General features: G+C 70.9%; 91 protein-coding genes, 2 pseudogenes and 1 riboswitch. Of the genes and pseudogenes, 44 read left to right on the top strand and 49 right to left on the bottom strand.

Translation table 11 applies throughout. The annotated features are described in order from the left end of the window. Together ACFHYO_RS11965 and ACFHYO_RS11970 are read left to right on the top strand one after the other, a co-directional pair. Nucleotides 1-938, top strand: a 938-nt coding sequence (locus ACFHYO_RS11965; RefSeq protein WP_394320664.1) for a tyrosine-type recombinase/integrase, incomplete at its 5' end; no start/stop codon positions are given. Continuing rightward, nucleotides 935-1,939 carry a tyrosine-type recombinase/integrase gene (locus ACFHYO_RS11970; RefSeq protein ID WP_394320767.1) on the top strand — a complete coding sequence of 335 codons (1,005 nt, stop codon included), beginning with the start codon at nucleotides 935-937 and terminating at the stop codon, nucleotides 1,937-1,939. The genes ACFHYO_RS11965 and ACFHYO_RS11970, both read left to right, overlap by 4 nt. On the opposite strand, the pseudogene ACFHYO_RS11975 reads toward ACFHYO_RS11970, so the two are convergent. The 4 genes and pseudogenes from ACFHYO_RS11975 to ACFHYO_RS11990 form a co-directional block, all read right to left on the bottom strand. Continuing rightward, a pseudogene (locus ACFHYO_RS11975) lies at nucleotides 1,886-4,309 on the bottom strand (strawberry notch-like NTP hydrolase domain-containing protein); the annotation flags it as partial. The gene ACFHYO_RS11970 and the pseudogene ACFHYO_RS11975 overlap by 54 nt on opposite strands. Nucleotides 4,310-4,465: 156 nt before the next feature. Continuing rightward, nucleotides 4,466-4,966 (bottom strand): DUF8835 domain-containing pootine, encoded by a 501-nt coding sequence (locus ACFHYO_RS11980; RefSeq protein WP_394320666.1) that lies wholly within the window; start codon nucleotides 4,964-4,966, stop codon nucleotides 4,466-4,468. Between the two features lie 219 nt (nucleotides 4,967-5,185). Beyond that, the gene (locus tag ACFHYO_RS11985) at nucleotides 5,186-6,139 is read right to left on the bottom strand and encodes an ArdC family protein (RefSeq protein ID WP_394320668.1); all 954 of its coding nucleotides are present in this window, start codon (nucleotides 6,137-6,139) and stop codon (nucleotides 5,186-5,188) included. A 101-nt stretch (nucleotides 6,140-6,240) separates the two neighbouring features. Continuing rightward, nucleotides 6,241-6,708, bottom strand: coding sequence for a P-loop nucleotide/nucleoside kinase family protein (locus tag ACFHYO_RS11990; RefSeq protein ID WP_394320769.1), 468 nt, complete (start codon nucleotides 6,706-6,708; stop codon nucleotides 6,241-6,243). 279 nt (nucleotides 6,709-6,987) lie between these two features. Here ACFHYO_RS11990 and ACFHYO_RS11995 point away from each other — a divergent pair, with 279 nt between their 5' ends. Beyond that, a complete protein-coding gene (locus ACFHYO_RS11995; RefSeq protein ID WP_080622743.1) occupies nucleotides 6,988-7,269 on the top strand; it encodes a metal-sensing transcriptional repressor in 282 nt (93 codons plus the stop codon). Next, entirely contained in the window at nucleotides 7,269-8,582 is a 1,314-nt protein-coding gene (locus ACFHYO_RS12000) for an MFS transporter (RefSeq protein ID WP_080620471.1), read from the top strand. The genes ACFHYO_RS11995 and ACFHYO_RS12000 overlap by 1 nt, the downstream gene beginning before the upstream one ends. 11 nt (nucleotides 8,583-8,593) lie before the next feature. Here the strand turns inward: ACFHYO_RS12000 and ACFHYO_RS12005 are convergent, their stop codons facing one another. The 11 genes from ACFHYO_RS12005 to ACFHYO_RS12055 all read right to left on the bottom strand — a co-directional run bounded on the left by ACFHYO_RS12005 (nucleotide 8,594) and on the right by ACFHYO_RS12055 (nucleotide 16,530). Continuing rightward, the gene (locus ACFHYO_RS12005) at nucleotides 8,594-9,025 is read right to left on the bottom strand and encodes a DUF5615 family PIN-like protein (protein WP_147097739.1); all 432 of its coding nucleotides are present in this window, start codon (nucleotides 9,023-9,025) and stop codon (nucleotides 8,594-8,596) included. Continuing rightward, nucleotides 9,022-9,672, bottom strand: coding sequence for a DUF433 domain-containing protein (locus ACFHYO_RS12010; RefSeq protein WP_394320671.1), 651 nt, complete (start codon nucleotides 9,670-9,672; stop codon nucleotides 9,022-9,024). Before ACFHYO_RS12010 ends, ACFHYO_RS12005 begins: the two co-directional genes overlap by 4 nt. A 101-nt stretch (nucleotides 9,673-9,773) precedes the next feature. Continuing rightward, nucleotides 9,774-11,129, bottom strand: coding sequence for a tyrosine-type recombinase/integrase (locus ACFHYO_RS12015; RefSeq protein ID WP_394320673.1), 1,356 nt, complete (start codon nucleotides 11,127-11,129; stop codon nucleotides 9,774-9,776). After that, entirely contained in the window at nucleotides 11,122-11,268 is a 147-nt protein-coding gene (locus ACFHYO_RS12020; RefSeq protein WP_394320674.1) for a hypothetical protein, read from the bottom strand. The genes ACFHYO_RS12015 and ACFHYO_RS12020 overlap by 8 nt, the downstream gene beginning before the upstream one ends. Nucleotides 11,269-11,592: 324 nt before the next feature. Further along, on the bottom strand, nucleotides 11,593-11,892 hold the full coding sequence (locus tag ACFHYO_RS12025; RefSeq protein WP_394320676.1) for a hypothetical protein: 300 nt from the start codon (nucleotides 11,890-11,892) through the stop codon (nucleotides 11,593-11,595). After that, nucleotides 11,892-12,278, bottom strand: coding sequence for a response regulator (locus tag ACFHYO_RS12030; RefSeq protein ID WP_394320678.1), 387 nt, complete (start codon nucleotides 12,276-12,278; stop codon nucleotides 11,892-11,894). The genes ACFHYO_RS12025 and ACFHYO_RS12030 overlap by 1 nt, the downstream gene beginning before the upstream one ends. Beyond that, nucleotides 12,275-13,108: a CheR family methyltransferase gene (locus tag ACFHYO_RS12035; protein ID WP_394320680.1), complete on the bottom strand. Its 834-nt coding sequence runs from the start codon at nucleotides 13,106-13,108 to the stop codon at nucleotides 12,275-12,277. Before ACFHYO_RS12035 ends, ACFHYO_RS12030 begins: the two co-directional genes overlap by 4 nt. Nucleotides 13,109-13,110: 2 nt before the next feature. Then, a complete protein-coding gene (locus tag ACFHYO_RS12040; protein ID WP_394320682.1) occupies nucleotides 13,111-13,605 on the bottom strand; it encodes a chemotaxis protein CheW in 495 nt (164 codons plus the stop codon). A gap of 4 nt (nucleotides 13,606-13,609) precedes the next feature. After that, nucleotides 13,610-15,880: a chemotaxis protein CheA gene (locus ACFHYO_RS12045; RefSeq protein ID WP_394320684.1), complete on the bottom strand. Its 2,271-nt coding sequence runs from the start codon at nucleotides 15,878-15,880 to the stop codon at nucleotides 13,610-13,612. A 12-nt stretch (nucleotides 15,881-15,892) separates the two neighbouring features. Continuing rightward, nucleotides 15,893-16,258: a response regulator gene (locus tag ACFHYO_RS12050; RefSeq protein WP_036703542.1), complete on the bottom strand. Its 366-nt coding sequence runs from the start codon at nucleotides 16,256-16,258 to the stop codon at nucleotides 15,893-15,895. Continuing rightward, nucleotides 16,255-16,530, bottom strand: coding sequence for an STAS domain-containing protein (locus tag ACFHYO_RS12055; RefSeq protein WP_036712724.1), 276 nt, complete (start codon nucleotides 16,528-16,530; stop codon nucleotides 16,255-16,257). The genes ACFHYO_RS12050 and ACFHYO_RS12055 overlap by 4 nt, the downstream gene beginning before the upstream one ends. A gap of 332 nt (nucleotides 16,531-16,862) precedes the next feature. Between ACFHYO_RS12055 and rpsB the strand changes: the two genes are divergently transcribed. Next, nucleotides 16,863-17,660, top strand: coding sequence for a 30S ribosomal protein S2 (gene rpsB, locus ACFHYO_RS12060; RefSeq protein WP_139305886.1), 798 nt, complete (start codon nucleotides 16,863-16,865; stop codon nucleotides 17,658-17,660). A 73-nt stretch (nucleotides 17,661-17,733) separates the two neighbouring features. After that, a complete protein-coding gene (gene tsf / locus ACFHYO_RS12065) occupies nucleotides 17,734-18,621 on the top strand; it encodes a translation elongation factor Ts (RefSeq protein WP_036712727.1) in 888 nt (295 codons plus the stop codon). A 582-nt stretch (nucleotides 18,622-19,203) separates the two neighbouring features. Here the strand turns inward: tsf and ACFHYO_RS12070 are convergent. From ACFHYO_RS12070 to ACFHYO_RS12115, 10 genes are all read right to left on the bottom strand, one after another. Beyond that, nucleotides 19,204-20,178, bottom strand: coding sequence for a proteasome-type protease (locus ACFHYO_RS12070; RefSeq protein ID WP_394320686.1), 975 nt, complete (start codon nucleotides 20,176-20,178; stop codon nucleotides 19,204-19,206). A gap of 55 nt (nucleotides 20,179-20,233) precedes the next feature. Further along, entirely contained in the window at nucleotides 20,234-21,073 is an 840-nt protein-coding gene (locus ACFHYO_RS12075) for a transglutaminase family protein (protein ID WP_036702395.1), read from the bottom strand. Between the two features lie 4 nt (nucleotides 21,074-21,077). Further along, complete coding sequence (locus ACFHYO_RS12080) at nucleotides 21,078-22,052, bottom strand: alpha-E domain-containing protein (protein ID WP_394320688.1); 975 nt, start codon at nucleotides 22,050-22,052, stop codon at nucleotides 21,078-21,080. Further along, a complete protein-coding gene (locus tag ACFHYO_RS12085) occupies nucleotides 22,049-23,656 on the bottom strand; it encodes a circularly permuted type 2 ATP-grasp protein (RefSeq protein WP_394320689.1) in 1,608 nt (535 codons plus the stop codon). The genes ACFHYO_RS12080 and ACFHYO_RS12085 overlap by 4 nt, the downstream gene beginning before the upstream one ends. Nucleotides 23,657-23,784: 128 nt before the next feature. Then, entirely contained in the window at nucleotides 23,785-24,474 is a 690-nt protein-coding gene (gene phoB, locus ACFHYO_RS12090; protein ID WP_036710320.1) for a phosphate regulon transcriptional regulator PhoB, read from the bottom strand. Between the two features lie 75 nt (nucleotides 24,475-24,549). Next, a complete protein-coding gene (gene phoU, locus ACFHYO_RS12095) occupies nucleotides 24,550-25,335 on the bottom strand; it encodes a phosphate signaling complex protein PhoU (protein ID WP_394320691.1) in 786 nt (261 codons plus the stop codon). A 30-nt stretch (nucleotides 25,336-25,365) separates the two neighbouring features. Next, nucleotides 25,366-26,169: a phosphate ABC transporter ATP-binding protein PstB gene (gene pstB, locus ACFHYO_RS12100; RefSeq protein WP_036702391.1), complete on the bottom strand. Its 804-nt coding sequence runs from the start codon at nucleotides 26,167-26,169 to the stop codon at nucleotides 25,366-25,368. A 21-nt stretch (nucleotides 26,170-26,190) separates the two neighbouring features. Then, nucleotides 26,191-27,561: a phosphate ABC transporter permease PstA gene (gene pstA, locus ACFHYO_RS12105; protein WP_036702389.1), complete on the bottom strand. Its 1,371-nt coding sequence runs from the start codon at nucleotides 27,559-27,561 to the stop codon at nucleotides 26,191-26,193. Then, a complete protein-coding gene (pstC, locus tag ACFHYO_RS12110; RefSeq protein WP_394320771.1) occupies nucleotides 27,558-29,012 on the bottom strand; it encodes a phosphate ABC transporter permease subunit PstC in 1,455 nt (484 codons plus the stop codon). Before pstC ends, pstA begins: the two co-directional genes overlap by 4 nt. 264 nt (nucleotides 29,013-29,276) lie before the next feature. Continuing rightward, on the bottom strand, nucleotides 29,277-30,314 hold the full coding sequence (locus ACFHYO_RS12115) for a PstS family phosphate ABC transporter substrate-binding protein (protein ID WP_043133344.1): 1,038 nt from the start codon (nucleotides 30,312-30,314) through the stop codon (nucleotides 29,277-29,279). Nucleotides 30,315-30,503: 189 nt separating this feature from the next. Between ACFHYO_RS12115 and ACFHYO_RS12120 the strand changes: the two genes are divergently transcribed. The 4 genes from ACFHYO_RS12120 (at nucleotide 30,504) to parE (ending at nucleotide 33,983) form a co-directional block, all read left to right on the top strand. Next, on the top strand, nucleotides 30,504-31,166 hold the full coding sequence (locus ACFHYO_RS12120) for a glutathione S-transferase family protein (RefSeq protein ID WP_394320693.1): 663 nt from the start codon (nucleotides 30,504-30,506) through the stop codon (nucleotides 31,164-31,166). Nucleotides 31,167-31,247: 81 nt separating this feature from the next. Further along, nucleotides 31,248-31,493 carry a hypothetical protein gene (locus ACFHYO_RS12125; RefSeq protein WP_043133349.1) on the top strand — a complete coding sequence of 82 codons (246 nt, stop codon included), beginning with the start codon at nucleotides 31,248-31,250 and terminating at the stop codon, nucleotides 31,491-31,493. Then, a complete protein-coding gene (locus ACFHYO_RS12130) occupies nucleotides 31,490-31,876 on the top strand; it encodes a type II toxin-antitoxin system death-on-curing family toxin (protein WP_052513046.1) in 387 nt (128 codons plus the stop codon). Before ACFHYO_RS12125 ends, ACFHYO_RS12130 begins: the two co-directional genes overlap by 4 nt. 142 nt (nucleotides 31,877-32,018) lie before the next feature. Beyond that, nucleotides 32,019-33,983 (top strand): DNA topoisomerase IV subunit B, encoded by a 1,965-nt coding sequence (parE, locus tag ACFHYO_RS12135; protein ID WP_394320695.1) that lies wholly within the window; start codon nucleotides 32,019-32,021, stop codon nucleotides 33,981-33,983. A gap of 155 nt (nucleotides 33,984-34,138) precedes the next feature. Here parE and ACFHYO_RS12140 read toward each other — a convergent pair whose 3' ends face one another. From ACFHYO_RS12140 to ACFHYO_RS12165, 6 genes are all read right to left on the bottom strand, one after another. Continuing rightward, nucleotides 34,139-34,855: an AbiU2 domain-containing protein gene (locus tag ACFHYO_RS12140; protein WP_394320696.1), complete on the bottom strand. Its 717-nt coding sequence runs from the start codon at nucleotides 34,853-34,855 to the stop codon at nucleotides 34,139-34,141. Nucleotides 34,856-34,876: 21 nt separating this feature from the next. Beyond that, the gene (locus ACFHYO_RS12145; RefSeq protein WP_394320698.1) at nucleotides 34,877-35,317 is read right to left on the bottom strand and encodes a c-type cytochrome; all 441 of its coding nucleotides are present in this window, start codon (nucleotides 35,315-35,317) and stop codon (nucleotides 34,877-34,879) included. Between the two features lie 70 nt (nucleotides 35,318-35,387). Continuing rightward, nucleotides 35,388-36,059, bottom strand: a complete 672-nt coding sequence (locus ACFHYO_RS12150; RefSeq protein ID WP_081969135.1) for an ABC transporter ATP-binding protein — start codon at nucleotides 36,057-36,059, stop codon at nucleotides 35,388-35,390. Continuing rightward, complete coding sequence (locus ACFHYO_RS12155; RefSeq protein WP_394320700.1) at nucleotides 36,052-37,350, bottom strand: lipoprotein-releasing ABC transporter permease subunit; 1,299 nt, start codon at nucleotides 37,348-37,350, stop codon at nucleotides 36,052-36,054. The genes ACFHYO_RS12150 and ACFHYO_RS12155 overlap by 8 nt, the downstream gene beginning before the upstream one ends. Nucleotides 37,351-37,598: 248 nt before the next feature. Beyond that, a complete protein-coding gene (locus ACFHYO_RS12160; RefSeq protein ID WP_394320702.1) occupies nucleotides 37,599-39,524 on the bottom strand; it encodes a calcium-binding protein in 1,926 nt (641 codons plus the stop codon). A gap of 225 nt (nucleotides 39,525-39,749) precedes the next feature. Beyond that, nucleotides 39,750-40,826: a helix-turn-helix transcriptional regulator gene (locus ACFHYO_RS12165; protein ID WP_036733726.1), complete on the bottom strand. Its 1,077-nt coding sequence runs from the start codon at nucleotides 40,824-40,826 to the stop codon at nucleotides 39,750-39,752. Between the two features lie 168 nt (nucleotides 40,827-40,994). Here ACFHYO_RS12165 and radA point away from each other — a divergent pair, with 168 nt between their 5' ends. From radA to purF, 3 genes and pseudogenes are all read left to right on the top strand, one after another. Then, nucleotides 40,995-42,359: a DNA repair protein RadA gene (gene radA, locus ACFHYO_RS12170; protein ID WP_036702365.1), complete on the top strand. Its 1,365-nt coding sequence runs from the start codon at nucleotides 40,995-40,997 to the stop codon at nucleotides 42,357-42,359. A 59-nt stretch (nucleotides 42,360-42,418) separates the two neighbouring features. Further along, nucleotides 42,419-43,072 carry a CvpA family protein gene (locus tag ACFHYO_RS12175; protein ID WP_394320704.1) on the top strand — a complete coding sequence of 218 codons (654 nt, stop codon included), beginning with the start codon at nucleotides 42,419-42,421 and terminating at the stop codon, nucleotides 43,070-43,072. A gap of 346 nt (nucleotides 43,073-43,418) precedes the next feature. Continuing rightward, nucleotides 43,419-44,873, top strand: a pseudogene (gene purF / locus ACFHYO_RS12180) (amidophosphoribosyltransferase); the annotation flags it as partial. 111 nt (nucleotides 44,874-44,984) lie between these two features. Here purF and ACFHYO_RS12185 read toward each other — a convergent pair. After that, nucleotides 44,985-46,313 (bottom strand): sensor histidine kinase, encoded by a 1,329-nt coding sequence (locus ACFHYO_RS12185; protein ID WP_394320706.1) that lies wholly within the window; start codon nucleotides 46,311-46,313, stop codon nucleotides 44,985-44,987. A 47-nt stretch (nucleotides 46,314-46,360) separates the two neighbouring features. Next, nucleotides 46,361-47,014, bottom strand: a complete 654-nt coding sequence (locus ACFHYO_RS12190) for a response regulator transcription factor (RefSeq protein WP_036705463.1) — start codon at nucleotides 47,012-47,014, stop codon at nucleotides 46,361-46,363. A gap of 146 nt (nucleotides 47,015-47,160) precedes the next feature. Between ACFHYO_RS12190 and ACFHYO_RS12195 the strand changes: the two genes are divergently transcribed. From ACFHYO_RS12195 to ACFHYO_RS12210, 4 genes are read left to right on the top strand one after another with little or no spacing between them, the layout of a single operon-like run. Further along, a complete protein-coding gene (locus ACFHYO_RS12195) occupies nucleotides 47,161-47,427 on the top strand; it encodes a PepSY domain-containing protein (RefSeq protein WP_052172129.1) in 267 nt (88 codons plus the stop codon). A gap of 1 nt (nucleotide 47,428) precedes the next feature. After that, on the top strand, nucleotides 47,429-47,956 hold the full coding sequence (locus ACFHYO_RS12200; protein ID WP_394320707.1) for a cytochrome b/b6 domain-containing protein: 528 nt from the start codon (nucleotides 47,429-47,431) through the stop codon (nucleotides 47,954-47,956). Next, nucleotides 47,953-48,669: a VIT1/CCC1 transporter family protein gene (locus tag ACFHYO_RS12205; protein WP_036705459.1), complete on the top strand. Its 717-nt coding sequence runs from the start codon at nucleotides 47,953-47,955 to the stop codon at nucleotides 48,667-48,669. The genes ACFHYO_RS12200 and ACFHYO_RS12205 overlap by 4 nt, the downstream gene beginning before the upstream one ends. Nucleotides 48,670-48,691: 22 nt before the next feature. Further along, entirely contained in the window at nucleotides 48,692-49,363 is a 672-nt protein-coding gene (locus ACFHYO_RS12210) for a tyrosine-protein phosphatase (protein ID WP_394320709.1), read from the top strand. Here ACFHYO_RS12210 and ACFHYO_RS12215 read toward each other — a convergent pair. Further along, entirely contained in the window at nucleotides 49,360-50,307 is a 948-nt protein-coding gene (locus ACFHYO_RS12215; protein ID WP_394320711.1) for a glycosyltransferase family 2 protein, read from the bottom strand. The two genes, ACFHYO_RS12210 and ACFHYO_RS12215, sit on opposite strands and share 4 nt — an antisense overlap. 499 nt (nucleotides 50,308-50,806) lie before the next feature. After that, on the bottom strand, nucleotides 50,807-51,298 hold the full coding sequence (locus tag ACFHYO_RS12220; RefSeq protein WP_394320713.1) for an ureidoglycolate lyase: 492 nt from the start codon (nucleotides 51,296-51,298) through the stop codon (nucleotides 50,807-50,809). 116 nt (nucleotides 51,299-51,414) lie between these two features. Here ACFHYO_RS12220 and uraH point away from each other — a divergent pair, with 116 nt between their 5' ends. Further along, on the top strand, nucleotides 51,415-51,765 hold the full coding sequence (gene uraH, locus ACFHYO_RS12225) for a hydroxyisourate hydrolase (RefSeq protein WP_394320715.1): 351 nt from the start codon (nucleotides 51,415-51,417) through the stop codon (nucleotides 51,763-51,765). A gap of 3 nt (nucleotides 51,766-51,768) precedes the next feature. Further along, a complete protein-coding gene (locus ACFHYO_RS12230; RefSeq protein WP_036705684.1) occupies nucleotides 51,769-52,989 on the top strand; it encodes a urate hydroxylase PuuD in 1,221 nt (406 codons plus the stop codon). A 90-nt stretch (nucleotides 52,990-53,079) separates the two neighbouring features. Here ACFHYO_RS12230 and ACFHYO_RS12235 read toward each other — a convergent pair whose 3' ends face one another. After that, on the bottom strand, nucleotides 53,080-54,279 hold the full coding sequence (locus ACFHYO_RS12235) for a calcium-binding protein (protein ID WP_394320717.1): 1,200 nt from the start codon (nucleotides 54,277-54,279) through the stop codon (nucleotides 53,080-53,082). 127 nt (nucleotides 54,280-54,406) lie between these two features. Beyond that, nucleotides 54,407-55,303 (bottom strand): LysR family transcriptional regulator, encoded by an 897-nt coding sequence (locus tag ACFHYO_RS12240; protein WP_394320719.1) that lies wholly within the window; start codon nucleotides 55,301-55,303, stop codon nucleotides 54,407-54,409. Nucleotides 55,304-55,406: 103 nt separating this feature from the next. Between ACFHYO_RS12240 and xdhA the strand changes: the two genes are divergently transcribed. From xdhA to ACFHYO_RS12320, 16 genes are all read left to right on the top strand, one after another. After that, entirely contained in the window at nucleotides 55,407-56,861 is a 1,455-nt protein-coding gene (gene xdhA, locus ACFHYO_RS12245; protein WP_394320721.1) for a xanthine dehydrogenase small subunit, read from the top strand. After that, nucleotides 56,861-59,188, top strand: a complete 2,328-nt coding sequence (gene xdhB, locus ACFHYO_RS12250) for a xanthine dehydrogenase molybdopterin binding subunit (RefSeq protein ID WP_394320723.1) — start codon at nucleotides 56,861-56,863, stop codon at nucleotides 59,186-59,188. The genes xdhA and xdhB overlap by 1 nt, the downstream gene beginning before the upstream one ends. Further along, the gene (gene xdhC / locus ACFHYO_RS12255; RefSeq protein ID WP_394320725.1) at nucleotides 59,185-59,967 is read left to right on the top strand and encodes a xanthine dehydrogenase accessory protein XdhC; all 783 of its coding nucleotides are present in this window, start codon (nucleotides 59,185-59,187) and stop codon (nucleotides 59,965-59,967) included. Before xdhB ends, xdhC begins: the two co-directional genes overlap by 4 nt. Further along, the gene (guaD, locus tag ACFHYO_RS12260; RefSeq protein ID WP_394320727.1) at nucleotides 59,964-61,259 is read left to right on the top strand and encodes a guanine deaminase; all 1,296 of its coding nucleotides are present in this window, start codon (nucleotides 59,964-59,966) and stop codon (nucleotides 61,257-61,259) included. The genes xdhC and guaD overlap by 4 nt, the downstream gene beginning before the upstream one ends. 167 nt (nucleotides 61,260-61,426) lie before the next feature. Next, entirely contained in the window at nucleotides 61,427-62,869 is a 1,443-nt protein-coding gene (locus ACFHYO_RS12265) for a Glu/Leu/Phe/Val family dehydrogenase (protein WP_036702294.1), read from the top strand. A gap of 7 nt (nucleotides 62,870-62,876) precedes the next feature. Then, complete coding sequence (locus ACFHYO_RS12270; protein ID WP_394320728.1) at nucleotides 62,877-63,431, top strand: GNAT family N-acetyltransferase; 555 nt, start codon at nucleotides 62,877-62,879, stop codon at nucleotides 63,429-63,431. A gap of 47 nt (nucleotides 63,432-63,478) precedes the next feature. After that, nucleotides 63,479-63,583: riboswitch (TPP riboswitch) on the top strand. A 53-nt stretch (nucleotides 63,584-63,636) separates the two neighbouring features. Then, nucleotides 63,637-64,431: a bifunctional hydroxymethylpyrimidine kinase/phosphomethylpyrimidine kinase gene (gene thiD / locus ACFHYO_RS12275; protein WP_394320730.1), complete on the top strand. Its 795-nt coding sequence runs from the start codon at nucleotides 63,637-63,639 to the stop codon at nucleotides 64,429-64,431. Continuing rightward, nucleotides 64,428-65,429 carry a glycine oxidase ThiO gene (thiO, locus tag ACFHYO_RS12280; protein WP_394320732.1) on the top strand — a complete coding sequence of 334 codons (1,002 nt, stop codon included), beginning with the start codon at nucleotides 64,428-64,430 and terminating at the stop codon, nucleotides 65,427-65,429. The genes thiD and thiO overlap by 4 nt, the downstream gene beginning before the upstream one ends. After that, nucleotides 65,407-65,604: a sulfur carrier protein ThiS gene (gene thiS, locus ACFHYO_RS12285; protein WP_394320733.1), complete on the top strand. Its 198-nt coding sequence runs from the start codon at nucleotides 65,407-65,409 to the stop codon at nucleotides 65,602-65,604. The genes thiO and thiS overlap by 23 nt, the downstream gene beginning before the upstream one ends. Nucleotide 65,605: 1 nt before the next feature. Next, a complete protein-coding gene (locus ACFHYO_RS12290) occupies nucleotides 65,606-66,370 on the top strand; it encodes a thiazole synthase (RefSeq protein WP_036702303.1) in 765 nt (254 codons plus the stop codon). A 106-nt stretch (nucleotides 66,371-66,476) separates the two neighbouring features. Beyond that, nucleotides 66,477-67,136, top strand: a complete 660-nt coding sequence (locus ACFHYO_RS12295; protein WP_394320734.1) for a thiamine phosphate synthase — start codon at nucleotides 66,477-66,479, stop codon at nucleotides 67,134-67,136. Continuing rightward, nucleotides 67,133-68,101 (top strand): HesA/MoeB/ThiF family protein, encoded by a 969-nt coding sequence (locus ACFHYO_RS12300; protein ID WP_394320736.1) that lies wholly within the window; start codon nucleotides 67,133-67,135, stop codon nucleotides 68,099-68,101. The genes ACFHYO_RS12295 and ACFHYO_RS12300 overlap by 4 nt, the downstream gene beginning before the upstream one ends. Further along, nucleotides 68,098-69,045, top strand: a complete 948-nt coding sequence (locus ACFHYO_RS12305; protein WP_394320738.1) for an ABC transporter substrate-binding protein — start codon at nucleotides 68,098-68,100, stop codon at nucleotides 69,043-69,045. The genes ACFHYO_RS12300 and ACFHYO_RS12305 overlap by 4 nt, the downstream gene beginning before the upstream one ends. After that, nucleotides 69,042-69,734 carry a thiaminase II gene (tenA, locus tag ACFHYO_RS12310; RefSeq protein WP_394320740.1) on the top strand — a complete coding sequence of 231 codons (693 nt, stop codon included), beginning with the start codon at nucleotides 69,042-69,044 and terminating at the stop codon, nucleotides 69,732-69,734. The genes ACFHYO_RS12305 and tenA overlap by 4 nt, the downstream gene beginning before the upstream one ends. Beyond that, complete coding sequence (locus tag ACFHYO_RS12315) at nucleotides 69,731-70,456, top strand: ABC transporter ATP-binding protein (protein ID WP_394320742.1); 726 nt, start codon at nucleotides 69,731-69,733, stop codon at nucleotides 70,454-70,456. Before tenA ends, ACFHYO_RS12315 begins: the two co-directional genes overlap by 4 nt. Next, entirely contained in the window at nucleotides 70,453-71,181 is a 729-nt protein-coding gene (locus ACFHYO_RS12320) for an ABC transporter permease (RefSeq protein WP_394320743.1), read from the top strand. Before ACFHYO_RS12315 ends, ACFHYO_RS12320 begins: the two co-directional genes overlap by 4 nt. Here the strand turns inward: ACFHYO_RS12320 and ACFHYO_RS12325 are convergent. Together ACFHYO_RS12325 and ACFHYO_RS12330 are read right to left on the bottom strand one after the other, a co-directional pair. Then, complete coding sequence (locus tag ACFHYO_RS12325) at nucleotides 71,178-71,894, bottom strand: CbiX/SirB N-terminal domain-containing protein (RefSeq protein WP_394320745.1); 717 nt, start codon at nucleotides 71,892-71,894, stop codon at nucleotides 71,178-71,180. The two genes, ACFHYO_RS12320 and ACFHYO_RS12325, sit on opposite strands and share 4 nt — an antisense overlap. Next, on the bottom strand, nucleotides 71,891-72,472 hold the full coding sequence (locus ACFHYO_RS12330; RefSeq protein WP_394320747.1) for a DUF4202 domain-containing protein: 582 nt from the start codon (nucleotides 72,470-72,472) through the stop codon (nucleotides 71,891-71,893). The genes ACFHYO_RS12325 and ACFHYO_RS12330 overlap by 4 nt, the downstream gene beginning before the upstream one ends. Before the next feature lie 118 nt (nucleotides 72,473-72,590). On the opposite strand from ACFHYO_RS12330, the gene ACFHYO_RS12335 reads away from it, so the two are divergent. Next, entirely contained in the window at nucleotides 72,591-73,211 is a 621-nt protein-coding gene (locus ACFHYO_RS12335; protein WP_394320748.1) for a gamma-glutamyl kinase, read from the top strand. On the opposite strand, the gene ACFHYO_RS12340 is transcribed toward ACFHYO_RS12335, so the two are convergent. Then, the gene (locus tag ACFHYO_RS12340) at nucleotides 73,157-73,651 is read right to left on the bottom strand and encodes a type II toxin-antitoxin system RatA family toxin (protein ID WP_052174935.1); all 495 of its coding nucleotides are present in this window, start codon (nucleotides 73,649-73,651) and stop codon (nucleotides 73,157-73,159) included. The two genes, ACFHYO_RS12335 and ACFHYO_RS12340, sit on opposite strands and share 55 nt — an antisense overlap. 71 nt (nucleotides 73,652-73,722) lie before the next feature. Here ACFHYO_RS12340 and ACFHYO_RS12345 point away from each other — a divergent pair, with 71 nt between their 5' ends. Next, nucleotides 73,723-73,899: a hypothetical protein gene (locus ACFHYO_RS12345; RefSeq protein WP_036735425.1), complete on the top strand. Its 177-nt coding sequence runs from the start codon at nucleotides 73,723-73,725 to the stop codon at nucleotides 73,897-73,899. A gap of 6 nt (nucleotides 73,900-73,905) precedes the next feature. Here the strand turns inward: ACFHYO_RS12345 and ACFHYO_RS12350 are convergent, their stop codons facing one another. From ACFHYO_RS12350 to ACFHYO_RS12375, 6 genes are all read right to left on the bottom strand, one after another. After that, entirely contained in the window at nucleotides 73,906-74,583 is a 678-nt protein-coding gene (locus ACFHYO_RS12350; protein ID WP_394320749.1) for a DUF1045 domain-containing protein, read from the bottom strand. A gap of 109 nt (nucleotides 74,584-74,692) precedes the next feature. After that, the gene (locus tag ACFHYO_RS12355) at nucleotides 74,693-74,893 is read right to left on the bottom strand and encodes a CsbD family protein (protein WP_036702322.1); all 201 of its coding nucleotides are present in this window, start codon (nucleotides 74,891-74,893) and stop codon (nucleotides 74,693-74,695) included. A gap of 63 nt (nucleotides 74,894-74,956) precedes the next feature. After that, nucleotides 74,957-75,907, bottom strand: a complete 951-nt coding sequence (locus tag ACFHYO_RS12360; protein WP_394320751.1) for a 2-hydroxyacid dehydrogenase — start codon at nucleotides 75,905-75,907, stop codon at nucleotides 74,957-74,959. Further along, nucleotides 75,907-76,272 carry a tRNA-binding protein gene (locus ACFHYO_RS12365; RefSeq protein ID WP_168783445.1) on the bottom strand — a complete coding sequence of 122 codons (366 nt, stop codon included), beginning with the start codon at nucleotides 76,270-76,272 and terminating at the stop codon, nucleotides 75,907-75,909. The genes ACFHYO_RS12360 and ACFHYO_RS12365 overlap by 1 nt, the downstream gene beginning before the upstream one ends. Then, nucleotides 76,269-77,078 (bottom strand): pyrroline-5-carboxylate reductase, encoded by an 810-nt coding sequence (gene proC / locus ACFHYO_RS12370; RefSeq protein ID WP_394320753.1) that lies wholly within the window; start codon nucleotides 77,076-77,078, stop codon nucleotides 76,269-76,271. The genes ACFHYO_RS12365 and proC overlap by 4 nt, the downstream gene beginning before the upstream one ends. Nucleotides 77,079-77,216: 138 nt before the next feature. After that, nucleotides 77,217-77,720 carry a type III secretion system chaperone family protein gene (locus ACFHYO_RS12375; RefSeq protein WP_036735434.1) on the bottom strand — a complete coding sequence of 168 codons (504 nt, stop codon included), beginning with the start codon at nucleotides 77,718-77,720 and terminating at the stop codon, nucleotides 77,217-77,219. Between the two features lie 233 nt (nucleotides 77,721-77,953). Between ACFHYO_RS12375 and ACFHYO_RS12380 the strand changes: the two genes are divergently transcribed. The 4 genes from ACFHYO_RS12380 to ACFHYO_RS12395 all read left to right on the top strand — a co-directional run bounded on the left by ACFHYO_RS12380 (nucleotide 77,954) and on the right by ACFHYO_RS12395 (nucleotide 82,374). After that, nucleotides 77,954-79,171, top strand: a complete 1,218-nt coding sequence (locus ACFHYO_RS12380; RefSeq protein WP_394320756.1) for a glutathionylspermidine synthase family protein — start codon at nucleotides 77,954-77,956, stop codon at nucleotides 79,169-79,171. A 5-nt stretch (nucleotides 79,172-79,176) separates the two neighbouring features. After that, nucleotides 79,177-79,881, top strand: coding sequence for a DUF1190 domain-containing protein (locus tag ACFHYO_RS12385; RefSeq protein ID WP_394320758.1), 705 nt, complete (start codon nucleotides 79,177-79,179; stop codon nucleotides 79,879-79,881). Between the two features lie 628 nt (nucleotides 79,882-80,509). Continuing rightward, nucleotides 80,510-81,151, top strand: coding sequence for a bifunctional 4-hydroxy-2-oxoglutarate aldolase/2-dehydro-3-deoxy-phosphogluconate aldolase (gene eda / locus ACFHYO_RS12390; protein ID WP_036711953.1), 642 nt, complete (start codon nucleotides 80,510-80,512; stop codon nucleotides 81,149-81,151). Continuing rightward, entirely contained in the window at nucleotides 81,148-82,374 is a 1,227-nt protein-coding gene (locus tag ACFHYO_RS12395; protein ID WP_394320760.1) for an MFS transporter, read from the top strand. Before eda ends, ACFHYO_RS12395 begins: the two co-directional genes overlap by 4 nt. Nucleotides 82,375-82,434: 60 nt before the next feature. Here ACFHYO_RS12395 and ACFHYO_RS12400 read toward each other — a convergent pair whose 3' ends face one another. Next, nucleotides 82,435-85,263 carry a bifunctional [glutamine synthetase] adenylyltransferase/[glutamine synthetase]-adenylyl-L-tyrosine phosphorylase gene (locus tag ACFHYO_RS12400; RefSeq protein ID WP_394320762.1) on the bottom strand — a complete coding sequence of 943 codons (2,829 nt, stop codon included), beginning with the start codon at nucleotides 85,261-85,263 and terminating at the stop codon, nucleotides 82,435-82,437. A 296-nt stretch (nucleotides 85,264-85,559) separates the two neighbouring features. Here ACFHYO_RS12400 and ACFHYO_RS12405 point away from each other — a divergent pair, with 296 nt between their 5' ends. The 3 genes from ACFHYO_RS12405 to ilvN all read left to right on the top strand — a co-directional run bounded on the left by ACFHYO_RS12405 (nucleotide 85,560) and on the right by ilvN (nucleotide 88,973). Next, nucleotides 85,560-86,387, top strand: coding sequence for an arginyltransferase (locus ACFHYO_RS12405; protein WP_036704543.1), 828 nt, complete (start codon nucleotides 85,560-85,562; stop codon nucleotides 86,385-86,387). A 251-nt stretch (nucleotides 86,388-86,638) separates the two neighbouring features. Next, nucleotides 86,639-88,402 carry an acetolactate synthase 3 large subunit gene (locus ACFHYO_RS12410; RefSeq protein WP_036704544.1) on the top strand — a complete coding sequence of 588 codons (1,764 nt, stop codon included), beginning with the start codon at nucleotides 86,639-86,641 and terminating at the stop codon, nucleotides 88,400-88,402. A gap of 10 nt (nucleotides 88,403-88,412) precedes the next feature. After that, complete coding sequence (ilvN, locus tag ACFHYO_RS12415; RefSeq protein ID WP_036704545.1) at nucleotides 88,413-88,973, top strand: acetolactate synthase small subunit; 561 nt, start codon at nucleotides 88,413-88,415, stop codon at nucleotides 88,971-88,973. Between the two features lie 51 nt (nucleotides 88,974-89,024). Here the strand turns inward: ilvN and ACFHYO_RS12420 are convergent, their stop codons facing one another. Then, entirely contained in the window at nucleotides 89,025-89,306 is a 282-nt protein-coding gene (locus tag ACFHYO_RS12420) for a hypothetical protein (protein ID WP_036704546.1), read from the bottom strand. A gap of 325 nt (nucleotides 89,307-89,631) precedes the next feature. Beyond that, nucleotides 89,632-90,324, bottom strand: a complete 693-nt coding sequence (locus ACFHYO_RS12425; protein WP_394320765.1) for a M48 family metalloprotease — start codon at nucleotides 90,322-90,324, stop codon at nucleotides 89,632-89,634. Between the last annotated feature and the right edge of the window lies 1 nt (nucleotide 90,325).

Genomic DNA, 90,325 nt, shown 5'->3' on the forward strand with positions numbered 1-90,325 from the left:
CCATCGTTACATGCCCGGAGCTCGCTGCTCGGCAATTTCCACCACATACGCGACACGACCGGTTTGACCGGTTCCTGCAGGCTCATCCGGAACTGGCGGACGAGCCGCTCGAGACGATGCTGTCCCATTGGGCAGCGGCCAAGTCCACCCGCAATCACGCGGCGGAATGCCAGAAGCTGGGGCGCATCCTGACCAAGGCGCGGCACCGGCTCGATCCAAACATTCCGCCGAAACGCTTCAACCCGCGACCGGAACGAGAGGTGGCTCGGGAGCACCGGCAACCGCATATCTTCAGCCCGGCTGACATCCGGCACATGCTCGAAGTCGCCCGTTCCTATCCGTCGCCGCATGCCCCGCTGCGGCCGTGGACCCTCTACACCATGATCCTGCTTGCCTATTGCGCCGGGCTTCGACGTAGTGAGATTGCGCGGCTCGATCTGGGCGACGTCGACCTTCAATCCGGCACGATCACGGTCCGGGAAACGAAGTTCTACAAGACCAGGATCCTGCCTCAGTCGGACAGCGTCATGACCGAACTACGTGCCTATCTCGATGCGAGGCGGCGCGCAGGTGCTCCACAAGACAAGCAATCGGGGTTGTTTTGGCAGGGCCACTTCAAGGGCCACCATACTCCGGAGACGGTCACCACGATGATCACCAACGTCATGCGCCGCGCCGGATTCAAGCCACCCTCCGGACGGACGGGGCCACGTGTGCATGACCTGCGGCATTCGATGGTCGTGAACCGGATCCTTCAATGGTACCGGATCGGCATCAACCCGCAGGACCGCCTGCACTTCCTCTCGACCTATCTGGGTCACCGGGACATCAACTCGACGCTGGTCTACATCACCGTCACGCAGGATCTTCTGCAGGAAGCCAGCGAGCGGTTCCGCGCCGTCGGCGCCCCCTGTCTCAACGGGGAGGCGCTGTCATGAAAGCCACAAATCCCTTCCCCGAACTGTTGCGGGCCTTCTTCCAGGAATGGCTGGCGGAACAGCGTAGCGCCTCGATCCATACCATCAAGTCCTATCGGGACACCTGGCGGATGTTGCTCCGGTTCGTCGCGGAGCGAAACGGCGGCGGTGTCGCACGGATCACGCTGGCCGACGTCTCCGCCAGCGAGGTGCGCGCGTTCCTTACCCATGCCGAGCATGGTCGCAAGGGCACGATCGGCACGCGCAATTGTCGGCTTGCCGCGATCCGCAGCTTCTTCAGCTTCGTGGCGGACAAGGACCCTGAATATATCGCCCAATGCGCCGAGGTCCTCACGATCCCGCTCAAGCGAAAACCTACCGCCGTGCCCTGCTACCTTGAGCCAGGGGAGGTCGAGGCCATTCTCGCGCAGCCCGACCGGTCGACCATTGAAGGGATGCGAGACCATGTGCTGCTGTCGCTGCTCTATAATAGCGGTGCGCGCATCCAGGAGGCGCTCGATCTGTGTCCCGGCGCGATCCGTTTTGAAGCACCGTATTATGTGCGTCTTTACGGCAAGGGGCGAAAGGAACGCATCTGCCCGCTCTGGCCGGAAACCGTGGCTTTGATGAAGAAGCTGCTGGAGCGGCAGCCACGCGCGCCGGATGAGCGCATCTTCGTCAATCGCTACGGCGAGCCACTGGGAGCTTCGGGCGTGCGGTTCAAGCTGGCGGCCTACGTCGCGGCCGCGGCGAAAACGACGCCCTCGCTGCGTTTGAAACATGTGACGCCGCACAGCTTCCGGCACGCGACGGCCGTCCACCTCGTCGCGGCGGGCGTCGACATCACCGTCATCCGCAGCTGGCTGGGGCATGTCAGCCTCGACACGACCAACCACTACGCTCAGGCCAATCTCGAAACCAAGCGAAAGGCGCTCGAACAGGTCGGCGTTCCGGCAGAAGGAAATCGACCCGCGCGATGGAAACGTGACGCGGACCTGCTCGCCTGGCTCGATACCCTCTGACCCCAACCGAAGGAGAAATAATGTGAAGGACGCAGCCCCGATATCCCCGAAAAATAGCGATGGTGCCGCGTTCCTTCGCATTATCGCGTCCTCGCGATTAGCCATCTTATGCGCAGCTGCGCATAACGTCCGGAAGGCATCGGCGTAGCTGTCGTAGATGCGGATCTGCTCCGGGGTCAGCTCATGGTCGAGCAGCTCGTATTCCACGCCTTTGAATGACAGCGAACGGGCGGTGTAGAGGCCGAGGGCGCGCAGGTCGCGGGCCAGCACCTCCATTGCCGCGACGCCGCCGGCCTCGATCGCCTCGACGAATTCCGCCCTGGTCGAGAACGGGAAATCCTCGCCGCCCCAGAGGCCCAGGCGCTGCGCATAGGCGAGGTTGTGGACGGTGGTGGCGCCGGTGGCCGAGACATAGACGACGCGGGCCTGCGGCAGGGCATGCTGGAGGCGCAGCCCGGCGCGACCCTGCTGGCTGGCGGCGACATCACCGCGTTCTCCCTTGCCGCCGGCGGCGTTGGCCATGGCATGCGCCTCGTCGAAGATGATGACCCCATCGAAGTCGGAGCCCAACCATTCGACGATCTGTTTGACGCGCGAAACCCTTTCGCCGCGGTCGTCGGAGCGCAGCGTGGCATAGGTCAAAAATAGGACGCCTTCGCCCAGAGTGATCGGCTTGCCTTGTAGGAAGCGCGACAGCGGCGTGACCAGCAGCCGCTCCATGCCGAGGGCGCTCCAGTCCCTTTGGGCGTCCTCCAGCAGCTTGTCCGACTTCGATATCCAGACCGCCTTACGCCGCCCTTGCATCCAGTTGTCGAGGATGATGGCAGCGGATTCCCGGCCCTTGCCGACACCAGTGCCGTCGCCGACCATGAAGCCCTGACGGAAGCGGATGGCACCCTCGGCCTCCTCCGGCGCGGCGGACAGGCTGTCGAGCGTGTCATCGACCGTCCAGGCCCCGGCGAGGAAGCCCGTATGGGCCTCGCCGGCATAGATCACGGTTTCCAGTTGCGCCTCGGACAGCCTACCGAGGATGTCGCCGGGCAGCATCGGCCGGTAGCTCGGCTTCGGCGGCGCGATGCTCGCCATCGACGCCGATTGCACGAGCTGGGTCGGATGCGCCTGCGCGCCGGCGATGCGGATGGTCTGGAGACCGTATTCCTCATAGATCGCATCGGAGAGGCGGCCGTCTTCGGCCGGTGCCCAATCGACGGTCTCATAGGCGAGCGGCACCCCCTCCGGCTCGGCCAGCGGCGCGGCGGGCGCAGCCCTCGCCGTTCGGTTGACATAGCCGCGCACGGTGCGGGGGACGGCAGGCCGCGCGATCGGCACGGCAACGCCGGGATCGACCGGCAGCCGCGCGGGCAACTGATCCGCCAGCCAGCCCATCAGCGTCGCCACGTCCGGCGCGACTCCGATTGCTGTCGGAAACACCGCAGGGTCGTCGGCGGGCAGCTTGTCGATGACGGTCAGCCGGGTTGGGATCGTGGTGCCATGCTTGGCATAGACCGACCCATCGACTGCGGCGGAAAAGGTGACGCGGCCGCGCTCCTGCAGCCGGGTCCAGGAGGCGGTCCATGCCGGATTGTCGGCGGCGAAGCTCGCCCCGGTGATGGTCACAAGCCGCCCGCCGGGCGCAAGGCGCGCCAGCGCCGAGGCGACATGGCGGAAGGCGGCATCGGCCATGCGGCCCTCGACATTCACCATGACCGAGAACGGCGGGTTCATCAGCACGACGGTCGGAACGAGGCCGGGATCGAGGTGATCGTCGATCTGGGCGGCGTCGAAGCGGGTCACGGAGAGGGCCGGAAAGAGAGAGGAAAGCAGGCCGGCGCGCATCTCGGCGAGTTCGTTGAGGAGCAGCGTGCCGCCGGCGATCTCGGCCAGAATGGCGAGGAGCCCGGTGCCGGCCGAGGGCTCCAGCACCCGGTCGGCAGGCGTGATCGCCGCCGCCGTGAGCGCGGCGAAGCCGAGCGGGATCGGGGTGGAGAACTGCTGGAAGGTCTGGGCTTCCTCCGACCGGCGTGTATGCGTCGGCAGGAGCCCGGCGATCTTGCCGAGCTGCGGCAGGATAGCCGCCGATGACCCGGCTCTGCGGAAAAGCGCAGCGCCGTATTTGCGCAGGAAGAGGACGGTCGCCGCCTCGCAGGCATCATAGGCGGTCTTCCAGTTCCAGGCGCCGGTGGCATCGGAAGCGCCGAAGGCCGCTTCCATGGCGCCGCGCAGGGTTGCGGCATCGACACGCTGACCGCGTTCGAGATGCGGCAGCAGGAAACCGGCAGCGGTGAAGGTGGAAGCAGCCGTCTCGGCGTCATGGTCGAGTGGAAGCGGCGCGGCGGCGGAGGCCGCCGCGGAAGCAGAGATCATGTTCATCGGAGATTCCTTGGGAGAGCGGAATAGGACCGAGCCGCACGGCGCTCTCTCGACCGCACCGGCTCAAATCCCTTCCGGCCGCTCTCTCCCTCTCAAGCCGTGGCGTAAACAGGCATGAAACAAGCGCCCGGCCGAGAGGCGGAGCGCTTGTCGGGGTCAGCCAAAACGGCGTCCGGCTTTGGTGAAGGTATATTCGTTGGCGGTGATGGTCTCATCCACCGCCTCATCCGAGGAGAGGTAGTCGTATTCGCGCTCAAGCTGGCGGTAGAGCCAACGGGCCAGATCGCGCAGCGCCTCAATCACGATCTCCTCGGCATCGGCGGTCATGTCCTGATATGTCTGGCTGTCGCGTTCGACGGAAATCGCCATGCAATACTCATGGTAGTAGCGACCACGATGGCTGGCCTCGGCGCGAAGCTGGTAGAAATTGCGTCGCTGGATTGCCTGAAGGGCATCGGCGATACCGTGCAGGGCCGTATCCTGCGGTGCATGGGATCGAATCTCGGCCGAGGCGTTCTTCCGATAGGAGTAGAACCCTTCCCAGCAAGCGCCATCGCCTTGTGACCAGAAGCCTGAGAAGAAGATGCGCGGCTCCTGCCGCGAGCCGCCGCCATATATCCCCGGCCGAGACGATATGGATGGGGAATGGCAGGACATTCGGCGATCCCAGCCAGGCAAGATGCTCATAGACCGCGTTCGGCTCCCAGCCGGTGTCCGCGAAGATCGCGCAATCCGGCATCGGGCCGATCTCGCCATGGGCAGCCATGAGGGCGAGCGTGGTCGACTGGACGCCGGCGCCGAGGCTGAGGACACGCAGGCGGATCTCGGCCGCCTGCGCAGGATCGGGGATCGAGCCGGGAAAGGCGAGCGCGTTCATCATGCTGCCTCCCGCTCATCGTCGGCCGCACCGAGCCCGTCCGCATCTGGCAGGAAGGACAAAATCCAGTCGGCCGCTTTGCTCGCCTGCGAGGCAGCGCGGACGACGGCCCGGTTGTCCTCGCGCAGCACTTCGAGCCAGGAGGCGATGTAATCGGCATGGCGGACGGTCGGCACAATGCCGAGGGAGGCACAGCAGAAGGCGGCCGAGATTTCCGCCACCAGCTCCTCGAAAGCGTATTTCCTGGTGCCGAAGGAACCGGAAAAATCGCGGTTCAGCCGGGACGCATGGCCTGTCGCATGACCCAGTTCATGCAGGGCCGTCCGGTGCCAGTTGATCGGCTCGAAATAGGCTTGCGGCGGCGGAACGACCACATGGTCGAGGGCCGGGACGTAGTAGGCGCGGTCGCCGCCGATGCGGAAGTCGATGCCGGTCGCCTTGATGAGCGCCTCGACCCTCGGCTCGACCAGTCCGGATGGCGGAGGCGGCATGGCCACGGCAATGTCCTCGGGCAGGCCCTCGCACTGCGCGGTGTTGAACACCGTGAACCGCTTCAGGAACGGGATCTTCCCCGGTTCCTCGCCGGTCTCGCGCGCCCGCCGCTTCTCGTCCTCGGGCGTGAAGCGATCGGCATAGACGACGGTTGTGCCGCGCTCGCCCTTGCGGACATTGCCGCCGAGCGAAAGCGCCTGGCGGAAGGTGAGCCAGCCCTGTCCGGGGAAGCCGTGCTGGACGACGGCGCCCCACAGGATGAGGATATTGATGCCGCTATAGGCGCGGCCGGTGCTGGCGTTCTGCGGCAGGCCGAGCGGAGCCTGGGCCGTGGCCTTGCCCCAGGGCTGGACCCAAGGAAAGCGCCCGGCCTCAAGCTCGGCGATGATCTTGTCGGTGATCTCGTCGTAAAGGTTCGCCCGATCCGCGCCGGAACGGGGGGTATGGTCGTATCTGGACATCGCGGTTCTCCGCGACGGGCGCCGGAGACCTCTTCTCCAGCCCTCAACCCGTCACGGCAAACCCCGTCTGCACTCTCACTCTAAAGCGGCGCTGCCGCCGATCACGGCGGCGCGGTGCCGTGCCCAACCGCAAGTTCGTCCGTGGTCGGCGGTTCGAACATCTTCGACCAAGCGAGAAGATCGTTCGGATCGACAGCCGCATCGGCAGGCGCATCGCGGTTGCGGGCGATGATCCGACGCTGCAACTCCTCGACGGGGACGTCGAGATAGTGAAGCCGGGTCTCGCAGCCGAGCGACTGCGCAACCGCCCGGTAGGAATCGCGCTCCTCTCTTGACCAGAAGCCGTTCTCCAGAATGACGTCGTTTCCGGCGGCCAGAAGGCGTTGGGCCAGACGCCATTGCAACCGTTCGACACGCGCGCGGCCCTCCTCGTCGTAGAGCTGGAATCCGAGCGCGGACATCCATTCGTCGGGAGAGAGGCGAAGCCCCTTTCCCTGATTCTCAAGCTGCCGTGCCAATGTGGTCTTGCCCGAGCCGGGAAGCCCACAGATGAGATGAAGTATAGGCATTGGGACAGTGTATCGCGAGGCGAGCGCGTCCACCACATCACTGAGTCCGGCTGAGACCTACCCAGGGGGCGTTGCGGGGTCTCCCCGCAGAAGGGGGTGTGCCGGCAACGCAGTGCCGGCCAGGGGGAAGGCTTTCCCCCGCAAGAACCGACAACCGCAAAAGCGTAGAAGTGCAAGTAAGCAATACCGGACTTCACCTGCCGCTATAGCCAAACGAGCGACCTGCTTTCGACGTTCGACCATCTTGGCATATCCCCTACAGGGGGATAGGATATGACGATGACCAAGCCATCCCAAACTCACCAATCCCACCCGGAGATCGTCAAGCGGCTGAAGCGCGCCGATGGTCATCTTCGCGGCGTCATCGAGATGATCGAGGGCGGGCGGCCGTGCCTCGACATCGCCCAGCAGCTCCATGCCGTCGAGAAGGCTATCGCCCAGGCCAAGAAGACACTGATTCAGGATCACCTCGACCATTGCCTCGAAGAAGTGGTCGGGCCGCTCGGGCGTGATCGGCGGCAGTCGATCGACGAGTTCAAGGAAATAGCGAAGTATCTGTGATGTTGGCGATCCTCGAAAACCGGACCTATCGCCACCTCTTTCTGGCACAGGTCATCGCACTGGTGGGAACCGGCCTTGCGACGGTGGCGCTGGGCCTGCTGGCTTTCGAACTGGCGGGGGCAGAGGCCGGTGCGGTGCTGGGGACCGCGCTCGCCATCAAGATGATCGCCTATGTCGGTGTCGCGCCGGTCGCATCGGCATTCGCCGAGCGTGTGCCGCGGCGCGCCATGCTGGTGGCGCTCGATCTCGTCCGCGCCGCCGTTGCCGTTTTCCTGCCTTTCGTCACCGAGATCTGGCAGGTTTATGTTCTGATCTTCGTGCTGCAATCGGCCTCGGCCGCCTTCACGCCGACCTTCCAGGCGACGATCCCCGACATCCTGCCGGACGAGAAGGAATACACGCGCGCGCTGTCGCTCTCCCGGCTGGCCTACGATCTGGAAAGCGTCGTCAGTCCGATGCTGGCGGCGGCACTTCTCGCCTTCATCTCGTTCCATAGCCTATTCGCCGGCACGGTGATCGGCTTCCTCGTCTCGGCGGCTCTGGTGATCTCGGTCGTCCTGCCGAGTCCGAAACCGTCGAAACCACGTGGTATCTACGACCGCACGACGCGCGGCATCCGCATCTATCTGGCGACGCCGCGCCTGCGCGGGCTGCTGGCGATCAACCTCGCAGTCGCCTCGGCGGGCGCGCTGGTGATCGTGAATACGGTCGTTTACGTGCAGGCTGTCTATGGCCTCGACAACCAGGCGATGGCCCTGGCCCTCGCGGCGTTCGGTGGCGGCTCGATGGTCGCGGCGCTTGCGCTGCCGAAGCTGCTGGACTCGATTCCAGATCGAACGGCGATGCTCGGTGGCGCATCGCTGCTGGCGGTGGGAACACTGGCGGCGGCGGCGCTGCCGGGCTACGGCTGGCTGTTGCCGCTGTGGTTCCTGCTCGGTGTCGGCTATTCCACGGCACAGACGCCATCCGGCCGGCTGCTCCGGCGCTCGGCCAATCCCGAAGACCGGCCGGCGCTGTTCGCCGCGCAGTTCGCGCTTTCCCATGCCTGCTGGCTGATCGCCTATCCGCTTGCCGGGTGGGCCGGCGCGACGCTCGGCCTGCCGATGACGGCGATCATTCTGGCCGCGCTGGCCGCTGTCGCGATCGGCATCGGCTTCGCCGTCTGGCCTGCCGACGATCCAGAGGTGCTTGAACACGGTCATGCCGATCTGTCGGCCGACCATCCGCATCTCGCAGAAGCTGGGCATGGTCGACGCCATGCCCATGCCTATGTGATCGACGACATGCACGCGGCTTGGCCGCGTGAGCGCTGATCGCGCTCCCGTCAGGTTCTCTGGTCCGGCTCCGAAGGGAGCGCATATCGGATAACACGCAGATGGTCATCGTCCTCCAGCGTGACTTCAAGCACCTGGTTCACAAGGTCTGGATCGGCGTCAAGTTCGAGCAGGGCTTGCTCGAACAACTCCAATTGGAGGGCTCGCGTCATACCCTCGGGGCCATTGAGGCAGACCAGTCCGGCATGCAGATCGACACGGGCATATTGCCCTTTCTCGCCGGGGCGCGAGGCTGCGCCCCGGAAATCGACGGAATTGCGGGTCACGAAGGTCCAGTCGTCCTCGATGATGAGGGGGATGAGATCCCAGTCCTTCGCGCCCGAGCGGCCCAGCCAGACGACATGGGACGATTCCCCATGCCCCCTCTGGTGAGCCAGCTCGGTCAGCTTCGGGCTGAGGCATTCGTCGATCAGGAACTTCATCCGGCTCGCCTGCGCGGCACGCGATGATCCGAGAGGATGCGCGCACCTTCGGGCAGTCTGGCGATGAGCGGCTTCGGCCGTCCGCGAAGGGGGTTGGCCTCCGCATAGAGCGTGGCCAATTCCAGCCTGTCCTCGGTCAGAGACGGATAATCCTCAAGGATCTCCTTGGCGGGGACGCCCGCCGCCAATGCGGCCGCGACGTCGTGAACCGGAACGCGCGTGCCGCTGATGACCGGGGTGCCGCCCATGATGTCATCGGAGATGGTGACCACCTCGCGCGCGGCGTCCAGCCGTTCCAGCCGTGCGACGGAACGCTCGAAGAAGGGCAGAAGGTCGATGGTCAGGAAGTCGTGGCGAACGGTCCAGTCGGCTTTCAGCATGGCCTCGGTGGCTGCGCGGTTCCAGCGCCGCAACCGTGGCTCGGCGGAGCGGATGGCGAACAGGCGTTCCTCCGAGGTCAGCCGCTTGGCGCTCTCGAAATAGAAGGCGATCAGGGTGCAGGCGGCCCCCAGCACGAAACGCCCGTTCTCGACCGAGACCAGCGTTTCGGGCAGGATGCGCTCGTCGATGACGCGATTGACATCGCGCAGGCTGACGCGGGCGACAACGGCCGCCTCCGTGGCCTTCAGCATTTCAGTCGCGGGCATGGACGCCTCCAACAAATAAATCTTCCGATGTGCCGGAATATATATTGGAGGCGCCCCGGTTTCAAGGTTGAGCAACGCCCACCCGTCCGTGTCCGCCATGGTCAGGCGGCCAGGGGTTGCGCGACTTCGGAGGGGTTGTCGTTGCCCGCCGCCTTCTGAAGGAAGCGCGCGAGTGATGTCTTCCTGGAGTCCCGATCCAGCGCATAGGTGGTCTGCTTGAACTCGATGCCGTCCAGCAGTCCCTGGATGTAGCCCGCGATCGTGTCGGCCGCCATAATGAGGGCGGTGTCGACGGTGTGGATGTAGTTGCTCGTGACCGATCCCTTTGCGTGTCCGACGAGGGCGGCGATGGTGATCTCCGTGAACCCGAGATCGTTCGCCACGCTTGCGAAACTATGGCGGAGGACGTGAGGAGTGATGTCGGCAAGCGGGGAGTCCGCGAAGATCTTCTTCCAGTGATTGGGGAAGGAGCCGAATGCCTTGTCGCCGTCTCGGCCGGGAAACACATAGTCGCCATCCGTATCGGCCCGCCGCTTTTCGAGATACTCGACGACCGGCAATCCGACCGGACGGATGGAGCGACCCTCCTTGCTGTCCTTCAGCCGCAGACAACTGTATTCGGTGTCCGCTTCATCCCATTGCAATCCGACCATCTCGGCGCGACGGCACCCGGTGAGCGCGATCTGCCGGATGATGTCCGCCGTCATGCGGTAGGTTTCGTTCTCGGCAGCGGCCCGGAGCATTTCCCCTAGGAGACGGTATTCCGCCTCGCTCAGCCGTCGGGCGCGGACATTATCCTTTGGCCGCCGAACGCCGTGAGCGGGGTTCACGTCAATGAGGCCGGCTTCCACGGCATAGGTGAGGATGCCGCCGAAGAGTCCGATGGTTCGGGTCGCGGTGCCAACGCCGCCTTTCACGATGGACTTGCCCCGGAGCTTTTCGGTCTTTGCTACCAGGCGTGTCTTGCCGGCCATGATGTCCTTCATGGCTTTGGTGATGTCGGCCTTGGTCAGATCTTTCACCCGGCGCGTGCCGAGCAGGGGAATGATGTGGCGTTGAATCCGCCCAACGTCGGAAATGATGGTGCTGGGCTTCTTCGGCCTCCCGCCTTTCCCGAGGATCAAACCGGCCTGCAAATCCTTCTGGTAGAGAGTGCAGAGTTCCTTGACCGACATGGACTTGTGATCGAGCTGCTTTTCTTCTGCCGGATCTTCGCCGCGCGCGATCCTGCCGAGTTGGACCTTGGCCTCCTGACGCGCCTGTTCCGGTGTCCAGATGCCATGCAGACCAATGGTGTAGCGCCGCGAGCGTCCTCCCTGGCGATACTGGATCACATAGCTGCGCTTGCCTGATGTGAAGACACGGAGGCCGAAACCGGGTAGCTCATCGTCCCAGATCACGTAATCACTGCGACGGCTTTCCGCCGCATCGACGACCCGTTTTGTCAGTTTAGCCATGGACTTCCTCCGTCACATGCCCGAAAACCCACGTAAGCACCACGTAAGCAGCAGGGCGAAAACCGTGGCGAACAGAAGGATAGGCTTGTCGGCAAAGGAAATCAAATTCCTTTTTATTTACAGTAGCATAGCGCATCATGGCGTGCCCCTTTCGGTAATCGACGGAGCTAGTCGTAATCCCTCCGAAGGTGGAGGCCACACGTTCGAATCGTGTCGGGTGCGCCAGTTCCTTTCATTGCACCCCAATTTCTCGGTCGGTGCTCGAGGGTGACCACCCCGCGGACTGACGATCAGAGTATCAGCTCTGCGTTCGCCCTTCGAACGCGCCGGCGAGCTGGCACCTCGATGCAAAGTGCATCGCCCTCGCACCTCCACCCCCCGTAGCCACGCAACGGCAGGGCGATCACTCCTCCGTCAAACCACTCAATTCTTCCCCCCACGAGCCTGCCTAAAAGCTGCCCCATCAGCCCAGCCTCTCCCTTAGCCGATCCGCCACCGACCGCAGCGGCATGCGCTCCAGCGCCGCCTCCGCCGAGACTGCCCCGCCCGCAGCGACCGCGGCAGCAAAGCCCGAGAGCGCCCCGGCCGTCTGCGCCATCCGGTCGAGATCCTGAAGCGCTACCATCGCGGCGAGCAGTGCCTCGCCGGTCAGGGGCGTTCCGTCAGCCGCGGCGATCAGCGGCACGTCCTGAAGGCGCAGCAGACCCTCGGTCAGCAGCGCCAGTTCGTCGGCGAGGGCCGACAGGATTTGCCCGGGCTCCATCAGAACCGCCCGATCACGGCCTCGAGGCAGGCCTTGAGGTCGGCCGGCGTGAAGGGCTTCTTGATGAAGTTGTTCATTCCCATGGACTTGCCGCGGTCGATGATCTCCTTGTCGGCGCGGCCGGTGATGAGGATGAAGCCGACGCCGCGCGTCGGCGCCTGGCTGCGCAGGCTCCGCAACAGCGTCAGCCCGTCGATCCCCGGCATGTTGAAGTCCGACAGGACCAGATGCACCGGACGCTTGGCGATCTTGGTCAACGCCTCCTGTCCGTCGGCGGCGTGGTGGACGTTGCGGATCCCCATTGTCTCGAGCGCCTGGACGATCAGGCCGCGGCTGGTGGACATGTCGTCCACGACCATGATGTGAAGCTGGTCCCTGATGCTCATGTCTCGCCCCTTCCCGGGTCGTACTGATAGACGGTATGCCCGACCGGCCGCAGCCGCGTGCGCAGGTGGTCGGGGATGCGCTCGGAGTGGCCGATCAGCAGCCACCCGCCCGGGCGCAGCTGCCGGCAGAACTTGTCCCACAGCCGCAACTGGGCGGCGGCGTCGAAGTAGATGATCACGTTGCGGCAGAAGATCACGTCGAAGGGCCCGTCGAAGGTCCAGGCGCCGTGCAGGTTCATGTGCTCGAACCGGACCATGTCGCGGACCGGCTGGCGCAGCACCCACTCGTCACCTTCGGGGGCGAAGAACTGCTGGCGGGACTGAGGAGGGATGTCGGTCAGCTCGCCGTCGCGGTAGCGGGCGCTGCGGGCGCGCTCGAGGATGGCGTGGTCGATGTCGGTGGCGACGATGGTCGCGCGGCGCCCCGCCTCGCGTGCGGCGATGGCGATGGAATAGGGCTCCTGCCCCGACGAGCAGCCGGCCGACCAGATCCGCAGCGCGCGGGGGTCGCCGGGGGTCGACGGAAACACCGTCTCGCGCAGGAAGTCGAAGTGATGCGCCTCGCGGAAGAAATGGGTGAAGTTGGTGGTCAGCGCCGAGACGAGGTGGTCGCGCTCGCCCGCGAGCGCGCCGTTGTCGAGCCGCTGGACGTAGTCGGCGAGGCTCGTGCAGTTGTTCGCGGCGATCCGCCGGTGCAGGCGCGAATCCATCATACCGCGCTTCTCCGGGCCGAGGACGATGCCGGCCTCGCGGTAGATCAGGTCGGCGATCCGCGCGTAAAGCGGGTCCGCGAAGCCGGCGGGCGGGGCGTGAAGGTCGGGGGGGGACATGGTCACGCCGCGCTGTCGGTCTGGTGGGCGGGCAGCACCGATTGCAGTTCGAGCATCCGGATGAGCCGGTTCTCGACCAGCGTCAGGGCGCTGATGCAGGCCTTGTCCTTGTCGGCGGCCAGATCGGGGGGCGGCTGCAGGTCGCTGGTGGCGACGGCGAGGATGTCGGAGACCGCGTCGACGAGCAGCCCGGCGGTCTGGCCGTTGATCGAGACGACCATGATCACGTTGCGCTCGTCGCCCTCGATCGGCGGCATCCCCAGCCGCACGGCGAGGTCGATCACCGGCAGCACGGTGCCGCGCAGGTTGATCACCCCCTTGACGTGCGGCGGCGAGAAGGGAAGCGGCGTGGCGCGCGACCAGCCCCGGATCTCGCGCACGGACATGATGTCGACGCAGTATTCCTGTTCGCCCACACGGAAGGCCAGCAGCTCGATCTCGGCTGTGGCGCCGGGCGTGGCCAAGGCCGGGGGCGGGTTGGGGTGAAGGTCGGTCATGGCGTCATCCTGCAAGCGCTTGGTCCGGCTCGGCCGCGGGCCGGTCGGGACGGGTGAGGTCCGAGGGGTCGAGGATCAGCGCCACCTGCCCATCCCCGAGGATGGTCGCGGCGGCCACGCCGGGGACGGGACCGAAGTTGCGGTTCAGTCCCTTGATGACCACCTGCCGCTGCTCCATGATCTGGTCGACGATCAGCGCGGCGCGGCTGCCGTCCTCTTGCGTGGTGAGGATGACGATCGACTCGCGCGCCGTGCGCGGGCCACGGCGGAAGCCGAGCTGCACCCCGAGATCGAAGAGCGGCACGAGGTCGCCGCGGATGTGCAGCAGCTCGGTGCGGCGCCCGACGCGGCGGACGTTCTCGGCCGAAAAGGTCGCCGTCTCGACGATGGCGGAGAGCGGCACGACCAGCGTCTGCTCGGCGACCCGCACCACCATCCCGTCCAGCACCGCGAGCGTCAGCGGCAGCGAGATCGAGAACTTCGTCCCCACCCCGGCCTCGCTGGTGATGGTCACGCGGCCGCCGAGCGCGGTGATGGCGCTTTTGACCACATCCATCCCGACCCCGCGGCCGGAGAGCGCCGAGACCTGGCTGGCGGTGGAAAACCCGGGCAGGAACAGCAGGTTGTCGATCTCGCTGTCGGTGAGCTGGGCGTCGGCCGGGATCAGCCCCTTGGCCACCGCGATCTCGCGCACGCGGGGGCGGTTGATGCCGGCGCCGTCGTCGGCGACCTCGATCAGCACCCGGCCGGCGCGGTGCGAGGCCGAGAGGGTGATGATCCCCTCGGCCGGCTTGCCGGCGGCGCGGCGCGTCTCGGGCAGTTCGATGCCGTGATCGACCGAGTTGCGGATCATGTGGGTCAGCGGATCGGCGAGGCGCTCGATCACGGTCTTGTCGACCTCGGTCGCCTCGCCCTCGGTGCGGAGCCGCACCTCCTTGCCGACGGCGGCGGCGGCCTCGCGGATGATGCGGGCCATGCGCTGGAAGAGCGGCTTCACCGGCTGGGCGCGGATCATCATGACCCCGTCCTGGATGTCGCGGGTCAGCATCATGAATTCTTCGAGGCCGTTCATCACCGAGCTGTTCTCGGCCATGCCCGCCTCGGAGACGCTCTGGGCGAGCATCGCCTGGTTGATGACCAGCTCCCCCACGAGGTTCACCAGCCGGTCCACCCGGTCGAGATCGACGCGGACGGTGGCAGCCGGCGGCTCGGCCTCGGGGCGGGTCGAGCGCGCCCGCGGCGCGGCGCCGGGGGTGGGCTCGTCGGCGTTGGCCGCCGCGACGATGGTGTCGGCGTCGAGCCGCAGCGGCGGCGCCTCGCCGGCGGTCGCGGCGGTGTCGGCGGGCAGCGGAAGCTCGGACTGCGGAGTTTCGGGCAGCGGCGGTTCGGACATGGCGCTCTCGACAGGGTCATCGGCAAGGAAGGGGTCCGTCCCGCCTTCGGGCCCACCCGGCGGCAGCGGGGTCGCGGCGGGCGCGATGGTGAGGTCGCAGACGTCGGTCACGAAATCGAAGACCTCGCGGATCTCGGGCTCGGTCACGTCGCCCTGCAGCAGGATCGTCCAGCCGAGACGGGGCGCCTCGGCGGCCTGGGGCGCGGCAGACAGGTCGTCGGGCACATGGCAACGCATCTCGGCGTCGCCCAGCGTGGCAAGGGCGCGCAGGATCAGCAGCGGCTCGTTTCCGCTGGTGAAGAGGTCGGCGTGGGGCGTGAAGTCGATCCGCCACGCCGGCAGGTCTGACGCGATACTGTCTATGGTTGCGTCGGTCGCAGCCGGCTCGTCGCCCTCGGCCTCGAGCGACCCGAAGCCGTCGAACCCCGGCAGGTCGAGCGAGAATCCGAGCCCGCTGGGAGTGAAGTCCACCGGCTCGTCCTCGACCGGGACGGCGTCGCCCATCAGCGCCTCGAGCGCGGCGAGCATCGGCTCGGCGCCCGCGGGGGGCGGCTCGTCATACTGGGCGGCGCGGATGTGGTCGTGCAGCAGGTCGGCGCCCTGGATGAAGAGCCGCGTCGCCTCGGGCGTCAGCGCGAGCTTGCCGGCGCGGAGCTGGTCGAGCACCGTCTCGAAGCGGTGCGCAAAGCCCACCAGCGCGTCGAAGCCAAAGGCCCCCGCGCCCCCCTTGATCGAGTGGACGGCGCGGAAGACGACGTTGATCGTCTCGGCGTCGCCGCCATCCTCGTCGAGGATCACGAGCGCGTCCTGCAAGCTCTCCATCAGCTCGTCGCACTCGACGAAGAACGAGGCGCGGATCTCGGCCATCGGGTCGGTGGACATCGCCGCGCCTCCTCAGCCCGTGACCATCTGGACGGTCTTGACCAGCTTGCCCGGATCGAAGGGCTTGACGATCCAGCCGGTCGCCCCGGCCTCGCGCGCCCGCGCCTTGAGTTCGGGGGCGCTTTCGGTGGTGAGCACCAGGATCGGCACGCCGCGCATCCGCTCGATCGCGCGGACCGCGCGGATGAAGCCGAAACCGTCGAGCCGCGGCATGTTGATGTCCGAGATGATCGCGTCGGGCGCCATCCCCTCGAGCACCTCGAGCCCGTGCACTCCGTCATCGGCGGTGGTGACGGTCATGCCGGCGGCGCCGAGCGCAAGGCGCACCATGTCGCGCATGGTCCGGCTGTCGTCCACGGCGAGGATGTTGAGGCTCATCGCGCGTCCTCCGCCCCGAACCATCGGTCAAGGCCCATCACCGCCACCGCCTCGTCGAAGGCAGGCGAGCGCGGGCCGACCTCGAGCCGCAGCCCGGCCGACGCCCAGCGCTGGCGCGCCGCCACGAGCAACTGCGCGGCCAGCGCGCCGAGATGGGTCACCCCGCCCGCGTCGAGGCTGAGGTCGGCGCCGTCGCAGGCCCCGAGCCGTTGCGCGAGCGGCCGCACGGCGCCCAGATCGAGCCGTGCATCGAGCGTCAGCACCGCCGTCATCGCCTGCACCCCTGTCCCGTCCCCGTCGCCATGTCCGTCCCTTCCCAAACCGATTCCCGCTTTGCGCCGTTATGGGCACCGATCGCTTAAGGTTCGGTTGATGGGGCCCCGCCGCCGGGTCGCAGTCAGGCGAAAAATCGCTAAAATGCCGCCGAACGGCGCCCCGATCCGGGCGCTGCGCCTTGCAACTGCGGCCGATTGGCCCTATCTCGCGCGCACTTCACAGGCGGGGGCGGGCCTCTGGCGGGAGACATCCGCCACGGTCCACCGGTTGGGGCGGCCCATGCGGTTGCGTCCTGAAACCCCTGCCCCAGGCGCAAACCGGAAAGGACATGGACATGGCGCTTCCCGAATACTCCATGCGTCAGCTGCTCGAAGCTGGCGTTCACTACGGCCACCAGACCCAGCGCTGGAACCCGCGGATGGCGGAATACATCTACGGCGACCGCAACGGCATCCACATCATCGACCTGACCCAGACGGTCCCGATGCTGGACCAGGCGCTGACCGTGATCCGCGACACCGTGGCCAAGGGCGGCCGGGTGCTGTTCGTCGGCACCAAGCGGCAGGCGCAGAAGGCCGTGGCCGAAGCGGCGGAAAAATCCGCGCAATTCTACATGAACCACCGTTGGCTCGGCGGCACGCTGACCAACTGGAAGACCGTGTCGCAGTCGATCCAGCGCCTCAAGCAGATCGACGAGGCGATGTCGGGCGGCGCCGAGGGGCTGACCAAGAAGGAACGCCTCGGGATGGAGCGCGAGCAGGCCAAGCTGCAGGCGAGCCTCGGCGGCATCCGCGAGATGGGCGGCCTGCCCGACCTGCTGTTCGTGATCGACGTGAACAAGGAAGACCTCGCCGTGCAGGAAGCCAACAAGCTTGGCATCCCGGTCGTCGCGGTGGTTGACACCAACTGCTCGCCCAAGGGCGTGACCCACGTCATCCCGGGCAACGACGACGCGGCCCGCGCCATCGCGCTCTACTGCGACCTGGTCGCGCGCGCGGCGCTGGACGGGATGTCGGCGCAGATGGGCGCCGCGGGCGTCGATCTCGGCGCGCTGTCGGACGCCCCGGCCGAGGACATCGACGACCTCGAGGCCGCGGACGCCGAGGCCGAGACCGCCGGCGCCTGAGCCGCGCCGTCACGGGACTTTCATCAGGCGGGGCCAGACCCCGCCTGACGCATTGACCAACAAGGAGAAGACCATGGCTATCACGGCCGCGATGGTGAAAGAGCTGCGCGAATCGACCGGCGCGGGGATGATGGACGCCAAGAAGGCGCTCGAGGAGACCTCGGGCGACATGGAGGCCGCGGTGGACTGGCTGAGGACCAAGGGTCTGGCCAAGGCCGCCAAGAAATCCGGCCGCGTGGCCGCCGAAGGGCTGGTCGCGGTCGCCGTCAAGGACGGCAAGGGCGTGGCGGTCGAGGTGAACTCGGAAACCGACTTCGTCGGCAAGAACGAAGAGTTCCAGTCGATGGTCCGCGGCATCGCGGAAACCGCGCTCGGCACCGCTTCGGTCGAAGAGCTGGCGGCGGCGCCCCTGAACGGCAAGCCGGTGAGCGAAGTGCTGACCGACGCGATCGCCAAGATCGGCGAGAACATGACCCTGCGCCGGATGGTGACGGTCGAGGGCGACACGGTCGTCTCGTACGTCCACAACGCCGCGGCGCCGAACATGGGCAAGATCGGCGTGCTGGTCGCGCTCAAGGGCGACGCCGCCAAGGCGGCCGAGCTGGGCAAGCAGATCGCCATGCACATCGCGGCGACCTCGCCGGCCTCGCTCTCCGAGGCGGATCTCGACCCGGCGCTGGTCGAGCGTGAGAAGTCGGTGCTGACCGAGCAGGCCCGCGAATCGGGCAAGCCGGATTCGGTGATCGAGAAGATGATCGTCGGCCGGATGGCCAAGTTCTTCGAAGAGGTGACGCTGCTCGGGCAGAAGTTCGTCATCAACCCGGACGTGACCGTGGCCCAGGCGGCCAAGGACGCGGGCGTCGAGGTGACGGGCTACGCCCGCGTCGCCGTCGGCGAGGGGATCGAGAAGAAAGAGGAAGACTTCGCCGCCGAGGTCGCCAAGACGCTGAAAGGCGCCTGATCCTCAAGGCCGCGGCGTCACGCACGGCATCAGGCCGGTCCCTGTGGGGGCCGGCTTTTTTGTTGCGTGGGGGTGGGGCGGCGGTGCGGCCGGATTGGGGACGGGCGGCAGGGACCGGGGCGCCGCGCCCGAGGTGGCCCCGCGACCCGCGGTGCGCGCGGGAGGACGGGCGGTCGGGGGAACCGCTGAGGGAAAGGCGGTGAGCGCGCCCCGCGCTAGCCTTGCCGTGCAGAGGCGCACATGCGGCGACCAATAGTCAGCCGGGAGACTGGCGGCGTTGGAGGTGCTCGGAATCAGTGATCAGTCGCCGGGCCGTTCACGTGCTCGCGAGAGGCCGTGATGACGGGCTGACGCGGCGACCAGAGGGCGACGCTCTGGTGAACTTCAACGGGTCAACGCCGCGATCGGCGGAAGATGGGAGGATACGCGTGCGCAGGGCATTGCCAGCCTGAGAGCCGCAGCGGCTGGAGGGTCAGCCCCCCACGCGGGGACGAGAGAACCAAAGAAAGCCGCGCGACGATGGCCGGTACCGCGACCGCGGGGATGCGCCGCATTGCTACTTTAGCACACCTACCCCCCGGCTCAGCCCGGGCGCGGGCCGCCGGGGGCGGTCGGGGCGGGCTCGGCCAGGCCGGCGGCGGCGGGGTCGTCGTTCACCGGGACCGAGACCGTGGGGTTGACCTCGACCGCCTCGGCAGGGGCGGGGGCGCCGGGCTCGGCGGGGGGCGCTGCGGCCGCCCCGGCGCCCGGCCGGGGGGCGGTTGGTGCAGCAGGTGCCGTCGTCCCGTTCCCCGGCAGCGGGGTGTCCGAGGGGCTGGCCACGCAGGGCAGCTCGGGGTCGGGCAGCGCGTTCAGCGCCTCGGCCAGCGACTGCCCCCAGCGCGAGGAGATCATGCTGTAATACGGGTCCGCCTCGCCCATCCGCAGCCGCGTGGTGGCGAAGCTGTCGCGGGCCATCAGCGTCACGTCCACCGGCAGCCCGACCGAGAGGTTCGCCTTGATCGTCGAATCGAAGCTGACCGTCAGCAGCTTGACGGCCTCGCGAAAGCTCATGTCGGGGCGGTAGGCGCGCACGATGATCGGGCGGCCGTATTTCGTCTCGCCGATCTGGAAGAACGGCGTGTCGGGCGTGGCCTCGATGAAATTGCCCTCGGGGTAGATCAGGAACAGCCGCGGCGGCGCGCCGGCGATCTGCCCGCCGAGGATCATGCTGGCCGAGAACTTCGAGGCCGCGGTCTGCCCGGCGGCATCCTCGCGCCGCTTGATCTCGTCGCGCAGGAGGTCGCCCAGCATCTGCGCGGTGGCGAACATCGATGGCTGCGAGAGCAGCGACATCCCGCGCTCGTCCGGCGCCGCGGTGCGGTCCTCGAGCCGGCCCACGACAGCCTGGGTGGTGGCGAGGTTGCCGGCGGTCATCAGGACCAGCGTCCGCTCTCCCGGCTGGGTCCAGACGCGGGTCTTGCAGAACACCGACACGTTGTCGACGCCCGCGTTGGTGCGGGTGTCGGACATGAACACCAACCCGCGGTCGAGCATCACGCCCACGCAATAGGTCATCGCCGGCGTCTCCTTCTGGCGCCCCGCGCGTGTGCGGGCGGCGGTCGTCTTATGGTCATTGCTCGCCGACGTGCAAGTGGACGTGCAGGTCTTCGGCGTGGGCGCCGTAGCGGACCCCGCCCATCGGCGCGGCCTCGTCATAGTCGCGCCCGACGGCGAGGCGGACGTAGCGGTCGTCCGGGCTGATCCGGTTCGAGGGGTCGAAGCCGACCCAGCCCAGCCCCTCGAGATGCAGCTCGACCCAGGCGTGGGTCGCGGTCTGGTCCTCACGGTCGTCGAGCCTGAGGTAGCCCGAGACGTAGCGCGCCGGGATGCCGAAGCGGCGGGCGACGGCGGCCATGACATGGGCGTGGTCCTGGCAGACCCCGGCGCCGCGGGCCAGCGCCTCTTCGGCGGTCGTCGCGGGATGGGTGTCGTCCACGTCATAGGCGACGGCGTCGGCGACCGCCGCCATCATCCGGTGCGCGAGGCCGAGGCCCACCTGCCCCGCCACCACCGGCGCCACCGCCGGGCCGCCCGCGTCGGGGCCACCGAGGTCCGCGACCAGCCGCGCCACCCCCTCGCCCGGCATGGTCAGCGCGGTCGGGCGGGTGAAGAGCCACAGCGGCGCCAGCGCCCGGTGCGGGCCGAAGACGCCCGCCGTCTCGCGCGTCTCGACCACCCCCTCGGCGGTCACGGCGACCCGGTCGCAGCCCTGCGCCATCGACACCAGCCACACCTCGTTGCCCAGATGGTCACGGAAGGCGACCTGCCGCTCGACCCCCTCGAGGCCGATGCGCCAGTCGATCACCCGCTGCGGCCCGAGGCTGCGGGGCGTGACGCGCAGCCGCATCACCCCGTAGTTCGGCGCCGCCTCGTAGCGATATTCGGTGCGGTGGCGGATCGAGAGCAGCATCGGGTCACTCCGTGAAGCGGTAGTCGCGGGCGATCGCCGCGGCGAGGCGCGCGTTGTCGGCGAGGAAGGCCTGCAGGAACTCGTGCAGCCCCTCCTCGAACACCTCGTCGATGTCGCGCTCGGAGAGCATCCGGTTCAGCGCCTCGGCCTCGGCGTGGCAGGGCTGGCGGGTGCCGTAGTCCCGCGCCAGATCGGCCAGCGCGGCCGAGATCTCGGCGTGGCAGAACGCCAGCGAGCGCGGCATCCGCCGGTTCAGGATCAGGAAATCGGCGGTGTTGGCGGCCGAGATGTCGGCGTCATAGAGCCATTTGTAGGCCTTGTGCGCCGAGACCGAGCGCAGGATCGAATCCCATTGCGTCTGGTCGAGCGCCGAGCCGACCCAGGCGGTCGAGGGCAGCAGGTGGTAATACTTGACGTTGAGGATGCGCGCCGTGGTGTCGGCGCGTTCCAGATGCAGCCCGAGGCGAATGAACTGATAGCCCGGGGTGCGCAGGATGGTGTTGACCGTCATCCCCCGAATGAGCGCCGTGGCCTGCTTGATGCGGCCCAGCACGGCGGGCAGGTCGGCCTCGCGCACCGGCCGGGCGAGCTCGTCGGCGACCATGCGCCAGGCCTCGTTCACGGCCTCCCACGCGTCGCGGGTCAGGGCGGTGCGGACCATGCGGGCGTTGGTGCGGCCCTGCAGCAGGCAGTTGCGGACGCTCGAGGGGTTCTCGGGCGCGCGCAGCAGGAAGTCGATGGCGGTGTCGGGGTCGGGCTGGTCGTCCAGCGGCCCGTGCGTGGCGGTGAAGGCGTCGAGCACCCCGGCGCTTTCGAGGACCGAGCGCCAGTCCGCCTCGGCGGTGCCGCGGGTCAGGGCCATGTGCAGGCCGGCGTCGACCAGCCGGGCCATCGCTTCGCCCCGCTCGATCTGGCGGGCCATCCAGAACAGCCCGTCGGCGGTGCGGCCGAGCAGGATGGTGCGGGAATGGGCGGTCATTGCTGCCCCTCCGTCGCGGTGGGTTGGTCAGGGGTGGGCTGGGTGTCGGGCGGGGTTGAGGGGGTTGGGCGCTGCGACTGCGACTGGGACTGACCCTGCGCCTGCGACTGTCCCTGTCCCTGTGCCTGCCCCTGCCCCTGCCGCATCGGCACCCGGGCCCCGAACGCACCGCGCCCGTTGGTCACGGCGGACGCCCCGTCGCGCAGCACCCAGGTGTCCTTGGTGCCCCCGCCCTGCGACGAGTTCACGACCAGCGAGCCCTCTTTCAGCGCCACGCGGGTCAGCCCGCCCGGCACGATCCGCACCCCGTCGCCGACCAGCGCGAAGGGCCGCAGATCGACGTGGCGCGGCGCCAGCCCCGCCTTGGTCAGCACCGGGCAGGTCGAGAGCGCCAGCGTCGGCTGGGCGATGTAGTTCGCGGGCCGGGCCTTCAGCTTCTCGGCGAAGGCCTCGCGCTCGGCGCGGCTGGCGGCGGGGCCGACCAGCATCCCGTAGCCGCCCGAGCCATGCACCTCCTTCACCACCAGCTCGTCGAGGCGGTCGAGGACATGGGCGAGGTTCTCGGGCTCGGAACAGCGCAGCGTCGGGATGTTCGACAGGATCGGCTCTTCGCCGGTGTAGAAGCGGATGATCTCGGGCATATAGGAATAGACCGCCTTGTCGTCGGCCACCCCGGTCCCCGGCGCATTGGCGATGGTGATGTTGCCGGCGCGGTAGACATCCATGATCCCCGGCACCCCCAGCACGCTGTCGGGGCGGAAGCTGAGCGGGTCGAGGTAATCGTCGTCGATCCGGCGATAGAGCACGTCGATCCGGCGGTAGCCCTCGGTCGTGCGCATGGCGACGTGGCCGTCGACCACCCGCAGGTCGGCGCCCTCGACCAGCTGCACCCCCATTTGGTCGGCGAGGAAGGCGTGCTCGTAATAGGCCGAGTTGTTCACCCCCGGCGTCATCACCGCGACCGCGGGCTGCGCCGGCGCCCGGGCCGGGCGCGCGGCCGACAGCGAGCGGCGCAAGAGCTTGGGGTAGTCCTCGATCGGCTCGACCCGGTTCTGCATGAACAGCTCGGGGAAGAGCTGCATCATCGTCTCGCGGTTCTCGAGCATGTAGCTGACGCCCGAGGGGGTGCGGCAGTTGTCCTCGAGCACCTGGAACTCGTTCTCGGCGGTGCGCACGATGTCGGTGCCGACGATGTGGGTGTAGATGCCGCCGGGCGGCGTCATGCCGATCATCTGCGGCAGGAAGGCGTCGTTGGTGGCGATCAGCTCGAGCGGGACGATGCCGGCGCGGATCACCTCTTGCCGGTGATAGATGTCGTGGAGGAACGCGTTGATGGCGAGCACCCGCTGCTCGATCCCGCGGGCGAGCCGCGCCCACTCGGCGGCCGAGAGGATGCGCGGCACGATGTCGAAGGGGATCAGCCGCTCGGTGGCCTGCTCCTCGCCATAGACGGCGAAGGTGATGCCGGTGCGGCGGAACACCTCTTCCGCGTCGGCGGCCTTGCGGGCCATCAGGTCGTCGGGCTGGCTGGCGAGCCAGCGGGAGAACTCGGCATAGGGGGCCCGCACCCCCTGCCCCTCGGTCATTTCGTCGAACGCAGTCATGGTCACCTCTCGGGGACCACTGTGGCGCGGCGCGGGCGGCGGGGGCAAGGGCGCGGGCCGCGCGCCCCCTGCCCCGGACAGCGCGCTGCCCAAGGCTTGGGCAGTTGCGCCGGGGCGCCCCGTGCGGCTCAGCCGAGCGAGTAGCCCGTGCCGCGGACCGTGCGCACCGGGTTGTCGCCGCCATGCGCCATCAGCGCCTTGCGCAGCCGGCCGACATGGACGTCGATGGTGCGGGTGTCCACGTAGATGTCGCGGCCCCATACCCGGTCGAGCAGCTGCTCGCGGGTCCAGACGCGGCCCGGACGCTCCATCAGCGTCGAGAGCAGGCGGAACTCGGTCGGGCCGAGATGCAGCGTCTTGCCCGAGCGGAAGACGCGGTGCTCGCCCGCGTCCAGCAGGATGTCCTGAAAGCTCAGCCGCTCGCCCATGGTGGCGGGGCGGGTGCGGCGCAGCTGGGTGCGCAGTCGGGCCATCAGCTCGACCACCGAATAGGGCTTCACCACATAGTCGTCGGCGCCGGTCTCGAGGCCGCGCACCCGGTCGCCCTCGTCCGAGCGGGCCGAGAGCATGACGATCGGGATGTGGCGGGTGTCGGGGTCGGCCTTGACGCGGCGGCAGATCTCGATGCCCGAGACGTTCGGCAGCATCCAGTCCAGCACCATCAGGTCTGGGTTCTCTTCGGCCACCAGCAGCAGCGCCTCGTCCCCGGTCTCGGCCGAGACGACGCGGAAGCCCTCGGCCTCCAGGTTGTAGGTCAGCACCTCACGCTGGGCGCCCTCATCCTCGACGAGGAGGATGCAGGGTTGCTGAATGCTCATCGGGTCTCCTCCGTGTCATCAGGGCGCGCGCGGGGAAATACCGGCGCGCGCCGGGTTGGCAGCGGCGGGCGCGGCTCAGCCGGCGCCGGGGGTGGGACGCGGCGCCGGGCCCGCGCCGGGGTCGTCGGCGCGATCGGCAGCCGGATCGGTGGGCACGGGGGGCCGGGCGACGCTGTCGCTTTTCGGGCGCGCATCCTCGGGCAGCGTGCCCGAGACGAGATACAGCACCTGCTCGGCGATCGAGGTCGCATGGTCGCCCATGCGCTCAATGTTCTTGGCGATGAAATGCAGGTGCATGCACGACGTGATGTTGCGCGGATCCTCCATCATGTAGGTGAGGAACTCGCGGAACAGCGCGTTGTACATCTGGTCGACCTCAAGGTCGCGCGCCCGCACGTCGGCGGCCAGCGCCGCGTCGCGGTGGACGTAGCTGTCGAGCGCGTCCTTGAGCATCGTCTCGACCGTGCCCGACATCCGCCGCAGCGCCATGCCGGCGCCGTCGATGGCCGGCAGATGCGACAGCACATGGGTGCGCTTGGCGATGTTCTTGGCGTAGTCGCCCACCCGCTCGAGGCTGCCCGAGATCTTGATGACGGTCAGCACCACCCGCAGGTCGGTGGCGTTCGGGGCGCGCAGCGCGATCACCCGTGCGGCTTCCTCGTTGATCTGCTGCTCGAGCGCGTCGATGGCGCGGTCGCGGCGGCGGACCTCTTCGGCCAGCTCGTCGTCGCGGGTCTCGAGCGCGCGGGCGGCCTCGTCGATCGCGGTCTCGACGAGCCCGCCCATCTTGACGACCAGCGCCTGCACGGTCTCGAGGTCGCGGTCAAACGCCGAGGCGATGTGGCGGTCGGTGGTGTTCATGGGGCAGTCCTCCGGTCGCGTGCCTGCGGGTCAGCCGATGCGGCCCGAGATGTAGCTTTCCGTCCGCGGGTCCTGCGGGCGGGTGAAGATGTCGTCGGTGTTGCCGTATTCCACGAGGTTGCCGAGGTGGAAGAACGCGGTCTTCTGGCTGACGCGGGCGGCCTGCTGCATCGAGTGGGTGACGATCACCACCGAGAACTCGGACCGCAGCTCGTCGATCAGCTCTTCGACCTGGGCAGTGGCGATCGGGTCGAGCGCCGAGCAGGGCTCGTCCATCAGCAGCACCTCGGGCGAGGTCGCCACGGCCCGCGCGATGCACAGCCGCTGCTGCTGGCCGCCCGAAAGCCCGGTGCCGGTCTCGCCCAGCCGGTCCTTGACCTCGTCCCACAACGCCGCGCCGCGCAGCGCCCGCTCGACGATCTGGTCGAGCTCGGCCTTGTTGCGGGCCATGCCGTGGATGCGGGGGCCGTAGGCCACGTTGTCGTAGATCGACTTGGGGAACGGGTTCGGCTTCTGGAACACCATGCCCACCCGGGCGCGCAGCTGCACCGGATCGACGCGGCGGTCGTAGATGTCGTCGCCGTCGAGCAGCATCCGCCCCTCGACCCGTGCGATCGGGATGGTGTCGTTCATCCGGTTCAGGCAGCGCAGGAAGGTGGACTTGCCGCAGCCCGACGGGCCGATGAAGGCGGTCACGGTCTTGTCCAGCAGATCGACGTTCACGTCCTTGATGGCGTGCTTGGTCCCGTACCAGACCTGCACGTCGCGGCACTCGAACTTGATCTCCTTCGCGTCGGTGTCCACGGTTCTCTCCGCCAGTCGCATATCGTTCATCTTAGGGATCCCCGTGATCGCTCACCAGCGCCGTTCAAAGCGGCGGCGCAGATAGATGGCCAGAAGGTTCATCGCCAGCAGGAACACCAGCAGGACGATGATGGCGCCCGAGGCGCGCTCGAAAAACGCAGGGTCGGCGCGCTGGGTCCAGTTGTAGACCTGCACCGGCAGGGCCGAGGCGGGCTCGAACAGGCCCTGCGGCGGGGCCGACGGGTAGTTGGCGACGAACGCCACCATGCCGATCAGCAAGAGCGGCGCGGTCTCGCCCAGCGCCTGCGCCAGCCCGATGATGGTGCCGGTCAGGATGCCCGGCATGGCCAGCGGCACGACGTGGTGAAAGACCGTCTGCATCCGGCTCGCGCCCACGCCCAGCGCCGCGTCGCGGATCGACGGCGGCACCGCCTTGAGCGCGGCGCGGGTCGAGATGATGATCGTCGGCAGCGTCATCAGCGTCAGCACCAGCCCCCCCACGATGGGCGCCGAGCGTGGCAGCCCCACCAGGTTGATGAAGATCGCCAGGCCCAGGATCCCGAACACGATCGAAGGCACCGCCGCGAGGTTGGCGATGTTGACCTCGATCAGGTCCGTCAGGCGGTTCTGGGGGGCGAACTCCTCGAGGTAGATGGAGGCCGCGACCCCGATCGGCAAGGACAGCACCAGAACGATCAGCATCATGTAGAACGAGCCGAGGATGGCGATCCCGAGGCCCGCCGCCTCGGCCCGGTTGTCCGAGCTGTCGGTGCCGGTGATGAAGCTGGGGTTGAAGCGGGTCTCGAGCTCGCCGCGCGCCTTGAGCGCCTCGGCCAGGTCGAACTGCGCGACCGAGGTGCGGGCGTCGCCGGCCGCGGATTCGCGGCTGACCCGGCCCTTGAACATACCGTCCACGCGCGAGCTGGTCAGCGCCGGCACCTCGATCACCGAGCCCACCAGCCCCGGATCGGCCAGCACCGCCTGCCGCAGGTCGGCGCGGGCCTGGGCCGAGAAGAACCCGGCGAGGTCCTTGTCGGCGAGGTCGGGGATGGCGATCCCGTTCGTCTCGACGAAGCCGCGCAGCGAGTTCTCGAGCAGCTTGCCGTAGCTGGTGGTCAGCACCTTGCTCATCGCCGCCGGGTCGCGGGTGCCCTGCGGGTCGACGACCGAGGCCTCGATGGTCACCGGAATGGTGGCGTAGGTCTGCACGAAGGCGGTCGAGCCGTCGCGGATGATGGTGAAGAGCAGGAACACCAGCGCCAGGATCGCCGTGGCGATGGCCGCGACGCCATAGGCGCGGAACCGCCGCTCGGCCGCGTTGCGGCGCTTGGTGCGGGCGTCCTGCACCAAAAGCGACTTGCGGGCGCGCGGCGCGGCGCTGCCGCCCACGGGGCGCGGTGGGGTCGAGGTGACGTCGGTCATTCGTACTGCTCCCGATAGGTGCGCACGATGTAGAGCGCGAAGACGTTGAGCCCGAGGGTCAAGACGAAGAGCGTCAGGCCCAGGGCAAAGGCGACCAGCGTCTCGGGGCTGGCGAAGTCGTTGTCGCCGGTCAGCTGGCCGACGATCTTGACGGTGATGGTGGTCATCGCCTCGAACGGGTTGGGGCTGATGCGGGCCATGGCGCCGGCGCCGAGGACGACGATCATCGTCTCGCCGATGGCGCGGCTGGCGGCCAGCAGCACGGCGCCGACGATCCCCGGCAGCGCCGCGGGCAGCACCACCTGGCGCACCGTCTCGGAGGGGGTCGACCCCATCGCCAGGCTGCCGTCACGCAGCGACTGCGGCACCGCGTTGATGATGTCGTCCGAGAGCGAGCTGACGAACGGGATCAGCATCATCCCCATCACGAGACCCGCGGTCATCACCGAGGACGCGCTGTTGCCCAGTCCCATCGGCTGCGCCAGCCAGTCGCGGATCAGCGGGCCGACGGTGACAAGTGCGAAGAGGCCGTAGACGATGGTCGGGATGCCGGCCAGCACCTCGATCGCGGGCTTCACCAGCGACCGCACCCGGGGCGTGGCGTACTCGCTCATGTAGATCGCGGCGAACAGGCCGATCGGCACCGACACCAGCAGCGCGATCAGCGAGATGTAGAGCGTCCCCCACAGCAGCGGCAGCATCCCGAGCTTCGAGCCGCCGCCGAAGGACGGCGTCCACTCGGTCCCGAAGAAGAAGTCCTGCCACGGGTAGAGTTGGAAGAAATGCACCGATTCGAAGACCAGCGACAGGACGATCCCGATGGTGGTGAAGATGGCGATCATCGAACAGAGGATCAGCAGGCCGCGCACGACCTGCTCGACCACGTTGCGGGCACGGAACTGCGGCGTCGTCCGCATCAGCGCGAAGGCGAGCCCGCCGAGCGCCAGCACCAGCGCGAGCCCGGTCAGGATCCGCCCGCCGGTGCGGGTGAAGTCGCCAAAGGACTGCGCGGCGCGCAGGATGTGGGGGGTGGTCGAGACGCGCAGCCCGGCGGCGCTCAGCCGGTCGAAGGCGGCGCTGTCCTCGGGGGTGAGGGCGGCGACCTCGGCCGGGGTCAGCACGTCGCGGGCGACGGCGGCGTTGAGTTGGCTGGCCGAGCGGCGCACGTCTTCCATCACCAGCCGGCGGCTGTCGCTGTCCGACATCGCCTCGGCCGGGATGGCGCGGTGCACCACGCGGTCGATGACCAGCGGCTGGGCGATGCCCCAGAGCAGCAGCACCAGAAGCGCCGGGACGGCGGTGAACAGCGCCACGTTCCAGCCGTAGTAGGTCGGGCGCGAGTGCAGCACCCTCGTGTTGCCGTCCACGGCCCGGACCGAGCGGGCGCGGCCGAGGACATAGCCCACGACGGCTAGGGCCAGGACGATGAGGGTGATCCAGAGGGTCGGCATGGTGCCTCGCAACATGGGTGCGCCCGTCGAGCGGCCGGGACGCGGGGAAGCCGGCCCCGCCGGGCGGACGCGGGCCAGCCTCGGAAGGCGGCGCGACGGACGCGGCGGCGGCGGTGCCGGCAGTCTAGCAGATGCGAACGCCCGAGATCACGAGGGCAGACTCGGTCCGGGGCGTCCGGGGTGAGGCGGCCCCGGAAGGGACCGCCCGTCGGCATCGGGTGGCGCAGGCCCGGCCCCGCGGGGCCGGGCGCGCCCCGTCCCGGATCAGGGCATGGTGATCGTGGTGCCGTCGGCGACGGTCTTCTGCACGTCGGCCAACTTGGGGTCCGGCACCAGGCCATAGGTCGCCAGTGGGCCGCCGGGACCGGCGATGGCGTCCGAGACGAAGAACTCGGCGTACTCCTTGAGGCCCGGGATGACGCCGATGTGGTCCTTCTTGACGTAGAAGAACAGCGGGCGCGACACCGGGTATTCACCCGACGCGATGGTGTCGGTCGAGGGGGTCACGCCGTTGATGGTGGCGACCTTCAGCTTGTCGGTGTTGTTCTCGTAGAACGACAGGCCGAACACGCCCACGCCGGTCTTGTTGCTGTCGATGCGGGCCAGCGTCTCGGTGTAGTCGCCGTCGATGTCGACCGACTTGCCGTCGGTGCGGACCGCCTTGCAGGCGCCCTCGCCCTTCTTCTCGTCGCCGCCGTTGGCCGCGACCAGCGCCTCGAGCGCGCCGGCTTCCTTGCAGCCCGCGATCAGCACCTTTTCCTCGAACACTTCACGGGTGCCGTGCTTGGTGCCGGGGATGAAGGCCATGATGTCCTGGTCGGGCAGCGACGGGTTCACGTCCTTCCACTTGGCGGCGGTGTTCGGGACCACCTTGCCGTCCACGACCACGTCCTTGGCCAGCGCCAGGAACACGTCCTTGGGGGTCAGCACGAAGTCGGCGCCGGCCTTGTCGCTGGCGAAGACGATGCCGTCGTAGCCGAACTGGACTTCGACGATGTTGGTCACGCCGTTGGCCTTGCAGGTCTCGAGCTCGGCCGGCTTGATCGGGCGCGAGCTGTTGGCGACGTCGACGGTGTTCTCGCCCACGCCCTCGCAGAACTGCTTGAGACCGGCCGACGAGCCGCCGCCCTCGACCACGGGGGCCGGGAAGTCGGTGTTTTCGGCGAAGGCCTCGGCGACGATGGTGGCGTAGGGCAGCACGGTGGACGACCCGGCGACCTGGACGTTGTCGCGGGCGGCGGCGGCGGTCGCCGACAGCGCGACGATGGCCAGCGCCGAGGCGGAGAAAGTCAGCTTGTTCATGGCAGGCTCCTGCAGTTGGGTGGCGTGGCCGCCACGGGGCGCGACCTATCGCGGAAGTGCGACGGTTTCGTGACAGTCTCTTGACGGTTTCATGGCGCCGCCGTCGCCATCGCCGGTTGACGCCGCGTCGGAAACCCGCGTTGTCTGGGCCACGCCCGGTCCGGGCCGCCCTCACGGAGAATACCGCAGATGCTGACCATCCACGGCGTCACCCGCTCGCGCGCGTCGCGGCTGATCTGGCTGTGCCACGAGCTGGACCTGCCCTTCCGGCAAGAGCCGGTGATCCAGGCCTACCGGCTGGCCGACGCCGACGCGCCCGACGCGCCGATGAACACCCGCTCGCCCGCGTTCCTGGCGCTGTCGCCCGCCGGCGCGATCCCGGTGATCGAGGATGACGGGCTGGTGCTCTTCGAATCGCTGGCGCAGACGCTGTATCTGGCGCGCAAGCATGACGCGAACGGCATCGGCCCGCGCGATCCAGCCGAGGACGCGCTGATGATGCAGTGGTCCTTCTACGCCGCGACCGCGATCGAGCCCGACGCGCTGACGATCCTGTTCCTGCACGCCCGCGGGCAGGAGCAGTCGGGCGAGGATGCCGCCATGGTCGCCAACGCCGCCGAGCGGCTCGTGCGCCCGCTCAAGGTGCTCGACGCGCATCTGGCGACGCACGGGCACCTCGTCGGCGACCGGTTCACCGTCGCGGACCTGAACATGGCCGAGGTCATCCGCTACGCGCAGGGCTACGGCGCGCTGATGGCGCAGTTCCCGGCCGTCGAGGCGTGGCTGGCGGCCTGCCAGTCCCGCGAGGGCTTCCGCCGGATGTGGGAAGCGCGGATGGCCGAGCCGGAATAACGGCTTGGGGCGCAGGCGGGGGCGCAGATTGAAATATGCACCCGGATATGCAATATTCCGTGCATTGACTTGGAGAGTGTCATGACCCGCCTGCTCACGAACCACATCGCCACGATCACCGAGCTGCGCGAGCCGCACAAGGTGCTCGAACGCTCGGGCGGCAAGCCGGTGGCGATCCTCAAGAACAGCGCCGTGGTCGCCTATCTGGTGCCTGAGGAGGCGACGGTCCCGAACGTGCGCTACGCGACGATGGACGAGGTGATGGCCCATCTCGAAGAGACCCGGGACGAGGTGCAGCCGGTGCTGGACTATCTGCGCGACAAATGATCGGACCAGACTGGTTTCTGTTCGACGCAGCTCTGGTCGAGGCGATGCACGACGCGGTGCTGAACCCCGGCGAGCTCCCCGGGCGGGCCCGCGACAAATCGCTCGAAGGGGCGCTGGCGCGGGTCGAGAACCGCGTGGCTTACGGCCTCGTGGCGGATGTCTACGATCTCGCTGCCGCCTATGCCGCGGCGATCTCGCAAGGGCACTGTTTCAACGATGGCAACAAGCGGACGGCCTTTCGGACAATGTTTGCCTGCCTGCGAATGAACGGCGCTGCGACGCCGACGGCGAGCGTCGAAGAGGTCGGCCAGAAGATCATCGCGCTGGCGCAGGGCAAGATCGACGACGGCGCGCTCGCCGACTGGCTGCGCGAGCGAACCTGACCCGCCCTGCCCCGGCGGCGCTGCGGGTCGCTGGCGCCCGGCCGGGGCATTTGGGCCAGAAAGCAGCCCGCACGCCCGCAAGGGTTGCCCCGCCGCGGCCCGGCGTGGGATAAGCCCGCAAACGACAAGCCGAGCAGCCTTCATGTCCGATGATCTTCTCAGCGGCGCCAGCGCCGCGACCGACAGCTATTCCGCCGCCTCGATCGAGGTGCTGGAAGGGCTGGAACCCGTCCGCAAGCGGCCGGGGATGTACATCGGCGGCACCGACGAACGCGCCCTGCATCATCTGGTCGCGGAAATCCTCGACAACGCCATGGACGAGGCCGTCGCCGGCCACGCCAGCCGCATCGAGGTCGAGCTGCTGGCCGACCACTCCGTCGTCGTGCGCGACAACGGCCGCGGCATCCCGGTCGATCCGCACCCCAAGTTTCCGGGCAAGTCGGCGCTCGAGGTGATCCTCTGCACGCTGCACGCCGGCGGCAAGTTCACCGAGGGCGCCTATCAGACCTCGGGCGGCCTGCACGGGGTCGGTGCCTCGGTCGTTAACGCGCTGTCCGACCGGATGGTGGTCGAGGTCGCTCGCAACCGCGAGCTGTGGCGGCAGAGCTTTTCGCGCGGCATCCCGCAGGGGCCGGTCGAGAAGATCGGCCCGGCCCCGAACCGGCGCGGCACCACCGTCACCTTCCATGCCGACGAGCAGATCTTCGGGCACCACCGCCTCAAGCCCGCGCGCATCATGCGGATGGTCAAGTCCAAGGCCTATCTGCACTCGGGCGTCGAGATCCGCTGGCGGACCGAGATCGACGACGGCGAGACCCCGCGCGAGGCGACCTTCCACTTCCCCGGCGGCCTCTCGGACTATCTCGCCGAGCAGTTGGGCGGCGCCACCACCTACGCCGACCGCCCCTTCGCCGGGCTCGTCGAGTTCCGCGAGCGCTTCGGCGTGCCGGGCAAGGTCGAATGGGCGATCAACTGGACGCCCTCGCGCGACGGCTTCATCCAGTCCTACTGCAACACCGTGCCGACGCCCGAGGGCGGCACGCACGAAGGCGGGTTCTGGACCGCGATCCTCAAGGGCATCCGCGCCTATGGCGAGCTGACCAAGAACCGCAAGGCGGAGAACATCACCCGCGACGACCTGCTGACCGGCGGCTGTGCGCTGGTGTCGTGCTTCATCGCCGAGCCCGAGTTCGTCGGTCAGACCAAGGACCGCCTCGCCACCACCGAGGCCGCCCGGCTGGTCGAGGGCGCGGTCCGCGACCATTTCGACAACTGGCTGGCCGCCGACACCAAGTCCGCCGGGGCGATCCTCGATTTTCTGGTGCTGCGCGCCGAGGAGCGCCTGCGCCGCCGGCAGGAAAAGGAGACGGCGCGCAAGTCCGCGACCAAGAAGCTGCGCCTGCCCGGCAAGCTCGTGGACTGCTCGGCCACTGCGCGCGAGGGCACCGAGATCTTCATCGTCGAGGGCGACTCGGCCGGCGGCAGCGCGAAGGCGGCGCGCGACCGGGCGACGCAGGCGCTGCTGCCGCTGCGCGGCAAGGTGCTGAACGTGCTCGGGGCGGCGTCCTCGAAGCTGTCGCAGAACGCCGAGTTGAGCGACCTGTGCCAGGCGCTGGGCGTCGGCATGGGGACGCGCTTCAACGTCGACGACCTGCGCTATGACAAGGTCATCATCATGACCGACGCGGACGTGGACGGGGCGCATATCGCCTCGCTCCTGATGACGTTCTTCTTCACCCAGATGCGGCCGCTGATCGACAAGGGGCACCTCTACCTCGCCTGCCCCCCTCTCTACCGGCTGACGCAAGGCGCCGAGCGGGTCTACGTCGCCGACGAGGCCGAGAAGGAGGCGTGGCTCACCAAGGGCCTTGGCGGCAAGGGCAAGATCGACGTGCAGCGCTTCAAGGGTCTGGGCGAGATGGACGCCAAGGACCTGAAGGACACGACGATGAACCCGGCCTCGCGCAAGCTGATCCGGGTGTCGATCGACGACGAGGACGGCGGCGAGACCGGCGATCTGGTCGAACGGTTGATGGGCAAGAAGCCAGAGCTGCGGTTCCAGTACATCAGCGAGAACGCGCAGTTCGTGGAGGAGCTGGACGTCTGAGGGGTGGACGGTCGGGAGGCGGCTGTTGCCAAAGGCGCGACCTGATATTGGTCGTCTCTGCCACGGCCCGCAGCTGACAGACCTGTTTTCGCTATCTAAGTCCGCAGGGCAAGAACGTTGTCGCGGCAGGTTTCAAGACGACGGGTCGGAGTCGGTCAACCTTCCATTTCAGCGTGTGGGTTGAAAAGCCAAGCAGGCCGGAGGACCTCTTCCGCAGCGGCCTTATCTTCGACCGATCGGGAACTGTGCCAAGCGCTGACCCGCATTTTCCGCTCTTCAAGTCCGATGCGAACGACGTTCACGAACTCGATTGCCTCATCCTTCCCGCGTGCCCACCAGCTTGCATCAGTCTCTTCGGCGCCCAGGGTTCTCGCGACCACGGACAAGATATGCCCGATTTCATCCAGCACAGCGGTTATGTCCGCACGACAAACGTCCGGCAGATCCTTCGCGCCGAGCCGCCACGTCCGGTCCGTGTGCGCCAGTCGACTGCTCCTGTGCTTTCGGACGTGTCCGCACAGGCTAGAGAGCCGTGAAGTGACGTCCTCCGACAACCCGGTGTCGGCAACCAGCGCGTGAAGTGAGGCATTTCGGTTGGAACCCTGTCGGGCAGGGTCGGTGAGCTTTGCGATGCCCAGAAACACCAGACTGTCTATCGCCTCCTGCATCAGACCCGTGGTCGGGCCCGACGCTTCGTTGAGAAGCTCGACAACCTCTCTCTGCCCGTAGACAAACTCGTAGAAGGCCCAGTCACTTCGCAACTTGACGAAGTCACTTTGAATGGCGTCGTAGAGCGCCCGGACGCCAAGGTCACCGCAGGGCTCAGCCGCATCAAGCGTTGGTGCAACCCACTCGGCACGCCCGGTCGTCATAGCCTCACCTTCGGCTGCCCCCTACCGCTGCAACGTCTCCACATACCCCTGCAGCGCCACCAACCGCGCGGGCGTGGGCGCGCGCAGACCGTCGCCCGCGTCGAACATCACCTTCGGGCCGCGGCCGATCTCTTCGCCGAACTGCGGCATCGGGCTGTCGGTCTTGCCCATCGTGTAGCCGTCGATCCGCGCCATCACCCGCAGCCGCGGGAATGTGCCGCCGTTGCGGCGCGCAAGCTGCGTGAGGTCCGTGGGTCGGGGCGAGAGGCCCGCGGCCGCCGGACCGTCGCCGCGCCCTGTCGGGCCGTGGCAGGCGACGCAGTATCGGGCGTAGTCGGCCGCACCCTGCGCGGCCTGCGCGGCGGCGGGGCCGGTGGGGCGCGGGGCCTCGGCCTCGGGCACGCAGCCCGTCAGCAGCAGGGCGGCGCCCATTGCGGCCAGGGTCGGTCTGGCGAACATCATCCTCGGTCCCTCGCTGGTTTTGCCCGCGACTCTGCCCGCCCGGGCCACCCCGCGCAACCCTCGCCGGGCCTCACCCCAGCCGCACGACCCGGTCCATCCGCCCCGCCAGCTCCATGTTGTGGGTGGCGATCAGCGCGCTGAGGCCGGTCTCGCGGACTACCTCCATCAGCACCGCAAAGACCTGATCCGAGGTGGCGGGGTCGAGGTTGCCGGTCGGCTCGTCGGCCAGAAGCAGCGCCGGCCCGTTGGCGAGCGCGCGGCAGAAGGCCACCCGCTGCGCCTCGCCGCCCGAAAGCTCCGCCGGGCGGTGATCGGCGCGGGGGCCAAGGCCGACACGGCCCAAGAGGCCCGCGGCCCGCGCACGCGCGGCCGCGTCGGGGACGGCGTTGGCGAGCTGCGGCAGGACCACGTTCTCCAGCGCCGTGAACTCGGGCAGCAGGTGGTGGAACTGATAGACGAAGCCCAGCTCGCGCCGCCGCGCCTCGGTCCTCGCGCGGTCGCCAAGGCCCGTCATGTCGCGCCCGTTCAGCCAGACCCGGCCCGCGTCGGGGGTGTCGAGCAGCCCCGCGATGTGCAGCAGCGTCGATTTCCCCGCCCCCGAGGGCGCGACGAGCGCCACCACCTCGCCGCGGGCCACGCTCAGGTCCAGCCCGCGCAGCACCTCGACGGCGGCAGGAGAGCCGGGATTGTAGGTCTTGCTGACCCCCTCGAGCCGCAGCACGTCCTCTCGCACGTCACTCATGGCGCAGCGCCTCGACCGGGTTCATCCGGGCCGCACGGCGGGCCGGGAAGATGGTGACGAGGAACGACAGCACCAGCGACAGGCCGACCGCCTTGGCGATGTCGATGCCCCTGAGCTCGGCCGGCAGGCGATAGATCCCGCGCACCGCAGGGTCCCACGCCCCCCCGCTGGTCAGCCAGTTGATACCCGCCATGATGCCGTCGATGTTGAGCGCGAGGAGAACGCCGAGGATCACCCCCGCGATCGTCCCGATCACCCCGGTGAAGGCGCCGCAGAGGAAGAACACCCGCAGGATCGCCCCCTCGGTCAGCCCCATCGTCCGCAGGATGCCGATGTCGCGGCCCTTGTTCTTGACCAGCATGATCAGCCCCGAGGTGATGTTCATGGCCGCGATCAGCACCAGCACCGACAGGATCACGAACATCACGTCATCCTCGATGTCGAGCGCCGAGAGGAACGACCCCGAGGCGTCGCGCCACGTCCAGACGACGCTGCCCGGCACCGCCTCGGTCAGCGCGGGCGTCAGGCGGTCCACCCGCTCGGGGTCGGAGGCGTAGACCTGGATCTCGTCGACCTCGCCCTCGCGGTTGAAATAGGACTGCGCCTCGGGCAGCGGCATGTAGATGCGGGTGCGGTCGATGTCGTAGCGCCCGGCGGTGAAGACATAGACGACCTCATAGGTGGCGATCCGCGGCGTGGTGCCGAACGCCGTCTGCGCCCCTTGCGGCGAGATGAGCTGCAGCCGGTCGCCCACCGAGGCGCCGAGGTCGCGGGCGATGCCCGAGCCGATGGCGATGCCGCGGTCGAAGGCGTCGATGTCGCCCGCCCCCGTCTCGGGATCGGCGACGCGGGGGATGGCCTTGAGGTCCGCGAGCGACAGCCCGTGCACCTCGGCCACGTTCGATCGGTCGCCGACGCTGGCCATCACCTGCCCCTTCACCACCGGGTCGGCGCGGGTGACGCCGGGGATCGCCTCGATCCGCGCCACCGCGTCGGGATAGTCGCTGATGGTGCCGGCGACGGTATAGACCTCGTCGGTCAGGTCATTCACGATCTGGCCGGGCGGCATGTAGACGGTGGTGTGCGCGTTGGCGCCGAGGATCGTGTCCACGAACTCGGTGCGAAAGCCCGAGCGCACGGCGAGGGTGGCGATCAGCGCCATCACCCCCAGCGCGATGCCGATGAGGCTGATCCAGGTCATGGTCGAGACCCCGCCCTCGGCGCGGCGGGCGCGCAGGTAGCGCCAGGCGATCAGGAACTCGTAGCGCGAGAACGGAGGGGGGTTCGCCATGCCGGGCGGCCTTTCGTCGGGGTCGCGGCAAACTGGCCGCGGCGGACGGGGTTGGCAAGCCGACATTGGCGTGAAGCGCGGGCGAGGGCGCCCCGACACGACAAGGCGCGCGCGCCCCCATGCTGCGCGCGCGCCCGTCGAACGGCTGTCACGGGCGCCCCACGCGCCCATGGTCCGCCGCCCGCGGCCGGGAGGGAGGCGCCCCGGCAGTCCCTGAACGAGGCGGAGGCAGTTCCGCCCGCGTCGCCTCACAGCATGAAGTCGCCGGCCCCATAGGCGGTATGAGCCACGCCACCATCGAGGATGCGGATCGCCATCTCGATCACTGCGTCGGCGTCGGTGTTGAAATAGACCATCGTGTCAGTGCCGTTCGCGCCGACCCAGACGCGGCCGGCGCCGCCGGGCGTCGTGCCGTTCCAAGTGAACGCCTGGTTCCCGGCCACGACCTCGTTGGCATCCACCGTCGAGACATCGATGACGTCCCCACCCGCGGCCCCGGCCCCCTCGAAGCCGTCGATCCAGTCGAGCGCGCCGGGCGCCGATTCGGACGGCGCGAGGAACTGGAACACGTCCGCGCCCGCCCGGCCCATCAGCCGGTCCGATCCCTCACCGCCCTGCAACGTGTCATTGCCGGGTCCGCCGACGAGGATATCATAGCCGCCGAAGCCCCGCAGCAGGTCGTCGCCCGCGTTGCCCCAGATCCGGTTGCTGTCCGCGGACCCGAGGATCGTATCGCTGGCGCTGCCGCAGGTCACCCACTCGAACCCGGTGAAGCTCTCGCCGCCGAGGTTGGTGGTGCCGCTGGTCATGTCCATCAGATAGGCGATGGCGCCGTTGCTGATATAGATCAGGTCCACGCCTGCACCGCCGTCCATCGTCTCGGTCCCGGACTGGGCGCCGGCGACCATCACGTCGTCGCCGTCCTCGCCGAGATAGGTGCCGAACCCGCCCGAGACGATGCGGTCGTTGCCCGCGCCGCCGCGGACCGAATTGACCCCGCCGCCACCGTTGAGCGTATCATTGCCGCCGTTACCGCGGATGGTGTCGTTGTCCTCCTGGCCGAAGATAACGTCGTTGCCGCCGGACCCGGCCAGCAGGTCCGACCCGAGGCCGCCGTACAGGCTGTCGCCGAAGCTCGACCCGAGTTCGTTGCCGGCAGTCATCGCGTAGATCGAGTCGTTGCCGGCGTTGCCATAGATCAGGTCGGTGTCGAAGTTGCCGCTGATCTGGTCGCCGCCGCTGGTGCCGTAGACGGTGTCGCTGCCCGCGCCGCCGTCGATCACGTCGCCGACCCCGTTGTCGCCGCCGCCGGCATCCAGCCGGTCCGCGCCGCCGCCGCCCGACATCGTATCGGCCCCGCCATCGCCGTAGAGCGTGTCGTTGCCGTCGCCGCCATCCAGCGAATCGTCGCCGGCGCGACCGGCCAGCGTATCGTTGTCGTCCTCGCCGCGGATGATGTCACCGCCGAGCGAGCCGATCATGTAATCGTTCCCGGTCGCCCCGAACATCACGTCCGCATAGCCCGATCCATCGAACAGAGCAGCTGACATCGCATAGATCCGGTCGTCGCCCGCTCCGCCGTAGAGCGTGTCGTTGTAGGAACCGCCGTAGATCGTATCGGCCCCGCTGCTGCCATAAACGGTGTCGGTCCCGGAACCGCCGTCGAGCAGGTCACCGACCGTGTCGCCACTGGCGTCGAGCCGGTCGTTGCCGTTTCCGCCGGAGATCTTGTCGTACCCGGCCCCGCCATAGAGCGTGTCGTTGCCGTCGCCCCCGTCCAGCTCGTTCGTGCCCCCACGGCCGCTCAGCCGGTCGTCGCCGTCGCCGCCAAGCAGCGTGTCATTGCCGGCCGACCCGTAGAGCAGGTCATTGCCAAGCCCGCCGCTGATCCAGTCGCCCAGCACCGAGCCGTCGATGCTTGCGCTGTCGTTGGCGTAGATCGTGTCATTCCCGCCCGCGCCGTCGAGCGAGTCGTTGCCGAGCCCCCCGTTGATGAGGTCGTTGCCCGCGCCGGCAACGACGGTGTCGTCGCCTGAAAGCGCGTTGATGGTGTCGCCGATCGGGTCCGACAGCCAGTAGAGTTCGGGCAGAAGCCATTCGTTGTCGGTAAATCCGCTGACGATCGAGCCGGCGATGGCCCGATCGTTGGCACCGGTTCCAGTGAAGGTGGTCATGAACGTCATCCTCGATAATGCCCGGTGAGAGGCAAACGGCTCTGCACCGGAGAACGGTGAAACTGGCCTCGAACGAGAGGCGCGGGGATCGGGCGGCTGCCCGGCTGCGGCCCCTCGCTGGCCGATCTGGACAAGGTATCACCCGCGTCCGGGCCCGGCGTCCCCCGTTCGGGGGATGCAATGCGGCATTCCCGCGCGGGCCGAACCTGCCCCCCCGCGACCGGCTCACGCCTCGCGCGAGACCAGCGCCACGAGCTGCGCCTGCCGGTGGGTGTCGGTCTTCTGGAAGATCTGCTTGAGGTGATGCCGCGCGGTTTCGCGCGACATCCCCAGCGCGGGGGCCGCGTCGGTCAGCGAACTGCCGCAGGCCAGAAGCGCGGTCAGCTCGGCCTCGCGCCGGGTCAGGCCGAACCCGTCCATCAGCGCGTGCGGGTCGCGGCTCGGCGGGTCGTCGCCCGCGGGATCGAGCGTCACCAGCAGCGCCGCCGCCCCGTGCCAGCTCGTCGGCACCGCCTGCAGGCGCTGCTCGGGCAGCGCGGGGTCGCGGGGCCTCAGCGTCAGGTCCACGCCCCGGCCGAAGCGGGCGGCGAGCCCGATGCGGGCGCGGATGAACTCGGCATTCTCCCACCCCGCCAGCGACAGCCGCCCGCTCTCGCCGCCCGTTTCGCGCACCAGCGGCGGGTGATGGGCGAGCGCGGCGGCATTCGCCTCGAACACCCCCTCGTCGGGGCCGATCAGCACCGCCGGCCCCGGCAGCGCCCCGAGCAGCGAGGGGCCCTGCGGCCGCGCCTCGGCGGTCGGATCGCGCAGGCCCAGCGTCACGCTGCGCACCATGTGCGGGCGCAGCCGGTTGAGCCGCCCCACCGCCTCGCGCGAGAACCCGGCGGCGCCAGCCTCGCGCTCGAAGGTGAAGACGAAGCGGCGGCCGTCCGGGGTCCGGTGCAGCGTGGCGGTCTGGTCCCAGAGGCCCAGGCGGTGCAGCGTCTCGACCGCCGGGCGGCGGGCGACGGCGGCGGGAAAATCGGCCTCGTGGACGAAGAGCGCGTCCCCCACCCGGTCGAGCCGCCCCGCGCACGAGGCAAAGAGCCCCGCCTCGACGAAGTCGCGCAAGGCCCGCTCGGTCCGCCGGGTGGCGTAGAAGCTGGTGCCCGCCGCGCTACCGGGGGCGGCGCTGTCCATGATCAGGCAGCCGCTCGCGAACCCGGTCGAGGCGCAGATCGCGGCAAGGATGTCCGGCCAGCGCTCGGGCTCGAGCGTCGCCTGATAGATCAGGTCAAGGATCGCTTCGGTCTGTCGTGACACGCGCAGCTCCCCGCGTCGGCAGCGTCCACTCGAGCCTCAAAATCGCACGCCAGTATAACGCGCGGATCACGGCCGCGGTCGCATCATTTTTGCGTCGGACTGTGCCAGCGCCCGCCCCCTCGGCCGCGCCCATTGCCCGCCCCCGCGCGGCCTGCCACAAGGCGGGCCATGGCCAAGCCCGTCACCGCCTTCACCTGCACCGCCTGCGGCGCCGCGCATCGCAAGTGGTCCGGCCGCTGCGACGCCTGCGGCGAATGGAACTCGATCGTCGAAGAGGCGCCGCTGAGCCAGGGGCCGGGCCGCGGCCTCGGCGCCCAGCGCGGCCGCGTCGTGGCGCTGAGCGGGCTGGCCGCCGACGAGCCGCCACCGCCGCGCACCCCCTCGGGGATCGAAGAGCTGGACCGGGTGCTGGGCGGCGGGCTGGTGCCGGGCAGCGCGATCCTCGTCGGCGGCGATCCGGGGATCGGCAAGTCCACGCTGATGCTGCAGGCTGCCGCCGCCTTCTCGCGCAAGGGCGCCAGCGCCATCTATCTGTCGGGCGAAGAGGCCGGCGCCCAGCTCAGGATGCGCGGCCAGCGCCTCGGCCTCGCCGACGCTCCGGTGCGGCTGGGGACCGAGACGAGCCTGCGCGACATCCTGACCACCCTCGACGCCGAGCGGCCCGAGGTGGCCGTGATCGACTCGATCCAGACGCTGTGGAGCGACACGGTCGAGGCCGCGCCCGGCAGCGTCGGGCAGGTCCGGGCCGCCGCTCACGAGCTTGTGACATTCGCCAAGCGCACCGGCGTCGCGGTCGTCATCGTCGGCCACGTCACCAAGGACGGCCAGATCGCCGGGCCGCGGGTGGTCGAGCACATGGTCGACACCGTGCTCTATTTCGAGGGCGAGCGCGGCCACCAGTTCCGCATCCTGCGCGCGGTCAAGAACCGCTTCGGCCCCTCGGGCGAGATCGGGGTGTTCGAGATGACCGGCGCGGGGCTGGCCGAGGTCACCAACCCCTCGGCGCTGTTCCTGTCCGAACGCGGCCAGCCGGTCGCCGGCAGCGCCGTCTTTGCCGGGATCGAGGGCACCCGGCCGGTGCTGACCGAGGTGCAGGCGCTGGTCGCGCCCTCGACGCTCGCCTCGCCCCGCCGGACGGTGGTGGGGCTGGACGGGGGGCGGGTCTCGACCATCCTCGCGGTGCTCGAGGCGCGCTGCGCGGTGCCCTTCGCGGGGCTCGACGTGTTCCTGAACGTGGCGGGGGGGATGCGGGTCGCGGAACCCGCCGCGGACCTCGCCATCGCGGCGGCGCTGCTCAGCGCGCGCGAGGATCATCCGCTGCCGGCCGAGACTGTCTTTTTCGGCGAGATCAGCCTCTCGGGGGCGCTCAGGCCGGTGGGGCAGGCCGAAAACAGGTTGAAAGAAGCGCGGAAACTTGGTTTTTCCCACGCGATGCTGCCCGCGGTCCAGAAGGTCGAGGGCGGCGAGGGGCTGACACTCTCGCGGGTGGCTGACCTCACGAGTTTCACGGGCGAGACGTTCGGGGCCGGCTGACCCCACGCCGCCCCCAAAGCACGGGCCGCGCGGGCGGTCCGCATCGAGGGCGGAGACACATGGACGGATTCACCCTGATCGACGGCATCGTCGCCGCGATCATCATCCTGTCGGCCATCCTGGCCTATTCGCGCGGCTTCGTGCGCGAATCGCTGGCGATCCTGGGCTGGATCGGGGCCGCGGTGCTGGCCTTCATCTTCGCCCCGGCGGTGCGGCCGCTGATCGCCCAGATCCCCTATCTGAACAGCCTGATCGCCGACAACTGCGAGCTGGGCACCATCGCCGGCTTCGCCGTGGTGTTCGCCCTGGCGCTGGTGCTGTTCTCGATCCTGACGCCGCTGTTTTCCTCGGTCGTTCAACGCTCTGCGCTGGGCGGGGTGGATCAGGGCATGGGCTTTCTGTTCGGCGTGGCGCGGGGCATCCTGCTCGTCGTGATCGCCTTCATCGTCTATGACCGGATCATGACGACCGAGCGGGTGGCGATGGTGGACCAGTCGCGCTCGGCGCAGGTGTTCCAGCAGATGAGCGGGCGGCTGAACCAGCAGATCCCGCAGGACGCGCCCGGCTGGCTGGCCGCGCGGTTCGAGCAGCTGGTGCGCGACTGCGGCCCGACCGCGACGGCGCCTGCCGCGGCGGGGACCTCGGCCGCGACCACCACGACGACGACCACGACGACCACGACTCCGGCGACCCCGACCGCGCCGGCCAACTGACGGCGTTGCGCGTCCGCCCCGCGCGGCGGGCGTTGCGCCGGGCGTATGAACGGCGCCGGGCGGCACGGCGGAAATCCCCACTTTTGCCGGAAACGGCGATGCACGATCCGTTCGGGGTTCGTGCATCGTTCATGCGATGTTCATGCACAGTTCGTGCGAACGTCTCCGGCCGCCCCCTCCCCGCGCCCTGGCCCCTGCAACGGCCGGATGCGACGTCTGGCGGGCGGGCTGCCCTGACCCCGTGACTTTCCCGCGCCGAGTGCCTATCTCTGCCTCATCCCGACAGACCCTGTCCTGCCCTTCCCGACTCGGCCGCGCGTCCGGCCAGAAGCCCCGAGCCCCAGCCATGTCCCAGCAGCCTTTCCTCGCCGACCCCTTCGACAGCGACCGGCTGCACGAGGAATGCGGCGTCTTCGGCGTCAACGGCGTTGCCGAGGCGGCGAACTTCGTCGCGCTCGGGCTGCACGCGCTGCAGCACCGCGGGCAGGAGGCGGGCGGCATCGTCGCCTTCGACCCCGACAAGGGGTTCAACAGCGCCCACCGCTTCGGCTACGTCCGCGACAACTTCACCAAGGCCTCGCTGATGGAGACGCTGCCGGGCGAGCTCGCCATCGGCCACGTCCGCTATTCGACCGCCGGCGCCAAGGGGCCGGCGATCCGCGACATCCAGCCCTTCTTCGGCGAGTTCGCCATGGGCGGCTGCGCCATCGCCCACAACGGCAACATCACCAACGCGCTGGCGCTGCGGCGCGAGCTGATCGAGCGCGGCTCGATCTTCCAGTCCGGCTCGGACAGCGAGTGCATCATCCACCTGATGGCCCGGTCCATCCAGCGCAACATCCCCGAGCGGATGAAGGACGCGCTGCGCCGGGTGGAGGGCGCCTTCTCGGTCATTGCCATGACCCGCACCAAGCTGATCGGGGTGCGCGACCCGCTGGGCGTGCGCCCGCTGGTGCTGGGCCGGCTGGGCGAGGGCGCCTATGCGCTCGCCTCCGAGACCTGCGCGCTCGACATCATCGGGGCCGAGTTCGTGCGCGAGATCGAGCCGGGCGAGATGGTGGTGATCTCGAAGGGCAAGGTCGAGACCTCGCGCCCTTTCGGCCCCTCGACGGGGCGGTTCTGCATCTTCGAGCACGTCTATTTCAGCCGCCCCGATTCGATCATCGGCGGGCGCTCGGTCTACGAGACGCGCAGCCAGATCGGGGTGGAACTGGCGCGCGAGGCGCCGGTCGAGGCCGACCTCGTCTGCCCGGTGCCCGACTCGGGCACGCCGGCGGCGATCGGCTATGCGCGCGAAAGCGGCATCCCCTTCGGCATGGGGATCATCCGCAACCAGTACATGGGCCGCACCTTCATCGAGCCAACCGAGCAGATCCGCAACATGGGCGTCCGGCTCAAGCTGAACGTCAACCGGGCACTGGTGCGCGGCAAGCGCGTGGTGCTGGTGGACGATTCGGTGGTCCGCGGGACCACGAGCCGCAAGATCAAGGACATGATCCTCGATGCCGGCGCGGCCGAGGTGCATTTCCGCATCGCCTCGCCCCCGACCGCCTGGCCCTGCTTCTACGGCGTGGACACGCCCGACCGCGACAAGCTGCTGGCCGCGCACATGACGCCGGACGAGATGCGCGAGTGGATCGGGGTGGACAGCCTCGCCTTCGTCTCGCTCGACGGGCTTTATAGGGCGGTGGGCGAGGCCAAGGGGCGCGATGCCCGGGCGCCGCAGTATTGCGATGCGTGTTTCTCGGGCGATTATCCGGTGGCGCCGTTCGACCAGCTCGAACGCGGGTTCCGCATGAAGCAGGACCCGATGTCGGGCGATTGCGAGGCGGAAGAGGACCAGTCGGGCTACGAGCCGCTGGACCACACGCTCAGCCCCAACAGCGCCACCCGCGCCGCCGAATAGGCCCCCTCAGCGCGACCAGTCGAGGACGGCGGTGGCCACGCCCCCGGCGATGCCGGTGGTCAGCCGCGCGCCGGATTGCTCGGCCAGCTTGGCGGCGATGGTGAGGCCGAGGCCGGTGCCCTCGGACGCCGGGTCGCGGTCGAGCCGGCCCATGCGGAACCGCGCCCCGGGCCCCACCGGGTTGGTCACCGTCAGCCGCGGTCCCGCCGCGAGCGTGACCCGGACCGGGCCGGTCCCGTGGCGCAGCGCGTTCTCGGCCAGGTTGCGGATCAGGATGGCGATGCCGTCGGCGTCGCCCTCGACCACCGCGGTCTCGAGGTCGCCGTCGTCATAGCCGAGCGGCCGCCCCGGCAGCACCGGCAGATCGTCCAGCGCCATCGGCACCAGCGCCGCGAGGTCCACCGGCCCGCGCGCCAGCCCGATCCCCGATTCGGCCCGCGAGAGCTGCAAGAGCCGCTCGGTCAGCGCGGTGATGCGGTCGAGCGCCGCGACGATCCGCCCGGCGTCGGCCGCGACCTCGGGCCGGCGGGCGAGCAGCTGCGCCTCGGCCCGGGCGGCGGCGACGGGGGTGCGCAGCTCGTGGGCGGCGTGGGCGGCGAAGTCGCGCTCGGCCGTCATCAGCCCCTGGATGCGGGCGAGGTAGCGGTTGAGGTTGGCCGCCACCGGCGCCAGCTCGGCCGGCAGCCCGGCGCTGTCGAGCGGCGCGAGGTCGGCCGCGTCCCGCCCCGAGAGCGTCGCCGACAGCGCCGCCACGGGCCGGAGCGCCTGCCCCAGCGTGCGCCGCACCACCCACATCAGCGCCAGCGCCACCGGCAGCATGGCGGCGAGGAGGCCGCGCAGGCTCTCGATCAGCTCGTGGCGGCGCAGGGCCAGCGGCTCGCCCAGTTCGAGGCGGCGGCCGTCTTGCAGCGTGACCCCGGCCACCACCCAGCCGCCGCGCCGGGTGATCTCGGCCTTGCCGGGGGCCGTGGCGGGGGGCGTGGCGGGGCTGGGCGCGGGCGGCCACGGCGGCGCGGGCGGCCCCGCCGGCCGGGGCGCTGCCCCGGACCCCGGGATATTTGCGCAAGAGGAAGAGGGAGGGATCAGGGCAAGGATGCGGTCGTCGCTCGGCAGCGCCGGCAGCGCCGCGCCGTTGGCCGCCATCGCCGCGAGGAGCTGCGCCTCGCGTCCGAGGGCGTCGTCCAGGGTCTCGCCCGTCTCGTGGTCGAGGACGGCGATGGCGACCGCCACGGCCAGGAGCCAGCCCGCGCCGGTCAGCGCCAGCACCCTGAGCGAGAGCCGCCGGGTCAGGCTGTAGCCGGCCGGCGCGCGGGGCGGGGCCGAAGCGTGAGGCATGGCGGGGGGCATGGCGTGAGGCGGAGCGGGGGGCATGGCGGGGCCGCTCACGGGATCAGGTAGCCGAGGCCGCGGCGCGTCTCGATCACCCCCTGCCCCAGCTTGCGGCGCAGGCGGCTGACGTAGACCTCGACGGCGTTGCCCTCGATCTCGGCGTCGAAGGCGAAGAGCGCGTCCTCGAGCGCGGGCTTGCCCAGCACCCGGCCGCGGGCGCCGAGCAGCGTGTCGAAGAGCGCCCATTCGCGCTGGGTCAGGCGCACCTCGGCGCCGCCGGCGTGGACCCGGCGGCGGGCGCGGTCCACGGTGACGCCGCCGAGGTCGATGACGGTGGCCGGGCTGTCCTGCCCGCGCCGGGCATTGGCGCGGATGCGGGCGGCGAGCTCCTCGAGGTCGTAGGGCTTGACGACGTAGTCGTCGGCGCCGGCGTCGAGGCCGGCGATGCGGTCGCTGATCTGGTCGCGGGCGGTGGCGATGACGATGGGCGTGCGGTCCTGCGCCGCGCGGCGGGCGCGCAGGAACCCCAGCCCCGAGCCGTCCGGCAGCCCGAGGTCGAGCAGGATCAGCGCGTATTCGGCGACCGCCACGGCATCCTCGGCCTCGGCCAGGGTGGCGGCGCGGTCCACCGCATGGCCCTGCGCGGTGAGGTGGCGGGCCACGGCCTCGGCCAGGGGCGCGCTGTCCTCGACGATCAGAAGGCGCATGAGGGGGTCCTTTCGGCGGTGGTCTGTGTGGGGGTTGCGGCGGGGGGCATCCTGCCCCGCGCATCCTGCATGGCGTCGCAAGCTGACCGCAAGCTGACCGGGGCAAACACCCCCCATCGCAACTGCATCTTCACGGGAGACATCCGATGCGTCTGACGATTGCCGCCGCCGCCCTGATGGGCCTGACCGCCCTCACCCCCGCCTTCGCCGCCGAGGTCGAGTGCAAGCAGCCCGAAGCGAGCTGGAAGCCCGTCGAAGAGCTGAAGACCAAGCTGACCGCCGAGGGCTGGACGATCAAGAACGTCAAGACCGACGAGGGCTGCTACGAGGTCTATGCCACCGACAAGGACGGCAAGAAGGTCGAGGTCTACTTCGATCCGGTCACCTTCGAGCCGGTCGGCGAGGACAGCTGAGATGGCCGCCGCGACCACGCCGATGGTTCCCGTCTGGGACCGCTTCGTCCGGGTCTTCCACTGGTCGCTGGTGGGGCTGATCGCCGCGGCCTGGCTGACCGAGGACGCCAAGCGGGTCCACATCTGGATCGGTTACACGGCTCTGGCGCTGGTCGCGGCGCGCCTGGTCTGGGGCGTCGTCGGCAGCCGCCACGCGCGGTTCGCCGACTTCGTCGCAGGCCCGGCCCGGGTGCTCGGCTATCTGCGCGACCTCGTCCGTGGGCAGGAGCGCCGGTACCTGGGCCACAACCCCGCCGGCGGCGCGATGATCGTCGCGCTGCTGGCCACGATCCTCGTGACCTGCATCTCGAGCTGGCTGATGGGCACCGACCGGTTCTGGGGCTCGGAGCTGATGGAAGGCATCCACGAGACCGCCGCCACCCTGATCCTGGTGCTGGTGGCCGCCCATGTCGCCGGGGTAGTGTGGGAATCGCTGCACCACGGCGAAAACCTGGTGCGGGCCATGATCACGGGACGGAAACGCGCATGACGGAATACTCGCAGGACGCCTCGGCTCACCCCGAGGCGCCGCACATGATCAACCGGGCCAACTGGCTCAGGGCGGCGGTGCTGGGGGCGAACGACGGCATCGTCTCGGTCAGCGCGCTGATCGTGGGCGTGGCCGCCGCCGACCCCTCGCCGCAGGCGATCCTGATCGCCGGCGCCGCGGGGCTCGCGGCGGGCGCCATGTCGATGGCGGCGGGCGAGTATGTCTCGGTCTCGAGCCAGTCCGACATCGAGCGCGCCGACCTCGACCGCGAGCGCACGGCGCTGGCCGAGATGCCGGACCAGGAGCTCGCCGAACTCGCCGCGATCTTCGAGAGCCGCGGGATGACCGCCGCCACCGCGTTGCAGGCGGCGCGCGAGGTGACGCTGCACGACGCGCTCGGCGCGCACGCGCGCGAGGAACTGGGGCTGCATGACGTGAACCAGGCCAATCCGCTGCAGGCGGCGCTGGCCTCGCTGGTGACCTTTGCCATTGCCGCGGCGGTGCCGCTGGCGGCGGCGGTGCTGGCGCCGGCCGGGATGGTGATCCCGGTGGTGCTGGTGGTGACGCTGGTCGCGCTGGCGATCCTCGGCGCGGTGGGCGCGCGGGCCGGGGGCGCGCCGCTCTTGCCGGCGACGATCCGCGTGCTCGTCTGGGGCGCCTTTGCGATGGCCGTCACCATGGGGGTGGGCCGGATCTTCGGCATCTCGGCATGACCCGTCGCGCGAGAGGGTGCCCGTGAAGGGGCTCGCCACCCGCGCCGGGATGCTGCTGCTGGCCGCGCTGATGCTGGCCGTGTGCTGGTTCGGCGGGCTCTACCAGTCCGGCAACTACCACGCGGTGCTGCCGGGCGAGCTCTACCGCTCGGCCCAGCTCAGCGGCGAGGAGTTGAGCGACCGGATCGCCCGCGACGGCATCCGCAGCGTGCTGAACCTGCGCGGCTCGAACCCCGGCGCGGCGTGGTACCCGCCCGAGGTCGCCGCCGCCTCGGCCGCGGGCGTGGCGCATTACGATGTGCCGCTGCTCTCGTCGCAGTCGCTGAGCCGGGCGGACGCCGAGCGGCTGGTGGCGCTGATGCGCGACGCGCCGAAGCCGCTGCTGGTCCATTGCGAGGGCGGGGCGGACCGCACCGGGCTGGCCACCGCGCTCTATCTCGCAGCGACGGGGCATCCGCTGGATCAGGCGGCGGGCCAGCTTTCGGCGCGCTACGGCTTCGTCGGGATCGAGGGGGTCACGCGGCCCTGGCCGATGTGGGAAAGCTGGGAACGGCTCGGCCCGGCGCTGGCCGGGTCGGCGCAGGTCGGGGCGCACGATGCCGACGTGGCGTCCTCCGAGCCGGCCGAGGGGGCGGCCGACCCGGCCCCGCCGCCCGCGCCGGCTGAGGGCGGCGACGGCACCGGCGGTGCCTAGACCAGCGCCTCGATCAGCGCGCCATAACGACGCTCGGTCTCGGCCTGCGCCTCGGCCACGCCGGGCAGCGCCAGAAGCCGGGCGTATTCGGCGCGCAGCCGGTCGCCGTGGCGGGCCGCAAACCCGGTGTCCTGCACCCGCAGCCGCGCCAGCCGGTCGAAATACAGCGTGTCGTGGCGCGTGTTCGCCTCGCTCACCGGCCGCGCGCCGCGGCCGCGCAACTGCCGCAGGCAGTAGGCGGCGAGCGATTTCACCGCGTAGTGGTTGTAGTGCGCGAGCCCGTGGCGGATGTCGGCCACCGGCAACCGGCGCAGGTTGCGCCACAGATGCGGGTCGTCGCCCGGCAGGGTGAACCGCGTCCCGTCCCCCCGCATCACCGTCAGCGGCGCCGCCCCGGTATAGGCGGTGACGCTGTGGTTGTGGATGGCACCGAACCGCTCGAGCCCGCGGGCCAGCGACTTGACCGGCGCGTTGTGGGCCGAGCGCGCGGCGGCGCGGCGGGTGAACTGCTCGGTGACGAGGCCCGGATGCCAGAGCGGGTCCTCGGTCGAGCCGAAGGTGTGGGGGTTGAGGATGATGATGTCAGCATCCTCGCCCGCCGCGTCGGTCAGGTCCTGCACGCGGCCCGCGCCGGTGGTCACGTCGAGGAACTCGTCGGCGTCCAGCACCATCAGCCAGTCGGCGCGGTCGAGCCCGTGCGCCTTGCGCATCGCCGCATAGGCCGCGTGCTGGGGGATGTCGCGCGGCGCGAGGGTGCTGCGGTGGTGGGTGACGGCGCCGGCCGCGTCGAGCGCGTCGAGCACGAGGTCGGTCCCGTCGCGGCAGTCGTTCGAGGCGATGAACAGCCGGTCGAAGCCGATGGCGCGGTGATGGGCGACGTATTCGAGGACATAGGGCCCCTCGTCCCGCATCGACGAGAGCAGGACGTGGCCGAGGCCGCTCACGCGCCGTTCCCCGGTCGGGGGCCGACGGGGCCGCGCGAGACGGGACGGGAAGGGCGGCGCATGGCGGTGGTCCGGCTGGGGGCGGGCGGGGTGGAGAGGGAGGTAAGCCCGGGTGGACGGCGGGGCAAGGGGCGGGGGGGTGCCTAGGGATGAGGGGGATGACCAGTGGCGCACTCTTGCGCAACCCAGCGCCCCCCATCTCGCCCCTCCAGTTCAGTCGGCGTCCGTAACGGCGTTCATCGAGGGCAGGCTGGGGGCGGGCGGCTTGAAGCGGGTAGATCGCGCCGGGGGACGGCAGAGCAAGCCCCGCAACCGGCAACTGCCCGAGACGCTGGCGTCGGTTGTCGATGGTGACGCGCGCCCCGCTCAATGCGTCCGACCGGTTCATCGTCGCCCCGGTAAGGACCCGCGGCGGCACCCCCCCGGGGGGGCACATGAGCTCATGCTAGGCGCAGGAGGCGGACAGCCAAAAAGTCGCCCCGGGGGTGGCGCTACCCCCCTATCCCGCCACCACCGTCCAGTCGGCGTCGTAGCGGTATTCCTCGAGGTTCGGGCCGTCGCCGCAGCGGTCCACCACCGCAAACAGCCCCGGCTCGGCCAGCGGCGTCAGCACCCCGTGCCATGCCCCGCGCCTGAGGTTGATCCCCTGCCCCGGCGCGGTCAGGAACGCCTGCGGGCGGCCGGGCACCCCGCCCTCGTCGGGGGCCACGATGACCAGGAACGGGTGCTCGGTCATCGGCAGGAACGCCTGCGAGCCGAGCGGGTGGCGCTCGACCAGACGGAAGGCATAGGGGAGCGTCACCGCGCCCGAGCGGAAGAGCGACAGCCCGACCGGCTCGGCGTCCAGCCGGGCGCGGTCGTGCCAGCGGCCGCAGTGCCCCTCGTTGATGATCCGGTCGGGCGCGCCCGCGGTCTCGAGCGCCTCGCCCCAGGGGGCGAAGGCGGCGGAAGTCAGCGGGGCGGCGCGGAGTGTGCGGTCGGGGGGCGTCATGCGCGGTCCTTGTTCATTCTTCGCCGAAACGAGAGGCTGAATGTCGTTTCGCAATATTGTCTGCCCGCCATCCTGCGGTATCACCGGACCAGATACCATGCTTGAACGGGGGGCTCATGCCCGGTTTTCTGACCACCCACGTGCTCGACACCGCCGGCGGACGCCCGGCGGCGGGGATGCGCATCACGCTCTACGCGCTCGACGGTGAGCGGCGGCAACTGGCCGAGGTCGTGACCAACGCCGAAGGGCGCACCGACGGCCCGATCCTGCCCGAGGCCACCTTCCGCACCGGCCGCTACGAGCTGGTGTTCCACGTCGGCGACTGGCTGGACGCGCAGGGGCATCAGGCGGCCGGGCCGCGGTTTCTCGACGAGGTGCCGATCCGCTTCGGGATGGCCGAGGACGACCACTACCACGTCCCGCTGCTCGTCTCGCCCTACGGCTTCTCGACCTACCGGGGCAGCTGACGCATGGACCCGATCATCCTGCACGACTGGGCGGCGCTGGCGATCCGCTGGCTGCACGTCGTCACCGCCATCGCCTGGATCGGCTCGTCCTTCTACTTCATCGCGCTGGACCTGGGGCTGCAGAAGGCGCCCGGCCTGCCCGAGGGCGCCCACGGCGAGGAGTGGCAGGTCCACGGCGGCGGTTTCTACCACATCACCAAGTACCTCGTGGCGCCGGCGCGGATGCCCGAGCACCTGACCTGGTTCAAGTGGGAGAGCTATGCCACCTGGCTGACCGGCCTCGCCATGCTCGCCGTGCTCTACTGGGCGCAGAGCGAGCTGTTCCTCATCGACCCCGCCAAGATGGAGCTGGCGCGCTGGCAGGCGATCGCGATCTCGGCCGGCTCGCTGGTCGTGGGCTGGGTGATCTATGACACGCTCTGCAAGAGCCGGCTGGGCGAGAACCCGACCACGCTCATGCTGCTGCTGTTCGTGCTGCTGGTGGCGATGGCCTGGGGCTATGATCAGGTGTTCACCGGGCGGGCCGCGCTGCTGCACCTCGGCGCCTTCACCGCGACGATCATGACCGCGAACGTGGCGATGGTCATCATGCCGAACCAGCGCATCGTCGTGCGCGACCTCAAGGCGGGGCGGCGGCCGGACCCGAAATACGGCAAGATCGCCAAGCTGCGCTCGACCCACAACAACTACCTGACGCTGCCGGTCGTGTTCCTGATGCTCTCGAACCACTACCCGCTGGCATTTGCGAGCCGCTACAACTGGCTGATCGCGGCGCTGGTGTTCCTGATGGGCGTCACCATCCGGCATTTCTTCAACACCAAGCACGCCCGCAAGCCGTGGCCGTGGTGGACCTGGGGGGTGACGGCGCTGCTGTTCGCGGCGGCCGTGTGGCTCTCGACGCTCGGCACCCAGCGGCTGCCGGACGAAGAGCGGCTGACCACCGCGCAGGCGCGGCTGATCGATGACCCGCATTTCGACGACGTGCGCAACATCGTGCTGGGCCGCTGCTCGATGTGCCACGCCGAGACGCCCGGCTGGCCCGGCATCGCCACCGCGCCGCGGCGCATCGTGCTCGAGACCGATGCCCAGATCGCCCGGACGGCGCGGGACATCCTGACGCAGGCCGGGCTGACCGACGCCATGCCGCCCGCCAACGTAAGCTTCATGGAGCCCGCCGAGCGTGCCGTGATCCGCGCCTGGATCGACAGCGCCGGGCGGGGGTGAGGCGCCGGGCGCGCGGCTGGGCCTCGGCCCGGCGCGCGCCGGACCGGGGGCCGACGCGCCGTGCGTCCAGCCCCGCCCGCGGCCCTCCGCTCAGATCAGAAAGAAGCTGTCGCGGAACTCGTCCAGCGTGACCCCGGTCACGATCAGGTCGTTCGCGCCGGCCCCGTCCACCATGATGCCGTTGCCCCACACGCGGCAGGCGGCGAGCACCTCGGCGCGGCTGGCCAAGCCCAGCGCGTCGGCGTCGAGCGCCACGCGATCGACCCCGTGCTGAAAATCCAGCACCACGTCGCGCCCGCCGGTGAAGACGAAGCGGTCGGCCCCGGCCCCGCCGGTCAGCCGGTCGTCGCCCGCCCCGCCCGCCAGCGTGTCGTTGCCGCCGTTGCCCCAGAGCGTGTCGTTGCCCGCAAGCCCGTCGAGCCGGTTGGCGCCGCCGTTCCCGGCCAGCCGGTTGGCGCCCGAATTGCCGGTCCCGGCAAGGTTCGCGGTCCCCTCGAGCGTCAGGTTCTCGAGATGCGCGCCGAGCGTCCAGCTGACCGTGCTGCGCACGCTGTCGGTGCCGCCGCCGGCGAGTTCCACCACCGTGTCCCCTTGCGTGACCACATAGCTGTCGTTGCCGCCCAGCCCGACCAGCCGGTCGCGCCCGAGCCCGCCGTTCAGCACGTTGGCGCCGTCCGTGCCGGTCAGCACGTTGTCGAGCGCGTTGCCGACGCCCCAGGCGGCCGCGCCGGTCAGGCTCAGCCGCTCGATCCCGTCGCCGAGGCGATAGCCGGTGGCGGCGAAGACGTGGTCGGTGCCGGCGCCCGGTGCCTCGATCACCACGTCGCGGCTGTCGTCCACGATGTAGCGGTCGTTGCCGGCGCCGCCCTCCATCCGGTCGACGCCGGCGCCGCCGATCAGCAGGTCGTCGCCGCCGTTGCCCAGCAGCGTGTCCGCCCCGGTCAGCCCTATCAGCGTGTCGTTCCCGCCGCTGCCCGAGATCCGGTCGGCGCCGCGCAGCACGTCGCGCAGGATCCCCTCGATGTCGCCCTGGTCCATCATCTGGACGAAGCGGTAGGCGTCGAGGTTCAGCCCCGTCGCGGTATAGGAGATCGCGCCGCCGACCGTCTGCGTCACGCTGGTCAGCTGGCCGTAGACGCCATAGGCGTCGAAGGTGAAATGCCCGCCGTAGCGGGTCACGACCTGCCCGGCGGTGATGGTGATGTGGGTGCTGCCGTACGAGGTCAGCGCTCCGTAGGAGATGCCGAGGTTGCTCATGTCCGCGGCCATGCGGATGTCGATGTTCGCCATGTGCGAGGGTACCTTTTAAGAACGCGCCGGGCGGCGCCGCGGGACCAGCGTTAGCACGCCGCCGTCACCGATCAAGCGCGCCCGTTGCCCGCTGCGTCACCGCGCCACGGGCCAGGCGCCGCGGCGGTCAGGCCACCGCCCCCTTCAGCGCCTTCACGGCGAAATCCACGAAGAGCCGCACCTTGGGGTCGAGGAACTCGCGGTGCGGGGTCAGCACCCCGAACTCGACCGGCAGCGGCGGGGTCTCGGGCAGCAGCTCGACCAGCCGCCCGGCGGCGAGGTCGTCCGCCACCTCGTAGCGCGGTCGGTTGGCGATGCCCGCCCCGGCCAGCGCCCAGTCGGTCAGCACCGAGCCGTCGTCGGTGTCGAACCCGCCCGCCACCATCAGCTTCACCGGCCCCGCCGGGGTGTCGAGCACCCAATAGTACTCGGGCGAGCGCGGAAAGCGCAGCAAGAGGCAGGTGTGGGCCTTGAGATCCTCGGGCGCCGTGGGCGTGCCGCGGGCGGCGAGATAGGCGGGGGCGGCCACCAGCACCCGCGGGCAGGGGCCGATCTTGCGGCGGATCAGGGCGGATTCCTCGGGGTGGCCGAGGTAGAAGGCGACGTCGATCCCCTCTTCGACCATGTTCACGGCGCGGTCCGAGAGGCGCAGGCGGACCTGCACCTCGGGGTTCTCGGCCACGAAGCGCGGCACCAGCGGCGCGACCAGCCGCCGCCCCGCCACCAGCGGCGCCACCACCCGCACGATGCCCTGCGGGGTGCCCGAGGCGGTGGCGACCGCGGCCTCGGCCTCGTCGAGCGTCGCGAGCACCCGGCGGGCGTTGTCGTAGAGCACGCGGCCGATCTCGGTCGGGGTCAGGGTGCGCGTGGTGCGGTTCAGCAGCCGCACCCCGAAGCGTTCCTCGAGGTCGCGGATGCGGGCCGAGGACGCCGCCGGCGACAGCCGCATGTCGCGCCCGCCCGCGGTGATCGAGCCGCGCTCGACCACGCGGACGAACACGCGCAGGCTCTCGAGGTAGGACATGGGGGCCTTTCTTTCGCCGGGGCGTAAACTGTTCACGCACGGACGGGGTTTCTGCAAGGGCGGGCTTGCCCCAGAATGGCCGCGGCAGCAGCATGGACCGATCATGGGCGACCCGATCCGCTTTCTTCTCAACGACACCGAGATCAGCCTGACCGAGGCGGCCCCGGGTGACACGCTTCTCGACTTCGTGCGGCTCGGGCGGCGGCTCACCGGCACCAAGGAGGGCTGCGCCGAGGGCGACTGCGGCGCCTGCACGGTGCTGGTCGGGCGGCTGACCGAGGGCGGGCTGGTCTATGAGCCGGTCAACGCCTGCATCCGCTTCCTCGCCGCGTGCCACCGCTGCCACATCGTCACCGTCGAGCACCTGAAGGGCGCGGACGGCGGCCTGCATCCGGTGCAGGCGGCGATGGTCGAACATCACGGCAGCCAGTGCGGGTTCTGCACCCCGGGCTTCGTGATGGCGCTTTACGGGCTGTGGATGACCAACCCCGACCCTTCGGTGGTCGAGATCGAGACTGCGCTGCAAGGCAACCTCTGCCGCTGCACGGGCTACGCGCCGATCGTGCGGGCGGCGCAGGCGGCGGGCCGCGCGGGGGGCCAGTTGCAGGACGCGCTGGCGGTCGAGCGCGCCGAGGTCGCGGCGCGGCTGGCGGCGATCCCGCCGGGGGCCGAGGTCCAGCGCGGCGAGGCCCGCGCGGTGGTGCCCGCCGACACCGACGCGCTGGCGGCCGAACTTGCCGCCCACCCCGAGGCGACGCTCGTCTCGGGCGCGACCGACGTGGGGCTGTGGGTGACGAAGCTCATGCGCCCGATCGAGCCCGGCATCTTCATCGGCCATCTGATGAAGGGGATCGAGGAAACCGACGCCGACCTGCGCATCGGCGCGGGCGTGACCTATTCCGAGTTCGCCCCGGTGGTGCGGGCGCATTTCCCCGAGGTCGAGGATTACCTCCTGCGGATCGGCGGCTGGCAGATCCGCAACGCGGGCACCGTCGGCGGCAACATCGCCAACGGCTCGCCCATCGGCGAGATGCCGCCGCTGCTGATCGCGCTCGGCGCGCGGATCGTGCTGCGCCACGGCGACGCGCGGCGCGAGATGGCGCTCGAGGATTACTTCATCGACTACGGGCGTCAGGACCGCCGGCCGGGCGAGTTTCTGGAAACCATCATCATCCCGCGCAAGGGGGATGCGATCATCGCCGCCTACAAGCTGTCGAAGCGGGTGGCGGCGGACATTTCGGCGGTGGCGGCGGGCTTCCGCCTCACCGTCGCGGGCGGACGGATCACCGGCGCCCGGGTCGCCTTCGGCGGCATGGCGGGCATCCCCAAGCGGGCGCGGGCGGCCGAGGCGGCGCTGACCGGCGCGCCCTTCGCCGCCGAAAGCTTCGAGGCGGCGGCCGCGGCGGTGGCGGGCGATTTCACCCCGCTCAGCGATTTCCGCGCCTCGGTCGCCTATCGGCAGGCGGTGGCGGCCAATTTCTTCCGGCGGTTCTGGCTCGAGCAGGCGGGGATCGCGGTTCCGGTGCGGCTCGAGCGCGCGGTGGCGGAGGCAGGATGATGGACCAGCGCACCCCTTATGCCGAGGTCGCGGCCAGCCGCGACGTGCCGCACGAATCCGCCACGCTGCACGTCACCGGGCGGGCCGACTATACCGACGACCTGCCGATCCCCGAGGGCGCGCTGCATGCGGCCTTGGGCCTCGCCACCGTGGCGCACGGGACGATCCGGCGCATGGACCTCGACGCGGTGCGGGCCGCGCCGGGGGTGGTGGGGGTGCTGACCGCCGCCGACATCCCGGGGCGCAACGACGTGAGCCCGATCGGCCGCGGCGACGACCCGATCCTCGCCGAGGGCCGGGTGATGTTCCACGGCCAGCCGGTCTTCGCGGTGATCGCCGAGACGCGCGAGGCCGCGCGCCGGGCCGCGACGCTGGCCGAGATCGACTATGACGACGCGCCCTTCGTCCTCGACCCGGTGCAGGCGCTGGCCGCTGGCGGCGCACTCGCGGTCGAGGGGATGACGCTCAGGATCGGCGAGGCCGAGGCGGCGCTGGCCGCCGCGCCGCGCCACGCCGAGGGGCGGTTCGTGATCGGCGGGCAGGACCATTTCTACCTCGAGGGGCAGATCGCGCTCGCGATCCCCGGCGAGGGCGACGAGATGACCGTGTTCACCTCGACCCAGCACCCGACCGAGGTGCAGCACATGGTGGCGCACGCGCTGGACGTCGCGGCCCACGCGGTGGTCGTCAACGTGCGACGGATGGGCGGCGGGTTCGGCGGCAAGGAAACGCAGATGAACCTGTTCTGCTGCATCGCCGCCATCGCCGCGCGGCGCTGGGGGCGGGCGGTCAAGCTGCGCCCCGACCGCGACGAGGACATGATCGCCACCGGCAAGCGCCACGACTTCGTCGTCGACTACCGCGTGGGCTTCGACGACGCGGGCCGCATCCTTGGCGTCGAGGGCGACTGGTACGCGCGCTGCGGGTTCTCGGCGGACCTGTCGCAGGCGGTGACCGACCGGGCGCTGTTTCACGCCGACAACGCCTATCGCTACCCGGCGGCGCGGCTGACCTCGCATCCCCTGCGCACCAACACGGTATCGAACACCGCCTTCCGCGGCTTCGGCGGCCCGCAGGGGGTGATCGTCGCCGAGCGGATCATCGAGGACATCGCCTATGCCACCGGGCAGGACACGCTCGCCGTGCGCAAGGTGAACCTCTACCGGAACGGCGACCTGACCCCCTATCACCAGGAGGTCGAGGACCAGATCCTGCCGCGCATCTTCGCCGAGCTCGAGGCGTCCTGCGACTATGACGCCCGCCGGCAGGGGGTGCTGGACTTCAATGCCCGCGCCGAGGCCGCCGGCAGCCCGATCCGGCGCGGCATCGCGCTGACGCCGGTGAAGTTCGGGATCAGCTTCACCGCCACGCATTTCAACCAGGCGGGGGCGCTGGTGCACCTCTATGCGGACGGCTCGATCCAGCTCAATCACGGCGGGACCGAGATGGGCCAGGGGCTGCACACCAAGGTGGCGCAGGTCGTGGCCGAGGCGTTCGGCGTCGATCTGGCGCTGGTGCGGGTGACGAAGACGACGACCGAGAAGGTGCCGAACACCTCGGCCACGGCGGCGTCCTCGGGGACCGACCTCAACGGCATGGCGGCGCTGGACGCGGCCGGCAAGATCAAGCGGCGGCTGGCCGAGTTCCTGGGCCGCGCCAAGGGTGTCGCGCCCGAGGCGGTGCGGTTCGAGGGGGGCGAGGTCATCGCCGGGGACGAGCGGACGCCCTTCGCCGAGCTGGCGCAGATGGCCTATCTCGCCCGCGTGCCGCTGTCGGCGACGGGGTTCTATGCGACGCCGAAGATCCATTGGGACCGCAAGGCCGGGCGCGGGCGGCCGTTCTATTACTACGCGTATGGCGCGGCCTGCGCCGAGGTCGCGGTGGACACGCTGACCGGGGAATACGTGATCGAACGCGCCGACGTGCTGCATGACGTGGGCCGCTCGATCAACCCGGCGATCGACGTGGGCCAGGTCGAGGGCGCCTTCGTGCAGGGCACCGGCTGGCTGACGAGCGAGGAGCTGGTCTGGGACGACACCGGGCGGCTCAGGACGCACGCGCCCTCGACCTACAAGATCCCGCTCGCCTCGGACCGGCCCAAGGTCTTCAACGTGGCGCTGGCGGACTGGTCCGAGAACCGCGAGCCGACCGTGCGCCGGTCCAAGGCGGTGGGCGAGCCGCCGTTCATGCTGGGGATCTCGGTGTTCGAGGCCATTGGCCATGCGGTCGCCTCGGTCGCGGGCTACCGCGTGGCGCCGCGGCTGGATGCCCCGGCGACGCCCGAGCGGGTGCTGATGGCCGTGGCGCGGCTCAGGGGCGCGGCATGAGCAGCGGGGCGCGCAGGGGGACCGGTGCCGCGGGGGAGGCGGGCCGGAACGACGCGATCCGCGTGCGCGTGGCGGGCGTGCGCGGCTCGGCCCCGCGCGAGGTCGGGGCCGAGATGATCGTGACCGCCGATGCCGTCACCGGGTCGATCGGCGGCGGGGCGCTGGAATACATGGCGATGGACCGGGCGCGGGCGATGCTGGCGAAGGGCGAGCGCGCGGCCGCGATGGACGTGCCGCTCGGCCCCGAGATCGGCCAGTGCTGCGGCGGGCGGGTGGCGCTGAGCCTCGACCGCGCGCCCGCGACGGTGCCGCCCCCTGGGCCCGAGGTGCTGGTCTTCGGCGCGGGCCACGTCGGGCGGGCGCTCGCACGCGCCTTGACCCCCCTGCCCGTCCGGGTGCGGCTGATCGACAGCCGGGCCGAGGAACTCGCGCAGGCCGGCTGCGTCCCCCAGACCCTGACCGCTCTGCCCGAGGCCGAGGTGCGCCGCGCGGCCCCCGGCGCCGCCTTCGTCATCGTCACCCACGATCACGCACTGGATTTCCTGATCGCGGTCGAGGCGCTCGCGCGCGGGGATGCGGGCTATGTGGGCATGATCGGCAGCGCCTCGAAACGCGCGGCCTTCCTGCGCCATGCAGCGCGGGCCGGGGTGGAGGCGGGGCGGCTGACCTGTCCCATCGCCGCCCACGCCCCCCGCGACAAGCGCCCCGAGGTGATCGCGGCTTTTGCCGCGGCCGAGATCATGGCCGCGCTCATGACCCACGCGCGCGTGCCCGCATGAGCGACACGCTGATCCGCGGCCGGGTGCTCGGCTTCCACGCCGACCCCGAGGAGGTGGCCGACGCCCACCTCTACCTTGAGGACGGCGCGGTGCTGGTCCGCGACGGGCGCATCGCCGCTGTGGGCGACGGGGCGGCGCTGGCCCGCGCCCATCCGCAGGCGCGCGAGATCGATCACCGCCCGCACCTGATCCTGCCCGGCTTCATCGACCCGCATATCCACTTCCCGCAAGGACAGGTGGTGGCGAGCTACGCCGCAGCCCTGCTCGACTGGCTGAACGACCACACCTTCCCCGCCGAGGCGGCCTTTGCCGACCCCGCCCATGCGGCGCGGATGGCCGTGGCTTTCCTCGACCTGCTGCTGGCGCACGGGACGACCACGGCCTGCGCCTTCGGCTCGGTCCATCCGGGGTCGATCGACGCGCTGTTCGCGGCCGCCGAGGCGCGGGGCATGGCGATGCTGGGCGGCAAGGTGATGATGGACCGCAACGCCGCGCCGGCGGTCCATGACACGGCGCAAGCCTCGTATGACGACAGCCGGGCGCTGATCACCCGCTGGGCCGGGCGCGGGCGGCTGACCTATGCGATCACGCCGCGCTTCGCGATCACCTCGACCCCCGAACAACTCGCCGCGGCGGGCGCGCTGGCGGCCGAGTTTCCCGAGCTGCCGATCCAGACCCATCTGAGCGAGAACCGGGCCGAGATCGACTATACGCTGAGCCTCTACCCCGAGGCGCGCGACTACCTCGACATCTACGACCGCTTCGGGCTTCTGGGGTCGCGCAGCCTGATGGGCCACGCCATCCACCTGACCCCGCGCGAGATCGCGCGGATGGCCGAAACCGGCACGCGGGCGATCCATTGCCCGACCTCGAACCTGTTCCTCGGCTCGGGGCTCTTCGACCGCACCGGCCTGCGGGCGGCGGGGATCGTGACCGGGGTAGCGACCGACATCGGCGGCGGCACCTCGTGGTCGATGCTCAGGACGCTGGACGAGGCCTACAAGGTCAGCCAGCTCCGCGGGGCGCGGCTGAACCCGCTGGCGGCGTTCCACTGGGCGACGCGCGGAAACGCGCTGGCGCTGGGGATGGCGGACCGGATCGGGACGCTGGCCGAGGGCTCGGACGCCGATCTGGTGGTGCTCGACGCCCGCGCGACGCCGGCCATGCGGCTGAGGGCCGAGCGGCTGCGGGGGCTCGAGGACGAGCTGTTCCTGCTGCAGACGCTGGGCGACGACCGGGCGGTGGTCGAGACCTATGTCGCCGGCCGCCCGGCCAAGTCCACCGCGGCCTGACCCCCGCTTCGGCCGGAACGGCGACGGCGGCGGCGCTTTGCCCGGCGCCGCCCGAAAATCGGGCAGAGCGCCGGGTTTACAAGCGGAATCCGGCAGCTAACGTAACGTCCATTCGCCACCTGCGCGCCCCGGACAGCCTGACGGGCGCCATCACCAAGGGATCCTTCATGAGCGCCGTCCTCACCGCCCCGCCCGCCGCCTCGTTCCGCGATTCGGTGGACCGGATGTTCACCGAGGCCGCCCAGCTCATGGACCTGCCCCCGGGGCTCGAGGAGAAGATCCGGGTCTGCAACTCGACCTATGTCGTCCGCTTCGGCGTCCGGCTGCGGGGCGAGATCCACACCTTCACCGGCTACCGCGCCGTCCACTCTGAGCATCAGGAGCCGGTCAAGGGCGGCATCCGCTATGCGCTCAACGTGGATCAGGACGAGGTCGAGGCGCTGGCCGCGCTGATGAGCTACAAATGCGCGCTGGTAGAGCTGCCGTTCGGCGGCTCGAAGGGCGGGCTGACCATCGACCCGCGCGCCTGGGACGAGGACGAGCTGGAAAAGATCACCCGCCGCTTCACCTATGAGCTGAGCCGGCGGCGGCTGATCTCGCCCGCGCAGAACGTCCCCGCCCCCGACATGGGCACCGGCGAGCGCGAGATGGCGTGGATGGCCGACGCCTACAAGCGGCTGCACCCCGAGGACATCGATGCGCGCGCCTGCGTCACCGGCAAGCCGATCAGCTTCGGCGGCATTGCCGGGCGGATCGAGGCGACCGGGCGCGGCGTGCAATACGCGCTGCGCGAGGTGTTCCGCACCCCCTCGGTCCTGACGCGCGCGGGGCTGTCGGGCACGCTCGACGGCAAGCGGATCGTGGTGCAGGGCCTGGGCAACGTGGGCTTCCACGCGGCGCAGTTCCTGTCCACCGAGGACGGGGCGCGGATCGTCGCGGTGGCCGAGCGCGACGGCGCGGTGATGAACCCCGCGGGGCTCAACATCCTCGAGCTGCAGGCGCACATGAAATCGACCGGCGGGGTCCGCGACTTCCCCGGCGCGACCTTCGAGCCCGACTCGGCCAAGGCGCTGGAGCTTGACTGCGACATCCTGATCCCCGCGGCGCTCGAAGGCGCGATCCACCGCGGCAACGCCGAGGGCATCCGCGCCCCCCTCATCGTCGAGGCCGCGAACGGCCCGATCACCGCCGAGGCCGACGCGATCCTGCGTGCCCGCGGCGTGGTCATCGTCCCCGACCTCTACGCCAACGCGGGCGGCGTCACGGTCAGCTATTTCGAGTGGGTCAAGAACCTCGGCCACATCAGCTTCGGCCGGATGGAGCGCCGGCAGGAGGAGGCCCGCCACCGCATCCTCGTCGAAGAGCTCGAGCGGCTGTCGGCGGACGAGGGGCTGGGCTGGACCCTTTCCGAGGGGTTCAAGCAGAAATACCTGCGCGGGGCCGACGAGCTTGAGCTGGTGCGCTCGGGGCTCGACGACACGATGCGGGGGGCGCTGCAGAACATGGTCGCGGTGCTTGAAAGCAACGACAAGGTGCCGGACCTGCGGACCGCAGGCTACATGGTGGCGATCTCGCGCATCGCCGCGAGCTACCGCGCGCTGGGGCTGTAGGTCCGCGATGGCGCTGGATGCGGGCGTGACGATCCGCGAGGCGGGGCCACCGGATGCCGGGGCGATCGCCGCGATCTACAACGACGCGGTGACGGGGACGACGGCGGTCTGGAACCTCACCCCCGTCGACGCCGCCAACCGCGCCGCGTGGATGGAGGCGCGGCAGGCGGCGGGCTATCCGGTGCTCGTGGCCACCGGCGTCGGGGGCGCGGTGCTGGGCTACGCGAGCTTCGGCGACTGGCGGGCCTTCGACGGCTACCGCTTCACCGTCGAGCATTCCGTCTATGTCCGGGCGGACGTGCGCGGCGGCGGCATCGGGGCGGCCCTGCTCACCGCCCTGATCGACCGGGCGCGGGCGCTGGGCAAGCACGTCATGGTGGCCGGGATCGCGGCCGAGAACACCGGCTCGATCCGGCTGCACGAGCGGATGGGGTTCCGCCAGACCGGGCACCTGCCGCAGGTCGGGGCCAAGTTCGGGCGCTGGCTCGACCTCGCGTTCCTGCAGCTTGAGCTTGACGACCGGCCGGCGCCCGGTCCCGACCCTGCGCCTGACGCGCCCTGACTGGCCCGAGCCTTGCACCGGCGCCGCGGGCGGCTTATCTGACAGGGAACTGCTCGTTGGGGCGCCCCGCGCGGGGCTGAGATGTGCCAGGCACAGCACCCATCGAACCTGATCCGGGTCATGCCGGCGAAGGGAACGGGCCACGCCGCAGACCTCTCTGCGGTCCATTCCCCCGCACCGGACGACCCCACCTTGGGGGGACGACATGGCGATTGCGCTGACCATCGCGGGGTCGGACAGCGGCGGCGGGGCCGGCATTCAGGCTGACCTAAAAACCTTTTCCGCGCTGGGCGTCTATGGGGCGAGCGCCCTGACCGCGGTCACCGCCCAGAACACCCGCGCGGTGACGCGGATCGAGGGTGTGTCGCCGGCAATGATCCGGGCGCAGATCGCGGCGGTGCTGGACGACCTCGACGTGGCCGCGGTCAAGATCGGGATGCTCGGCACCGCCGAGGCGACCGAGGCGGTGGCCGACGCGCTCGCCGGCTGCGCCGCGCCCATCGTCCTCGACCCGGTGATGATCGCCAAGTCCGGCGACCGGCTGATCGACGCGCCGGCCATCGCGGCGATGGTCACCCGGCTGCTGCCGATGGCAACGGTGCTGACCCCGAACCTGCCCGAGGCGGCGCGGCTTCTGGACCGGATGGTGGCGCAGGATGCGACCGAAACCGCCGCCCAGGGCGAGGCGCTGCGCGCGATGGGACCGGCGTGGGTGCTGATGAAGGGCGGCCACGCCGAGGGCGACACCCTGACCGACCAGCTCACCGGCCCCGAACCCCGGCGCTTCGCCGCCTCCCGGATCGCCACCCGCAACACCCACGGCACCGGCTGCACGCTCAGCGCCGCCATCGCGGCGGGCTTGGCCCAGGGGCTGAGCGTGCCCGAGGCGGTCGCCCGCGCCCACGGCTGGCTGCACCAGGCCATCGTCGCGGCCGACCGGCTGCGCGTCGGCTCGGGGCACGGGCCGGTGCATCACTTCCACGCCTGGTGGCCCGCATGAGCCGCGCGACGATCCTCGGCGCCGGTGTCATGGGCCTTTGCGTTGCGACCGAGCTGGCCCGGCGCGGCCATGCGGTGACGCTGGTGGACCCCGCGTCCGGCCCCGGCGGGCACGGCTGCTCGTGGTGGGCGGGCGGGATGCTCGCCCCCTTCTGCGAGTTCGAGAACGCCGAAGAGCCGGTCCTGCGCCACGGCCAGGCCGCCCTCGACTGGTGGGAGGCGAACGCCGGCGGCGTCACCCGCGCCGGCACGCTGGTGGTGGCGCTGGGGCGCGACCGGCGCGAGCTGGACCGCTTCGCCCGCCGGACCCAGGCCTTCGACCTGCTCGACCCCGGCGCGATCGGCGCGCTCGAGCCCGACCTCGCAGGGCGGTTCGAGCGGGCGCTGTTCTTCTCGGGCGAGGCGCATCTGGACCCGCGGGCGGCGCTGGCGGCGCTGGTCGCGGGGCTCGCGGCGCAGGGCATCACCGTCCAGCCGACGCGGCCCGCCGATCCGGGGCAGATCATCGACTGCCGGGGGCTCGCCGCGCGTGACATGCTGCCCGACCTGCGCGGGGTGCGGGGCGAGATGCTGGTGCTGCGCTGCCCCGAGATCAGCCTTGCCCGGCCCGTGCGGCTTCTTCACCCGCGGGTTCCGATCTACCTCGTGCCGCGCGGCGACGGGGTGTTCATGATCGGCGCCACGATGATCGAGAGCGACCGCCGCGGCGTCGTCACCGCCCGCTCGGTGCTCGAGCTGGTGAGCGCGGCCTTTGCGCTCCACCCGGCGTTCGGCGAGGCCGAGATCCTCGAGCTGGGGGCCGATGCGCGCCCGGCCTTCCCCGACAATCTGCCCCGGATCGGGCGGGCCACCCACCCTGACGGGGGCGAGAGGCTCTACGCCAACGGCCTCTACCGGCACGGCTACCTGCTGGCGCCCGCGGTCGCGGTGCAGCTGGCCGACCATTTCGAGACGGGCGCACAACCGGAGTTCTGGCATGAAACTGACGATCAACGGTGAGCCGCGCGACATCGACGCCGCGACCGTGGCCGAGGCGCTCGCCGCCGAGGGGCTGGCCGAGGCGCGGGTGGCCACCGCGCTGAACGGCGCCTTCGTGCCCGCCGGCGCGCGGGCGGAGACGGCGCTGTCGCCCGGCGACGCGCTGGAAATCGTCGCGCCGATGCAGGGTGGCTGAGATGGCGGTTTTCTATGGCACCGAGGTCGCCTCGCCGCTGATGCTGGGGACCGCGCAATACCCCTCGCCCGCGATCCTCGCCGAGGCGTTCCGCGCCTCGGGCGCCGGGGTCGCCACGGTCAGCCTGCGGCGCGAGGCGGGCGCGGGGCAGGATTTCCTGCGCCTGGTCGAGGGGCTGGGGGTGCGTCTGCTGCCCAACACCGCCGGCTGCCACACCGCGCGCGAGGCGATCACCACCGCGCAGATGGCGCGCGAACTCCTGGGCACCGACTGGATCAAGCTCGAGGTGATCGGGCACAGCGACCTGCTGTCGCCCGACGTGTTCGGGCTGGTCGAGGCGGCCCGCGCGCTCAGCGCCGAGGGGTTCAAGGTGTTTCCCTATTGCACCGAGGATCTGTCGGTCTGCGAGCGGCTGCTCGCCGCGGGCTGCGAGGTGCTGATGCCCTGGGGGGCGCCGATCGGCTCGGGCCTCGGGCTGGCGAACCCGCACGGGCTCAGGGCGCTGCGCGCGGCCTTCCCCGAGGTGCCGCTGGTGGTGGACGCGGGGATCGGCCTGCCGAGCCACGCGGCGGCGGCGATGGAGCTGGGGTTCGATGCGATCCTCTTGAACACCGCCGTGGCCCGTGCGGGCGACCCGGTGGCGATGGCCCGCGCCATGGCGCAGGCGGCCGAGGCCGGGCGCGCCGCCCACCGCGCCGACCCCATCGAGCCGCGCGACATGGCCACCCCCTCGACCCCGGTGATCGGCAAGGCGTTCCTCGCATGACCGCGCACCCCGCCCCCCTCTTTTGCCCTTTCTTTCCTGCGGAAATATCCCGCGGGGGTGCGGGGGCGCGAAGCCCCCGCTGCGGCGGCGACGAAAGGACCAGACCGTGACCCTGCCCCGGTTCTACCCGATCTTCGACAGCGCCGACTGGGTGGCGCGCGGGCTGGACAGCGGCGCGCGGCTGATCCAGCTGCGGATCAAGGACGCGGACGAGGCGGCGTTGCGCGCCGAGATCGCCCGCGCCCGCGACATGGCCCGCGCCAGGGGCGCGCTGCTGGTCGTCAATGATCACTGGCGCCTCGCCATCGACCTCGGCTGCGATTGGCTGCATCTGGGGCAAGAGGATCTGGACGACGCCGACCTGCCCGCGATCCGCCGCGCCGGGCTGCGGCTCGGCGTCTCGACCCATGACGAGGCCGAGCTGGACCGGGCGCTTTCCGCCCGGCCCGACTACGTCGCGCTGGGGCCGGTCTGGCCCACGATCCTCAAGGCGATGAAATGGGCGCCGCAGGGGCTCGCGCGGGTGACCGCGTGGAAGGCCCGCACGGGCGACGTGCCGCTGGTGGCGATCGGCGGGCTGACGCCCGAGCGCGGCCGCGCGGCGCTGGCGGCCGGGGCGGACGTGGTCTCGGCGGTGACCGACATCACGCTGAACCCCGACCCCGAGGCGCGGATGCGCGAATGGCTGAACGCGACCGGCGAGGGCGCGTCCGGCGCCGATGGGTATTCGGACCAGACAGACAGCGGAGGAGACGCCGGCCGATGAGCGACCGCCACGCCCGCCAGATCGTTTTGCCCGAGGTCGGCGCCGCCGGCCAGGCGCGCATCGCCCGTGCGCATGTGCTGATCGTCGGCGCAGGCGGGCTCGGCTCGCCCGCGATCATGGCGCTGGCCGGGGCCGGGATCGGGTCGATGACCATCCTCGACCCGGACGTGGTCGAGACCGGCAACCTGCACCGCCAGCCGATCCACGCTGGCCGCGTCGGCTGGGGCAAGGCGCAGTCCGCGGCGGCCTTTGTCGCCGCCCTCGACGATGCGGTCGGCGTCAACGCGCGGGCCGAGCGGCTGACCCCCGCCAATGCGCCGGCGCTGGTGGGCGAGGCGCAGGTGGTGCTCGACTGCGCCGACAGCTTCGCGGTGAGCTATATCCTCTCGGACGCCTGCGCGGCGGCGGGGGTGCCGCTGATCTCGGCCTCGGCGCTGGGGATGGGCGGCTATGTCGGCGGGTTCTGCGGCGAGGCGCCCTCGCTGCGCGCCGTGTTCCCCGACCTGCCCGAGCGGGCGGCGACCTGCGCCTCGGCCGGGGTGCTGGGGCCGGTGGTGGCGATGCTCGGCGCGGCGCAGGCGCAGATGGCGCTGGCGGTGATCCTCGGGCTCGCGCCCTCGCCGCTGGGGCAGCTCGTCACGCTGGGGCCGGGGCTGCGCTTCGGCGGGTTCCGCTTCGACGGCGCGCCGGAAGCGGCGGACCCGCTGCGCTTCATCGACGCGACTGACCTCGGGCCCGCGGATTTCGTCGTCGACCTGCGCGGACCGGACGAGGCGCCCGTCCCCGTCTCGCCCGACGCCCTGCGCGGCACGGCCGACGCGCCCCCCCTGCCGCCCGAGACCCACGCCGGCCGCACCGTCTATGCCTGCCGTTCGGGCCTCAGGGCCTGGCGCGCCGCCCGCGCCGCCGCCGCCCTGCGGCCCGGGCTGCCCATCGTCCTCATCGCAACCGGAGACCCTGGATGACCCTGACCCGCACCCTCGCCGCCGCCGCCTTCGCGCTGCTGGCCCAGCCGGCGCTGGCCGCCGACAAGATGACGCTGATGCTGGACTGGTTCATCAACCCCGACCACGCGCCGATCATCCTCGCCCAGGACAAGGGCTTTTTCGCCGACGCCGGGCTCGAGGTCGAGATCGTGGCCCCCGCCGACCCCGCCGACCCGCCCAAGCTGGTCGCCGCCGGCCGCGCCGATCTGGCGGTGAGCTATCAGCCGCAGCTGCACCTGCAGGTCCACGAGGGGCTGCCGCTGGTGCGCGTCGGCACGCTGGTCGGCACGCCGCTCAACTGCCTGATGGTGCGCGAGGACGGGCCCGTGAAGACGCTCGCCGACCTCAAGGGCCGCAAGATCGGCTATTCGGTCTCGGGCGTCGAGCAGGCGGTGGTCGCGGCGCTGCTCAAGACCGCGGGGCTGACGATGGACGACGTCGAGATGGTCAACGTGAACTGGTCGCTCACCCCGGCGCTGATGTCGGGGCAGGTGGACGCCACCATCGGCGCCTATCGCAACTTCGAGCTGACGCAGATGCGGATCGCGGGCGGCACCGGCAAGTGCTTCTTCGTCGAGGAGAACGGCCTGCCCGCCTATGACGAGCTGATCTTCGTCGCCAACCGCGACAAGCTGGACCGCGCGCGGGTGAACCGCTTCCTCGGCGCCGTCGAGCGGGCGACGCAGTTCATGCTGAACCACCCCGACGAGGCGCGCGAGGTCTTTGCCGCCCACGCCCCCGACCTCAAGGACGAGCTGAATACCAAAGCCTGGGACGACACCTTCGGCCGCTTCGCCATCTCGCCCGCGGCACTCGACCACGGCCGCTACGCCCGGTTCGAGGCGTTCCTGCACGAGGCGGGGCTCGTCCCCGAGGTGCTGCCGGTCGACCGGCTGGCCGTCGACCCGGGGGCCGCGGAATGAGCGCCCTGCCCGAGGCCCCGGCCTATGGCCGCGCCTTCGCGGCGTGGCGCGGGGCCTGCGCCGCGGACTGGCACGCCTATACCCACCACCCCTTCGTCGAGGGGATGCGCGACGGCACCCTGCCGCGGGCGGCGTTCCTGACCTATCTCGCGCAGGACTACCGCTTCCTGATCCATTTCAGCCGCGCCTGGGCGCTGGGGGTGGTCAAGGCCGGCACGCTCGAGGAGATGCGCGCCTGCTCGGCCACCGTCCACGCGCTGGTCGATGGCGAGATGGCGCTGCACGTCGGCATCTGTGCCGCGGCCGGGATCGACGCCGCCGCGCTCGAGGCGACGGTCGAGGCGCCCGAGAACCTCGCCTATACGCGCTACGTGCTCGAGGCGGGGTATTCGGGCGACTTCCTCGACCTGCTCGCGGCGCTTGCGCCCTGCGTGCTGGGCTATGGCGAGATCGGGCTGCGGCTCGCCGCGACGGCCGCGCCCGACACGCCCTATCGGCACTGGATCGAGACCTACGCCGGCGACGACTATCAGCAGACCTGCCGCGAGGTGGGGGCGCTGCTCGATGCCGCGCTGGCGCGGCGGCTGGGCGCGGCGCCCGAGGCGCTGCCGCGCTGGGGCGAACTCGCCGACCGTTTCGCCACCGCCACACGGCTCGAGGTGGCGTTCTGGGGGCTGGGCCGGGCATGATGACGGCGGCCGGAGCCTCCGGCGGGGATATTTCGGTCAAGAAGAAGTCTGACGCCCGCGTGTCGGGGGAGGTGCGGGGGCTGTTCGCGCCGCTGACGCTCGATCTGGCGCCGGGGCGGGTGACGTGCCTGCTGGGCGCCTCGGGGGTGGGCAAGTCCACGCTCTTGCGGCTGCTGGCCGGGCTGCCCACCGGCGTCGAGTTCCGGGGCACGGTCGAGACTGCGCCGGCGGCGCTGATGGGGCAGGATGCGGGGCTGTTCCCGTGGCTGACCCTGCGCGAGAACGTGGGCCTCGGGGCGCGGCTCAGGGGTGAGCGGGCGGACCCCGCCCGGATCGCGGCGCTGATCGCCGCCGTGGGGCTCGCGGGGTTCGAGGCGCGGCTGCCCGCCAACCTCTCGGGCGGGCAGCGGCAGCGTGTGGCGCTGGCCCGGACGCTGGCCGAGGACCGGCCGCTGGTGCTGCTCGACGAGCCGTTCTCGGCGCTGGACGCGCGGCTGCGGCTCGACATCGGGGCGATGGCGGTGCGGCTGCTCGCGGGCCGCACGGTGCTGATCGTGACCCACGACCCGGCCGAGGCGGCCCGGCTGGGCGACCGCATCCTCGTGCTGACGCCCGCCGGCCTGACCGGGCACCCCGCGCCCGAGGGGCCGGTGCCGCGCCCCCACGATGCGCCCGGGGTGCTGGCCGCGCAGGCGGCGCTGACCGACCGGCTGATCGCATGAGGGCGCTGGCGGGCATCGGGGTGGCGCTGCTGCTCTGGCAGGCGGCGGTCTGGCTGACCGGGCTGCCGCCCTATCTGCTGCCCGGCCCCGCGCGGGTCGCCGAGGCGCTGTGGGCCGGGCGCGCCGAGTTGTGGACCGCCGCCGGCTACACCGCCCGCGCGACGCTCGCGGGGCTCGCGCTCGGCACCGCGATCGGGGTCGCGGTGGCGCTGGCGATGGCGGCGTGGCGGCCGGTGGGGCGGGCGCTCTCGCCGGTGCTGATCGTGAGCCAGGTGATCCCGGTCTTCGCGCTGGCCCCGATCCTGACCCTGTGGCTCGGCTTCGGGCTGGCCCCCAAGGTCGCCATTGTGGTGCTGATCGTGTTCGTCCCGGTGGCGCAGGCGCTCTATGACGGGCTGATGGCGCCGCCCGCCGCGCAGATGGACGTGGCCCGCGTGATGGGCGCCGGTCGCTTCGCGATGCTGCGCCACCTGCGGCTGCCGGCGGCGCTGCCGCGGCTCGCCTCGGGGCTGCGGCTGGGGGCGATCTACGCGCCGGTGGGCGCGGTGATCGGCGAGTGGGTGGGCGGCGCCCGCGGGCTCGGGGCGCTGATGATCCAGGCCAACGGGCGGATGAAGACCGACCTGATGTTCGCCGCGCTGATCGTGGTCGTGGCGCTGTCGCTGGTGCTTTACACCGTGATCGACCGCGGGTTGGCGCGGGCGCTGGCGCGGCGCGGGTTCTAGGCCCGTCCCAGCGCCGCGGCGATGAGCGCGGGGATCGCGTCGGTCGTGCCGATGGCGGCGGTCAGCGGGCCGCGGTCGCCCCATTCGGCGGGGATGTCGTCGGTGGTGTGGCTGCCGTTGGTGGCGAAGAACGGCAGGCAGACCGCCGGGCCGTCCGGCGCCACGTCGGCGAGATGCGGCGGCTCTTCCAGAAACACCGTCAGCACCTGCGCGAAGCCGGACGGCAGCGCCGCGGCAAAGGCGCGGGTGGCGTCGGCCGAGGCGCTCGACTTGGACGAGCCGTGGCCGACCACGACCAGCGTGGTCTCGGCCGGGTCCAGCCCGGCCGCCGCGGCGGCCGCGCGGGCGAGGTCGGCGCCGAGCGCCGGCAGCGCCGGGTCGAAGCCGAGCGGCGGCAGGACGGCGTAGCCCTCGACCCCCGCCGCGGTCAGGCGGCGCGGCATCTCGGAATTGACGAACCAGCCGCCGGCCATGAACAGCGGATAGATCGCCCGCACCCCCCTGAGCGCCGCGAGGCTGCGCGGGCAGGCGAGCGTCGCGCCCGCGACCGGGGCGCCGAGCCGTTCCGTCACCCGCGCGGCCAGCGCCTCGAGCTCGGGTTGCAGCACACCCGGGTTGCCGGGCTGGCCGTGGGCCACCACCGCGAACTCAGGGTCGGTCACCGCGGGCGCGTCGCAGGTGCAGCCGGCGCAGCGGGGCGGCAGCGCGGTCATGCCGCGTCCTCGCGGAAGGCTGCCGCGAAGGCCTCGGGCATCGGGAACTCGGCCAGCGCACGTTCGCGGGCCGCGGGGGACATCTTGCGGGCGGTCTTCTGGACGATCCGCAGCAGCTGGTCGGGGTCCTGCGTGGTGGCGAAATCGCCGAGGTAATGGCGGATGAAGGTGAAGCAGGCCACGTCCTCGAGCGCCTGCACCTCGGCGTCGCGCTTGATCCCCTCTTTCCGCAGCATCCGCCCGGCGGCCTCGACCTCGGGCTCGGGGTAGCCCGCGTCGCGCATCAGCCCCATGACCCGCTCGGCATGGCGGCGGCCCTGCTCGCGCCGCCAGGTCAGATAGCCCTCGCGCCCCTCGGGATAGTCCTGCCGCGGCAGCGTCCAGCGCTCGATGTGCTGGCCGCGGCAGGCGATGGCGAGCGGGTCGGACGCCTCGGGGTAGAGCAGCGCCTGCTCGGCGGTCATCCGCTGGCCGTAGAGCAGCTCGACCGGGGCGCCGTCCTCAAGCCGCGGGTCGGCGGCGTTGGCGGCGTCGATGGCGGCGAAGACCGCGGCGCGGCGGGGGGAGGGCGAGGTCATGGGCAGGTCCGGGTTGGGGTCGTCAGGCCCAAGGGATGCCACGGGCCCGGCCCGGGGTCCACCGCCCTGCCGCGCCCTGCCCTTGCCAACGCGCGTGCCGGCGCGGATACCCTGCGCCATGCTCGGTTTCGTCGCCCCCCGCCTGGTCCTGCTGTCGGTCCCCAAGACCGGCACCACGGCGCTCGAGGAGGCGCTGGCCCCCCATGCCCAGCTCGCGCTGCGCGGGCGGGCCGAGATCAAGCACCTGACGCTGGCGCAGTATCACGCCCGGATCGCGCCGATCCTGCGGGCCATTCCCGGCCCGCCCTTCCGCACCGTCGCGGTGATCCGCGAGCCGCAGTCGTGGCTCGACAGCTGGTATCGTTACCGCACCCGGCCGCAGCTTGCGGGGCGGCCGCGCTCGACCGCCGGGATCGGGTTCGACCAGTTCGTCGAGGAATACCTCGCCCCCGAGCCGCGCCCGGCCCGCGCGGCGCTCGGGCGGCAGTCGGGGTTCCTCGACCCCGGCAAGGGCGCGGGGGTGGACCTGCTCTTCCGCTACGAGGCGCTCGACGCGCTGGTGACGTTCCTTGAGGGGGCGCTGAAGACCCGGCTTGTCCTGCCGCGGCGCAATGTCTCGCCCCCCGGAGACACGGCGCTGCCGCCGGCGCTCGCCGCCCGGCTGCGGGCGGAACTGTCCGAGGATTACGCGCTGTGGGACGGCGCGCTGGTCGCGCCGCCAGCCCCGCCAGCCCCGTAAAGCGCCCGGGCCCGGTCCTCGAAGGCGCGGACGATGCGCGACATCGCCTCGCCGAAGACGACGCCGATCACCCGGCGCAGGATGGCGTTGCGGAACTCGAAATCGACGAAGAACCGCACCTCGCAGCCGCCCTCGGGGCGGTCGGTGAACTGCCAGCCGGAATGCAGGTGGCTGAACGGGCCGTCGAGATAGCGCGTGTCGATGCGCTTTTCGGCCGGAAACAGCGTGACCCGGCTGCCGAAGCGTTCGCGGAACACCTTGAAGCTGATGACGAGGTCGGCCTCGATGACCTCGGACCCGTCCGGCCCGGGGCTGCGCGAGCGGATGCGGGCGGCGCTGTTCCACGGCAGGAACTGCGGATAGCTTTCCACATCGGCCACGAGGTCATACATCTGCTGCGCCGACCACGGCAGGATTCGGGTTTCGGCGTGTTGCGGCACGGGCAGTCCTTCGCAGTCCGTCACGGGCGACGGCGGGGGCTGTCTAGCAGACCAGAAAGGCGGACGACAACATGATGTGGCTGCTCAGGGCGGTTCAGTGGGTCCGCAACCCGCCTTCGGGCGCGCAGGTGCGGGTGGTGGTGGCGATCGTGGCGGCAGTGATCCTGCTCGGCACGGTCGAGTGGATGGGCTGGTGGCCCGAGTGGGCCACGCTCGACGCCCGCAGCCACCGGATGCTGCGCCCCTGAGGCGGCTCAGCCGCCCAGCGGCACGCGGCGGATCAGGTGGAAGCGGCCCTCGGCGTCCTCGCCCATCAGCGCCAGCGCGGTCAGCGGATGCGGGTCGGGCAGCAGCGGGGCGAGGCAGGGCGCGAGGGTGTGCATCACCCGGGCGGCGGCCTCGGGCGACAGCGGACCGGTCAGCGTCATGTGATGGCGGAAACGGTCGAGCACCTGCGGATAGCCCCAGCGGTCGAGATATTCGCGCCCGGTCGCGTCCAGACTGGCCGGGTCGCGGCGGGCGATCTCGGCCGGCGAGAGGGGGGCGCGGAAGCGGTCGAGGTCGGTCACGACGCGCGCGGCGAGCGCCGTCAGCGCGGGGGGCTGCGGGTCGGGGATCAGCGCCACGAAGCGCGCCTCCCCCTCGCCCAGCGCGGCCAGCGTCAGGCGCGGCAGCGCGACGGGGCCGAGGGTGGCGCAGAGGGCGGCGAAGGCCTCGGCGAGCGCCGCCGGGGTGGTACCGTCGGCGAGGCGGAACGGTGCCTTGATCGTGGCGTGGAACCCGTAGCGGCGGGGGACAGCTGTAACCGCATCGCCTCCCGCGGGGGGCAGCGGGGCGCCCGCGATGGCATCCCAGCCGAGCCACGCCGCCCCGAACCGCGCCAACGGGTCAGGGCCGAGGTCGTAGATGGCGTAGCGTCGAAACTCCTGCATCAGCCTCCCCTCGCCGGCAGCCGATGGTCACTCCGTGTGAGCACATCCATCGTCAGCATAGGAAAAGGGGCGCCCCGCAGGACGCCCCCTCATGTCGATCTCCGGGCGATCAGCCGTGGCGACGGAAGAAGTCGTTCATCTTCTCGTCAACCTCGGTCTTGGTCCAGCCATACTTCTCCTGAAGCTTGCCGGCCATCTTGTCGCGGTTGCCCTCGATCTGGGTGATCTCGTCATCGGTGAGGTCGCCCCACTGCTCCTTCACCGAGCCTTTGAGCTGGTCCCACTTGCCCTGGATGATGTCCCAGTTCATGTCGCACACTCCATGTTGATGCGTCTGGGCTAACAACGTCGCGGGAGGAGGTTGGTTCCCGCCTCACGCCACCCGGTCGCGCGGAACGGCGCCGTCCCGCACGGCTGTCAGATTGGCCAGCGCGCGCAGCGCCATGTCGGTGCGGACGGCCTCGGCGGCGGTGCCGAGATGGGGCAGCAGCACCACGTCCTCGCGCCGGGTGAGCGCCGCGGGCACCTCGGGCTCGCGCTCATAGACGTCGAGCCCGGCGCCGCCTATCCGCCCCGCCTCGAGCGCCGCGATCAGCGCCGCTTCGTCCACCACGTCGCCGCGGGCGATGTTGATCAGGATCGCGCCGGGGCGCATCGCGGCCAGTTCGGGGGCGCCGATCAGGTGGTGGGTGGCCGCCCCGCCCGGCACGGCCGGCACGACGATGTCGGCGGCGCCCAGCAGCTCGGCCAGCGGCACCTGCCGCGCGGGGAAGGGCAGGCCCTCGACGGTCGAGCGGTTGTGAAACAGCACCTCCATCCCGAAGCCCGCGTGGCAGCGCCGGGCGATTGCCTGGCCGATGCGGCCCATGCCGACGATGCCGACGGTGCGCCCGGTGACGTGCATCCCCAGCATCTGCGTCGGGTGCCAGCCGGTCCAGCGGCCGGCGCGGACCAGCCGCTCGCCCTCGCCCGCGCGGCGCGCGGTCATCAGGATCAGCGTGAGGGCGAGGTCGGCGGTCGCCTCGGTCACCACGCCGGGGGTGTTGGTGACGATGACGCCGGCGGCGCGCGCGGCGTCCACGTCGATGTGGTTGTAGCCGGCGCCGAAGTTCGCCAGCACCCGGGCCCGCGGCGGGGCGGCGGCAAAGGCCGCGGCGGTGAAGCGGTCGCCCAGCGTCGGCATGATCGCGTCTTGGGCAGAGAGCGCCGCGGCGGCCTCGGCCTCGGTCAGCGGCACGGTCGAGTCGCGGAAGGTGGCGTCGAAGGCCTCGGCGATGGCGGCCTCGGCCGCGGGGGTCATGCGGCGGGTGACGAGCAGGCGCATCAGAACATCCGCCCGCCGTTCGGGACCGGCTGGCCGGGGCCGATCAGCACCACCTCGCCCTCGGCGTCGGGCAGGCCGAGGACCAGCACCTCGGACAGGAACTTGCCGATCTGCCGGGGCGGGAAGTTGACCACCCCCAGCACCTGCCGCCCGACCAGCCCGGCGGGGTCGTAGTGGCGGGTGATCTGGGCCGAGCTGCGCCGCTCGCCCACGCCTGGGCCGAAGTCCACCCACAGCTTGATCGCGGGCTTGCGGGCCTCGGGGAAGGGCTCGGCGCGCAGGATCGTCCCGACGCGGATGTCCACGCGGGCGAAATCCTCCCACGCGATCGGGGCGGCGGGGCCGGCGTCGGGCGCGCCGCTCATGCGCCGAGCTCGCGGCCGCGGGCGGCAGCGGCGGCAGTGGTGCGCCGCATCAGCGGCGGCAGGCCGTCGGCCGCGTCCATCAGATGCGCGAGGCCCGCGGCGGTGGTGCCGCCGGGCGAGGTCACCGCCTCGCGCAGCCGCGCCGGGTCCTCGTCCTCGGCCACGGCGAGCGCCCCAGCCCCGGCGACGGTCGCGCGGGCGAGTTCCAGCGCCAGCGCCGGCGGCAGCCCCTCGGCCGCACCGGCGGCGGCGAGCGCCTCGATCAGGTGGAAGACATAGGCGGGACCGGAGCCCGAGACGGCGGTGACGGCATCCATCTGCGCCTCGTCGTCCAGCCGCACGACCCGGCCCACGGCCGCCATCAGCGTCTCGGCCAGCGCCATCTCGGCCGCCCCGGCGCGGGCGTTGCCGACGATGGCGCTGATCCCCTGGCCGATGGCGGCAGGGGTGTTCGGCATGGCGCGCACGATGGCGGCGTCGGGGAAGGCCCGCTCATAGGCGGCCAGCGTCACGCCCGCGGCGACCGAGAGCACCAGCGTGTCCCCCTGCCCCGCCGCCGCGCGCTCGCTCAGCACCCCGCCCATCATCTGCGGCTTGACGGCCAGCACCAGCACCGCGGGGTCGTCGGGCAGCGGCCCCTCGGTCGCCACGCCGCGCTCGGCCAGCCACGCGGGCGCGTTCGGGTCGATCACCCGCACCGCCTCGGGCGCCAGCCCGCGCGCGAGCCAGCCCTTGAGCAGCGCGCCGCCCATCCGGCCGCAGCCGACGAGCACCAGCCCCCTGTCGTTGAGTTCCGCCAGTTCCATCCGCGCCCCCATCCTGTTGTGCCGGCAGGGAAGCGGATCGCGCCTTGGGTGTCCAGAGGCCGGGGGGCGGTTCATCGTGCAAGGAGAAACGCTTGGCACCCAAGCGCCCGGCGTTTACGCGCCGAGTCAGCCCCGCGCTCAGGCCCGGCCGTAGGCCTCGGCCAGCGCCACCTCCATCGCCGCCTGCGGCGTGGCGTCGCCCCAGCAGGCGAGCTGGAAGGCCGGGTAGAACCGCTCGCAGCCGTCCAGCGCGCTGCGGATCATGTGGTCGATCTGCTCGGGCGAGGCGACCATCTCGCCCGCCAGCACCAGCCCGTAGCGCCAGACCATCAGCCGCTGCGGCGCCCAGAAGGTGAAGCCGCCGTCCCACACCGCGTCGTTGGCGAGGTTCAGCACCTCGTAGAGCGCCCCGAGCCGCGCCTCGGGCGGGTCCATGTCGAAGCTGCAGACGAGGCGCAGCACCTCCTCGCGCGGGGACCAGGCGAGCGTCAGCGAATAGCTGCGCCACTGGCCCTCGACCGTCAGGGCGATCTGGTCGTCGGCCATGCGGTCGAAGTCCCACGCATGATGGGTGGCGACCGTCTCGGCGATGTCGATCGGGTGGATCTCCTCGCTGTGGATATACGTCTCCAGCTGCGCCATCTGCCTGTCCCTTGCCTCAGGTGGCGGGGTTTATCCCCAGCCCTTGGTTGCTGGCACCATACCGGGCGGTCTGGGGCCGGACTGCTACAAGATGTTGGTCAGGCCGAATCGCAGGATTTGTAAAGTGAATTCTGCATGACGGGCGCCCGCGCAGGCCCCGGTTTCGCCCGGCGGCGGTTGCATCGGCGGCCCGCGCTTGCCACATCCTTGGGCACGAGCAGTCAGGATGGCCAATGCAGCGCGTGACACTTCCCGAACGGCCCGGCTGGCGCGACCGCGCGGCCGAGCTGGGCTTCACCTTCGCGGACATGGGCGGCGAGCCCTACTGGGACGAGACGTCGGCCTATCGCCTGACCCTGCGCCAGGTCGAGGATGACATCGAGGACCCCGCCACCGCGCTGCACGCCATGTGCCGCGAGGCGGTGGCCCACGCCGTCACCTCGGAGGAGTGGCTCACCCGGCTCGCCATCCCGCGCCCGCACTGGGATTTCGTCGAGCGGTCCTGGGCGAACGGCGAGCCCGAGCTCTACGGCCGCTTCGACCTCGCCTATGACGGTCGGGGGCCGGCGAAGCTGCTGGAATACAACGCCGACACGCCGACCTCGCTTTACGAGAGCGCGTCGTTCCAGTGGCTCTGGTTCGAGGAGAGCCGCGACGCCGGCGTGCTCGCCCCGCAGAGCGACCAGTTCAACCGCATCCACGAGGCGCTGGTCGAACGCTGGGCCGAGATCTGCGCCCCGGGCGAGGACGTCCATTTCGCCGCCGACCGCGACAACCCCGAGGATTATGCGACCGTCGAGGCGCTGGCCTGGGCCGCGCGCGAGGCGGGGCTGGCGGCGCATTTCACCGCGCTGACCGGCATCGGCATCACCGACGAGGGGCAGCTTGCGGACGAGGACGACCGGGTGATCGGCACGCTCTTCAAGCTCTACCCGTGGGAGGACATGCTGCGCGACGACTTCGCCGCGCATCTGCAGCCTTCGCAGACCCGCTTCATCGAGCCGCCGTGGAAGGCGGTGCTGTCGAACAAGGCGCTGCTGCCGCTGCTCTGGCACCTGTTCCCCGGCCACCCGAACCTGCTGCCCGCGTTCATGGCCGAGGATGTCGAGGCCGCGCGGCGCGGCGCGCCCACCCCCTTCGCCGCCGCCATCGCCGAGGCCGAGCCGCAGCTGGCGCGCGGCTTCGTGTCCAAGCCGATCTTCTCGCGCGAGGGGTCCGGCGTTGTCATCACCGAGGCCGGGCGCGAGACCGGCCGCGCCCCCGACGACGCCTATTCGCACCACCCGCAGGTCGTGCAGGCGCTCGCGCCGCTGCCGGTCTTCGACGGGTTCCACCCGGTGCTCGGCGCGTGGATCGTGGGCGAGAGCTGCGCCGGCCTCGGCATCCGCGAGGACCGCGACCGGATCACTCACAACCTCTCGCGCTTCAAGCCGCACTTCATTCAAGGATGACGCCCATGCAAGTTCCGCCGTCCGCCCGCCCCTCGCCTGCCCCTGTCCCTACCGCGGACGCCACGCCGCGCCGGTCCAAGCGCTCGCGCCACGTGGCGCTCGTGCTCGCCGGGACGGCGGTGATGGCGCTGGCCGCCTGCGAGGATGACAAGGTGGATGCGCAGGCCTTCCCCGACGTGGAAAGCTGCATCGCCGCGGCCGAGCGTGACGGGCTGTGGTTCACCGCCGACGACTGCCGCACCCAGTTCGCCGCCGCCCAGAAGAAGCTCATCGAGACCGCGCCCCGCTACGAGTCGCGCGAGCTCTGCGAGCAGGAGCACGGCGCCGGCGCCTGCGGCCCTGACCCTGCGGCCGGCGGCCAGGCCGCGGGGGGCGAGGCGGCGGCCCAGCAGCAGCAGGGCGGCGGGTTCAGCTTCATACCGCTGCTGGTGGGCTACATGATGGGCTCGATGCTCAGCCGCGGCGGCGGGGTGTTCAGCCAGCCGATGGTGCGCACGCCGGGCGGGTTCTCGACCCCCTCGGGCAACCAGACCTTCGCCAGCAACAGCGGCGCGGGCAAGGTGCCGGCGACGACCTTCAACCGCGCGCCCTCGACGATCGGGAAGGCGCCGATGACCCGCGCGCAGGTCGCCCAGCGTGGCGGCTTCGGCGCCGCCGCCACGGCACGCACCCCGACCGGCGGCACGAGCACCCGCAGCGTCGGGGGCTGAGCGGGGGCCGCAGGGGGGCGCCCAGCGCGGCGGCTTCGGTGTCGCCGCCATTGCGCGGACCTCAACCGGCGGCACCGGCACTAGTAGCGTCGGGGCCTGAGCACAGGCCTCGGCCGCGGATCGGGAAGGCATCGGCCCGCTCACCCTGTCGGGCTTGGGGCGTCATGCCCCACGCTGGCATCGTGCCGCTCACCCCGGGGGGCTCGGGACGTCATATTCGAGGCTTTGAGCCTGATCCCCAATGCTCCGCTCGGCTCACCCACCCAAGGCGTTAGGCCATGCCCCCGGCGAGCTTCTGGCTCGTCAGCACGGCGGGCCGCCGCCCATCCGCCTGGCGGACCGCGGGGCCACACCCCCGTGGCCGTCAAGCCCGATGTCCGGCGGACCTCCGACCGCCCAGCCGGCGATCTTAAGAGCACGCACCCCTGCGGTCCTCGGGCCGCGCCCCCTGGTCTGCCTTTCGCGCACCCCGGCACGTGACCCCCAGCCCCGACCCCGCCCAAACCCTCACCGCCCCCCACACCCGTCCCGCGCCCGCACCACCCCCCCCCGGGTCTTGCACCCGCCGCGCCCGCGGCGCAGGGTCGCGGCGGCCCCCAAAGCGGGCTGCCTGTCGGAGAGCTGACCCATGACCCCGGACCGCCAGTCCGCCCGGATGCGCGAGATCTGCGCGCTCGCCCCCGTCGTCCCGGTTATCGTGATCCACGATGCCGCCCATGCCGCCCCGCTGGCGCGGGCGCTGGTCGCGGGCGGGCTGCCGGTGCTCGAGGTGACGCTGCGCACGCCGGCGGCGCTCGACGCGATCCGGGCCATGGCGCAGGTCGAGGGGGCGGTGGTCGGCGCGGGCACGGTGCTCAGCCCCGACGACATCCACCGCGCCCGCAGCGCCGGGGCGACCTTCGCCGTCTCGCCGGGGCTGACCGACACGCTGATCGCGCCCTGCGAAAGCTGCGCGCTGCCGCTGCTGCCGGGCGCAGCCACCGCCTCGGAAGCGATGCAAGCGCTCGAGGCGGGCTACCACATGCTCAAGTTCTTTCCCGCCGGTCCGGCGGGCGGGCCGGCCTATCTCAAGGCACTGGGCGGGCCACTGCCCGGCATCGCCTTCTGCCCGACGGGCGGGGTCTCGGCCGAGAATGCCCGCGACTATCTGTCGCTGCCGAACGTCGTCTGCGTCGGCGGCAGCTGGGTCGCGCCCGAGGCGATGATGCGGGCCGGCGACTGGGCCGGGATCGAGGCGCTGGCGCGGGCCGCGGCGGGGCTGGCGCGGTGACGGCCGAGGTCGCGGACACCCCCGCCAACCGCAGCCGCGCCTGGCGCAACGTCTGGGTGCTGATGGGCGCGCAGGCGCTGGTCGGGGCGCAGATGTCGATGGTGTTCATCACCGCCGGGCTGGCCGGCGCCATGATCGCGCCGAACCGCTGCCTCGCCACGCTGCCGGTGTCGATGGTGATGCTCGGCTCGGCGCTGTCGGCGCGGCCGCTGTCGGGCTTCATGGCCCGGCACGGGCGGCGCGCGGGCTTCACCATCGCCTGCACGATCGCCGCCGTGGGCGCGGCCATCGCGTTTGCCGGGCTCGAGACGGGGAGTTTCGTCGTCTTCACCCTCGGCTGCACGCTGATCGGCGTCTATATGTCGGCGCAGGGGTTCTATCGCTTCGCCGCCGCCGACGTGGCGCCCGCGGCGCTGCAACCGCGGATGATCTCGCTGGTGCAGGCCGGCGGCCTCGCCTCGGCGCTGATCGGGCCGCAGCTCGCCAAGGCCACCGCCGAGATGGGCGGCATCCCCTTCGCCATGACCTTCGCGGCCATCGTGGCGCTGAACATGGTCGGGCCGCTGATCTTCGCGCTGCTGCGCATCCCGGTCCTGCCCCGCCACGCGACGCAGGCCGCAGGCGGGCGCAGCCTCGGTGAGATGCTGCGCACGCCCGAGATCGCCGTGGCGATGATCTGCGCCATGGTCTCCTATGCGCTGATGAACCTGGTGATGACCTCGACTCCGCTGGCGATGGTCGGCTGCGGCTATCAGACGGCGGATGCGGCCAACGTCGTCTCGGTCCACATCGTCGCCATGTTCGCGCCGGCCTTCTTCACCGGGCATCTCATCACCCGCTTCGGGGCGCGGACCATCGTCGCGGTCGGGCTGCTGATCCTCGCCGCCGCCGGTGCGGTGGCGCTGACGGGGGTCGAGATCGACCGCTTCTACCTCGCGCTGGCGCTGCTGGGGCTTGGCTGGAACTTCGGCTTCATCGGCGCGACGGCGATGCTGACCGCGGCCCATACCCCGGCCGAGCGCGGGCGCATCCAGGGCGTCAACGACGCGGTGGTGTTCGGGGGCGTATTCCTCGCCTCGCTGTCGTCGGGCGGGCTGATGGGCTGCGCCGGCGGGACCGCCCAGGCCGGCTGGTCGGCCGTCAACATGGCGATGCTGCCGTTCCTCATCCTCGCCGGCGGGGCGCTGATCTGGCTGACGCTGCGCCCGCGCGAGACGCGGTGACGCCGGACCGGGGCGCTGCCCCGGACCCCGGGGTAGGTGCGAGACGCGGGGCGGGGGCGCTCAGCCCGTCGCGGCGTCGATGATGGCGCCCGCGGCCTCGATCGTCGCGTCAAGACGGGTGGCGAGCGCCTCGAGGCTGTCGGTGCCGGTCTCGCGCAGCAGGAACTCCTGCCCGCCGCGGCCGATCTGGTCCATGTCGAGCGGCCGGTCGGTGAGCAGCCGCCCCCCGGACTGAAGCGCCCAGAGGAACCGGCGCGCATCGCCGAGCGTGCGGGCGTCCGCGGCCGAGACGAGGCCCGCGCGCTGGCCCGCGCGCAGCTGGCCCACCGCGCCGCGGGCCGGGGCGGCGGTCCTGAGCGCGAGCGACTGGGCGAAGAGCTCGATGTCCTGCAGCCGGCCGCGGCCGACCTTCGCCTCCCACCGGCCGTCGGGCTGCTTGGCGGCAAAGACGCGCCGGCGCATGTCGGCAAGGTCTGGCACCACCGCGTCGCGGGTGCCGCGCGCGGCCAGCACCTCGACCCGCAGCGCCTCGAGCCGGGCCGCGAGCGCCGGGGCCGTGCCGGGCGGCAGCGCGCCGGGGATCACCCCCACCACACGGGCGCGGGTGAGCGCCAGATGCTCCCACGTCCACGCCTCGTCCATCTGGTAGGCGCGGAACGACTCGATCGAGGTGGCGACCGGCCCCTGCCGCCCCGAGGGGCGCAGCCGCATGTCGACCTCGTAAAGCCGCCCCGCCGCGGTCGGCGCCGAGAGCGCGGTCAGCAGCGCCTGGGTCAGGCGGGCGTAATAGGGCCGGGTGGCGAGCGACCGGGGCCCCTCGCTGCCCTCGGCCCCGGCGGGGTCGTAGATCACGATCAGGTCGAGGTCCGAGGCCGCGTTGAGCTGGCGCGCCCCGAGCGAGCCCATCCCCAGCACCGCCGCGCCGTGGCCCGGCGCCGGGCCGTGGCGGCGGGCGAACTCGGCCGCGACGACCGGGGCGAGCGAGGCCACGGCCGCATCGGCGATGTCGGCGTAGTGCTGGCCGGCCTCCTCGGCCTCGATCAGCCCGCGCAGGTGGTGGACGCCGACCCGGAACTGCCACTCATGCGCCCAGCGGCGGGCGGCGTCGAGCGCCCGCTCATACCCCCCCTGCGGGGCGGCGAGGGTCTGGTCGAGCAGCACGGCCAGCGCCTCGCGCAGCGCCTCGGCCCCCGGCCAGGGGGCGAAGAAGCTGCCGGCGAGGACCGCGTCCAGCACCTCGGGGTGGCGCGCGAGATGCGCGGCCAGCGCCGGCGAGGTGGCGCAGATGTCGCCCAGCAGGTCGATCAGCGAAGGGTTCGAATCGAACATCGAGAAGATCTGAACCCCGGCCGGCAACCCCTTGAGGAAGCGGTCGAACCTGTCGAGCGCCTCGCCCGGGTGGCCGGCCCGGAACAGCGCGGTCAGGATGCGCGGCTCGATGCGCGAGAAGATCTGCTGGGCGCGGGCCGAGCGCAGCGCCGGGTAGGATCGCCACCCCTCGACTACCTCGGAATGCGGGCCGGTCAGCTCGGGGCGCGGCTCGGACGCAGTGCCGCTGCCGGGGGTGAAGAAATCGCCGGTGAGGGTCTCGACCCGCGCCAGCCGCACCTCGAGCCGGTCGGACCAGGCGTCGAGGTCGGTCTCGGCGTCGAGATGGACGACCGGGGCCAGCCCCTCGCGGGTCGCGGGCAGGGTGTGGGTCTGGGCGTCGTTCACCATCTGGATGCGGTGCTCGATCCGCCGGTGCCGGGCGTAGTGGTCGGTCAGCTCGGCCGCGACCTCGGCCGGGATCCAGCCCTTGGCGGCCAGCGCCGCCAGCGCGTCCACGGTCCGGCGCGGGCGCAGGTCGGGGTCGCGGCCGCCGGCGATGAGCTGGCGGGTCTGGGCGAAGAACTCGATCTCGCGGATGCCGCCGCGGCCGAGCTTCATGTTCTGGCCCAAGGCCCGGATCTCGCCGTGCAGGCCCTTGTGGTCGCGGATGCGGCGGCGCATCTCGTGGGTGTCCTCGACGGTGGCGAAGTCGAGGTGACGACGCCAGACGAAGGGCCTGAGCGCGGTCAGGAACCGCTCGCCCGCGGCGAGGTCGCCGGCGCAGGGGCGGGCCTTGATGTAGGCCGCGCGTTCCCAGCTTCGCCCCTCGGCCTCGTAGTAGCTGAGCGCCGCCGAGGCCGAGATGCAGACCGGGGTCACCGAGGCGTCGGGCCGCAGTCGCAGGTCGGTGCGGAAGACATAACCATGCGCGGTCGGGTCCGAGAGCGTCGCCGCCGCCTTGCGGGTGGCGCGGATGAGGCTGGCGCGGACCTCGTGCTGGTCCTCGGGCGCATAGGCGGCGTCGTCGTAAAGCACGATCAGGTCGATGTCGGACGAATAGTTCAGCTCGCGCGCGCCCATCTTGCCCATCGCCAGCGCGAAGATGCCGCCCGCGACCGGCACCGCGCCGTCGCGGGGCTTCGGCAGCTTGCCGCGCCGGGCCTCGTCGGCGACATGGGCGGCGAGCGCGAGGTCGGTCGCCCGGTCGGCGAGGTCGGTCAGCGCCCCGGTCACCGCGTCGAGATCCCAGACCCCGCCGAGATCGGCGAGCGCCGCGAACAGCGCGACCCGCCGCTTGGCCTGCCTGAGCGCCGGGCCGAGGTCGGCGGCGCTCAACGCCTCCATCCCCGCCGTCTCGGCTGTCACCAGCGCCGCCGGGGCGGGGTCGGCGCCGAGAGTCGCGGCGAGCCACGCGGCCTCGCGCTCGATCAGGCCCGAGAGATAGGGCGAGGCCCCCGCCGCGCCGGTCACCAGCGCGCCGAGCGGCGGGGCGAGGCCGGGCAGCAGCGCCGCGGCCCTTGCGCCGCGGGCGGGGTCGGTCGGATGGGGCGTGCGGGTGATGCGGGCGGCGAAATCCATGCGCGCGACCCTAAGCGCCCGCGGCCTGCCGTCAACGGGATGAAAGCGGCGCAGGCGGGCGCCCGAGGGGGCATTCCAGCGCGACGTCCCGGGGCGCGTCCGCGGTCGCTGCGCAATTCCCCGCTTGGCCTGCGATATTTCTGTTGCTAGGGTTCGCCAAGACGCCGATCGCAGGGCCCAGTATTGCCTCGCGCCCTACCCGCTCCGACAGCCCGAACCCGACGCCGCATGAACTGCCAGAACGTCGCCCCGCATGGTCCGTCGCCGGTTCCGGCCACCTGTCAGCCGGTGCGCTGATGCGTCACAGCCTGCCCTCGGCGCCGCAGTTCTACGTCACCGCCCCGCAACCCTGCCCCTATCTGCATGGCCGGGCCGAGCGGAAGCTGTTCACTGCCCTGACCGGCGACCGCGCGCGCGAGCTGAACAACGCGCTGTCGCGGCAGGGCTTCCGCCGCTCGCAGAACGTGGTCTATCGGCCGAGCTGCGAAAGCTGCGTGGCCTGCATGTCGGCGCGCATCCGGGTGCGCGACTTCACCCCCTCGCGCAGCCAGCGCCGGGTGCTGCGGCGCAATGCCACGCTGCGGCGCGCCGCCACCAGCGCCTGGGCCACCGACGAGCAGTTCGAGCTGTTCCGCCGCTATCTCGACCACCGCCATGCCGACGGCGGCATGGCCGACATGGACATCTTCGAGTTCGCCGCGATGATCGAGGAAACCCCGGTCCGCACCCGCGTCTTCGAGTATCGCGCCCCGCCCCCGCCGGGTGCGGCGCCGCGCGACGGCGACCTCGCGGCGGTGTGCCTGACCGACGTGCTCGATGACGGGCTGAGCCTCGTCTACAGCTTCTACGACCCGGCGCGCTCGTCCGACAGCCTCGGCGCGTGGATGATCCTCGACCATGTGGCGATGGCGCGCGAAGCGGGGCTGCCCTACGTCTACCTCGGCTACTGGGTGCCGGGCAGCCGCAAGATGGCCTACAAGGCCGGGTTCGACGCGCTCGAGATCTACAAGGGCGGGGTCTGGCAGGACATCGGCCACCCCGGCGACCATGAGGGCGAGACGCACCCGCTGGCCATCGACCCGATCGTCGAGCAGGTCGCGCGCATCCACCTGCCGAGCGACTGACGCGGCCCCCCTCTTCTTTCTTGCCGAAATATCCTCCCGGGGTCCGGGGGTGGAAAACCCCCGGTCCGCCCGTGCCACCCGCGCGCTGCGTGAAAATGGCGCGCTGCGAAATAATATTGCGCGGCGACCGGGTGCGCGCGTCATTTTCCGCGCCGAGTCGCATTGACCCTCCCTGTCCGCGCCTCTAGTTTGCGGCGGCGCAGCAGGGGCCTTGCCGCTCTGCCGCAAATCCCTTGGTTGGAGTGCAGGATATGTCCCGAAGCATGACGGGTGCGAGAATGGTGGTCGAGGCGCTGAGGGATCAGGGCGTCGATACCGTATTCGGCTATCCCGGCGGCGCGGTCCTGCCGATCTACGACGAGATCTTCCAGCAGAACGACATCCAGCACATCCTCGTGCGCCACGAACAGGGCGCCGTGCACATGGCCGAGGGCTACGCCCGCTCGACCGGCAAGCCGGGGGTGGTGCTGGTGACCTCGGGTCCGGGCGCGACCAACGCCGTCACCGGCCTGACCGATGCGCTGCTCGATTCCATCCCGCTGGTGGTGCTGTCGGGCCAGGTGCCGACCTTCATGATCGGCACCGACGGGTTCCAGGAGGCCGACACCGTCGGCATCACCCGCCCCTGCACCAAGCACAACTGGCTGGTGAAAGAGACCGACGCGCTGGCCGAGACGATCCACAAGGCCTTCCACGTCGCCACCTCGGGCCGCCCCGGCCCGGTGCTGGTCGACATCCCCAAGGACGTGCAGTTCGCCGAAGGCCGCTACGTCGGGCCGAAGCAGGTCGAGGTGCCGCGCTACGCCCCGCCGCGCAAGGGCGACACCGCCGCGATCACCCGGCTGGTCGAGCTGATCGAGCGCGCCGAGCGCCCGGTCTTCTACACCGGCGGCGGCGTCATCAACTCGGGCGCGGCGGCGAGCCAGCTTCTGACCGAGCTGGTGGACGCGACCGGCTTCCCCTGCACCTCGACGCTGATGGGGCTGGGCGCCTATCCGGCCTCGGGCAAGTCGTGGCTCGGGATGCTCGGGATGCACGGGCTTTACGAGGCCAACATGGCCATGCACGACTGCGACCTGATGATCTGCGTCGGCGCCCGCTTCGACGACCGCATCACCGGCCGGGTGGCGGATTTCAGCCCCGGCTCGGTCAAGGCGCAGATCGACATCGACCCCTCGTCGATCAACAAGGTGATCCGCGTGGACGTGCCGATCGTCGGCGACGTGGGCCACGTGCTCGAGGATCTGTTGAAGATCTGGAAGTCGCGCGGCCGCAAGACCAACCCCGCCGTCCAGCAGTGGTGGGCGCAGATCGAGCAGTGGCGGGCGAAGAACTGCCTCGGCTACCGGCCCTCGGACAGCGTCATCAAGCCGCAGCACGCGATGGAGCGGCTGGAGGCGCTGACCGCCGGACACGACCGCTACATCACCACCGAGGTCGGCCAGCACCAGATGTGGGCCGCGCAATACCTGCATTTCGAGGGGCCGAACCGCTGGATGACCTCGGGCGGACTGGGGACGATGGGCTACGGCCTGCCGGCCTCGATCGGGGTGCAGGTCGCGCACCCCGAGGCGCTGGTCATCAACGTGGCGGGCGACGCCTCGTGGCTGATGAACATGCAGGAGATGGGGACCGCGGTGCAGTTCCGCGCCCCCGTCAAGCAGTTCATCCTGAACAACGAGCGGCTGGGCATGGTGCGCCAGTGGCAGCAGCTTCTGCATGGCGAGCGCTACAGCCAGTCGTGGTCGGAAAGCCTGCCCGATTTCGTCAAGCTGGCCGAGGCCTTCGGCTGCAAGGGCCGGCAGGTCAGCGACCCGGCGGAACTCGACGACGCGATCCGCGAGATGATCGCCTATGACGGGCCGTTCATCCTCGACGTGCTGGTCGAAAAGCACGAGAACTGCTTCCCGATGATCCCGTCGGGCAAGCCGCACAACGAGATGCTGCTGGGCGACATGGAGGCGGCCGAGGACATCGGCACCGCCATCCAGTCCGACGGCGCGGTTCTGGTCTGAGGGGGCGATCATGTCGGCATTGAAGATCGAGCGCGGCGCATCCAGCCATTCTGCCTATGACCTGCGCGACTATCACGCGGCGGGCGAGGAGCGGCACACGCTCGCGGTGGTGGTGGACAACGAAAGCGGCGTCCTCGCCCGCGTCATCGGGCTCTTCTCGGGGCGCGGCTACAACATCGACAGCCTGACCGTGGCCGAGGTGGACCACACCGGCCACCGCTCGCGGATCACGCTGGTCACCCGCGGCACCCCCGCGGTGATCGAGCAGATCAAGGCACAGCTCGGCCGGATCATCCCGGTTCACGAGGTCCACGACCTGACCGTCGAGGGCGCCTCGGTCGAGCGCGAGCTGGGGCTCTTCAAGGTCGCGGGCACCGGCGAGAAGCGGGTCGAGGCACTCAGGATCGGCGACATCTTCCGCGCCAACGTGGTCGATTCGACGCTCGAGAGCTTCGTCTTCGAGATCACCGGCACGTCGGAGAAGCTCGACGCCTTTGCCGAGCTGATGCGCCCGCTCGGACTGGCCGAGGTCGCCCGCACCGGCATCGCGGCGCTGGCGCGCGGGCGCTAAGTCACACCGACAGGCTGCTTTCCGGCCCTCCGGGCCGGTCGAGCAGTGCGGTCAGCCGACCGCGGCGAGCATGGGACGCCCCCTCGCGGGACGGGTCCGGGCCGTGAGACGTTCGGCGAGCCGCGTTTCTCCGCCCAGCATCCGCAGCGTCAGGATGCGGCGCAATTCGCCGTCGCAGGCCGTCGTGACCTCGACCGTTGCGCCCTGGTGGGGCCAGGGACCCGCGAGATCAAGCGCCGCCGGACCGGCCAGATAGGCCAGCGCCCCGTGGTCCTCGCACCACACTACGGCCTGTCGACGACACGCCGAGCTCCACAGCACGATACCGAACAAAGCCTTATCCTTTCGCTGACGCGAGAAAATCTCTGAAATCCAATCTGGACGCGAAAACCGACAAACCGGTCGCAGAAAAAGCTGACGTCCCGGGACAGGGTGACCTTACGTCAACCCGTCACGACTAGAGGAACGGTTCCATCACGGTTCTGTCAACAATGATCTGCGCGACTTACCGCCACGCGGTAGAAATTGTCGCAGAATGTGGTCACGCGGGCATCCACGCGGCGAAATTGACTGCCGCGAGGGCCACGGGGTTGCACAAAAATGAAGCGCCATGGGCCGCCGAACGGCGGGCCCGGAGCAGCCGACGGCGATCAACCGCTCAGCGCGCCGCGCCCGAGGCGACGTCCGCCACCGCCTGCGCGACCCGCGCCTGGCGCTGCGCCCGCGAGGGGTGCGAGCCGAGGATCTTGTCGCCGGGATCGGGGATCCGGGCGAAGAACTGCGCCCCGCGGACCGGGTCATAGCCCGCATTCAAGGCCACGATGGCGCCGAGATAGTCGGCCTCGAGCTCCCACTCCTTAGAGTAGTAGCGGGCGCCGAACTGCGCCCCCATCTGCTGGGCGGCGCGGATCGAGGCCGGGTCGGCGCCCGAGGCGGCGGCGATGCCCGACAGGATCACCGCGCCCGCCGTGGCGGCGCCGCTTTTCTGGTCGATGTGGTTGAGGATGTGGTGCGACGCCTCGTGGCCCACCACGAACGCCAGCTCGTCGGTGTTCCTTGTCGCGGCGATCAGCGACAGGGTGAAGCCGATCACCGGGCGGCCGTTGCGGTCGAGGGTCTGGAAGGCATTCGGCTCCATCCCCGGACGGTCGTCCACGACGAACTGGAAGTCGCAGTTGATCGGCGCCCGGCGGCGCTGGACGCACTCGCGCTCGACCGCGGGCTCCATCGCGCGGATGACGCTGACGAAGGCCATGGCCGCGCCGCGCGCGGTGGGCGGCGTGTCGGTGCGGGCCGGCGCGGGGGCGGTGACGGGGGTGGGGGCCGGGGTCGGGGCCGGGCCGGGCGGCAGC

Source organism: Paracoccus panacisoli (assembly GCF_042435015.1).
GTDB classification, from domain to species: Bacteria; Pseudomonadota; Alphaproteobacteria; order Rhodobacterales; family Rhodobacteraceae; genus Paracoccus; species Paracoccus panacisoli.

Bases quoted from the DNA above. Each gene is read 5' to 3' on its own strand.
- ACFHYO_RS12175 (WP_394320704.1), top strand. From the start codon at position 42,419: ATGGACGGATTCACCCTGATCGACGGCATCGTCGCCGCGATCATCATC.
- ACFHYO_RS12020 (WP_394320674.1), bottom strand. From the start codon at position 11,268: ATGATGCGCTATGCTACTGTAAATAAAAAGGAATTTGATTTCCTTTGC.
- ACFHYO_RS11970 (WP_394320767.1), top strand. From the start codon at position 935: ATGAAAGCCACAAATCCCTTCCCCGAACTGTTGCGGGCCTTCTTCCAG.
- ACFHYO_RS12010 (WP_394320671.1), bottom strand. From the start codon at position 9,672: ATGCCCGCGACTGAAATGCTGAAGGCCACGGAGGCGGCCGTTGTCGCC.
- ACFHYO_RS11980 (WP_394320666.1), bottom strand. From the start codon at position 4,966: ATGTCCTGCCATTCCCCATCCATATCGTCTCGGCCGGGGATATATGGC.
- ACFHYO_RS12265 (WP_036702294.1), top strand. From the start codon at position 61,427: ATGAGCGCCGTCCTCACCGCCCCGCCCGCCGCCTCGTTCCGCGATTCG.
- pstC (WP_394320771.1), bottom strand. From the start codon at position 29,012: ATGCCGACCCTCTGGATCACCCTCATCGTCCTGGCCCTAGCCGTCGTG.
- ACFHYO_RS12380 (WP_394320756.1), top strand. From the start codon at position 77,954: ATGCAGCGCGTGACACTTCCCGAACGGCCCGGCTGGCGCGACCGCGCG.
- ACFHYO_RS12365 (WP_168783445.1), bottom strand. From the start codon at position 76,272: ATGAGCGGCGCGCCCGACGCCGGCCCCGCCGCCCCGATCGCGTGGGAG.
- thiO (WP_394320732.1), top strand. From the start codon at position 64,428: ATGAGCCGCGCGACGATCCTCGGCGCCGGTGTCATGGGCCTTTGCGTT.
- ACFHYO_RS12385 (WP_394320758.1), top strand. From the start codon at position 79,177: ATGCAAGTTCCGCCGTCCGCCCGCCCCTCGCCTGCCCCTGTCCCTACC.
- ACFHYO_RS12035 (WP_394320680.1), bottom strand. From the start codon at position 13,108: ATGTCCCCCCCCGACCTTCACGCCCCGCCCGCCGGCTTCGCGGACCCG.
- ACFHYO_RS12375 (WP_036735434.1), bottom strand. From the start codon at position 77,720: ATGGCGCAGCTGGAGACGTATATCCACAGCGAGGAGATCCACCCGATC.
- rpsB (WP_139305886.1), top strand. From the start codon at position 16,863: ATGGACATGGCGCTTCCCGAATACTCCATGCGTCAGCTGCTCGAAGCT.
- eda (WP_036711953.1), top strand. From the start codon at position 80,510: ATGACCCCGGACCGCCAGTCCGCCCGGATGCGCGAGATCTGCGCGCTC.
- ACFHYO_RS12045 (WP_394320684.1), bottom strand. From the start codon at position 15,880: ATGTCCACCGACCCGATGGCCGAGATCCGCGCCTCGTTCTTCGTCGAG.
- tenA (WP_394320740.1), top strand. From the start codon at position 69,042: ATGAGCGCCCTGCCCGAGGCCCCGGCCTATGGCCGCGCCTTCGCGGCG.
- ilvN (WP_036704545.1), top strand. From the start codon at position 88,413: ATGTCGGCATTGAAGATCGAGCGCGGCGCATCCAGCCATTCTGCCTAT.
- xdhC (WP_394320725.1), top strand. From the start codon at position 59,185: ATGAGCAGCGGGGCGCGCAGGGGGACCGGTGCCGCGGGGGAGGCGGGC.
- ACFHYO_RS12270 (WP_394320728.1), top strand. From the start codon at position 62,877: ATGGCGCTGGATGCGGGCGTGACGATCCGCGAGGCGGGGCCACCGGAT.
- thiD (WP_394320730.1), top strand. From the start codon at position 63,637: ATGGCGATTGCGCTGACCATCGCGGGGTCGGACAGCGGCGGCGGGGCC.
- ACFHYO_RS12410 (WP_036704544.1), top strand. From the start codon at position 86,639: ATGTCCCGAAGCATGACGGGTGCGAGAATGGTGGTCGAGGCGCTGAGG.
- phoB (WP_036710320.1), bottom strand. From the start codon at position 24,474: ATGAGCATTCAGCAACCCTGCATCCTCCTCGTCGAGGATGAGGGCGCC.
- ACFHYO_RS12000 (WP_080620471.1), top strand. From the start codon at position 7,269: ATGTTGGCGATCCTCGAAAACCGGACCTATCGCCACCTCTTTCTGGCA.
- ACFHYO_RS12360 (WP_394320751.1), bottom strand. From the start codon at position 75,907: ATGCGCCTGCTCGTCACCCGCCGCATGACCCCCGCGGCCGAGGCCGCC.
- ACFHYO_RS12205 (WP_036705459.1), top strand. From the start codon at position 47,953: ATGACGGAATACTCGCAGGACGCCTCGGCTCACCCCGAGGCGCCGCAC.
- ACFHYO_RS12120 (WP_394320693.1), top strand. From the start codon at position 30,504: ATGCTGACCATCCACGGCGTCACCCGCTCGCGCGCGTCGCGGCTGATC.
- ACFHYO_RS12075 (WP_036702395.1), bottom strand. From the start codon at position 21,073: ATGCTGCTCTCGATCCGCCACCGCACCGAATATCGCTACGAGGCGGCG.
- ACFHYO_RS12050 (WP_036703542.1), bottom strand. From the start codon at position 16,258: ATGAGCCTCAACATCCTCGCCGTGGACGACAGCCGGACCATGCGCGAC.
- ACFHYO_RS12335 (WP_394320748.1), top strand. From the start codon at position 72,591: ATGCTCGGTTTCGTCGCCCCCCGCCTGGTCCTGCTGTCGGTCCCCAAG.
- ACFHYO_RS12150 (WP_081969135.1), bottom strand. From the start codon at position 36,059: ATGAGTGACGTGCGAGAGGACGTGCTGCGGCTCGAGGGGGTCAGCAAG.
- ACFHYO_RS12315 (WP_394320742.1), top strand. From the start codon at position 69,731: ATGATGACGGCGGCCGGAGCCTCCGGCGGGGATATTTCGGTCAAGAAG.
- ACFHYO_RS11990 (WP_394320769.1), bottom strand. From the start codon at position 6,708: ATGCCTATACTTCATCTCATCTGTGGGCTTCCCGGCTCGGGCAAGACC.
- ACFHYO_RS12300 (WP_394320736.1), top strand. From the start codon at position 67,133: ATGAGCGACCGCCACGCCCGCCAGATCGTTTTGCCCGAGGTCGGCGCC.
- ACFHYO_RS12290 (WP_036702303.1), top strand. From the start codon at position 65,606: ATGGCGGTTTTCTATGGCACCGAGGTCGCCTCGCCGCTGATGCTGGGG.
- ACFHYO_RS12005 (WP_147097739.1), bottom strand. From the start codon at position 9,025: ATGAAGTTCCTGATCGACGAATGCCTCAGCCCGAAGCTGACCGAGCTG.
- ACFHYO_RS12055 (WP_036712724.1), bottom strand. From the start codon at position 16,530: ATGACGGCGGTGCTGACGCTCGATGCACGGCTCGATCTGGGCGCCGTG.
- ACFHYO_RS12160 (WP_394320702.1), bottom strand. From the start codon at position 39,524: ATGACCACCTTCACTGGAACCGGTGCCAACGATCGGGCCATCGCCGGC.
- ACFHYO_RS12240 (WP_394320719.1), bottom strand. From the start codon at position 55,303: ATGTCCTACCTCGAGAGCCTGCGCGTGTTCGTCCGCGTGGTCGAGCGC.
- ACFHYO_RS11985 (WP_394320668.1), bottom strand. From the start codon at position 6,139: ATGTCCAGATACGACCATACCCCCCGTTCCGGCGCGGATCGGGCGAAC.
- ACFHYO_RS12405 (WP_036704543.1), top strand. From the start codon at position 85,560: ATGCGTCACAGCCTGCCCTCGGCGCCGCAGTTCTACGTCACCGCCCCG.
- ACFHYO_RS11995 (WP_080622743.1), top strand. From the start codon at position 6,988: ATGACCAAGCCATCCCAAACTCACCAATCCCACCCGGAGATCGTCAAG.
- ACFHYO_RS12355 (WP_036702322.1), bottom strand. From the start codon at position 74,893: ATGAACTGGGACATCATCCAGGGCAAGTGGGACCAGCTCAAAGGCTCG.
- ACFHYO_RS12140 (WP_394320696.1), bottom strand. From the start codon at position 34,855: ATGACGACCGGGCGTGCCGAGTGGGTTGCACCAACGCTTGATGCGGCT.
- radA (WP_036702365.1), top strand. From the start codon at position 40,995: ATGGCCAAGCCCGTCACCGCCTTCACCTGCACCGCCTGCGGCGCCGCG.
- ACFHYO_RS12130 (WP_052513046.1), top strand. From the start codon at position 31,490: ATGATCGGACCAGACTGGTTTCTGTTCGACGCAGCTCTGGTCGAGGCG.
- ACFHYO_RS12230 (WP_036705684.1), top strand. From the start codon at position 51,769: ATGGACCCGATCATCCTGCACGACTGGGCGGCGCTGGCGATCCGCTGG.
- ACFHYO_RS12400 (WP_394320762.1), bottom strand. From the start codon at position 85,263: ATGGATTTCGCCGCCCGCATCACCCGCACGCCCCATCCGACCGACCCC.
- ACFHYO_RS12345 (WP_036735425.1), top strand. From the start codon at position 73,723: ATGATGTGGCTGCTCAGGGCGGTTCAGTGGGTCCGCAACCCGCCTTCG.
- phoU (WP_394320691.1), bottom strand. From the start codon at position 25,335: ATGAACACCACCGACCGCCACATCGCCTCGGCGTTTGACCGCGACCTC.
- ACFHYO_RS12070 (WP_394320686.1), bottom strand. From the start codon at position 20,178: ATGACCTATTGCGTGGGCGTGATGCTCGACCGCGGGTTGGTGTTCATG.
- thiS (WP_394320733.1), top strand. From the start codon at position 65,407: ATGAAACTGACGATCAACGGTGAGCCGCGCGACATCGACGCCGCGACC.
- ACFHYO_RS12325 (WP_394320745.1), bottom strand. From the start codon at position 71,894: ATGACCGCGCTGCCGCCCCGCTGCGCCGGCTGCACCTGCGACGCGCCC.
- ACFHYO_RS12085 (WP_394320689.1), bottom strand. From the start codon at position 23,656: ATGACTGCGTTCGACGAAATGACCGAGGGGCAGGGGGTGCGGGCCCCC.
- ACFHYO_RS12125 (WP_043133349.1), top strand. From the start codon at position 31,248: ATGACCCGCCTGCTCACGAACCACATCGCCACGATCACCGAGCTGCGC.
- guaD (WP_394320727.1), top strand. From the start codon at position 59,964: ATGAGCGACACGCTGATCCGCGGCCGGGTGCTCGGCTTCCACGCCGAC.
- ACFHYO_RS12195 (WP_052172129.1), top strand. From the start codon at position 47,161: ATGCGTCTGACGATTGCCGCCGCCGCCCTGATGGGCCTGACCGCCCTC.
- ACFHYO_RS12145 (WP_394320698.1), bottom strand. From the start codon at position 35,317: ATGATGTTCGCCAGACCGACCCTGGCCGCAATGGGCGCCGCCCTGCTG.
- ACFHYO_RS12190 (WP_036705463.1), bottom strand. From the start codon at position 47,014: ATGCGCCTTCTGATCGTCGAGGACAGCGCGCCCCTGGCCGAGGCCGTG.
- ACFHYO_RS12330 (WP_394320747.1), bottom strand. From the start codon at position 72,472: ATGACCTCGCCCTCCCCCCGCCGCGCCGCGGTCTTCGCCGCCATCGAC.
- ACFHYO_RS12200 (WP_394320707.1), top strand. From the start codon at position 47,429: ATGGCCGCCGCGACCACGCCGATGGTTCCCGTCTGGGACCGCTTCGTC.
- ACFHYO_RS12305 (WP_394320738.1), top strand. From the start codon at position 68,098: ATGACCCTGACCCGCACCCTCGCCGCCGCCGCCTTCGCGCTGCTGGCC.
- ACFHYO_RS12015 (WP_394320673.1), bottom strand. From the start codon at position 11,129: ATGGCTAAACTGACAAAACGGGTCGTCGATGCGGCGGAAAGCCGTCGC.
- ACFHYO_RS12350 (WP_394320749.1), bottom strand. From the start codon at position 74,583: ATGCAGGAGTTTCGACGCTACGCCATCTACGACCTCGGCCCTGACCCG.
- tsf (WP_036712727.1), top strand. From the start codon at position 17,734: ATGGCTATCACGGCCGCGATGGTGAAAGAGCTGCGCGAATCGACCGGC.
- proC (WP_394320753.1), bottom strand. From the start codon at position 77,078: ATGGAACTGGCGGAACTCAACGACAGGGGGCTGGTGCTCGTCGGCTGC.
- ACFHYO_RS12025 (WP_394320676.1), bottom strand. From the start codon at position 11,892: ATGGAGCCCGGGCAAATCCTGTCGGCCCTCGCCGACGAACTGGCGCTG.
- parE (WP_394320695.1), top strand. From the start codon at position 32,019: ATGTCCGATGATCTTCTCAGCGGCGCCAGCGCCGCGACCGACAGCTAT.
- ACFHYO_RS12185 (WP_394320706.1), bottom strand. From the start codon at position 46,313: ATGCCTCACGCTTCGGCCCCGCCCCGCGCGCCGGCCGGCTACAGCCTG.
- ACFHYO_RS12320 (WP_394320743.1), top strand. From the start codon at position 70,453: ATGAGGGCGCTGGCGGGCATCGGGGTGGCGCTGCTGCTCTGGCAGGCG.
- ACFHYO_RS12030 (WP_394320678.1), bottom strand. From the start codon at position 12,278: ATGAGCATCAGGGACCAGCTTCACATCATGGTCGTGGACGACATGTCC.
- xdhA (WP_394320721.1), top strand. From the start codon at position 55,407: ATGGGCGACCCGATCCGCTTTCTTCTCAACGACACCGAGATCAGCCTG.
- ACFHYO_RS12155 (WP_394320700.1), bottom strand. From the start codon at position 37,350: ATGGCGAACCCCCCTCCGTTCTCGCGCTACGAGTTCCTGATCGCCTGG.
- pstA (WP_036702389.1), bottom strand. From the start codon at position 27,561: ATGACCGACGTCACCTCGACCCCACCGCGCCCCGTGGGCGGCAGCGCC.
- ACFHYO_RS12080 (WP_394320688.1), bottom strand. From the start codon at position 22,052: ATGACCGCCCATTCCCGCACCATCCTGCTCGGCCGCACCGCCGACGGG.
- ACFHYO_RS12235 (WP_394320717.1), bottom strand. From the start codon at position 54,279: ATGGCGAACATCGACATCCGCATGGCCGCGGACATGAGCAACCTCGGC.
- ACFHYO_RS12115 (WP_043133344.1), bottom strand. From the start codon at position 30,314: ATGAACAAGCTGACTTTCTCCGCCTCGGCGCTGGCCATCGTCGCGCTG.
- xdhB (WP_394320723.1), top strand. From the start codon at position 56,861: ATGGACCAGCGCACCCCTTATGCCGAGGTCGCGGCCAGCCGCGACGTG.
- uraH (WP_394320715.1), top strand. From the start codon at position 51,415: ATGCCCGGTTTTCTGACCACCCACGTGCTCGACACCGCCGGCGGACGC.
- ACFHYO_RS12040 (WP_394320682.1), bottom strand. From the start codon at position 13,605: ATGACCGACCTTCACCCCAACCCGCCCCCGGCCTTGGCCACGCCCGGC.
- pstB (WP_036702391.1), bottom strand. From the start codon at position 26,169: ATGAACGATATGCGACTGGCGGAGAGAACCGTGGACACCGACGCGAAG.
- ACFHYO_RS12220 (WP_394320713.1), bottom strand. From the start codon at position 51,298: ATGACGCCCCCCGACCGCACACTCCGCGCCGCCCCGCTGACTTCCGCC.